Here is a 115,343-nt window from a genome sequence, read left to right as displayed (position 1 = left end):
ATGGGATACACAAGAGCTTGCTAAGCGCCTAGCGGTTCTGCGCCAAAGCAACAATATCAATATGCGCTTCACGGTGCGTGAGTTGGTCGCCTTTGGGCGCTTTCCTCACAGCAAGGGACGCCTAACCAACAAAGATAATGAGATAATCGACAAGGCGTTAGCCCAGCTAGATATCACCTATATTCAAGACAAGTTTCTTGATCAGCTCTCTGGTGGTCAGAGACAAATGGCGTTTATTGCCATGGTGGTAGCGCAGGATACTGACTATGTATTTCTCGATGAGCCGCTAAACAACCTAGATATCAAGCACTCGGTCGCCATCATGAAGTCATTACAACGACTGGCACATGAGTCTGGAAAAGCCGTGGTTATCGTCATTCACGACATTAACTTTGCTTCTGTCTACTCCGACGCCATCATCGCCATGAAGCAAGGTGAAGTGGTTGCTAATGGTCCGACCGAGCAGGTAATTGAAGCCAAGACCCTAAGTGATATCTACGAGATAGACTTTCAAATAGCCGAAGCCAACGGGCAGAAGATCTGCCTTTACTACAGCTAAAAAAAGGAAGCCATTGGGCTTCCCTTTTTAATCTTAGTATTGTTTTTCGACCACCAGCTTCACCTGCTCATCGATCTTAAGGGGCTGGTCTTTCTCCACATCGTTCATCACCGCAACCAGCTCAGCTGAGTCTTTGGATGCAGTACCTCGAATCAAGTCTTCTATGGTCTGCCCTTTTGTCGCATTCACCACCTTGATCTCATGCTTAGTAACCGAGGCTAACTCCTTATCGCTGATCGGCCTAAAACTGGTCACACTCTTTTGTGCCACCGCTTTCTTGTCCTCACTGGCGATAGAGATCATCTGATAGGTGTCGATGCCCAGGTTCGCCCACCCGCGAGTCAGGTAGCTCATAGCTCCGTCTCTTTTAGCTTCTAGAGTTACGCTGTAATAGGTATTACCACCGGCAAGCTTCTCTTCGGCTATCGGTAGCTCTTCACCATATTGACGCTTGATCTCTGCTTGGAATCTCAATGCGTGTTCTTTAGCGGTAAATTCGTTCGAAGCTATACCTAAGATCACCGCTGCATCTTGCTCTTTATCTACCGCACCTACCGCAGTCGGCTGATTGGCGGTTTCCCATTTGTCGGGAAAGTCGATGGCAAACTTCATATCCGGCTGCAGGAAGGTCTGTCCTTTAAAGACACCTTTTGCTGGGTTCTGCCCCATCAACATCCCATCGAGATAAGGGATAAACTCAGGATGAATCGGTGCCAGTTCAGCAATGGTTAGAGACTTGGCTTCCTTAGTCACCGCAGTCACGCGGTCTGGAGTAAATGGGTGGCTATCAAAATAACTGCGCTCAAAGGTTTGCTGAGTCTGGATCTCAACCGAACGGTTCAATCGGGTGAGGATAGAGTTCATCGCCAGAGGGTCGTAGCCGGCTTTAGCGGCAAGAGCAATACCCAGCCTGTCTGCCTCACTCTCATGACTACGACTATAGCCAGCCATCAGTAACTGATTACCTGCAGAGATAGGTGCGTTAATAAAGTTACCTAGGTCCTCATTGATCACACCACCAACGATATTACCCGGCAGTTCAGCGATACCCGGCAGTACCCCCGAACGCATCTGCTTAACCGCGTGACGCTGGGTAACGTGGATGATTTCATGACCAATCACACACGCCAGTTCGTCTTCGCTATTTACAAGGCTGAGAAGACCGCGAGAAACAAAGATATAACCACCTGGCAGGGCAAAAGCATTCGGCACAGGGTCGTCGACTACCTTAAAGTGAAACTCGAATTCTGGATTTTCCAATTCACTGACTAAACGCGCGCCGATTTGCTGCACATATTCATCAATCTCCCCTTGGTCATAAACCCCCATCTGAAGCTCAACCAACTCGGCGTTTTGCGCCCCCACCTTGCGGTCGTAATCTGTACTGACAGCACAAGCCACCAGCGAGAAAGAGAAAATACCCACGGTAGTGATTTTGGTTAAGGAAGAGACTTTCGACATATCCACTGCATCCCTGAAAAGAATTGGTCTAATAAATTTATCTTACGCCCGATAAACTGATTACGCACACTATTTCACATATTCCGCACTAAGCGCTCTCTTTTTGCGCGAATACACAGAAAAAACCATACAAATCATAGGCTCAGGTTGACTAGCTAGGCGGAAATTTCTAGCCTTACTACAGTAATTTTCTACAGGAAATCCGTATGGCAACTATCTTCAACCCAGACCTTTGGACAGCCGTTCCTGGCTTCGATTTCGAAGACATCACCTATCACAGACATATAGAGCAAGGTACGGTTCGTATTGCCTTCGACAGGCCCGACTGCCTCAACGCGTTTCGTCCAAAAACCGTGGATGAACTGTTCACGGCTCTAGACCATGCGCGCCAATGGTCCGATGTAGGCTGCGTGCTACTAACTGGCAATGGTCCGTCCAAGAAAGGACAGTGGTCTTTCTCGTCAGGTGGCGACCAACGTATTCGTGGTAAAGATGGCTACAAGTATGAAGGCGAAGGTGAGAACGTGGCTGACGTTGCCCGTATGGGTCGTTTGCACATCCTAGAGGTGCAGCGCCTGATCCGCTTTATGCCTAAGGTCGTTATCGCCCTAGTGCCTGGCTGGGCAGTAGGTGGTGGTCATAGCCTGCACGTAGTCTGTGACCTCACTTTGGCCTCAAAAGAGCATGCCGTGTTTAAACAAACCGACCCAGATGTGGCATCGTTCGACTCTGGATATGGCTCTGCATATCTTGCCAAGATGATAGGTCAAAAACGTGCTCGCGAGATCTTCTTCTGCGGATTCGATTATAGCGCGCAAGAAGCCTATGAGATGGGTATGGTAAACAAGGTCGTTGATCACTTTGAGCTCGAAAATGAAGCCCTTCGTTGGGGTAAAGAGATCAACAGCAAATCACCAACCGCCATGCGTATGCTGAAGTATGGCTTTAACCTTCCAGACGACGGCCTTGTCGGTCAGCAACTGTTCGCTGGTGAAGCAACGCGCCTTGCTTATGGTACAGATGAAGCGCAAGAGGGTCGCGATGCCTTCCTAGAGAAGCGTCCAAAAGAGTTTGGCAAGTTTCCTTGGCATTATTAATTTTATTTAATCTTCTCTCCATCTTGAGGTTAGGTTAGTTCGGTAAAGTGTCCTCATCGAAACAACGGAAAGCCTGAACAAAGAGTCGGGCTATTGAGAGGACGACAATGAAGAGTAGAACCAAACGTGGATTAAGTATCTGTATTACCAGCTATCTTGCCCTGTTCTCCCTTTGGAACATTGTCGCTATCGTTTATTGCTAAGAGGTACACCATGAAATTTATCAAAACCGGACTAATCGCTTCACTTCTAACTATGGCTGGCGTGGCTCACGCTGATAACGACGCAGCCCTATCTCTAATGGCTCTGCAATCGGGCAACACCTCACTGGTTGAACTGGCTCCTGAGGTACGTAAGGTGTCAAAGGGTGTTGTAACCGAGATTGAATTGGATGACTACCGCGATCAAACCTTCGCTTTCCAATTCAAGGTAGTAGATATAGCAGAGGGCTATGAGCACGAGATGAAATACTCGGTTCAAGACGGCTCACTTCTCAAGCATGAAACCGAAAGCCTAACCACTCTGGGCTTCAGCGACCTAGACCAAGAAGATAAGGTAGCTATTGAACAAGTTCAAAAAGCAAACTTCGATATCATCGACAAGATCGTTGAACTTGAGACTAAATACAATGCCAACATGATCGAGGCTGAGCTAGAGAATAAGAAAGGCATCGTATTCTACGAGGTCGAGCTAGCAAGCGCTGAGACTGGTCACCAGAAGCTGCTTATCAACGTAGCGACCGGCGAAGAGATCCCAAAACTTAAACGTAAATAACAAGAGACATCTGTGAAGATACTAGTTATTGAAGACGACAGAGAGACGCGGGAATACCTGTGTCTCTCACTTAAACAACAAGGCTATGAGGTAGATAGTGCTGAGAACGGTCAAGATGGACTGTTTTTGGCGATCGAAGGGCAATACTCAGTGATTGTTCTCGACCGTATGCTTCCTAAACTGGATGGCCTTGGCGTTCTGGCGGCGCTGCGTGCAGCCAACATACACTCAAAGGTACTTATCTTAAGTGCGCTAGATAGTGTGGATGAGCGAGTAAAGGGACTAAAACAAGGCGGTGACGACTACCTCACCAAGCCATTTGCCCTTGCGGAGTTATTGGCCCGAGTTGAGATCCTCGCCCTTCGCGCACAGCCAACTCAAACTGCTCAAACCAGTCAGCTATCCAATGGACACCTTGAGATCGACCTACTCTCTCAGCAGGTGCTGGTAGATGGGCAGTCGGTTAATCTTCAAGCCAAAGAGTTTAAGCTGCTTCGTTATCTAGTAGAGCACGCCGGTCAGGTGGTGACCCGTTCGCTGCTGTTTGAAGCGGTATGGGATTATAACTTCGACCCTCAGACCAATGTGATTGACGTGCATATTGCACGGCTCAGAAAAAAGCTTGAGGTAGAAGGCAAGCCTAACCTTATCGAGACCGTACGCGGCGCGGGCTATCGCATGATCAAGCTCAAGGCCTAAAACATGAATCAGATAGGAAATAAGCTTATTCGCCTGTGGCGTCGACACTCTTTATGGCGCCTGTCGCTGTCAGTCACCTTGATGTTGTGGTTGGCGGTGGCTCTGGCCCTATTTTCTATCTACTACCTCAGTATTCAGCCTATGGTGAATTCCAAGCAGCAGCTGCTTATCCAGCATGTTCAGCAACTGCAGCAAGCCTTGGAAACGACACCCGAAGACGAAATCGACCTTGAGTTTCTTACCGAGGACGATGCCTTTGCCCAGCAAGGTGTATTCACGGTGATAAGACGCCTGTCGGATAACGAGTATTTTGGCGCTCTAAATTCAATCCCAAGCTCCATTGGCCACTGCCCTGAGCTCTCTCCTTTTCCTGTAGCAGGCAGAGGTGGCATACGCCTATTGGAAGGGTGCCAGCATCATGGCGACAACTACCAGGTGTTGGTGGCGACCGACAACGAATACCTATGGGAGATCCAAGAGAACTTTGCTCAAGCAGCGATTGCGGTGCTGATCTGCTCTTTCTTCATCGCCTTGATCCCAAGTTTTCTCATCAGACAGCGTATGAAGCGCCATCTATCCAGTATTCATCTGGTGGTTTCTCAGATAGAGAAGGGGCGCTTCGATGGGCGTATTCCATTGGGTGGTAATGATGATGAGTGGGATCGCATCTCAGGTTTCATTAACTCTATGTTGGATGAAATTGAGTCATCGGTTAATCAGATACAAGGGGTAACAGACGCCATTGCCCATGATTTGCGTACCCCACTGACCCGAATTCGCAATAGATTGAGCCTGTTGGACACCCCATCCACTGAGGACAGTGAGCAAATCCAAAGGGAATTCGAAGATCTCATCAATACCTTCAATGCCATGTTGGAACTGAGCAAACTCGAAACACAAAGTAGTGCTCAATTTACTCAAGTAGACCTAGCGACGATTGCTGAGGATGCAGCTGAACTTGCTGAGGCGCAGTTTGAAGAAAAAGGGCAAACCCTTGAAGTCGATATCGAGCCTAGCGAAGTTACAGGTGAGCGCTCGTTACTGTTTCGGGTTATCTACAACCTTCTGGATAATGCCCATAAATATTGCCCTGAAAACAGCACTATCAAGCTTCATGTAGCAAACAACAAACTAGTGATTGAGGACGACGGTCCAGGCATCGACCCTAGCTTGCATACCAAGGTGTTCCAGCGTCTTTATCGCGCCGATACCAGCCGCAATAGCAAGGGGCATGGGCTGGGGTTGTCCCTAGTGGCTGTGGTGACCAAACTGCATGATGCAGACATCAAACTTAGCTACAGCGATCCTGCTGAGAAGAAAGGCTTAAAAATTGAAATAACGTTTTAGTTAGCATCGCTAAGTGCCCGTTTTTCATGCATAATATGCGTCCCCCGCATTATGCAAAAGAACGCCACTTGAACGCAGAGACCTTTCGTAAACGACCAATATTTTTGGCCTGTTTGATCATCAGTATTGGACAGCTCAGCATGGGACTGGTTTTTCCATCCCTACCTTGGATAGCCAAGGATTTTTCCATCACCCTAGACCAAGCTCAGCTCTTAGTGGGTATCTACCTACTCGGTTTTGGTCCTTCGCAGTTTATCTATGGTCCTATCTCCGACTCCTTGGGTCGAAAGCGCGTATTGCTTGCTGGCCTTCTAGTGGCTATGGCTGGGCTCATTGCTATCCTAGCCTTCAGTGATTCCTTTGAAGCTATGGTTCTGGGACGATTTTTGCAGGGCTTAGGCACCGGCTGCTGCGCCGTGTTAGCTCGCGCTTCCACCAGAGACAGCTATTCTGGAGCCCAGTTACCTACCGCACTTTCTTATATTGCAATGGCCGCTTCCATCACACCACTGTTTGCTCCGGTTTTAGGTGGCTTTATCAACCACTATTTCGGCTGGAGCATGGTGTTTATCTCATTGCTCTGTTACGTCTCGCTTATTTGGATAGTGCTTGCACTTAAGTTTGACGAAACCATGCGAAACAGAAAACCTCTACCCTCTCCTTTGGGCATGGTGAAACAATATAAAGAGCTAGTAACCACTCGCTATTTTGTTAGCTTCTCTGGTATCTCTTGGCTTAACTTCAGCTTGGTTATCACCACTATCTCGCTGATGCCGTTTGTAATGCAAAACCAAATCGGCATGTCTTCTGATGAATACGCACTGTGGGCGCTAATACCTGCTCTAGGTATGTTTACCGGTACCTCTCTTAGCAACAAGCTGCGACCACGGATTGGCATTGAGCGCACCCTAAAGATCACCCCAGTTCTTCAGCTGTGCGCGGCGGCTTGGCTGATCTTGTGCCCCCTAGAGCCACTTTGGCTGATGCTGGGTCAGCTGATTATGGTGACAGGTAATGGCCTTGCGCTACCATGCGCTCAGTCCCTGGTAATGCAGCCATATCGCAACCGAGCGGGCACAGCTGCGGCGCTTCAAGGTGGCGGTCAGATGATAGTCTCGTCGATCGTGAGTATGAGCCTGATGCAGATAGGTCTTACCCATGTGTGGCAATTGGGTATCGTTATAGGACTGTTTGCGGTTATCACCCACTTTAATATCATCCGCGGGTTTAATTCTGAGGTACCTGAGGGTTAACTGGCTCTCAATTCAAGCAAAGACAGAAGCACGGTGGGCGAGAATTTTCTAATCTTATATAAGATTCTCGCAGTAAAGGAATTACCGTGTCTCTTGCTCCTCCCTATTCATCGTTAAAGATTCAGCTAAGCGGTTTTCTTAAACCGGAACAGATAGTCGATAACCCTTACCTTTGTCTTGCCTACGGTACTGACGCTAGCTTCTATCGCCTGATACCAAAATTAGTATTAAAGCTCGACAATATTGAACAGGTTCAAAAAACCATTCAGGCTTGTAGCGAATACGGTCTTGCTTATACCTTTCGCGCTGCGGGCACTAGCCTTTCTGGGCAAGCCATCTCAGACTCAGTTCTAATTACCTTGACCAATGAGTGGCGCGGACATGAGATAATAGACAACGGTGCCAAAATACGCCTCGAACCTGGCGTAGTAGGGGCAGATGCCAACCGCTATCTACTTCCCTATAGCAAGAAAATAGGTCCCGACCCTGCCTCCATTGATACCTGCAAAATAGGCGGTATCGCAGCCAATAACTCCAGCGGAATGTGTTGTGGCACCGCAGATAATTCCTACCAGACCGTCACCTGTTTAAAGGTGATATTAAGTGACGGTACCCTGCTTGATACCGGAGATTCAGACTCTATTGAGCGGTTCCGACACTCCCATAAAAAGCTGTTAGATAGGCTCGCATCTCTGAGAGTGGCTTGCCTTGAAAACGGGAGCCTACTGGAAAAGATCAGACACAAATATCTTTTAAAAAATACCACCGGCTATAGCCTAAATGCGCTTATCGACTTTGAAGACCCTATTCATATCCTAGAGCACCTCATCATAGGCTCAGAGGGCACCTTGGGTTTCTTGGTGGATATCACCTATCGCACTATCGATATCAAGTCCCATAAAGCAGCTAGCCTGGTGGTATTTAGCAATATCGAAGATGCCAGCCTGGCCGTTGAGGCTTTGTCCAAACACTCCGTAGATGCGGTGGAACTGATGGATGGACGCGCCCTTGCCTCGATTGCCGAGCAAGAGGGCGTGCCCGAATTCCTAAAGCAGGTCGACTGCGAGGCCTGTGCGCTGCTCATTGAGTGCAGCGCTAATTCAGAGCAAACCCTGCTAGAGACTTGCATCACGCTAGACGAGGTTACCGCGAAGTTTTCTCTGATAGGTAAGCAAGAATTTACTCAAGACTCAGAATTGATAGCCTCTTTGTGGAAGACGCGCAAAGGGCTTCTACCCAGCGTTGGCGCAATCCGAAAGCTCAGCAGTAGCGTCATCATTGAGGACGTTGCCTTTCCTATCGAAAAGCTTGCTAATGGCGTCCGTGAACTGCAATCCTTGTTTGAGCAATACCATTACAATGAAGCCATCATCTTCGGGCATGCACTAGATGGCAACCTACACTTCGTTTTTACCCAGAACTTCGACACCTCAGCAGCTATCGAGCAATATCGCACCTTTATGGAGGAGGTGACTGAACTGGTGGCAGTGAAATATCAGGGCTCTCTTAAAGCTGAGCACGGTACGGGGCGTAATATGGCGCCCTTTGTAGAGCTAGAATGGGGTAAAGACGCATACCGTTTAATGCTCGAGATAAAATCGCTGTTTGACCCGCTTAATCTGATGAACCCTGGGGTTATCATCAATACGGACAGCAATGCGCATCTCAAAGATCTTAAGCCGATGCCGGCAACCCATTCAAACGTGGATCCCTGTATGGAGTGTGGCTTTTGTGAGCCAGTATGCCCGAGTAAAACCCTGTCACTCTCCCCTCGTCAGCGCATAGTCTTGTACCGAGAATTACAAGGCCAACAGGCTAAAGGGGCTGTCGACCCAGAACTTGAAAAACTGTTCGATTATCAGGGGATTGAAACCTGCGCCGTTACTGGTCTGTGTGAGTCGCGCTGTCCCATTAGCATCAATACTGGCACCTTAATCGACTCTCTTAGAAGCAAGTCTAAGTCCAACCCTATCGCTAAGTGGAGCGCAAACAACTTCGATAAAGCCACTCAGATAGCTCGCTGGGGACTCACTGCCAATCAATGGGCTGGTAAAGCTGTTGGGGCCAAGAATATTGAGCGCCTAACACGTAAGCTGAATAAACCGCTGGGTACACCTGTGTTGATCTCAACCCTGCCACCCGCGGCCAAGCAGATCGAGAGCAAAACAAGCCAGCATCAAAACAAGGTTATCTATTTCCCAACCTGTGTTTCTCGCACCTTGGGCTCAAACAACTTAAGTCTTTCAGAGGTGTTCCACTCTATCTGCCAGAAAGCAGGTATCGAGGTCATATTGCCACAAGATTTAGACGCGCTTTGCTGTGGTAAACCCTATGCCAGCATGGGTGACAAGGATCTTGCTAAGCAAAAGTCTCTAGAGCTAGAACTGGCACTAAAACAGCTCTCAGAAGACGGGCAGATCCCGATAGTGTTTGATGCCAGCCCATGTGCTCTCGAGTCTAGTTCACAGTTCTCTGGGCAGTTTAAGCTCTTTGATAGCTGTGAATTTGTGGCAAAAGAGGTCATGGAGAAACTTGAGCTTAACGCCATCGATGAACCCGTGATGCTGCACCTCACCTGTAGCAATCAAAAGCTTGGGCATCAGAATGAAGTGTTGGCATTAGCCAAGCGCTGCTCTAGTGAAGTGATAGTACCAGAGCATGTGCATTGCTGCGGCTTTGCGGGTACAAAAGGTGTTATAACACCTGAGCTGAATGAGAGCGCATTAAGCCCGCTCAAGGCTCAGGTGCCAGAGGGCTGCAGTCGCGGCTTTAGTACCAGCGCTACCTGCGAGATAGGCTTATCGCGACACAGCGGAATCGCCTATCAAAACCTGCTTTATTTGGTAGACGAGGTTAGTTCTCGATAGCTCTGATCACGCGACAAGGATTTCCTGCGGCCACTACGTTCGCGGGAATATCCTTGGTCACGACACTACCTGCGCCGATAACGGTGTTTTCACCGATATTCACACCAGGACAAACAATCACGCCGCCGCCAAGCCACACGTTATCGCCGATAGTGATCGGGTAACCAAACTCGATGGCATCTTCCACGCGCCCTTTCACATCCAACGGATGACCAGCGGTGTAGATCTGAACGTTAGGTGCGAACAGAACGTTGTCGCCAATGGTTACTGTGTTTACGTCTAGAATCACGCAGTTAAAGTTGGTGTAGAAGTTTTTACCTACCTTAATGTTTGAGCCGTAATCACAACGAAACGGAGGCTCTAGATAGGCATTGTCGTTACCAGGAATCAGGGCATCAATAGCCTCACGCCACTCCTCGGTATCGGGAATGCTGTTATTCAGTTTTTGCTGAACTTTGCGACTCTGAACGCGCTCATCCAAAAGGTCCTTATCCCATGCGTCGTATGGCTCTCCGGCCAGCATTTTTTCTCTTTCAGTTTTCATAGTCTTTGCTCTCAAGGTTGAACTTGGCGAACTATGCCATGAATTAAAATGCATACACGGGCGAAATAACCAATACGAGAAAAGCGTCACAAATCGTGATGGTTTAAGGGAACAATAAATCGTAAATCAGAACGTAAATTTAACGTTTGTGGTGCTGTTTTACTCGCTGCACAAAGTCTGCAATATGGGACTGGTCTTTGTCGGCAATTCGAACCGCTGCATAGGAGTGACGCTGGATCCCAGACTCACCAACCTTGCAGGTAGCAATCAAGGATTGATCTTCAAAGGTGCGAACCGCCCAGTCTGGAAGCGCCGCGACTCCAAACCCACCGGAAACCATCTGCAGCAGAGTCGCCGTATTGTCCACCCGCTTCCATTTTTTTGGTTCAAGATTGGCAGGTTTTAGAAATAGGTTATAGATATCCATGCGCTGCTTCTCGACCGGATAGGTAAGAAGCGTTTGATTGGTTAGATCAGATGGCTCAATAAAGTCTTTAGTCTCGAATTCATGCTCCTTGGCAAACACCATCTGCAACTCATAGCCAAACAGGGGCACAAAATGCAGGTCACTGCGAGACTCCACATCCGAGGTGATCATAAGGTCAATCTCACCTGCAAGAAGTCTTTCCAAAGGTTGCTGATGAAATCCCGACTCTAGATCCACACTTAGATTTGGATAGTCCGTTTGAAATTTTTTGATGGTCGGCAGTAGCCATTGAAAGCAAGAGTGGCAATCGATCGCTAGGGTAAAAGAGTCAATATCCAAAGGCTCTTTTAGCGAGAGTTCCACCTCATGGATCTTTGGTAGCACTTCATGGGCAAGCGCCACCAAACGCTCACCTTGAGAGGTAAACTTCAGCGGCTTGGTTTTACGATAAAACAGCGGTGCGCCAATACGCACCTCAAGCTCTTTTACCTGATGAGAAACAGCCGATTGGGTAATATGCAAACTCTCAGCACAGGCGCTTAAAGAACCGTGCTGTTGTAGAGCGCGCATGGTGCGTAAGTGCTTGAGCTCAATCATAACTTTCCTTGCTGTTTAATCCTGACTTCATTAAGCCACACGAACGTCTAGACGTCTATAAGTAATTTTCTAAACCTAACATTTCACTATGAAATCTGCTCAAGCCAACCTTGAATAAGTTGCAATTGTTTCAATCGCTTAGATGGCCTCATGATGAATACACACAAACATCGTGAGGATAATGAGATGACAAAAGCACATATTCTAGGCTACCCAAGAATTGGTGAAAAACGCGAACTTAAGTTTGCTCTTGAGGCTTATTGGAGGGGTGACAGCGACCTGGATACCCTGCTATCCGTAGGTAAAGAACTTCGCGCTAAGAACTGGCAAGCACAAGCCGATGCTGGACTGGACTTTGTCACCGTAGGCGATTTCGCTTGGTACGATCATGTCCTTAATACCAGTTTGCTACTGGGACATGTTCCACAGCGTCACCGCAAGCACGGCATCAATATTGATACCCTATTTACCATTGCTCGAGCCGACACCGAGTGCGATTGTGGTCATGCTGCAGACATGACTAAATGGTTTAACACTAACTACCATTATCTGGTTCCAGAGTTCTCTAAATCCGATACTTTTGAGCTAAGTTGGTTGCAGCTATTTGACGAGGTCAAAGAAGCACAAGCTCTTGGACATCAAGTGAAGGTCAGCCTTCTTGGACCATTGAGCTATCTATATCTAGGCAAGACAGTAGAAGAAAGCTTCGACCAACTCTGTCTACTTCCCCAATTACTCGATACCTATCAAGAGATCCTACAAAGACTAAGTGACCTGGATGTAGAGTGGGTTCAGATTGACGAGCCTATCCTTGCTCTGCAGCTTGAGCCAAACTGGCTTGAGGCATTTGGCTTTGCATACAAGGCTCTCCACGGGCGAGTTAAACTGCTTCTCACCACCTATTTTGATCACATCGAAGAGTCATTCGATACCATAAGCAAACTGCCAATCGATGGTCTGCATCTGGACCTAGTCGCAGGGTCTAAGCAGCTAAACTCGATAGCGCCAAAGATACCTACTGATTGGGTGCTGTCACTTGGCGTAGTCAATGGACGCAATGTTTGGCGCTCCGATCTAGGGGCTTGGATTGAAGACCTGGCTTCCATCGCTCGCGACCGAAAAGAAAATCTTTGGATTGCTTCTTCCTGCTCTCTACTGCATTCCCCAGTTGATCTTGGTTCTGAATCACAGCTTTCAAATCCAGAGTGGTTTGCCTTTGCCAAACAAAAACTGAGTGAGATAGCCAAGCTAACATCTGCCCTGACGGGTGATGAAGATGCGCAAGCTTGGTGCATAGAATATAGCGTTCCAATTCGTCAACGAGCCCACGATACTCAAGTCACCAAGCCTGAGGTTCAAGCACGCATCGCTTGTCTCACCGAGAAAAGTGGTGAGCGTAGAGAGCCTTTTACTACGCGCATCAAAGCACAGCAAGCAAAGCTAAATCTGCCCAAGCTACCGACCACAACCATAGGTTCATTCCCACAAACCGGGGATATTCGAACTGCACGAGGTCAATTCAAGCGCGGTGAGATTACGCTTGAGCAATATGAGACCCACCTAAAGGCGCAAATAAAAGCCTGCGTCGAAAAGCAAGAAGCACTGGGCCTTGATGTCTTAGTACATGGTGAGGCTGAGCGAAATGACATGGTGGAATACTTTACTGAACACCTTGAGGGCTTCCAAACCACCGACTTTGGTTGGGTTCAAAGCTATGGCTCACGTTGTGTCAAACCAGCCATCATTACATCTGACATTAAGCGTTCAGCTCCTATCACGGTAAAATGGTCTAGCTATGCGCAATCTCTTACCAATAAACACATGAAAGGCATGCTCACCGGCCCTGTGACCATACTCTGCTGGACCTTCCCTCGAGAAGATATAGCGCGCGAAATATCAGCAAAACAAATTGCACTGGCACTGAAAGATGAGGTCGCAGATCTACAAGATGCGGACATCAATATTATCCAAATTGATGAACCTGCGATTCGTGAAGGCTTGCCACTGAAGAAGAGTGATCACAAGACTTACCTTAATTGGGCTGTGGATGCCTTTAAGATATCTGCATCATCTGCTAAATCTGAAACCCAGATTCACACCCATATGTGCTACAGCGAGTTCAACGAGATCATAGATGCGGTCGCGAGATTGGATGCTGATGTGATCACAATAGAGACCGCTCGCTCCCAGATGGCGCTACTCGAAGCATTTGAGTCATTTAACTACCCGAATGATATTGGCCCTGGTGTGTATGATATCCATTCTCCAGCCGTTCCTAGTAAAGAACAGATAACCAATTTGCTCAAAAAAGCGAACCAGTATATTCCACTGCAACGTCTTTGGGTTAACCCGGACTGCGGACTAAAAACGCGGGGTTGGAAGGAAACCGAAGCGGCTTTGGCCAACATGGTAGAAGCAACCAAGGCACTCAGAGAAACGCTCAATTAGTTGCAATCGGTCCATCAACTAGGAGGCTGACAAAGCCTCCTTAATTTATTGACACCGTGAATGTTTTGAACTTATACACGAGGCAAAACACTAGGGTAAATTTTTTGCAAATCACTGTTCATTTATTAACCAATTAAAAAATAAAGTAAAATCTCCTACCCCTTTTGGTGTAGCTGTTTTCGTCCTTTGACAACCTAAAAACGCAAACTTATACCTAATATCATGTCTTGCATCTTGGGAAGATGGCAGGGCTCGGTTCTTATTGGTAAAAGGCTGGGACGCAATGGACGCGAAACGTACCTCTGTCAAGAGTGTGAACACTCGAAAAAAACCGATCAGGCGGCTTTCCTTTAAGTCGCTTCGTGGTGCCTCACTGATCGAATTCTCGATCGTCGCCACCCTCTTATTCGCCCTTATATTCACGATCGTCGATTTTGCACTGTTTGGCTACGTCAAACTCACCATGCAACATGCAGTGCGCGAAGGCGCTCGATACGCTATCACTGGACGCTCAGACTTAGACCCCAATGAAATAGAAGACGACCGTCTTCGTTCCTTGGCCATATTAGAAAAAATCTCGCAAGAATCCGATGGGTTGTTAACTAGAGTGGTCAAGATCAATGGCATTCGAGCAGAGGATGTCGATGGCAACGACGTCACCTCTACATTCGGTTCGGCTGGTGAAACAATAGCTATCCATATCGACTGCGAATGGCCGACCTTTAGCCCGATTATCTACCCCCTTTTGAGCGACGGTAAGTATGAGTTTACCGTCAGTACTGCTATGAAGAATGAAACCTTTTAGAGTGGAGAGAGCCTATGAAAAGTTTGTTCTTTCGCAAATGCCAAGCCGGATTAGCATCAGTGGAAATGGCAATCATCACCCCGGTCCTGCTCATCATCATGATGGGCATCTTTGAAGTGACTCAGGTGATTCAAGCCAACAATATAATTATCAGTTTGAGTCGTGAAGGTGCCAACATCATTGCTAGAAATAGCTCACAAACCCCCGAAGAGGTAATGGATATTGTCGCTTCCACCTCAAACCCTCTCGATATGGGTACTGACGGTGCCATGTTCATCAGCCAAGTCGTGGGCAGAGGTGACGATTCCAGTGGCAATCCACAAGCACCCTACTTGAACGAGCAGTACCGTTGGCAAGACGGGGGCTATACGACATTAGATTCGACATGGGGGGCGTGCGCCAGTTGGACAGATGGCGAATGTAACATTTCTACGACGCCTGATTTGAACAACTTTCCGCTTACACTGGACGATGGAGAGACAGTGTATGTGGTTGAGGTGATCTATCGATACTCGCCTGTATCAACATTCATATTTGATACAGACTTTTCGATAAGAGAGCTCACTTACCTATGAGGATATCACTATGGACGTGAAACGAAACAGACCTCGAATGTCCAAAGGGTTAGCAACCCTACTCACGGTAATCTCACTACCCTTCCTTCTTATTTTAACCGGGCTTGCTGTGGACTCAGGCAGAGCTTACACCACACAGGCCAAGTTATTTGCTGCTGTGGATGCGGCGGGAATAGCTGCGGCAAGGGCCATTTCGACCGGCGCCAGTAAAACCATTCGAGAAGCTAATGCAACTGCAGCCGCACAAAAATACTTCAATGTGAACCTCTCTGACGCCCTGTCGCAAAGTAGTCCAGTATTATCTAATCCAACCTACACCTATGATGCCGATGACAATATCACCATCGATTTGACTGCCACCGCCGATATGCCTACCTCATTTATCCAACTGCTGGGCTTTGATACTTGGCCGGTTGGGGTAGAGGCTCAAACTATTCGTAGGCCAGTTGACATTTCCCTAGTGATAGATAACTCAGGTTCACTCGAAGATGTTTTTGACACTGTACTTGAGCGTTCAAAAAACTTCCTGAGCAACTTCAATCCTGACTTCGATCGTGTCTCTGTAACCCAGTACGGTTATGGTGCAAATACAGTAATTCCTTTTAATACTTTGCAACGAAGTCATAACAACGACTCGATAAATACAGCAATCGATGCGATGACTTATGAGACAGGTGGCAATCAGCACTACACAAACACTGCCGGTGGCTTTTTAAGTGGATACAATCAATTCGACAGCGCAGACCCAATAGCTGCTAACTTGCGAGTTTTAGTGATTTTTACTGATGGTGCACCAAACACCTTCACTTCTAATTTCTCCATAGATGGAACTGATTACGAGGCTGCAATCTCGACAACGGGAAGCTCAGGTCGTGGACTATGGAATCCTACGGCTATGAGACAACGCCTTGACTACACTGTTGATGGCTCAACTGTAAGTAGCTCATACGATATCTACAAACACGTGGATATATTGGCTAACGATACGTATCAAGGGTTTAGGTTACTCGGTGGACCTCGTGCTGGTGAGACTACCTATTCTGCTGATACTGGCGAGAGTGAGTTTCAATCCATAATGCGCAAGATATCCCGAGACCTTCCTGAGAAGATGGCCTACCAAGCTCGTGAAGATGGCGTATTTGTCTTTACGTTGGGTTTAGGTGACGCACTTCTCGATGATATGGGGAACGGCACCGGTGAGGACATGCTGTATCGAATGGCAAATGATCCAAGAATGCAAAGCCGTGACGCTACTGCTGACGAATTTGAACCCAATCAAAAACAGGGAGTGTATTGCTTCGCTGAGGACGAGAGCGACCTCGGTCCCTGTTTCGACAAGATGCTGGACGTCATCATTCGTCTAACCCTGTAACCACAAACGACCTCATCAGAGGTCGTTTTTCTTTTCACTGAGTTATCGACAAAATGACCGATGCACTCATACCTGCAAATATCGCTAGGAAGAGAAAGAACTTACACAGGCTTCCTTTGCCTTCCAAGCTCTCATGGTTACTACTCATTTTTCTGCTCATCACCCTTACCTCCTTGAGATGAACTACAACACTTACAGTATAGGGCTCTCTAAGTTAGAAACTTGAGGGTGAGCGACATAAATTTGAAATATGTTGTGAGCTATTTAACGATTTTAAAACAAGAGCTTAATACGAATATTCAAACATTTATTTCGCTTATGAAACGCATTACATACCAATAGATACCATCATTAAAAAAGCCACTCTACTGAGTGGCTTACTAAAACTATTTCATTCTTTGTAGAGTTGAAGTATCCGTATGGGCAAACTCTTTGCCGTAGATGTTTAGTGCCGTACTCTGTGAATATGTCAGGGTATCGCCCTCTATCTTCAGCGTCATAGAGAAATCTGTGGTGGTTGCGTTATCTTTCATAAAGTTAGACTCTGCTACGCCTCTATCAGAAACCTTAAGCGTCATATCGGTTCCTGCAACGCCCTCAGCAGTGATACAGGTTGTGCGTGGCACACAGAAGGAATTATATACAATCTGATTGTCCTTATCGTATATCAGATAACCACGTTGGTCGTGGAACTTAGAATCATCGGCTTTGCGAAATACTTCTTGCTTGTAATACAGAGCAACCAGCGTTTGTTCGCTGGCATTTATTGCATCTGCAGCAACCTCAAATGTCATCGTCTCATAAAAAGGAGTAATGGCAGGAGCGCCCTCTCCTTGAGGGGTCCCTGCTTGAGCAGGAGAAATATCAACACCACCTGCGGCAGTCGATTGCCAGGTACCAACGAGTTGAGCCAGAGGGCCAAAATCCAAACCGTCGATAACCGTGTTGTCGTGATCAGCCATAGCTGATAAAGGCACTGCTGCGGATAGAGCTAAAAGTAGAGCTTTTTTCATATCTTGCGTTCCATCTTATGATTGTTTTAACACCAGATTGATGGAAAGTTACTCGGAAAATCTTATCTCAAGTCAATTTTAAAAGTAGTTGCATACGGTAAATTGCTACAAAATATTATTGATAATGATTTTCATTTAGATTTATTGAAGGAGATCACATTTTAGGGGTTGCCAGATCTAAATGAGAAGTATTATTATTAACTCGAACAGACGGAAATCTTGCACAATCCAACCTCTGACTGTTTGCTTCCAGTTAAGTAGGCGCTCCACGGCGCACCGCTTTTTTACGGCACCCAACTTTGGGTGCCATTTTTTTGCCTCTAATACATGGTATTGCCATTCTTTGTCCCTTCCAGGATCTGTTGCAGAGAATCCCAATGCTCTACTATCTTGCCGTTATCGTCGAAACGGAAAAAATCCATAGTCACGTATTCATCACCATCTGGCCAAACTTGATGGGTATGCAAAGCGACTAGGTTATCCTCTGCAACTGCGCGAACAAACTCTATGCTTTTGTTGGGATAATCTCGCGCCATTTCCAAGAAATAATCGATAAAAGGTTGCTTACCATTGCCAACCAAAGGGTTATGCTGGATGTAATCATCACCGACGAACAGCTCTACGGCTCGTACAGGATCTCCTAGGTAAGCCGTTCGATAGAATTCGATAGCATTTTGTTTATTTTCAGCAAGGTTCTGTCCCATTTGTGTAGTCCTTTTTAACTCGACCTAAACAGTGTGGGACAGAAAATAGTGCGGATCTAGTCGTAAAAGTTAGACTGGCTTTGAACTGGAATACTGAGAGAGATTTTTCTCCAGTAGAATTTTAAGCTCACCTAGTTCATCACAATTAAGCACATTACTGTTGATGGGATAGCGCATCATATTGAAATTAATCCATTCAATAAGCTTCTCTCTACTTTGTGCCAGTTTGTACTCTTTACTCTGGTCGGATACACGTCCGAGAGTAGGACAAAAGTCACCGATATTGAAAGCACGACTACCAAAAGTGCTAGCGCCGTTACAATGGCCATCGGACTTCCTGAATCGACCTATATTCTCTACATCGAAAAACAGTGGCGTAATCTTAGTCACTGAATAAGGCAAGAAATAATCCCCTAATTTTAATCCTCGCTTATTTATATGTCCTGACCAAACCGGTGTCGCAACGTACACAACGTCCCCCACCTTGATATGATCATATTTAAACTTCTTTAATACCGCCATATGCAGAACCTCAAATATTAAATCTAAAACTACTTTATATATTTACTACCAACTACATTTTTTACTGAATTCACAACCAATAAAAACAATATATTCATATACTTAGAGGCCTCCGCAAATGACTACCCAAGATATACCAATAGTTTATTGGCCGTTAATAAATCAGATTCAATCAAACAAATTTAATTGAATCTGATTTCATATAAATACAGTTCTTATATTTTCGCAGAGGGTAACTTATTATTTGAAACAATACATATTAGGAATGTAATATTGATGTTTTGCAAATAGCACAAAGACCTAACCCTAGGTTTAGGGGTAGGTCAGTTGTAAAGAATAGAGTATTTGAACAGGCGATCAGCCTTTAAACTCGACTTGGCAGCGAACCCCGGCGGACAGGGCTCCAGAATCATTATTTAGAGAGACAGTGACTGCAAAGGTGTTACTCGCAGCATCTATAATGGGGTCAATGATCTTCACCTTGCCTTCATATGGTGTTTGTGAGTTAAGCGGATAAAGAGTCACAGCCTCATCCTTCTTCACCGTGCCGTAGAGCTCTGCAGGCAACACTACCTCAGCATGCATAGGATTTAGGGTTGCGATCCTTAAGAAGGGTAATTCATCGACAAATTCACCAGGGTCCTTAATGCGCTCTATCACCACACCGGAGATAGGGCTCTTAGTTTCACGCTGACTCAGTTTTACCCTAGCTTCCTTAAGCTGAAACTCAGCAAGACGCTGCTCTGTGAGCATCTCATCTTGCTCATTGTCTGAGATAAGGTTCTTTCGATACAGATCCGCATTACGCTCAACCTTGCGTTTAGCGAACTCCAATCTCGCTTTAACCGTGTTTACCGCCGCCACCTCTAAGGTTGAATTAAGGCGCATCACCACCTGCCCCTTCTTTACGCTATCGCCTCTGTTTACTCTTATCTCTCTGATAACACCCTGAACCTCACTAGAGAGTTCAATGTCACGGCTAGGTTCAAGCAAACAACTCAATGGAGCAAGCTCATTGCTCAAACCATCAAAATTTGCCATAGAGTTATAAGAGACTGTCATAGGCGCGACCAAGAGAGCGCCTAACATCCATGTTTTTCTTAGTTTCATACGACTAAACCTGCTGCTGCGAAAACGACAACACTTCCTGTTGCTGTTCATCATGCTTCAATAGTTGGGCGCGACGCTGTTCATCTTGATGCTCTATTCTCTTCTGACAACGGCGTATTCCCTTAAACAATAGTTTATTTTTCAATACCTTGGGAATTGGCAGTGAAATAATTGACCTTAAGACTTTGGCCCACCCTTTAGTGATCAGTTCCTCTTCCAGAGAGAGCACAAACTCCACACTCCCCCTATCCCCTTGACGGGCGCAACGCCCTTCTAATTGCCTATCCACTCGCGAAGAATCATGCAGCCCTGTCACTATGACGTGCAAGCCGCCTTGCGCCTCTACCCTAGGTTCTAGCTTAATGTCAGTACCACGACCAGCCATACTGGTTGCGATGGTTACCTTTGATGCGAGTCCAGCCAAGGCGACAATCTCTGCTTCAGCTTCATCCTGTCTCGCATTTAGCACCTGATGACTTATACCTTGCTGATGGAGTAGGCCTGACAACCATTCTGAATCCTTTAATGACTGAGTCCCCACCAAGATAGGTCTTTCGCTCTCACTCTGAAGCGCCTTGATACGAATAACTATCTCACGCCACTTCTGCTCCTGAGTAAAACACATAGATTCACCGAGTTGACGCCTTTTGCTGCGTTTATGGGTAGGCACATCCACCACAGGTAATTCATATACACGCCAAAACTCGCTCTTCACCTCATCCGCGGTTCCTGTCATACCAGAAAGGTGATGATAAAAACGAAAGAAGTTTTGAAAGCTGATGCTGGCTAAGGTGACTCTGGGGTCACTCAACTCACATCCTTCTTTTATCTCGATAAGTTGATGTAACCCTTGCTCCCAGGTCCTGTCTGGCATGCGCCTGCCCGTATGCTCGTCGATAATGATGACCTGCCCGTCATCCACAAGGTAATGCCTGTCACGAATGAAAAGGTGCGTTGCGGTGAGTGCTTGTTTCACCAACTCAATACGCCTAACTCGGCCATGCCATAGGGGACCAAAGCTCTCTGTCAGTTCCTGAATGAACTCTTCACCAACGGCAGTAAACTCTATCTGTCTCGCATGCTTATGAATGCGAAAATGTTGCTCATTAACCAGCTTGCTTCCCACCTCATAGGCTTGCATATACATCTCGGTCTGCTCTTGTTGAGGTGTAGAATCACCAGAAATCACCAAAGGTGTGGTGGCCTCATCCATAAATACACCGTCGGCTTCATCCACCACAGCGAAATGGAGTCCTCGTAGCATGAGATTATCCAGCATAGAGCTATGCTTTGAAGGCATTGAACGCAGCGCATGCAGCTGCAAAGATTGGTCAAACTGGCCTAACTGAATGCAATCCTTAAGGTAATCAAAGGCAAGCTCATTATTGGTACAGTACACTATGTCTTTAGCATACTGCTGCTTGCGCTCGGCAAGGCTCAACCCTTGGATTACCACACCTAGACTCAACCCCAAGCGCTGATAAACAGGCAACATCAGCTCGGCATCTCTCTCCGTAAGGTAATCATTTACGGTTACCACATGTGTTGGCACGCCGGCTAATGCCGCGGCCGCAACAGGCAGGGTCGCAGTTAGCGTTTTACCCTCACCGGTTTGCATCTGGCCTATATTGCCATGCAGTATGGATAGCCCGCCTAATATCTGGCTATCGAAATGCCACATCCCAAGCTCGCGCCCTGCGACCTCACGAATCAAAGCAAAAGCTTCTATGGTCAGCTTGTGAGTCAATCCAAGGCGTTTCAGCTCATGCCCCACATGCTCTATCTGCTGATTAAGCGCCTGCTCAGATAGGCTGCGATAAAAACCATCTCGCTTCTTTATAGCCCACAGCAAGGGCTTGTATAACCAGATAGAAGAGCGGATAGGACGGCTAATATAGGCGGTCAAAGTCCGCCACCAGCGCTCCATTCGCTCCTGTTTATCAATGACTCTTTGCGGACGCTCGAGGATTGAATTGGGCCTTCGTTGTGGGCGTCTATACATCGAACTGCCTCAATAGCAAACGTCTGACTGCGCGATACCAACGAAACGCAATGGGCTCTGGATCATGCTCAAACAAAACATGAACCCTTTCATCGAATCTATCCAGAGGTGCGGCCTTGCTGTCGAGCTCAACTCGAAAGTAGCTGTTATAACTTTCCAAGTCTGTAGTTCGATTCGGGTCTAAGGCAATCAGGCCGCCCCCTTCTGTGCTGAGCACATAACTGGGCAAGGTGCGGGTGGATGAAGGCACCTGACGCAATATCTTACTCGGATACTCTTTATTGGGCTGGGAGGCGAGTTTAAGGGTAACGGCATGGGTTTCACTTCTTACCCTATCGATGTCATCTTCAGAGATCATCGCGGCCAGTGGCAACGTCTCAAAATCTACCAAGAAACCGATGATTTCCCCTCGATTGTAAAAGCGCCCCTCTTCTGAATTACGATACGCAAACACAAAGTTGCCAGATGCTGGGCTCTTAATGGTGAGGTTTGATAGACGATTAGTCACGTCCCAATACTCTTGCTCCAGATAGCGATACTCTTGCAGCAATATCTCTGACTCAGTGCGATTATTAACACTGGCTTCGTAGCGAAACCTTGCTTCGTCCAGTTGTGCCCTTAGCACTTCCGCTCTGGATTCAAGCCCCGGTGAATCGAGCTCAAGAATGGTGTCACCAACACCAATCTCACTGTCATTTTCAATATAAACCTTATCCACAAAACCTTCGGTCTGGGCACGAATATAGGCCTCTTGGGGAACATAGATAACCCCTTGAGCGTAGGTTTTATAAGGAAGCGGCAGATAAAAGAGTATAAAAGCGATGCCAGCAATGAGAAGTGATGAACCTAGATAGATAGCTACTGATTTCTTGCGCATAAGAGGGTCTTGCCTTGGCTTTGCCACCACTTTAACAACAGGCACCACTAGGCTCGTCATCACAGACCAGATAGCGAGAATGATACCGATAATGAAATATTTACTGGCGACGAACAGGGATATCGCGACCATCACAAACAAACGGTAGACATAGGATGCTACCGCATATAGAACCAACCAAAACGACTCTGATGCGCTGTGGGCGTTGGTTCTGACCTGAGAGATTCGAAATAGGTAACGCTTAACAAGATAGCCAACCTGAGCATTTCCTCGCGCTGCAAGGTTTGGTATTTCAAGAAAATCTGCCAGCACATAGTAAGCATCAAACCTTAGTAACGGGTTACCGTTAAACAGGAGAGTCGAAATACCACCAATGAGCATTACGTTATACGCTAAGGCCCGAACGATACCCGGTTCCACCAGCACCCACACTATCATGGCAAGAGCCGCCATAAACAGCTCGGCCAATACCCCGATGGCCCCCACTATCATGCGCTGATATTTATTGCTAAAGGAGGTGGCTGCCGAGGCATCTACATAAGGCACTGGAATAAAGATGAGTAGCATAATCCCCATCTCATGCACCTCGCCTCCCCAGCGTTTAACCGCCCAGCCGTGTCCCAGTTCATGGGCCAGTTTTATAACAGGGTAAACCAATGCCATTAAAAATAGGTTCTCTACCCCAAGGACCTGATCGCTGAGATTATTGGTGAGCGCCGTCCAGTGCAAAGTGGCAAACAGTATGCCCAGCGCTACCACTAGCAGCCAACACAGGGCGCCAAACTTAGAGAAGATAACTCTGGCAACCCCGCAGGTTGCAGAAAGGAAGCGCTCCGGATCCACAAGGGGAATTCGAACACTTAAAGGCGATTTTAGCTGTTGCAGTATCTTCTTACGTTGCTCGGTTTCACTGCGCCTATGAAGGTGCTTAATGCTGGGCAAGACATTAGTTTGAACCACATTGGCTTTATTGAGTTGACCGACAAGGTTAATCACCTCGTCTTGGCTTGGCAGATCCTCTTTCAGCTCTTTACAGGCGATATCCCAGATCTGTTGTAGGGTTCGTTCACCGTTCATCAGCCCAATAAGCTGATAGGCCTGCGGGGTAAAGCGCTGGAACTGTCCAGTGACATGGTCCTGCAATACATACCACACCTTGTCTCGATAGACGTGTCTGTGTATGTCTGCATGCTTGCGAATGCGAACCTTTAGGTCGGATACCTTGTACCAAGAGGGACTAAATAGGGTCTGCGACATCTAACTACCCCCACCAAGACCACGCTTGCAGTCGGAGCCATTCCGTTAGGTCTCGCGTCCAGATATGGAAGATCAGGCGCTCGTCGATATAAACCTTACCTACCCCTTCCATACCCGGCTGCAGTTGTTCAAACTGCTGACTGTCCGAGTTTGAGGTATTAAATTCAGCCTCTACGATAAAGTAGCTTGAGCCGTCTCGCGCTTCGGTCACTGGGGTGATCTTAGTGACCTCGAACTCGAAACCTGTTTCTGGCAATGCTGAAAGATAAAGGGTGCCGGTTTGACCAAGAGAAAGATCAGAAATACGGCTCTCTTGCACCTGCAATTTAATACGATAGCTGTTCAAAGGAGCGACCTCTAGCAACACATCCCCTTTGGTCACTGCGCTGCCCAATCTTTGACTGAGATCGCCACTGACAATTAAACCATCATAAGGGGATATCAATTTGCCCCGCTCGATCTGGCTTTCCACCAAGGAGAGTTGCGCGGCTACCTGCTTCTCTTGAGCATTGAGAATATTAAGTTTTGCTCTGTCCCTTACCGCCAAAGCCTCCAGACGCTGGCGTACCAATTTACTCTCTTCACTGAGCCACTTTAGCCTTTCAAGGCGCAGGTCCCTGTCATCCATCAACACTAGGTCTTCACCTTGCGTTACCTTGTCACCAGCACGAACCAATGCTTGATTGATATAGCCATCAAAGGGGGCGACTATCGCCCTCTGTACGCCACTCTCAATGGTGGCATTGGCCGAGAGTTTGTACTCGCCCATGGTCGTGGTGAGCAAATAACCTAATACAAGCAAACCAATAAGGGTGAGTTTTCGTCCTAGGTATCTTGGTCCAAATAGCCGACCTAGCTGGGTTGTCAGGCCGTCCCACCCTTTTTTATACCAGCTTCTATCATTGATTCGCTTGTCGTCTAGTGTTGGTAGAATAAGACTAGCGATACTCTGGCAAAGCTCGGCATCTTCAATACTCCACTCCTGATCAGGCTTACCTTCAACCACTAGAGCGCCATAAATCTCGCCACGCAGATAAAGAGGAATAGAAATGAGTCCAATATCTCCTTGGCTACTGGACAGGTTGCCATGGGCTTGAATAATCGCTTCGCTCTCTACGTCACTATCTGGGAAACGGATTATCTTACCCTGATCGATACACTCATCCATGACCCGCTCTATCAAACGAACATGGTTCATCTTCTTACCGAACTGAGCACTATGGGAGAGATGTTTTAGTCGCGAGCGTTTCTTCTGATACTCACCTAGACTGACTCGGTCACAATTTAGTAGCACTGCCAGTTCCGTCACCATGCGCACTGCCGATGCTCCATAGCTAGATTCAGACAGCACCCGAGCCAGTATCTCCACCCGCTGAGCATAGGATTCCTGCTCACGGGCGAGCTTATCTGCTCTCAATTGTTGCTCTGTAACCTCTATGCCAGCTGCGCTCCACTGCAGAAGCGTTAGAGCCTGTGTAAGCTGCTCTTGGGAACTTACCTGAATAGCGAAAGCTGCAAAGGCTATCAGTTGGTTTTGGGTATCTAAGACTGGGTATAACAGGCCAAAGGCTTCGCCATCAGGAGAGATAGCCGCCAAGCGCGTCACCATAGGGGCTGTCGCTTGTCTATTGTCTGTAATCAGTTGATTGAGCTCAGGAAAGTTAGTGTGTTCAGGCTTAAAGCGAGCTACAGGAACCAACTCAGCCTTAATAGGCAGATACAGAATCGCCGCCTGCAATCCGGGTATCAAGGTTTTATGTTTCGATAGCCAAGCCTGATAGTAATCATCTTGGGATTGAGCGTGCTCGGCCTGCGTCTCTACGGGCGCAATTGAGCTTTGTTGGGTCATAACTACATCCTTGTTGGCACAAATACCTGACCATCTTCCCTATGGTCTATGCTCTTCGCTCAATAGCGGTGAAGCGAGTGCGCTATAGCGCAACCTATTGATAAACTTAGTCTTGGATTTCTGATGTGTCTAGCTTAGCTCTAGAGGAGCTGAGGTTTACCTGCAGCTCCTCTTAGGGTTAGACAAACAAGCTAGTTCTTTCTTGCTCCTCTGCCTTTAGTATCGGCGCGCATTACCATCCAACTTGCCGCACCTGCCACGCTGGCTATCGCAGCGTCTAGGTTGATACCGGATTCAGCCTCGGCTACAAGCTCCTGAGTCTGCTGTTCAACTTGCTCAGACTCAGCCTGCGCTTCTGCTTCAGGTGTAGCTTCTACAGGAGCGACATCCTCCGCTGCTGGCTCTGTAGCTTCTTGCGGTACAACCTCAGGCTCTTGCTCTGGAGCTGGCGCTTGAGGCGCGGTATTGGCAGTTGGAGCCGATGGTGCTGAGGCACCACCTGCGCCGGTTGAGGTCATGATGCCACCAAGCTCAATAAAGGCGAGCTCGGCTTCTTCAGTAAACTCAACCTCTGCCTCAGCTTCATCCTCTGCGCGCTCACGACCCACTTCACGGTACGCAGACTCTTGATAAACTTGGTCTGCATAGCCACTGAACAAGCCAGTTTGCAGTACTCGGATAAGGTCAAGCTCACCGTTTGCCAGAGAGATGATCGATTCAGGCACAATCTCATCGTCAATCTCAACAAAGGTAAAGCGACCGTACTCACCCACTAATACGTCTTCACTGAAGTTGGCGAAGAAGAAGTCATTACCATAATGGCCCTGCATTCTGTCTTCACCCGCACCACCATCAAGGGTGTCACTGCCACCTGTGAACAGATCGATAGCCTCAAACACTATGGTACCGTCCGCATCACGCGTAACGAGTGAGCCATCACCACCCAGTATATCGTGGCCCGCACCACCATAGATTTCATCGCTACCATAACCGCCGAAGATGATGTCTCTGTCGCTACCACCGATTAGTAGGTCATCACCACCGATTTCGGTATTACCTGTAGAGACCTCTATGTAACGGCCTTCCGCATCGTTACTGATAAAGCCATCATCACCAATAATGATGCTCTCACCCGATGCGTTACGAACCTCATCATTGCCCACACCGGCTATAGCATGGTCTTGACCAGCGCCTAGGCTGATAACATCGTCACCGCCAGTGCCGTTTTCGGTGTCAGTGCTTGTGATCAAGCGGCGTACACCGTCAACGTAATCGACCTCGCCGTTATCACCAATAACGATATCTTTATCATCACCTGTGGTGATTTGGTCACCGGAATTACCACCTAGCACTAGGTTTTCACCATTGGCTGCATTGATGGTATCCGACCCGCCTTGATCAAAGGCAGTAGTCTTCGCCTGAACCAGAATACCATCGCTGTCATACTGGATCTGACCGTTGTCACCTATGATGTGGTCCATACCGTTGGCGGTAGTAATGACATCATTGCCGTTACCACCGATAACCGTGTTATCACCCTCTCCTAGGATTACTTCATCGTCACCACCAAGGGCCTCTTGAGTGGTTGTTGCCAGAATCAGATGACCATCGGCGTTGTAAGATAGGAAGCCATTATCGGCCAGTACATGGGTATCACCAGAATCAGACATCACGCTGTCATCACCAAGACCCGCAATTACTCGGTCAGAACCTGTACCTACCTTAATGGTATCGTCACCTGTGGTACTCTCATCTGCATCGCTGCTCTGGATAAGACGCACAACGCCATTACTAACTACAACCTCACCATTATCACCCACTACAACATCATCGCCGGTGAAGGTAGTAATGGTGTCGTTACCCATACCACCTAGCACTAGGTTATCGCCACTACCTAGAGTAACCTCATCATCGCCACCTAGATTTTGCTCCGTAGTGCGAGCACGGACCAACACGCCTTGAGCGTTGTAGTTAAGCAGACCGTTATCCGCAATCACATGGCTGTCGCCTGAGTCAGACATTACAACATCGCTATCTAAACCTGCGATGATACGGTCAAAGCCAGTGCCCGATTTGATGTTATCGTTGCCCGCGGTAGCATCCACGCTATCAGTGCTTTGCATTGAACGAATCACGCCACTCACAAGGTCAATCTGACCGTTGTCACCGATGATGACATCATTATCAGAGCCCGTAGTTACCTCATCGCTACCAAAGCCCGCGACTACGATATTGTCGCCATTACCCGCATTGATAACGTCATCACCACCAAGCTCTAGTGAGGTCGACTTAACCTGCATCAGTACGCCATTGGCATCGAAGCTGATCTCACCATTGTCACTAAGGATAATGTCTTCACCATTCGCCGTGTTAACGGTATCAGAAGCCATACCTGCGATAACCAGGTTATCACCCTCACCTAGGGTCACTTCATCGTTGCCACCAAGGTCAGTTTCAGTAGACTTCGCATTAGTCAGAATGCCGTTTGCGTTGTATGTCAGCACGCCGTTATCAGCGATAACATGGCTGTTGCCAGAATCCGACGTCACGATGTCGCTATCTAGGCCAGCAATCACTCGGTCGAAGCCACTTCCTACCTTGATGGTATCGCTACCCGCGGTTGCATTCTCGGTATCCGTGCTCAGGATTACGCGAACTACGCCATCGATTAGGTCAACCTGACCGTTGTCACCAATAACCACATCGCTACCAGAGCCTGTAGTCACCTCGTCAGAGCCAAAGCCTGCGATAATGCGATTATCGCCGTTCCCCGCATTGATGGTGTCATTGCCACCTTGGTCAATAGCGGTCGACTCAGCCTTAACGAATACGCCTTGGTCATCGAAGTTAAGCTCACCGTTATCACCCATGATGATATCGCCACCACCCGCTGTGATTATGGTATCTGCACCTTGACCCGCGATAACGACATTGTCACCCTCACCCAGGGTAACCTCGTCATCACCGCCTCGGTCGGTTTCAGTCGCCATAGCGTTAACCAAGATGCCATCGGCGTTGTAAGTCAATACACCATTGTCTGAGATGACATGGGTATTACCTGAATCTGAGGTAATCTCATCATTCTCAATGGTGGTAACAAGCTCGATGCCGTTGACGGTTTCGGTAAGCTCTTCGGTAAAGGTATCTAGACCTGCAATCACACGGTCTGCACCCGCACCCAGATGGATAGTATCGGCCGCTGCAGTAGAGCGATCTGCATCCGTGCTTTGCATAGTGCGGATAACACCATCTACGAGGTTAATCTGACCGTTATCACCGATAACGCTATCATTGCCGTTATTGGTGCTTACCTCATCAGAGCCAAAGCCAGCAATGACAATGTTGTCACCAAGTCCAAGGGTGACATCATCATCACCACCAAGGTTGATATCATTGCTTAACGCGCTTGCAAGGACAGAGCTGTCGTTCCACGCACCTAGGTAATTCAACTCACCATTGTCCGCAATAACATGGGTGTTGCCTGAATCAGAGGTAATGGTGTCGCTACCAAGACCACCAAGCACACTATCGTTGCCAGAACCAAGGTGAATCTCGTCATTGCCAGAGGCATTGCTATTGCCTTGTTCAGTTTTCAGTGCAATCGCATTGTTTCTTAGGTCTACTTCACCAAAGTCTCCCAACACCCAATCATTGCCCGAACCCGACTCGACGTAATCGCTACCAGCCCCCGCTAGGATAATGTCGTCACCTTCATCACCATGGATTACGTCGTTGCTACCAGTGTTAGTATCCGAGGTAGCAATCAGGGTAACCACGCCTGTATCAATCAGGATATTACCCATATCACCAAGGATGATATCGCTATCATTACCTGCAATATCAGCTCCCTCAGGACCATTACCACCATAGATTGAATCCGATGCTTGGCCACCAAGCAGGATATCGTTACCGGCGCTGCCTGTGATGGTGTCACCACCGCCATTGGTAAAGCCGACGTTGCTCACCTCTGTTACATCACTTAGTGAGGTAGAAAGGATACGGTTAACGCCATCTAGTTGGTTAATCACACCCTTGTCGGCAATCACGACATCATCGCCACTGCCAGCATTGATGGTATCACTACCAACGGTTAGAGGGGCTGAGGTTTCTAGGTTGTCGTTTACAGCATCTGCAATGTTCACCACGGTTAGGATCTGAGTGCTCAAATCCAGACGCGTGCTTACGTCTACATTAAAGCCTGCGTCACCATAGATATGGTCATCACCGCCAAGGCCTGCAATAAAGTCATTACCAGAACCACCTGCGATATGGTCGCCATATTCACTGCCAGTAATCACATCATTGCCTTGGCCACCGAAGATGGTTACCGAGCCGCCCGCACCCGCAGCATTGATAATATCTGCTCCAGGGTTATTAAACTCGCGAGCCTTATCGGTTTTCTCATCAGAGGTCGCGTTATAGGCAAAACCATTTTGGCCGGTGTCACCGAATAGGATAAGCACACCATCGGCATCACTGCCGGTCACGCTTAGGCTATCGCTACCACCACCGCCGTGCACCACGGTAATCACATCCGCAGCGGTATCGGTTACCACGACATTGTCATCACCCTGGCCTAGAAATAGCTCAACCACCTCTAGGTCTTTGTATTCGATGCCCTCGCCCATACCAAGACCTGTTAGGCTGGTATCGCTAAGCACACCGCTGTCGTTCTCCTGACTGCCATCGTTAAACACGTTTAGCACGTCAGTCTGAAGAACCTCACTCACTTCAATGTTCTTAACCGGAAGCTCAGTATCGGTTTCGCTTGGTAGCATCACCGCAACGCTCAATGCGCGCGCCTTACCTTGAGGTACACCGCCCTCAATGATCAGCTTGCCTTGAATACCAGTTAGGGTATGTGGCTGAAGTGGTGGATTTTGAACCGGTTGAGCCTCTTGCTCTTGATAATCCTCGTTCACAGATAGAGTGATGGTGATAGGTTGATCCCAGTTGGTAGAATCAAAGGTCACCGTATTGTCATCGGCATTGAAGCGTGGGTCTTCACTGCTAAACAGCGTCTGACCATCGTTCAATAGATTCACTGTTACCGGAGCCGTAGGCGCTTTGCTTAGCACTAGGCTGTAGTCGTCATCCTGAGCTTGACTAACTAGGGTCGAGCCATCAGTTTGAGTCACGATAACCGCGCCGCTATCATTGTCGGTTACAAACAGGATCTGCTCTGCATCATCCACTTGGTTGTAATCAGAATCATCGACATCACTGCTTGCAGTTAGCTTGACGCTGCCTTGATATAGGTTCTCTACATCTAGGTCATCCAGAGCATTCACACTAAAGGTCTTAACCTGATCCCAGTTGGTGTGGTCAAAGGTCAGCTCATCTGTGCTGAACTCCAGTTGCGCAGAACCGCCAGCACCTAGCATCTCAGCAATGGAGACAGTTACGGTTTCACCGACCTCTGGCTGAGTTGCAAGTCGTACATCAAATGTAGCGCTAACGCCGCCTTCAGTAAGCTGATCACCACCCTGAGGAAGCACGATAATATCCGCTTGGTCATTGTCGAATACGTTCACCTCTACGTTCGCGATATCCAGACCGTCAAAGTCAGGGTTATCACTGCTTACGCTATGGCTGATCACATAGTCACGCACCCCTTCCATGGCGCTATCATCGATAGCCTTCACATAGATCTGGGTTGTGTCTTGCCAGTTGGAGCCGGACTCATAGGTCACGACCAGTGACTCATAGAAGTTGATGTTATCGGTGGAAACCAGAATGCTGGCTGCCTGACCATTAGTGTTGTCTTTGTCGCTGCTTGAAGCGCGCGCCGCCGAAACCGTCACATAAGCCACAGTCGCCACATTTGGTTCATCAACGCTTAGAGACAGTTCATAGCTATCTGTCATGCCATCTTCGTCAACCGTTAGCGATTGAGTATCGATAGCTACCGCGCCGTTCTCTTGGCTAGCCACATTCAGAGAGACACCGTCAACAAAGATGCCGTTATAGGCCTCATCGTCACTGAACACGCTATGGTTGATGAAGCTACTGCGACCTTCAACAGAGTAAGAAACAATAGGCTTAGTCACATCGCTAGCGACGTTAAATACGTCAGCGCCCAGACCGCCGATAATGGTAGTTTCTACATCGGCATTAGTGCTTAGTACATAGAAGGTATCGTCACCCTCAAGGCCGTCAACTTCCGCAAACTCAATGCCTTGATAACCGATGTTTAGACCTGCACCAAAGATGCCGTCTTCGGTGATCATAAAGTTATCATCACCCTCGGTACCAAGAACCACTACCTTGTCGCTACCAGCACCGCCATCGATCTTAAGTGCGGCATTGATACTGTATTCGATGGTATCGGCACCTTCACCACCAAACAGCTCTACATCTACGCTGTTGTTGGTTAGACCGCTGTCAGCCAGCAAGAAGGCACGAACCACAAAGCTATCATCGCCCGCTTCACCATAAAGCTTGGTCACTGCTTTGTTCGAGTAAACCTTGATGCTATCTTCACCGTCACCACCGTAGATCACCATCGGCAAGCTGTTACCATTACTCAAGAAACCCAATGTGGTTTCTGTAGTCTCAATTTCATCACCGTCAGCCACAAATGGACCTACTCGGTCACTACCGAATAGTTGACCTACTTGGAAGGTATCATTGTCTGCACCGCCATCTAGGGTAAAGATGGTGCCGGTATCATCACTGTAGAAGCTATCTTCGCCCTCTAGACCATTGATGATAAAGCGTGCATTAATGTTGCCATCGTAGTTAATACGCTCAACGGTATTGCCATAGCCACCATTACCGTCATCATGCAGTGCTGCTACAAAGTTAGCGCGGATCAGGAAGGTATCATCGCTTACTAGACCATTTAGGCTAACCACATCGGCGCCGTCATTGCCTGCACCTGAGTCTTCAATATCGATAATGTAATCGGCATCGCTACCAGTGCGATTGATGATGTAGCTATCTGTGCCACCTTCACCATCAAGTACTAGCTTGTCTGCTCTTGTGTGAAGCTGATTCACTGTGATCTCATCATCTCCAGCGCCCATGCTCACATAGGTATCACCGATTAGGCTCTGTGCATCGAGAAGTAGCTGATCGTTACCCTCACCTGCATCGATATTGATGTTGGTTGCATCTAGCGAGCCTTGCAGTACAAAACTATCGTCGTCAGTATTACCGTTTAGATTGATATCATCGCCAGCTAGGATACTGCCTTGTATATCTAGGGTTGCGCCGACTGCGTCTTGGTCGCCAGTTTTACCCGAATCTATCTGGATATTGACGTCCTTATCTGCATCCAGCGTTGCGCCGGACTCTAGAGTAAAGCCATCACCAGAATTGATATTGATACTAGCTTTGCTCTCAAGGGTAACTCCCGACGCTATAGTAATGTCATCGCTAGCCGAATCATCCTTCGACTTAAGATTGATGTTGCCATTGGCAATCATGTTTTGGTCGACAGTCATCGGGCTCTGTGTAACCAAATTGATTTCACCACCAGCCTCAAAGCCGCTAGAAATACCGTCGACTACACCACCCACGTTCAGAGCACCTGTATTCTCAATATAGGTACTACCCGTAGTGGATTGCCCTTGGATATTACCTACCTGAGTCGCCAGTGCCTTATCGCTGCTACCAATATCTAAAGAAGCAAACAGATAGGTTTTACCTGAGATAATATTGTCGCCACTGGCGCTATCATTCAGGATTCGACCTGCAGGAGCTGCAATAAAGGCAATTGCCGCCGCGCCGGTTTGAATAGTGTTTAGATACAGGTCACCGACAGTTTCGGTAAGGTGTGTATTGTTAAAGCTAGATACGGTTAGATTCTCACCCTCGGTCGAGCCCGAATCCACCTCGATATCATTACCTACCTGACCTACGGTATCCAAGCGTGAGGTTAGCGAGATGCTTGCACCCACAATATCCGCAAGCTCACTTGGGTCGTCAGCAACGCCATCTAGAATAGCCAGATGCGCGGCTAGCTCAACATCGCCCTGCGCTGATTCCACATGGTCAACATCTAGGTTGCCCTCAGTCTCGTTCACGCGGATATCATTTTGAGCATTAACGGTTAGCAGACCACCGGTTAGATTGATATCTAGAAGGTTACCAATAGTACCGATGCCGCCTGAGTTTGCGGTTAGCACTACATCAACGGCGCGGATGTTCTCATAGTCATGATCAAAGCTATCGACAATAGAGCCGTTCACAGCTAGCAGGTCAACGGTTCCGCCACTTGAGAAGATGGTCGCAACATTGATGTCAGAGTTAATCTCGGTAATAAAGATGTCGCCCTCTGCACGAGCAGTTAGGGTTGCATCCGTTGCTAGGTCAATGTTGAAGCGATTACTTGCGCTGCCGATAGCGCCAGAGCCTGCCTCAAGGATCAAGGTAGAGCCAGCGGTTACTGACGCACTGTTTCCAGTGCCATCGGTTAGATCCTGCTTCGACTTGATGCGCACGTTATCGCCAGATACTGAATCAATCTGCATCGATTGTTCAGAGCCAAGATAAACGTTACCCGTAGCCGTTGCGCTAATTGAACCGGTAACCAGCACATCGATATCTTCGCGCTGGTCGATAACCACTTTAGTCACACTCGCTGTGCGGTAGTCGTTAGAATCCAAAGCAGTTACATCGCTTGCAATGCTAGGGTCGACCTCTTCAAGGTCCATGACCAGACCAGCAACGCGACTGATTTGATACACCTCGCTACCCAAGGACACAAAGCCATCTTGCACCAGACCAAGGCTTGCCCAAGTATCACCGTCGGTATTCACCAAGGTAGTCAGATAAGGCGTGCTGCTGATAGCCGCCACATCCATGCTTACTGCAAATTCAACAGACAGAGCCGTCGAGGTTAGGGTTAGGGTGTCCGAGGTAACCGAAGCAATCTCATAGAAACTGCCTTCGTCATTTGCGTTCGCACTGTCGCCGGCAATTCGAATTTGCATACCAGCCACAAAGCCATCGCTTACCCAGTTGCCTGATGAACGAACTAATTGGTCGCCACTGTCTGACTCAACCACATCCACAACCACGTTTTGAGTGCGCTCAGTAAACAAGAAGTAAACATCGTTACGTTCAGCAGCAGCAAGCTGCACACGCTCATCATCTGAGTAATCACCATCAAGGTCTATTTCAACTGAGCCCACTGCGCTACCGATATCATCTTGCGTAACGATAGTGATATCACCGCCAGCTGAGATGTTGGCATCCTCGATGGTTGCTTGGGTGTTGGTGATAGGTTTTAGCAGGCTACCGCTAATAAGGTTGGTAAGCTCATCTTCGGTCCAAACATGCACACTCGCCGTTAGGCTATCTGTCTCATCCTGACTCAATACATATTCGTATTCGTCATCATAAGCCTCGCCACCATAGGTGGCATGTAGCGCGTGATACTCTGCGGTGCGCTTATTCACTAGGGTCTGGATAGCATCATCAACAAAGGTATCTAGATCACTACCAGTCAGGCCATCTTCAGTGCCGATAGTCTCGTATACCTCACGGTAGTACGCCTCTTCATCTACCGATAGACCCACTTCTTCATCAGCAATATAGGTGCCATCAAATTGGCCATTGCGAATGTTCCAGTAAGTGCTGTACTCCATCTCACGAGCACTCACATAGGCATCGATAACATTCTGAATCTTAGCGTTAGCGGCATCACTGCCACCGATAAGGCCAAGGTTCTCCCAAAGGCCTGTGCTTAGGTCCTCATAGGTACGTTCATCTCGAGCCGTTGAGTTATTAGCATCAATGAGCGAGCCCTTCGATGCAGTAACTGTTACATCACCAGAGGTTGAGGTGATCTCTTTAACTAGGAAGTCACCATCGGTTTCGCTTAGGTAGATATCGTTAACCGCCAATACGGTCACTGAGTCGGTATTCTTCACGCCACTGTCGATAGCCAGTGCTTGTGAATTACTGCCCACATGCGCTTCAGAGTTAATGTAGATCTGGCCGCCACGTACAACGCCTGCGGTTCCAGACTCAGCTTCAACACCACCCACCGCAGATAAGTAAACCTTGCCACCAGTGTCATTGCTAAGCTGACGACTGGTTGCAGAGGTAATATTTTTCACCACTAGTGGACCATCTGTCTCAACGATGTTGATACGGCCGCCGTTGGTGCTAGCGGTAATGCCACCACCGCCATTGTTGGTTAGATTCACACGTAGTGCGTTGCTAGCAGCCTCAATACTGCCATCTACATTGGTTTGAACCTCACCACCGATGCGCTTAGCGTCTAGTACGATGTCCATACCGCCGACACTACCTGTCGACTTAGTAATGATATCCGCGTCTGTAGTGATGGTAGTGGTACCCTCGGTATTGCTGATGGCACCTTGAACAATCACGCTACCACCGTTTTCCGAGGTGATATCGATAGAACCTGCTTCAAGACCAGTGAAGGTGATAGCTACACCATAATCGGCGCGGATAGAGTGGGTCGACTCGTAGCGAACCTTGCTCTCTTCTACAAACTTAGCGTAGTAAGTTTTCTTACCCCACCAAGTACTCTCAGTCCACTTGCGAACCAATGAAGTTTCATTTTCGAGTTCAATTGGCTCATCTAGCTCACTAAAGATATAGGTTTCACCACCTTCATCGAATTCAAAATAAGCCCCCTCACCACGCAGTGTTGGAGTACCTACTACCTCTGGCTCGCCATCAAAGGAGACATCTTTCGGATCTTTAGCAAAGGCATCAATACCCAGCCAAGACGATGTACCCTCTGTGGTATAGCGACGCTCAAAGGTCTCTTGACCCATGGTCCAGGAATAACGCCAGCCCTCTCTAGGGTCATAGGTCATATCATCAGAACCCGTTGTCGCCACACCATTAGTAGTGACAGTCACGCCACTCGCATCCTTGGTGTAGATAGTCTCTACAGGGTTATCTGAGGTTCCTTTCGCCTTGTCGCGAATAATCAGAGTACCTTTACCGCGCTGCGAGGCATCCAGACCCATGATCTTCACATCAAGGTCGGTGTTGTTAATCACATCAATCTCGGCGTAGCCACCAAGAAGTTCAATTTCTGAATTGGTGTTGGTGTTAAGAATATGACCCTCAAGCTCGATATAGCCGCCGCTCACGCGCATATCGCCAACCACGATCTGGTCATTGGTCGCATCGTAGAATACTGAGAAGTCCTCACTGCCCACATCCAGACGTACAAGACCGGTCGCACCGTCAGCACGAAGCTCGTCTATGGTGTCTTCCATATCTTGGGTGATGTTTAGGGTGAAGCTCTCTTTACCACTTTGGATCTTACCGTTGATGTTGATGTATTCAGCAGTGATCGAGATATTGTCCGCGTAAATGCTAGGACCGGTAATCTGACGATTAACCAGATTGAAGATCTCAAGTGCATTCGCCTGCTCTAGACCATTGTTACCAATCTCGGCATTCCATTTCGCGTACTCAGAGCCATCAACAGAATAAGTCGAGCCCGGCGGCAAACTAATCACGGTCGAACCGCCTGTCATCACCACCTGATCTTTCACATCGATGTCACCATAGATGTTGATATCACCCTTACCTAGGGCGCTTGAACCCTCGCCACTCAAGCTCTTGAGCTCAAGCTTACCGCTTCGGTTTGCGATGTCCCCTCTTAGGGTAATAGACGGCCAAGTAAGAACAGAGTTGTTATCTGCAGTATCTACCCTGTCGTTTAGCTCAATCAGAGCAAGGTCTAGGTCAACGTCGTTAATGATAGAGATAACTGGGTCATTCTCACTGCCCACATCTTGACGCTCACCATTTAGGAATACGCCACCATTCTCTTGCGGAATGGTTATGTCATTCACCACTAATGATGCCAAGGTGTGGTTCAAGATAGTTACTGACGCATCACCAGGAGAAAGTACCGTACCGGTATCTTCATAATCGCCAGAGCGGATATCGATACGACCCGCCTCTGCGTGAATGTCGTTAACGGTAATTACCGGGATGTTTAAGGTAATCGCGTAGTACTCGCCGTCACCATCCACATCCATCAGGCCTTTCTCAACCATAAGTTCGCGCAAACGATTAATTTCTGACTTATAAAAAGCCTCAATCTCAGAATCGGAAGATTTACCGTCATTAAAGATAGAGAGCTGCTCTTCGGCGTATTCTAGGTCGTCGAACAGGCTTGAGCTTAGCGCCTCGATAGAGGTAGAGAAGCTAATACCATCGGTCTTGTTCACCTCATCCACGCTACCGTCGTCATTTAAGCTAACAAACTCGATAGATTGATTACGGCGAATACCCGTTTCTAGGGTACCAGCATTACTTACCGTACCTGTGGTGCCGATAGTCACGTCACCGCCAAGTTCAGCCGTGCCGCCCAGTGCCGATGCCCAGTTCACTGTCTTGGTTTGAGCATCCATATCGGCAAAGCCAAATCGCTCGGCATGCAGGTTCATCTGACGTGCTGTCTTAACGTGCGAGCCAGAGGCAATAGTAATATTGTTGGTCTGTGACAGGGTGGCGGACGCACCCGCATCATCAATAGGAATCACACTATCCGAGAAGCTATCAATCAGAGAGTGGATCTTATAGTCATCTCGGTTAAAGTCGGTGTCGGTACCGGCCGAGATATTCATATCGCCATAGGTGGTTAGATCTGCACCCTGGTCGATAAGTACGGTATTTACCGGCGTGATATTAACGTTGGCATTGGTCACAGACACAGAGATTGCACCGCTAGAGTCAGCCTCAACGGTACCTACAACCTCACCCTGACCACGAGAAGCAATCTGGATGTCACCTTCAGAGACCAAGACCGCGTTCTTACCCACTCGCACCTTAGCCAGCAGCTCGTCATCTTTTATCTTCATGGTCGCGCCAGTACCTGCCAGTGCACCAGAAGCGTTTAGAATCACCTTCTCGGTTATATCAAGATCGTTCAGGGAATTAAGGGCAATACCGTCTGTATCACCTAGACCCCATGAGATGAGTTCAGCATCATCACCCACATCGATGGTGGTCGCCATATCTAGGGTGGTGATACTGTCAGCACCTGCGGCACTGGCAAGACCCACAGCCACAACATCAATTCGGCCGTCTTGGTCTTTCTGCGCTCGGTTAATAGCATCCACATTGATATCAGATGCGCTGATTTCTAGATAGTCACTATTGCTTGACCCATCACCTAGGATAACGTCTACATCGGCTGTGATATCATGATTGATCTCTGCACCCGAACCAGATAGCAAACCACCTGACGCAGCAACAACACGCGCATCAAAGCGAGTGATGTGTTCTGCTTTCACATCCAGTACGCCATCGCCCGAGTTCTCACCCAAGGTAATGCTGGATTCGTCGTCTATGGAAACCTTAGTGGTACTGGTAGAGTTGGTCTCAGCCGCCACACCTGCGCCAGCCAATACGCCGCCACTACCTGCAACCGCTAGCACGTAGTTGTCTTCGGTCGCTTTCGCCACCATGGTTAGGTCGCCACCCACATAATCGGTAGCAGACATGGTCACGAATGTATCGACGTCAGTATCGCTATCGGCAAATACTACACCTGCCGAGATAAAGCCTCCCGAGATACCGTAGGCTTCAGATTTTTGCTTCGCACTCGCAAGGGCCTTAACCGAACCATCACCTGCGGCCTCGATATCCGAGTCCACCATGCTAACGCCAATATCGCCAATCACCTCACTCTCAACGAACACACCTGCGCCGGAGAAGCCGAGGCCCAGAGAAACTGAGGTCGCAACACCCATGGTGTAAACATCATCGGTAGAGCTCGCGGTTAGAGTAAAGTCACCTGAAGTATCCAGCGTCGAGTTGCGAACATCACTGTTAAGGTCAATGTCCACGGTATTGATAACGCGTGTCGCGCCAATAGAGACAGATACACCACCGGCAAACGAGGCTGCCATGGTTGCTGTTGCTGCAGTCGCGTCGATATCCGACTCGCTTGAAGAGGTGACTGAAATATCAGAGGCGGTAACTTGAGAGCTGTCTTCGATATAACTATCTACATCTGCATAGGCATAGTTTTCTACCCTTACCGCAGCGCCGGATACAGCGATACCCGCAGCCCCGGCCACAACGGCAGCACTGCCTGCTCCGACGCCCGCATCTATGGTCATATCAAGGGTTGAATCTACTTCCAGAGCACCCGAAGTATGTACTTGGCTGTTGTCGATATAGCTCTTAACCACAACGCGATCGCTATCTTCACCGATCTCATTAACCGCTACCGAGCCACCCAGAGACACACCGATACCACCGCCGGCACCGCCCGCGCCTGCAGCCGATACTGCAGCCACGGTCGCTTCAATCTTCGAAGTATTGTCAGCTTTAACATCAACCGCGCCCACTTTGTCATTTGAAGCACCTAGGGTACTGTTAGCGATATAGGCTTGGGTTTCGCCATAGATATAATTTGAGGTCTCTGCACCTGCACCACTGATAGACACACCACCACCGACACCGCCAGAGGCTGCAATAGAAGCCGCCACAGAGGTTGCCTTAATAGTGTTGTCTGTGGTTGCGGTAACACTGATGTCTCCGCTATTTAGCTCACCCACATCGGTAATATACGCAAAGGTATTGGCATCCACCGTATTGCGGGCCAATGCGACGCCGATACTTAGTGACGCACCGCCACCAGCACCAAATGCGGCGGCAAGTGATGCCGCGCCCGCTTCCGCAGTGATTGACGTAGTATTGTCCGCATCAACCGTTACGCTACCAGTATCGATAACCTTGTTCGAAGCCGAGCTGTTGTCGATATAAGCTTCAACGTCTGCATAAATCTTATTGATAGTACTAACGCCAGCACCCGCACCAGATAGACCGCCACCAGCGCCGCCCGATACCGCCATGCTACCAGCGCCTACGCCAGAGAAGACGGTCATATTGCCATCGGCATCTAGGTTAAGCGCGCCAGTTGAGGTAATACCGCTGTTCTTAACATAGGCACGAACCGCCTGACGATTACTGCTAGTACCAATATTGTTGGTCGCAAGTGCAGCACCGATAGCCACACCGATACCACCGCCAGCACCGCCTGCGCCAGACACTGCAACCGCTACCACAGTCGCATCGATATCTGAGGTATCCGATGCCGTAACATCTACCTTACTCGCACTGTCAATCTGAGAGCTTTCAATATAAGACTGAGTAACACCTGAGATGCTGTTAACTGCTTCAGCACCCGCGCCACTGATTGCAACACCGCCACCGGCACCCGCTGCAAACGAAGCGGTTGCCGCTACTGAGGTTGCATCAATGTCATTGGTTGCTGTCGCCGATACGCTAATAGCGCCAGCACTATCAACCTGATTCGCACCCTTGATGTAGGCCGAGGTATCAACCTCAACGGTATTTTCTGCAATAGACAGACCGATAGTTAGCGTACCACCGCCACCTGCGCCGCCTGCGATACCAAGAGAAGCAGAGCCAAGCTCAGCTTCAATGGTTGATTGACTGGTCGCGGTAATCGAGATGCTCGCCGCATCTATAATAGCCGCGCTGTCGTTTGAGTTGTCGATATAGCTTTCAATTAGTGCGTATACGTCGTTGGTGGTTACCACGCCAGAGCCTGCACCCGCTAGACCGCCACCGGCACCGCCCGCAACTGCCATACCGCCAGCACCCACGCCAGCGAAGATGGTCATCTGACCGTTAGCATTTAAAGTAAGGTCGCCCGTCGCTTCAACGGTTGAGTCTTGGATATAAGAAGCAACGCGAAGGCTATCGCCCGAGGTACCGATTTCGTTCTCAGACACTGACGCACCGATAGAAACACCAACACCGCCACCTGAACCGCCGCCACCAGATACAGATACTGATGCAACCCTAGCAGTGATGTCCGAGATATTCTCTGCATCAACACTTACGTTACCTGCACTCTCAACATCTGCGCCATCAAGATACGCTAGGGTATCACCACCGATACTGTTCATTGAGTTAGCGCCAGCACCGCTTACCGCGATACCACCACCACTACCAAAGGCAACCCCAAGGGAGGCCGCAACAGATAGAGAATTAATTGTATTGTCGGTAGAGGCATCGATTTCTAGCGCACCACTACCAAGCTCAACAGCTGCACCCGCCACATACGCACGAGTATTGTTATCAACATCGTTTCGCGCCAGAGCCACACCAACTGTAATAGCCGCTGCGCCGCCACTCCCAAAGCCTGCTGCTATAGTAGCCGCGCCCACATCCGCATCGATATCCGAGATATTGCTTGCACTTAGGGTTAGGGAAGAGCCTTTAATGGTTTGATTTGAGCTGTTGTCGATATAGGCATCAACGTTTGAATAGATTTCGTTGTAGCCACCAGCACCGCTACCTGAAGCGGCAATACCTACACCACTGCCCGCGGCTGCGATAGCTGCAGAGCCTGCGCCAACGCCCGCATCGATATCCAGATCAGCGGTTGAGGTAACTGAGATATCGCCCGTAGTATCGATACCTGAATCAATCACGCTCGCAGTAACGCCTAAACGGTTACCCGAGGTACCGATATTGTTTTCAGTCTCAGCGCCACCAATTGAAACACCAAGACCGCCATCTGTACCACCTGCACCGGCAATAGAAACTGCCGCCACCTCAGCATTTACCTTAGAGGTGTTGGTCGCCGTAACTGTAACGTTACCTGAACTATAAGCCTGACTGTTTGCAATGGAGGCTTTGGTCTCGCCTGTGATTGAGTTAACCGCATTTGCGCCCGCGCCACTTACCGTGATGCTACCTGCTCCCCAACCTAGAGCGAACGAGGTCGCCACCGAGGTTGCGGTAATTGTCGCGTTGGTCGTTGCAATAACGCTGACATCGCCCGCTCTGTCATCGGAAGCGCCAATGTCCACGTTATCAATCAGAGCTACCGTATCGTTATCGATATCATTCTCTGCCAGAGCCACACCGATACTTAGAGCTACTGAGCCGCTTGATGCTGAGAAGGTACCCGCAATAGACGCACCCACCACCGCACTGGTGATAGAGCTTGTATCCTTAGCCTCAACCGAGATGTTGTCGGCCTTAACCACATGATTAGCTTCCACTGCTGTAATGCCAGAGGTGGTGTCTATCATGATGGAGTTTTTCGCATCAGAGCCAACACCGCTTAGACCCACAGCAACACCATCGGTTGAGGTGCCGATAGCCACAGAGGCTGCAATCACATTGGCAGTGATCTCTTGCTTGCTCTCTGCATAGGTGTCCACATCACCACTGATGTCGATGCTTGAATCGGTAATAATCGCGCTGATTGCATTCGCAGTACCGTTGTCATCACCGATGTAGTTCTCCGCTAGAGAAACACCTATACCACCAGATACCCCAGTACCTGACGTTGCACCTGCCCAAGCTATGCTTGCTGATACCACAGTCGCGGAAATATCGCCGTCCGCATCCGCTTTAACGAATACGCCATTGTCGGCATCCGACTTAGCATTTACCGTGGTTGCTTGGTCGATAGTGCTACCATCAATCTGAGCGATAGTATCGCCATAAACCTCATTGCTAACCGATGCACCACTACCAGATAGGGTGATTGTGGTGTTACTGCCGCTTTGCAGGCCGATAGATGGCGCCACAACTACAGCGATAATATCGCTCTCGTTATGGGCCTTAACATCCATGCGAGCCGTGTCTAGGTCATGGCTCGGCAATGTGATTGTGCTGTCGATTACCTTAGATCGAGTATTCATGCGCACATTGTTGTAGCTCACTGCCGCTGCAACAGACAGACCTACAGAGGTATCAAAGTTTGGTGAGGTGGTTTTACTGACACCTGCACCTATAGCAACTGAAAGGATGTTGGCATCACTGTTCGCTTGATGACGAACCTTGCCTGTTGCGATATCGATATCTGCATTACTGATAACCGCATCAATATCGCTCTCAATATTGTTCTCTGCATAGGTAACGCCAACGGTGCCGCTACCAGCATACGCAACGCCAAGGGCAATGGCGTAGATCTTAGAGGTGTCTTTGGCTTCAATATCTACAGCAAAGTTCTCTGAATCCATACCGGTAATAGAGCCAGTGCCGATATCCGATAGGAAGGCATCCACATCGTTGTCGACGTTATTTACTGATACGTTGCCGGTCAGCGCAATACTCGTGCTGCCAGAGCCCGATGGAGTGTCACCCACCCCAGAAAGGGCAGCCGAAACCGACGCTGTCACTACTGTAGTATTATTAAGTGCTGTAATAGATAGGCTATTCAGGTCTAGGCTATTCACGCCTGAGATACCCGCATCGATATCCACATCTACATCGTTACGTAGACCGATGCCTGCAGCTGCCAAAGCGAACTTCTGCGCTTCCGAACTAGAGTAAGCAATCGGGAAGGCATACACACCTGAGCGGTCTTCTGCATCTAGGGTTAGTGCATCTGCATTTAGGCTATTTAGGTTGTAGATAGAGGCCGAGGTGGTGTGGTCGGCAATATTAAAGATAAATGCGCCCGATACAGAAATGCCGTACGCGCTGTTATTTGTTTTAGGTGTATCACCGCCCGATGGCGCGACCTTACCGGTCGCCCAAGCTGCGCTGATCGCTGAGCCGATAACAAAGCCATCACTGTTCGCTTTAACCTTAACATCACCATTTACATCGATATCACCCGAGCGAGTATTGGCATCTTTAGTACCAATCTCTGCCTTGGTTACCTTGTCGATGATGTTCACAATAGAAGACGCACCCACACCGATAGCACCACCGGATGCGCCGCCACCTGCGATGGTTATGATGTCCACACGGTTATCTGCAGTTACCGTTAGGCGCTCAGTACCTGGAGTATTGGTAATACGTGTGCCTACATCTAAATCAACACCCGACTCAATACGAGCATTGGCATTACTATCAACGATGTTGTTAATAAATAGGCCAGATAGGCCTAGGGTGCCTTTACCGTAACCCGCTGAATAACCTAGATTAATCGCAAATACATTCGAATCTGCATCCACAGTCAGGTCATCGGCATATACCAGTGCACCATTTTCGATAATGGCATTACTGTTAAGGGTGACCGTGTTGATATACACGCTGACACCAGCGCCATTTAACGCCTCAGACTGACCCGCTTTCTCGTAGATGGTTTTAAGAATTGGGATATTTGAGTTAGTCGCAGTAAGTAGACCAACATAGTCCACCTGTTGGTTAACCGTATTTGAGGTAACCGACACATCACGACCATCTGATACCAAACTCCCCAAGAAGGTATCGACTATGTCGTGATATTCATTGTCAGCCACCTCATCAAAGGTGTTTTCAAGCGCGGTTCTCTGATTAACCTGTACCGTGCCAAGTACTTTGGAATTGGCATTTTGGGTAACGTTTAGATAGCTAAAGTTAAGGCCGATTGAAACCTTGGCACCGGCCGCCTCAGATTTAACCGTATTATCGATAAGATACAGGTCGCTATCGCCGCCCAATAACTGACTCGGAAGACTGGTAACCTTGTCACCCAATAGCTCCCATTTGAATGGGTCGCTGAAATCTGTTTCTGAAAGACGCAGGGTTTCTGTTTCATCACCCACATATTTATATACAGCACCCAAGATGCCGATATCAGGCTGCTGAGCTTCAGTTTGCTTCCAGTCGTAGTCTTTGTAATGGAAGCCAACTAGGTCGCCTGGATTTACCGTGTAATCAGTATCAATTTCACCCGGCTGAACAAAATCAGGTTTTACATATTTAAAGGTGGTGTCTGGGCTGATAAGGCCGGTTAGATTTTCGGTTTCAGAATCTATGGATAGCTTATCTAATACATCTAGCTTGGTATTGCCTTGCACCAGAGCATTGGCATTGTTATCCATATCCGCAACCATCACGGATACCGCGCCACCAAACGGGACTTGGTTAAATTCAGTCTTAGTACCTGTAGAGCCAGCCAGTTGCGAAGTCTGCGAAACCGTACTCGAAACTGAGGTCACGCTAGTCAGTTGTCGGCTTTGAACCGAAGCATTCTGATCCAAAGAGCCACCAACTTGGATATCACTGCTCTTATCCGCAAGACCAATATAGGCGTTAGCATTGTTGGTATCGTCGGCATAACCAAATGCGATACCTAGGGTGAATTTGGTTGGTTTTAGACGATCTGATGGCGCAACACGCTTGGTGATAAACGAAGGCAGACCTTTCGAAGCAAGTTTGTCTGCCGCTTTTTGTTTGTACTTATCTTTGAAGTTATCCAGCACACTCGGCACGCGGTCAACAATAGCTGAAACCTCAGTGCCCCACACGCCATCAACGCGACCCTGTTTCTGTTCAGCGTTCACATCGACATCACCCGCAACAATAATATCGCCCGCTAGGGTTGCCGTGGTATCGCCATGTTCAATATGTACCGCCACACTCGCGGCAAGCTTTCCCTTGTCACCTGCATCACTTAGCGCACCCACATAGGTGAAGTCTGAGGTATACGCGGATACTTCAAGATCACCCTCACCAATAATGGTCGCGGAATCTGAGACTAGCGTGGTTGAGTCACTCTCAAGGATGCCTACTGCGACACTGAAGGCAAAGCCCTTAAAGCCGTACCAAGGTTCAGCCGCCACCTTCATATAGTTCTCAACTTTCGAGGAGATAAGCACATCACCTTCGGCGATCACGGTGCCGTGCATCTCAACATTGGCATCAGAGCGAATTGAACCAATCGCTACCGAGAATAGGATCGCCAGCGGTTCAGATTTCACACGCGCGATAGAGCGAGACTCGATGACCACATCATCACCCTTGATCACCGCACTCTCATCGATAGTAACAGTGGTATCGACTTTAGAACGTGAATAACCAAAGAAAAGCGCAAAGTTTTCAAGCTCAGCCTTAAAGTCCTTAATGCTCAGCTCATCAGACTCTAACGAGTCGCCACCATAGTTGACTGGGCTATCAGGATTGGTCTCAGCAAAGGCAATGATATTGATATCACGACCTTCAATAGTCGCTGCCCCGATAGTGATACTTGCGCTCACATTATCATAGTTGTAGAAGCCTAAGCCCTTGATCTTGTTGCGTGAATCAGTCGCAATCAGGTCGATATCACCGCTCTGTTGTAGAGTCTGACCTTTGGCAGAGATGCTTACGCCATCTTCAACCACAATATGGCGAGCATAAAAGCCGATACTGCCTGCGGTATCCGCATCATCGGTATTCACATCTGCCTTAACAGTTATAGTGCCGCCAGCTTCAAACTTAATAGATTGCCCAACAATAGAGATATTGCTGTCTATGGTCAGGTCACCACCAGTCTCGGTCACAAACGAGTAGTTAGTACCTGTGATACTGGCGTAATCGAAGTTATCTATGTTGAAGGTTTCGCCGCCACCATAGAACACGACATCGTTACTGGTTGCCGAATCAGACACAGTCACATTTACAATATCAGTATCTGAGCGGCCTACCACATTAATGCGGTACTCATTAATGCCACTGCTGCCCTTCAGCTCAGCATTAGTGTCGGCAGCATCCAGAATCACATCGACGGTCGCGCTTGAGGCATCAATAAGTGTTGCATCCGTAGTTGCGGTGATCTGTGCTTGCTCAATGTCGGTTAGGGAAACGCTCTTGTCGGTCTGCATGTCTCCTTTCCAAGTGAGACTACTATCTGCGACATCAACCTGGGTGTGGGTAGCCGTAGTGCTAGCAACTACGGCGTCATAGCCACCTTTACCATCTACAGAGAAATCATCATCGTCAATCTCAAACAGATCGATCCCTTGAGAGCCAAGATAGGTGTCACTACCGCCATTACCACGCTGAGTAGAAAGCTGTACTGACGCCACCAGCCCCATGCTCACGCCAGTAACCAAAGAGTTCGACACGCTTTGACCGTCCAGGCCAAGTACGCTCAAGATAGAGGTATCGCTGCCTAGAGTGCTGAAAGCAGAGATACCTGAGATAGACAGTTGTGCCGAGCTTTGATCAAACGAAGCAAACATAGCTCCGGTTTCACGATCATCGGCAATATTAATCAGCGCAATCAGCTCTTCTAGAGTTTGCGCTCCTTGTGTGTCTATTTCTAGAACGGCGCTGTCATCATCTAGCGTGAACAGTAACGAGAATTCACTTAGATCAGCCCAGCCGTTTACAAGTTGGATATCGGTAGTTTCAGAAAGGCCGATAAAGTCCGTGGCATTGAAGCTATCATCGTCATCGGAACCGATAAGCTCTGCACTCTCAATACCGAGCAGGTTGATAGTGGCAAGGTCGGTCACTAGCTCGTCGTTATCAAGGTCGAAGCTGTGTGCCACGCCAGTATTATCGCTCATATCAGCAATCAGGGTATCTTCACCCTCACCGCCCACTATGATGTCGTTGGTTTCACCGGATACATAAATAAAATCATCGCCCGCACCCGCATCAATAATATTGATGCCCTGTGCACCCTTGATGCTATCACTGCCTTGCAGGGTAGAGATCTTACTGTTGCCGGCAAAGGCTGATAGGTCGACATCGTCAGCGCCGACGCCGCCTTCTAGATCAAGGTAATCACTGTCATCAAAGCCCACCAAGCTATCCAGCACTTCTGTGCCCGCTTGAGAAAGAAGCGCACTCGCACCATTGCTAGCGGAGATGAGGTCAATCACAGGCTGACCGGAGTAAAGACCGGCGAACTCTACATCCCAACCATCATCGGTTGCGGTTACGATAAGCTGGCCGTAATTTAGATCTAGGGTTTGTTCAAACGCTCGAGAGATATCGCGCGCACTCGCATCCCAAGCCAACTCTTCGGTAACGAAATCTTCGCTATTGATATTAAAGGTGATGGTATAGCCAGAGCCGCTGGTGACATCAGGAAGGGAGATATTAACGACTTCGTTTAGCCCTTGAGACAGGTTCAGGTCGTAGTTAATGCCATTAACTGCGATGCGCGCTCGACCTTCGAAGCTCTCTTGTAGGGTATCAACACCATCACCTGCGGTAATGGTATCAGCGCCGCCTAGACCGATTAAGGTGTCACCATAATCAGACGCGGTAATAACATCATCCAGCTCACTACCCTCAAGGGTGATATCGTAATCACCAGCAAGACTTGCATCTAGGGTATAGCCATCCACATCATCTTCATTGGCCTGCGCCTTGAGATACACGACCTCCATATTGGTTAGTGTGTCGGTTTCATCATCGTTAACCTTGATGGCATTGCCGTCCATGACGAAGTCTGCGGCTCTTACCGCGATCACTTCATCACTACCGTCACCGCCGTCGATAGAATCACTGCCTGCACCACCAATGAATACGTCATCGCCAATACCACCGATTAACTCATCCGCGCCGTCACCACCAATCAGGTGCACATCTAACTCGGAGGCAGAAAAGTCAAAGTAGTTATCGCCACTGCCGCCCTCGGCAGCTAAAAGAGCAACATCCACTATGGTTACGGTCTGATCTTGAGTCTCGGTGAAAGTGGAGCCGTCCCAACTACCACCCTGATACACATAGTCGATGTCGTCATTGTCTGAATCCACCGCTAGCTTTATGTCTACGCCACCTGCTCCGGATTCTTTAAATAGCACGGTATCAAAGCCGCCAAAGCCATCGACACTGTCACCAAAACCCACTACAAACAGGTTGTGGTTAGTATCACCGATAAAGGTATCGGCATAATCAGAGCCAATCACGGTTGCCATGCCTGTAACGCTGTCAAAGCCCGTCACTGCTTCGTTTTCTAGGTCAACGCTTATCCCTTCGCTGTATTGGCTGTAATCGAGATAGTCACTGCCACTACCGCCAAGCTCATCAAAACCCTTGAAGGTAATACTGGTAGCACTCACCGAATCCAACAGACCACCATCATTGAGGTTTTCTAAGGTCGAAAGATTACCCTCGCCCTCACCAGTGATTTCCCAGTTATAGCTGCTGTTGATAGCCGCCAGCACATGAATAGAGTCGTCGCTTTGTGTTGCCTCAATAGCTTCAGTATTCAGGAATTCAACCGTGCCGTTATCACCTAGGTTACCCTCGTTATCGCCATTGATTTGCCAGTTACTGGTGGTTACATCCGAGCCAACGGCTACGGTATCTGAGCCTTCTCCACCATCAAATTGAACGATGAAGTTTTGCTCGCCAAGGTCTAGGAAGGATTGGTCTACGGTAAAGGTGTCATCGCCGTCTGTGCCGGTAACGGTGATAACCGAGGCTGCGCCGATACTCTCAATCTCGCGCTCGCCCAAAACACTACTGTCGTTGTTATCTATTAGCTGGATATACTGCTCGTTAGGAGCCTTCTCAACCACCTGCAGGGTTACATCATTGCTGTCCGCCACCAGAGCCGCAAGCGGGTCGGCAGATAAGAGCAATCTTGGCTCTAACTGCTCGATGGCGAAGGTGTTGTTTTGCGCCGGGCTGAGTGCCCAACGCGAAGATTTGATGGCTTGATTGATGCCCGTCATCAGATTTGATAGACGAGGCTTCTCAGCCATATTTTTCGATGCTTTCGCAGCGCCCTGTTGTATATCCATAACTCTAACCTTCCTAGGGCTCTGCGGCACCAGATAACCCTACACTCCCTGTGGTTTTTTAGGCCACTAAAAAGCAAAACGCACAGCCAACTCGGCTGTGCTATCCATTTTGTGCGCTAAGGGGCGAGCATCTGCCCCCTAGAGGTTTGCAACTAGTGAACGCTTCCATGTTCATCAGTTGCGGTTGCTTGCGGACCCGCATTTTGTAGCATCTTGTTTAGATTGCGCAGCGAGTGCAGGTGCAAGTAAACAAGCTCAAGGCCATCAGAGGCAAACAGCTGGTTAAGGTCTTCTTGTTCCAGTCCTTTTAGCTTCTCTTTGTTGATTACCTTGAAGCCCGTTAAAGTGCGTTCTTCACCCGTTGGTAGGGTGAACTTAGCGCCCATATCTTCGAAGAGATCCAGCTCTACAAGCTTGTTACAGAAGGCTTGCGTGCGCTGATAGTGGTTTTGGTAGTCTTGTAGGAAACCCAGTACCTTTTCTAGGTATTGAGTCTGCTCACCTTCTGAATCGAATAAGCGCTCGCCCTTGTCTTCTTGGTTACAACCAGAGTAAGACTCATCGATACATAGGGTTAGGGTTTTACCCTCATCTGTGCTCGCAAACACGAACGGATAGCGACGCACAAAGGCTGGCACGTATTTCGCCACCCATTGGCCTTGGTCATTTACATATAGGTTCTCGTCTTGCTTGATACCCATAACCACAACCGGTAGCACTTGGTCACCTTCTCCAGCAAACACGATAGAGTAATCCTGCGCTGCGTGAGGGAACTCGGCGGCCATTAGAGGCACTGAATTCACTTTCTTGGCAAAGTCGTAGTTATTCTCTGCCTTAACTGACCAATCTTGATGACGCTTCTTATTAACTGCTTCTACCTGTCCGTAGATCAATAGTTGTGTAGCCACATCGAACTCCTTTTCATCCTTAAAAATTACTTCTTAGTTAAGTAACATCGAAATTGTGTGAACCTAAGGTTCTTATTCCTAGTAAGCGCTAACGCTGGACAATTCCAGTTCCAAATCTTGATCCAGAACCTGCAAGTCAGTTGATACTTCTTTCCCCTGTAAAGTGTTGTTGATCTGCTCGAGATCGAACTCCGTCAGCGTACCCACAGCGCGCTTCAGGCGTAAATTGTTGTAAAGATAATCATAGCGTGCGGCCGAGTACTCCGTGCGAGCGATGAACAGATCTCGCACCGCATCCAATACTGTTACACTGGTGGTCACGCCAGACTCAAATTGCTGCTCTTTAAATTCCACTGCAGATTCATAGGCTTCCACTGATTTGTTCAAAGCCTCTACCTTGCTGATAGAGCTGGTCACACCAGTAAAGGCGTCGCGGGTTTCACGCGAGGTTTGACGCCAGATTTGCTCCAATTCATTGCGGGACTTATTGAATAGACTCTCGGTTTCACGAACGCGCGATGACACTGAGCCACCCGCATACAGAGGAACCTTAAGACGAATCATGACATCGGCAGTTTCTAGCTCACTACCACCACCGAATAGAGAACCGTCCGTATCTGAGATATTATAAGAGGCCACCAGATCAAGCTCTGGGTAGTGTCCACCTTTTTGGCTGCGGATATCCTCACGCGCGGCTTCCATAGCACTCTGCTTGGCAATGATGTTTGGGTTGTTCTTCTGTGCGTTATCGATCCAAGTCTGAACTTCAAACGGTTCAGGACGAACCAACTCTAACTCTTCACCCAAAGTGGCAAGGCTTGGCGGAACATTACCCGTCAGCTCATACAGCCCCTGCAAAGCATCACGTAGCGAATTGCCAATCTCTATCTTGCGAGCCTGCGCTTGAAGAAGGCGAGCTTCTGCATCTAGAACATCGGTACGGCGCGCTAGACCACTACTTCCTTGCGTTTTCACAAACTCGTTTAATTGCTCAAGGGACTTCACCTCAGCATCGATACCTAAGTAGGTGTCGCGTCTTTTCAACACGGTGAAGTAGGCACGAGCAACACGAAGTATTAGCTCTTGGCGAACGTCTTCTAGCTCAGCGGCCACCTGCTTTACATCTTGCTCAGCCTGAGAGAAAGCAGCCCAATTACTGTAGCTATAAATGGATTGGGTCAAAGAGAGAGTCAGGTCGTTGGTCGGATAAGTATCTGACCCCACGTTGGTGTAAACCGGGTTATCCGAATCTCGAATATTTTGATAGGTCTGGGTATGACTTAGCTCTAAATCCAAAGTCGGAAGCAAGAAAGAACGCGCTTGTTCATACACTTCTTTGTCTGCATCGTACTGGGCAATACCCGCACGATAAACAGGGTCATATTCAAGAGCTTGTTGGTAGATATCGAGAAGGTTTTCTGCGCTCGCTGAGGATGTGAGCACACCCAGCGTCAGCGCGCTGAAGAGTTTCTTAATCATCGCTTGTCCCTGCGTTAATAATTAAGTGTCTAATCGTTTCGTTTTTATTGTTTTATTTCCCATGCCTTTTCCTGTGGCACGGGTACAACGTTTTTATAAAGTATATGCAGGATTTTCAGATTTGCAGGGAATAAGAAACATTTTCAGTCTCTTTTTTATTATGCCTTTTGATTATCTTCAATAACCAAATCCTTTTGTGTTAGTTGGCAAGAGCTAAAACAAACTTGATACCTAAACGACTTAGAGAACAGGCGCGATTAAAACTTTAAGTAATAACTAGATTAGTTTATAAAAATCAGCACTTTATATATTCCCATATAATATTTATGGATAAAGAAAGTTAAAATGAAATAACATGAAATTTACCGAACTGCATGTTAAATAATAAGCAAACTCTCCCAACAAGCACATGAAGAAAATATTACAGGTAAGGTTGAAGAAGTGGCATATAATTCCACAAAAAAAATAAGGGCATGTAAGCTTATACGTTTGCTCGCATGCCCTTACAATTGCATTGGGTTACGCGTCAAGCTTGAGCTCGATACACCCCACCAGACACTGACAGCTCGCTGCGAGCTTCTAGCTCTTCGAGCACAGCCTCAATGCGCAGCTTCATCGCCTTGCTGGTTGACGAGAAGCCCAGTACCTCAGCGATGGATTTCACTAACTCATCCTTGGCAATAGAATAGGTCTCTTCCACGGTTTCAATAGCCGCCTTGCCAATCTCGCCATCAAAGATAAAGTCGAACTTGCGCTCGTTAGCCGACAGCTCCTGACGTCCTCGAACGCTGATCTCTTTACTCGGCGAAAGCAGAAATTCACCGTCCAATTTCACCCAGCGGTTTTGCTCGGCGATCGCGGTAGCCTGCAGAATTGCACGGCTGATACGCGCCCCAGAGCGGGTTGCGCCCACTGCCGACAGCAAGCGAATACCCAGATGCTTAACATGGATAGGCCCTTCAGCCTCAACGATTTTATGAATATCTGAGGCCAACTGATGGGTAGGAACATCAGGGATAGTCTTGCCGGAGCGAAGGCTCAATTCACTAATATCAATCGCCTGATACGAAGCAGCCCCTTGGTCGTACTCCACCTCTACTCGCTCAATCTGCGCTTGTGGCTTGGCTTTACTCTCTTTTGCAACAAAGGCTTCTTCATCGAAGTTTTTGTAGAATGCCTTGGCTTCTAGCAGCGCTTCTTTTAATCGCTCGCTCTCTTTATGACGAGAGCGGAACCAATCAGTACTCCAGATGCGATGGAATCGCCAGCCCAGTCCTTCCAATACCCCTTGGCGAATACGGTCACGGTCTCGCGCACTCTTAGAACTGTGATAGGTTGCACCATCACACTCTACCGCGAGCATATAACGACCCGGTTTGCTTGGGTCACGCACAGCGATATCAATATAGAAGCCTGCACACCCCACCTGTGGCTGAACCTCATAACCTAAACCGCGAATGGTCGAGATCGCTTCTTCTTCAAATGGAGAATCCGGCTCCTTACCTGTCTCAGTTGGACGAATCAGCTCTTTAGAGTCGGCGTAGTGGAGGAAGTGCTTCAACGCACGCACACCAAATGGCGTTTCACCCGTGGTTGGCATCTCTTCAGCTTTGAAGTTACTAAACACCTGCATACTAAGGCGTGAACGAGTGATCAATACGTTTAGGCGGCGCTCGCCTCCTTCTGAGTTGAGCGGTCCAAAACTCATCGACAGACGCCCTTCTGGAGTCTTGCCATAGCCGATACTGATATAGATAGTATCTCGCTCATCACCCTGCACGTTCTCAAGGTTCTTGACGAAGAAGTCCTCACCCTCAGGATGCTCAGCAAAGAAATGCTCTAAATCTGGGTTTTCCTTACGCAGACGCTCCACCTCAAGCAAGATGGCATCGCGCTGCGCGGTACTAAAAGCCACCACGCCTAAGGTTTGGTTTGGTGAATGCTTGGCATGCTCCATCACCGCCTCAGCAACTGCGGTTGCCTCTCCGGCATTGGTTCTTGAGCCACCCCTGTCATAGGTGGTATCCGGAAGATGATTAAAGCTAAGTCCTTTAGCATTTGGATTGATGCCCGATGATGGGAATATCATCAGCTTGTTGTCGTAGAACTCTTGGTTCGACACAGCAATCAGAGACTCATGACGGCTACGATAGTGCCACTTCAACATTCGCTCTGGGGTGCCAGAAGCTAAGAACATGCCCAGAATACTCTCTATATCCGCAGTTAGACTCAGCTCGGCCTCTTCACCGTCAAGGGTAAACTGTCGACCGAAGAAGTTGGTCGGTGGCATCTGCTTGGTATCGCCCACCACGATAACCTGCTTACCGCGAAGGATAGCGCCCAAACCATCAGCCACCTTAACCTGCGAGGCCTCATCGAAGATGACCAAGTCGAACTCGATACTGCCTGGCTCCAGATAGGTAGCGATAGACATAGGGCTCATCATAAACACTGGCTTGATCTGCTGAATGGCGCGACCTGAGCTATTGAGAAGCCTGCGGATCGGTAGATGCCTACGCTTTTTATTGAATTCTCGCCTCAAAGTTTCGACCTCACCGCGAGCGCTCGGATTTGGCAGTCTTTTATAGAGATCTTCCACCAGCTCCTCTTGCGCAAAGCTAAACAGCTGCTTGTCGATACTTCTAAAGCGCTCGATGCTCTTTTCATGCTCAACGCGGTCAAACTCTTTGATCGCTAGCTCTTTCTCATACACCTCACTCACCAGTTGTGAGTGATAGCGATAGATGAAAGCGGTAGCCAAAAGCTCTGGCTTGTCATCCCAGGCGCGCGCCATCACAGCCCATGCGTCCAAGCCTTGAATGCTGAGCTTTTCGCTGATGCGGTTAAAGCGCACCAACTCGTAAAGGTTATCGAGATCAGACTCCAGTGCATCTAGAGTTTCAAGGGATGAGATAGATTCAGAGAAAGCGATAGCCTCCAATGCAAGCTCACTTGCAAGTTGCGCTAGTGCTTCATCCCTTCGCTCAATCTGATTATTTAAAGAGGTTAACTGCTCTTGACTAACCGTAAACTCTTGGCGCTCTAGATAGCACACCAAGTTGGCATCTAGGCTTTTAGATGCAATGCCTTGGTAGGTGGCATGAATCCATTCAAGAGGGGCAAGCAGCCCCTGCCAATCAGTATTATGATTTCTAAAGTTTTCACCAATTACCCTGACTGCCTGCTGCGCCGAGTCAATAAAGTTATTCTGCTCTGATTTGAGTGTTTGAATAGCATCGATTGAAGAGAGCCATTCATCTACATCGCCAGATAAGCCATTTTTTCTAAGACCGGCAAAGGTTGCCTTACAGCGTCTAAAGTCACCTGAGAGAAAGCGCCACCATTTCTTGCCCGTAGTGGCGAACACGCCACGTGCTAGGGTCCAATCGTGCTCAAATGCCTGAGGTGCAAACTCTTGTTCTAGCTCACTCTTACTTCCTTGAAGCTTAGCGCCCACCCTTGCTTGCTCAAGGATCTGCTCACCTCGCTCAAGCCAAAGCTCTTTAGACACATCTATGCCCATCAGCTCAGGCTTGTTAGCGATATGCTCTAATGAATCGAGCACCGTCAGCGCTGATTGATAACATTTCACCTCATTGGCAAGCTCAGCTTGTTGGTTGAGCTCAGCCACGCTTTCAACCAAACCCTGCTGACTATTAATTAGTTCCTTAGCAAGGTTGGTCGCCTGGGAATGTTTAGCAGGAGAAAACTCGGTCAGCTTGGTGCTGTGATACAGGTTATGGATAGGTGCGCCATGCTCGCTCAGGTAATCCACCAGCTCTTGCACATGTCCCAAGCTCTTGGTGTATTGGCTATGAGTCCAATTCGCCACCGGCTCGGTCACCTTGGGCAGGATGCTCTTATCCAGACCATCTAGCTTTTCTTCGCTCTGCATCGCATGCCCTAGAGCCACCTGATAGGTCACGCCTGTCTCAGCCACTGGGGTATTCACCGCCTTGGTATAGGCATCGAGACGCGCCCGAAGCGCCACCAACTGCTCGATATCTTCTGAGCGCTGCGGAGTCACTGGCGAGGCTTGTAGTAAAGTGGCTTCTAATGAAGAAAGTACCGATTTCTTGTTTGCCTTATGGGAGTGAAGCTCAAGCACCGCATCACCGATATTGCAGTTATCTAAGCGGCGCTTAACCACATCCAACGCCGCCATTTTCTCAGCCACAAACAGGATCTTCTTATCATCCGCCAGAGCCTGAGAAATGATATTGGTGATGGTCTGGGACTTACCCGTACCTGGAGGGCCTTGGATAACTAGATTAGCGCCAGATTTAGCCGCCAATACCGCTTCGGTTTGGCTCGAGTCTGAGTCCAGAACCAGTTGTATGGCTTCGGCTTTGTTCACATCCATCGGCGTTTCAGACAAGAGCTTAGAGTCGGACTCAAAGCCGCCACCAAATAGTTTCTCTACTATGGCATTTTGTGACGGTTTCTTGCCCTCAGGCCAAGCCTCCTCAGATAGGTCTTGGTACATCTGAAACTTACCAAAAGAGAAGAAGCTCAGTGCTATCTTATCTCGCGCAACCTCCCAACGAGACTCGCGAGAAATAGCTTTTTCCACCTCAGCAAAGTAATGCTCAAGTTCGAACTCTTCTTGATCCTCATCGAAGATAGGAAGCTCGATACCAAAATCCATCTTCAGCTTTGAAGCCAAGGTCAGATTAGTGCCCAGCTCCGCCTCTGTGTAATTCAGCTTAAACGCCTCTCCCGCTTCACCTCGGAAGAGCTCAACTGGAATCAACACTAGCGGCGCATAGCGTGCCTTATATGAGTTTTGGTCTTCGTACCATTTCAAGAAGCCGGTAGCGATATATAGGATATCCATCCCCTGCTCTTGCACAAAGGTCAGCGCCTCAGAGTGTATCTTCAGAAGGCGAGTATCGAGCGCCCTTGTAAACAACTGAGTCTGCAAGGCGTTATCTTGATGACGCTTGCCACCAGAATTGTTCTCTAGATGCGAAGTAAGGTCACTAAGGGTAAGGGCTGTATCATCGTCCTCAAGCTCATTCGGCGCAGGCAAAAACTTCATTGGTTTGTGCTTGTGCACCAAGGTCTCATAGACCTGAGACGAGCGCTCATCCACAATCTCGAGCACCTTAGCGCCCTTACCTAGACTAAGCAAGGTATTCCCTCTTAGTCCCATATCGAGCAGCTCTTGGCGACTCTTATCAAAAACATCTTTTATCTGAGAAATATTCATAGCGGTGAAGAAAACTATTTAAATTCAATAAGTAAAATACAAAACGGCCCCGATGCCAGCGTATATTGTATGGAATACTTTAACTGTGAGTCGGGAGCAGTTTTAGTTTGCAAATATCGGTGACAGTCTAGAATAATAATCGGATAAGAGACAAATAGTGTCTCTTTGCTGTTTTTATCAAAAACTGTCCAAAATCGGTTCTATACTAAATCCGTTGTTTAACTATTAAGTTGTTGAAAGTTCATGGATTTAGAACATATCTACAAGGTGGTGGGCATCCTCGCCATCATCGTCTTCTTCTATACCCTAGTAGCAAAAAGAATCGAAAACTCGTCCATTTCTGGGCCCATCGTGTATGTGATTCTTGGATTGGCCCTAGGTTCCCACGGATTTGGATTAGTTGGCGCAGATGCCGAGGCCAATGATCTGCGTCTTCTTGCTGATATCACCCTAGCCCTGATCCTTTTCTCCGATGCCGCTCACTCAAATCTAAGCGTTCTCAAGGCCAAGGCAAGCTACCCAACCCGAATGCTAAGCCTTGGTCTTCCGGGCGCTATCTTGCTCGGCTTTGCCGGTGCTGCCCTGCTCTTCCCCCAGCTAAGTCTTATCGAGGCCGGTATTCTCGGCACCATGCTAGCAGCCACCGACGCAGCACTTGGAAAAGCGGTCATTACCAATGAAAAGGTGCCAGCGGAGGTGCGTGAGGGGCTGAATGTTGAGAGTGGCCTTAACGACGGTCTATGCGTACCTATCTTACTCGTGCTTATCGCTATGGGCTCTAGCGCTCATGCAGAAGTCTCAGGCTCCCATGCCCTGATGCTGGTAGCCGAAGAACTCGGCATTGGTTTAGTGGTTGGCCTTGGGTTTGCGTTTATCGGTGCAAAACTTCTAACTCTGAGTGCTCAAAAAGAGTGGCTCAGCGAGGTGTGGGTTCAACTGACAGTAGCTACCTTAGCTCTAGCAAGTTTCGGCGTCGCTCAGACCCTACACGGCAGTGGCTATATCGCAGCATTTAGTGGCGGCTTACTCTTTGGGCATCTGCATGAAAAACACACCCACAAGCTAGTGCTCACCACAGAAAGTATCGCTGAGCTGTTCGCCATGCTGACCTGGATCCTGTTTGGCGCAGCAGTGGTAAGCCAAGTGTTCGACCTATTTGACGGCACCATCATCTTGTACGCCGCCATCAGCTTGACCCTAGTGCGTATGCTCCCTATCTACCTGTCATTCTTGGGCACCGATGTACCAAACGCACAGCGTCTATTCATGGGCTGGTTTGGCCCAAGGGGACTGGCAAGCATAGTGTTTGCGGTAATCGTAATAGAGGCGGGACTTCCCGGAGGCAAATTCATCGCCCTAGTGGTCACCTGCACCGTATTTATGAGCCTAGTTCTGCACGGGATCACCGCCAAGCCACTGGCCAATCGAATCGGCAAATAGAAAAACGCCACCTCAACCGAGGTGGCGTTTTAGTTTCTAGCCTACGTTGTTGTTATTGTTTTAGTCACCGTGGTCGAAGTGATCCATGGTGTGGTCTAGGCGCGCCTCTTGAGCTAGCATCTTGCACTGCTCAGCATCGACGTTACTTATCGCCGACGCCAATTCGATAGCGCGCTCGTGGTCATTCACGGCCTGCGCCTTACCTAATTCAATGCATGCCTCGGTACTTGCAAACGCCGATGCGGAGAATAGTGACAAAATCAGTAACTTTTTCATAATCGCCTCACAATCCACTTGTCCAAACTTGCCTACGTGAAAGAAAGCAATTTAGGTCACTTTTTGACCACATCATTTATCACTATCTTTTCACCCTTACAAATGAATAAGACCAATGAGTCAACACATAAATTTCACACTTAATTTTCAACTGGCGTAAAAAGGTAAGTAACTGAAACGGACCTCACCTAGAATACACACATCGCGTTATTCCACTCAGTAACCTATTGATAGCACTGAGTTAAATAACGATGACTCAATCTATTAATTGTTCGTAGTGCAAATTCTATAAAGGGTTTATTGATGAAAAAGTTATGCTTGAAAGCTATTGGTTTTATCGCAGTTGCAGCTTCTCTGTCTGGTTGTATCGGTAGCAACGCCGTTACTGGTCACGTAATGAAGTTCAACCTTGAGGTAGTGGACAACCGCTATGCTCGTGGTGGCGTAAACATGCTTCTTGCTCCTGTATACGGTCTATCTGTTGCGGTGGACAGCCTAGTATTCAACTCAATCGAATTCTGGACGGGTAAAAACCCACTAAACGGTAAGCCACACATCTTTGATACCAAAGTGAACACCATGTACAACATGAACGATTCACTAGACCCATCTCTAACTGATGCGCCAATCGAGCCGATCTCTCAGCGTCAGGTAGAGAGCAGCACCTTTGAATCTATCGATGAAAACACAATGGAAATGAAGGTAACCTACACGAACGGTGACACTGCAGTAGTAACCGGCGTTCGTGACGGTGAGAACGTATCTTACTACTACAACGGTGAGCTGGTTTCTGAAACGACTATCTCTCAGCTAGAAGAGCTATCAGAGTCTAAGGCTTAATTGCTAGCATAGTTTGATTAGAGGAAGGCATTTTGCCTTCCTCTTTTTTTATGCTCAATAGCGTGAATTAAGCGCCAACAATGCCGCCATCTTCACGGGTTACTATCATTACCGTGGAGCGCGGTTTAGTGCTTCCACCTTGAGGGAAGTGTGATGGTGCACCGCCCTCTCCCGGATGCTGAACCCCCACAAACATAGCGGTTTGATCTGCTGAGAATGCAAGCCCGGTTATCTCACAGGCTACAGGACCTGTGGCAAAACGCTTCACCTCACCTGTCATAGGGTCGCCACACAGCATCTGATTGTTACCCTGACCAGCAAAGTCTCCCTTGTTGGAATAATTGCCATCGGTCTGGATCCACAAGCGCCCTGCCTTATCAAAACCAATTCCATCTGGGCTATTAAACATATTCTCAGCGGTGATGTTATCGCTTCCGCCATACAGGCTATCTTTGTGTACGCTCGGATTGCCTGCAATCAAGTAAAGGTCCCATTCAAAGCTGTTACTTGCATGGTTACCATCGGTTGGTATCCAGCGAACAATCTGTCCGTAATGATTTTCCGCACGAGGGTTAGGGCCGCCTACCGGTTGGTTCTCTTTAACACCGCGATTCTTATTGTTGGTCAAGGTGCAGAAAACGTGTTGTCCTTGCGGATGAACCGCTACCCACTCCGGTCTATCCATAGTGGTTGCACCCACTTGTGTGGCTGCGCGGCGAGCAAAGATCATCACCTCTGCTTGGTCATTAAAGCCGTTTTCTTTGGTTAAGCCGTTCTTACCAAAGGTCAGTTCAATCCATTCCCCGCTGCCTTTCAACTCATTTTCTTTCATGCTGAACTTGGCCACATACAAGGTACCCTCTTCGAGCAGGTTACGGTTAGCGCTGTCATTGCCTGGCTGGTAGCGATTCTTCGAGATGAATTTATATAGGTGCTCGCCACGCTCATCATCACCTAGATAAACCACTACCTGGCCATCTTTGTTGATGTGTAGCGCGGCATTTTCATGCTTGAAACGACCAAGTGCGGTGCGTTTAAGTGGTGTTGAACTCGGATCATTAGGGTCAATCTCAACCACCCAACCATGGCGGTTTGGCTCTTGTGGGTTCTTCGCTAGATCAAAGCGCTCATCAAATCTGTGCCACTGGTAACGGGTCTCTTTAGCCTTCAAGCCGTATCGAGCCGAGTCAGCATCCAGCTCTACCTTGCCTTCGGTGCCAAAATAGCCATGAAAGTTCTCTTCACAGGTTAGGTAAGTCCCCCAAGGGGTTTCACCGTTAGCGCAGTTATTAAAGGTGCCTAAAACCTTAGTGCCACTGGCATCGGCTTGGGTCTTCAACAGAGCATGTCCTGCTGCAGGGCCGGTCAGCATCATTTCAGTGTTAGCCGTGATACGACGGTTTCGCTCACCCGACTTATCTACTACCCACTGACCGTTCTTTTTCACTATCTCAACAACCGTCACACCATGCGCGGCTTGCGCCTTCTTCACATCATCGGCAGTCATGGACTTGCCTTGATGAGCAAAGAGGTATTCGTAGTTGGTGTATTCGTTGTTGATAGCTAGAACGGCTCTGTCTTTGCTAATAGGGAACAGGCTCATGCCATCAGTATTATCACCGAACTGCATCGCCTGAGCGGCTGAGTTCTGTTTGCCATCTTGGGCAAACTCAGGTGCGTCAACAAAGATAGGGTCGCCCCAAGAGATCAAAGGTTCAGCCTTGTAGCCTTTTGGCACCAGAAACTCATCTGAGGTAGAGGCTGAAATCGGCTCAAAGTTTAAAAGCGGACCTGACGTTGCTGCAATGGCCTTGGTAATTGGATTTACCGCTAAAAATGCGCCAACACCCGCAGCAGTGGCGCCTACCAAAAACTGACGACGAGACAAACGTGCATTAACCATCTGCGTGAATTGCGAATCTTGGTCGTCACTCATCACTGACTTTTGATCTTCTTGCTTTAACCACATAACTTCCTGTTCCTGAATTGATTAAAAAACGTCGCCTACGGTAGATACTCTAGATGACATTCTAGTGATCAACTTGTTACTAGGTCGTTACAAAGCAAAGGTTCGAGCTTAGGATCAAAAAAGGGCTCCTAAGAGCCCTTCATTATGCGCAAAGCGTTTCTAAGCGCTTGATGAACTGCCGTTTTGGTGCCTTAAAAGCATCCTCATCAAACACCTCTACCAGTTCTTCACCCTTATATACATTGGTGAAAGAGCCGAGGTTATATACCTTGATATCGTCTTTTGGACGCGTCCAAAGGTTGTCTTTTGGGCCAACAAAGCCCAAGTGGGGTAGCGTATGTTGCAACGCTGACTTAACCGTGTTCATTAGTCTATTTTCCTAGCCAACTTCCCCGGTTTTTATCGGGGTATGTTTATATTTGTTTTAATTATTTGAGTGAGAGACTTCTCGCGATCTTTTGCCGTCTTTGAGCCTCTCTACTGACAGGGCGCATTTTGCATCCAAATTATGACAATTCCGCATTATCAATGTGGATATGTGAACACACTCGCATATCCCTATTCGATATTTTGAACACCAGCACACGAAGACTGTTTTTTAGACAGTGTTGGTCTAGAACCCGCTACCCACATTGAAGTAAACCGCAGTCTCATCACGGCTGAGCGCATAGTCCATTCCAAGGTGTAAACCATAACGACGGGCTATTTGGTAACGAAAACCCACACCACCAGCGCCAATGTCTTTGTGGATATCATCGGTCTCTATTGCGCGGCCCGCACCGTAGAATCCTGACACCTTCCATCTATGATCTATGTCGTAGGTTATTTGAGCCTGCAAACTGCCTATCTCATCACCCTGATAGCGAAACGCCGAAACACCGCGAATATCCACATACGGTTTTGCGGTTGGAGAAACAAAGCCATCACCCTGCTCAAAGTTCTGGTAGTTACCTGCAAGCCCTAATGTCCATTTGTTGGCCAAAGGTATAAACGCCTGACCATCTAGATTCAGGTTGCGATAGTTATAGTCACTGCCGATGGCCTCGTCATACACCATGTAGTCCGCCTCGATGCGATAGCCTCTAGTCGGATAAAAGATATTGTCTCGGGTATCGTAATCCACCACTAGACCTAAGCCCGATGTCACCGCTTGCTCTCCTAGCAAGGCATCCATAAACCAGTCCACCACCTTATTGTCCGATTCGATAGTCGAGATGGCCGCAACCTGTTTAACCCCTAACATCAAGGGAGTATCCGCTACTCGAAACTGTACCTTCTGCAAAATAGCCCCAGCCTTAGTGGTAGTGCCAAAACCAAACTCAAACGGCTCCAAAGGACCGAGCGATATCTGCTTAAACAAGTCCAGATTAACCACACCAAAGCCCGCACCACCCTCGTAGCGAATCGCATCGTTTTTCCATGAATGACGGTGACCACCAAACACGAACCAGGTGCCATTTTCTGTGCCAAGAGCGCCCAACACCGACATAGCAGACGGCACCAATTGAGCACCGCCATCAAATGAGGTAAGGGCTGCGGCCTTGCGCGCTTTTCGCTCGTCTTCAGTTTCATGCATAAACAGGCCAGCTACCCCGCCACCGTATCCCACAGCCGGTTCGGTAATGATGATTGGGATAGGCAAAAAGCCGTAAGCATTTTCGGCAAGATGCTCTCCAATATCGAAGCGACCATCGACTGGGTCTTCAAAAGAGGCAAAAGTAGGAAAGCTCGAAACACAAGCTAAAGCGAGTAAGGCGTGGCGGTTCATATTTGGCACTCAAACAAAAAACGGCTCCAATGAGCCGAAAAAGAATGCATCCCTGCAAGTGGACAATGGGTAAGAGCGCATTGCGCTGTCCCATGAAAACAGCGCTAGATTAAGGCAATACCAATATCTCACACACTCGCGTTGGTAGGATGTCGCCCTACAAGGCTAGAAGCAGTGTTTGATTTCCATATAGCGGTTACGAATATGCTCGATAAGCAGTTTGACCTTTTGCGGGGGTTGTCTCGAATAGGGATAAACAGCATAGATTCCAAGCACCTTAGCCACTTGGTCGGGAAAAATATCTAGCAAGGTGCCCTCTTTTAAGTCCTCATAAACTAGGCATCGTGGAACATAGGCAATACCCCTTCCTCCAAGGGCCGCCTTACGCAGAGCGGTAGCGGTGTCGGTAGAAAATGAACCCGCAACCTTAACGATATAGTTGCCCTGCTCGCCCTTAAACTCCCAATCGCTAGCCCCGGTGGTTTGATAAGCATATTGCAGGCAGTTGTGCTCGGTGAGATCACTAGGAAACCTTGGACGTGGATTCTTTGTAAGGTAGCCAGGAGAGGCGCAAACCACCCATTGGGAATCGACAATATGCCGAGCAATCAGGCTGGAATCATCTAGATAGCCGGTGCGTATTACAAGATCGAATCCATCTTCGAGCAAGTCAACAAAACGATTATCCATCGACATATCTATGGTAAGGCCGGGATGCAGATTACAGAATTCAGCCGCTGCATCCGCAAGAAGCAGGTCGCCCGATATGGTCGGCACCGACATCTTGATGTGCCCCTCAATCTTTTCACCGAAACCTGAGATAGCATCCATCGCCTCTTGCGTGGCTTGCTTCACATTTCTTGCTCCTAGGGAGAGCGCCCTTCCCGCCTCTGTCAGGGTCAACTTTCTAGTCGTTCGATACAAAAGTTGTACCCCTAACTCCTCTTCTAATCGGGCAATACGCTTGCTAACCACTGAATTTGTAAGGCTATTTTGCTCTGCCGCTTTACTAAAGCTCCCAAGCTCTACCACCTGAGAAAAGAGCACTAGGTCATCTGCTTTCATCTGATTATGTCATTTATGGAAATTATCATTTTCATTATTTCTATATATCCACAAAATGCAAGGGTTTAGATTCACAAACCGTTAACACAAGCAGTAAATACCAATAACAACTCTTCGGAGTAAAAAAGTACGAGGAACGTACCCATGAGTGAAACACTACTTGCCCTCATAGCTTTCTCCCCAATTGTGGTGGCAGCTATCCTACTTGTTGGGCTCAACTGGCCGGCCAAACGTGCCATGCCTGTGGCCTTTGGCCTAACCGTCTTGATAGCCATTGCGTTCTGGGACATGAGCACAAACCGAGTTATCGCCTCTATCTTTCAAGGACTTGGCATCACGGTTGCGGTGCTGTGGATTATCTTTGGCGCCATATTCCTACTCAATACCTTGAAGCATACGGGTGCTATCTCGACCATTCGAAATGGCTTTACCAATATCTCCCCTGACAGACGCGTGCAGGCGATCATAATTGCTTGGTGTTTTGGCTCCTTTATCGAGGGTGCATCTGGGTTCGGTACTCCGGCCGCCATCGCTGCGCCTCTTTTGGTCGCCATTGGCTTTCCTGCTCTCGCCGCTGTACTGATGGGTATGATGATCCAGTCCACGCCAGTATCTTTTGGCGCTGTGGGCACGCCTATCATAGTTGGCGTAAACAGGGGATTGGATACCAACAAGATAAGCGAAGCCCTGTTGGCGAATGGCTCAAACTGGGATGCCTATTTGCAACAGATCACTTCGAGCGTTGCCTTGATCCACGCTTGTGTTGGCACGCTAATGCCAGTGCTAATGGCTATGATGCTAACCCGCTTCTTCGGTAAAAATCGCAGCTGGAAAGAGGGCCTGGATATCCTACCTTTTGCCATCTTCGCCGGTCTTGCCTTCACAGTACCGTACGCCCTAACCGGTATCTTCCTAGGTGCTGAGTTCCCGTCACTGGTGGGCGGTCTTCTGGGTCTGGCTATTGTGGTATTCGCCGCTAAACGTGGATTCTTGGTACCTGAGAGTCAGTGGGACTTTGAAGATGAGAAAAACTGGCCAGCTGAATGGCTAGGCTCACTGAAGATTGATATTAAGCAAGAGAGCAACAAGTCAATGAGCATGGCCATGGCTTGGGCACCCTATGTGTTATTGGCCGTAGTGCTAGTGGCGAGTCGCGTCAGTACTGAGTTCAAATCTTTCCTTACCGACATCAACCTTGGATTTAGCAACATTCTAGGAGAGGCTGGGATAAGCACCTCTTTCCAACCCCTTTATCTTCCTGGCGGTATCCTAGTCTTTGTTTCTATCATTGCGGTTCTGGCTCAGGCTAAAAGCCTCAAGCCACTTGGCGCAGCCTTTACTGAATCAAGCAAAACACTGATCGGCGCTGGATTTGTACTTATCTTTACCATCCCTATGGTGCGCATCTTTATCAACTCAGGGATCAATGGTGCCGAACTAGCGAGTATGCCAGTGACCACAGCCAACTTTGCTGCAGGCCTAGTGGGTGATGCCTTCCCAGCGCTGAGTGCTACCGTTGGAGCCTTGGGCGCCTTTATTGCAGGCTCAAACACTGTATCTAACATGATGTTCAGTCAGTTCCAGTTCGAAGTGGCGCAGACCTTAACCATCTCCAGCGTTATCGTTATCGCACTGCAAGCGGTAGGAGCTGCTGCCGGTAATATGATCGCAATCCACAACGTAGTGGCGGCATCGGCTACTGTGGGTTTGCTGGGCCGAGAGGGTGCTACCCTTCGCAAGACCATTATCCCAACCTTCTACTACCTGACGGTAGCAGGTCTTATCGGGCTCATCATCATCTACGGCTTCCAGTTTACTGACCACTTGATGAAACCTTAAGCCTACTGCGAAGGGAGGGCTTTCCCCCAGTCCCCCTTCGCTCTCTTCTCGCTGAACTTTCCAGGAAACAACATGATCATCTCATCACCTAACGACTTCAGAGCCGCCGCCAAATCCAAACTTCCACCCTTCTTATTTCACTATATAGATGGTGGCGCCAACTCTGAGACCACGCTACGCCGTAACGTCAGTGACCTAGAGGCCATCGCCCTCAAGCAGCGCGTGCTCAAAAACATGCAAGACCTTTCATTAGAAAGTCATCTGTTCGGTGAGCATTTCGACCTACCTATCGCCCTCTCCCCGGTTGGGTTAACCGGTATGTATGCGCGCCGCGGTGAGGTTCAAGCGGCCAAGGCTGCAGAGTACAAGGGCATCCCCTTTACCATGTCCACGGTTTCGGTCTGCCCAATCGAAGAGGTCTCGTCTGAGATTCACAGGCCTATGTGGTTTCAGTTGTATGTGCTGAAAGACCGAGGCTTTATGAAAAACGTCCTTGAGCGAGCGAAAGCGGCTGGAGTGACTACGCTGGTCTTTACCGTAGATATGCCAGTGCCAGGCTCAAGGTATCGCGATATGCACTCGGGTATGAGTGGAGATTACGCCTCCTTTCGTCGTATCTGGCAGGCAATGCGCCACCCAGATTGGGCATTCAATGTCGGCCTGTTTGGTAAACCTCACGATCTGGGCAATATCTCAGCCTATCGCGGAGAGCCAACCAAGCTTGAGGACTATATCGGCTGGCTCGGCAACAACTTCGACCCTTCTATCTCTTGGCAAGACCTTGAATGGATTCGCGATTTTTGGGACGGACCTATGATCATCAAAGGCATTCTCGATGAAGAAGACGCCAAAGATGCAGTGCGCTTTGGCGCCGATGGCATAGTGGTATCCAACCACGGGGGGCGTCAACTCGATGGCGTCATCTCTTCAGCCACAGCCCTGCCTAGAATTGCCGATGCCGTGAAGGGAGACCTTAAGATACTGGTGGACTCGGGTATTCGCTCTGGCCTGGACGTGGTGCGCATGCTCGCCCTTGGCGCGGACTGTACCATGATAGGCCGCTCTTATATCTATGCGCTAGCGGCCAAAGGACAAGCAGGGGTCGAGCAGCTCCTAGAGCTGTATGAAAAAGAGATGCGTGTCGCCATGACCCTGACCGGCGCTAAAACGCTTAGCGATCTCAGCCATGACTCACTAGTACAAAACAGCAAGCAACTTGGGGAGGTGTTAAACCTTCCTGAGCGCAACTTTATCCCTGAACTGGAATCGGCCTAACAGACAGTAAGGAGCAGTAATGTCTAACCCTCGCCTCACAAATACGGATATCGCACTAATTGACGAACTGGCAAAGCTCATCGACCCAGAGCGGATCATTACCCAACAAGACAAATGCCTTGCCTATGGCACAGATGCCAGTTTCTATCGGCTCGTGCCTAAGGTGGTGCTTCGCCTCAAAGACTTAGAAGAAGTCATTTTTGTCATCAAATCTTGCGGCGAGTATGAGGTTCCTTTCACTTTCCGCGCTGCAGGCACTAGCCTTTCTGGACAAGCGGTATCAGACTCAGTTCTGATCACCCTTACCGATGATTGGCGCAACTACACCATCATCGACAATGGCAACAAGATCGCGCTACAACCTGGGGTGATCGGCGCAGATGCCAACCGATACCTTGCGCCTTATCAGCGCAAGATAGGCCCAGACCCAGCCTCTATCAACACCTGTAAGATAGGTGGAATCGCGGCCAACAATGCCAGCGGTATGTGTTGCGGCACGGCGCACAACTCTTATCGTACCCTAGACAGCATGAAGCTGGTACTGAACGACGGCACCTTCTTAGATACCTCAGATGTACAAAGTATTGAGAGCTTTATCCAAACCCATAGCGACCTTTTGGATGAACTGCATCGACTGGCTCATCAAACCCAAGATAACCCAGAGCTTAGTGAGCTGATTCGCCATAAATATCGTCTCAAAAATACCACTGGCTATTCTCTGAATGCCCTAGTGGATTACCACGACCCTATCGATGTCTTGCAGCACCTGATGATTGGCTCAGAAGGCACGCTCGGCTTTATCGCAGAGATCACCTACAACACGGTTGTGGAACACGCACACAAGGCCTCTGCACTCTTGGTATTCGAAGATATTGAGCAGGCAAGCCTAGCGGTAAGTGCTCTCGCTAAATTGCCAGTCGCGGCGGTAGAGCTCATGGATGGACGCGCTCTGAACTCTGTGGCCGATAATCCAAAACTGCCTTCGTTTATTGAAGAGCTAAGCCTAGATGCTGCAGCCCTTTTGATTGAATCTCATGCCGAAAGCCAAAGCGAGCTTGAGCAGCAATGCCAGCAGATCCTAGGCGGACTAACGGACTTTGAGATCTCTCATTCGGTGGATTTCACCTCAGACAGCAATACAGTGGCAACCTTATGGTCAATCCGCAAAGGGATGTTCCCCGCTGTAGGCGCGGTGCGTGAGGTTGGAACCACGGTTATCATCGAGGATGTGGCGTTTCCTGTTGAAAATCTGGCTAACGGGGTGAGAGATCTGCAAGGCCTGTTTGATAAATTTGGCTACACAGAGGCAATCATCTTCGGCCACGCCCTTGAGGGCAATCTGCACTTCGTATTTACCCAAGGCTTTGAATCGGACAAAGAAGTTGCCCGCTATGGCGCCTTTATGGATGCAGTGGCAGAACTGGTTGCAGTCAAATATCAAGGATCCCTTAAGGCCGAGCACGGCACGGGCCGTAATATGGCCCCTTATGTCGAGTTGGAATGGGGGCAAGAGGGCTATAGCTTGATGCAGGAGATCAAACGCCTATTCGACCCTAAAGGCTTGATTAACCCTGGGGTCATCATCAACGACAATCCTGATTCACATATCGAAAATCTCAAGCCCATGCCTGCGGCCAGTGACATAGTCGACCGCTGCATCGAATGTGGGTTCTGTGAGCCAGTGTGTCCATCACGCAACCTTACCCTATCCCCCCGCCAACGTATCGTGCTCTATCGAGAAATAAGCCGACGCCAAGCCGAGGGCGATATGGAGCCCGATGAGCTAAACGAACTGTTCGAATACCAAGGGATCGACACCTGCGCTGCCACTGGGTTGTGCGCTGAACGCTGCCCTGTAGGCATTAATACTGGCGATCTAATGAAGTCCTTAAGAGTGGAAAAGTACAAGAAATTTACCCCTATCGCTCGCTGGACAGCCGATCACTTTACCGCCACTATCAAACTGACTAAAGCAACGCTAAAAAGTAATGAGGTTGCCGTTAAGTTGCTGGGAGAAAAGGCAATATCAGGAATGACCAAAGGGGTGCGTTCCCTGTCAAATAACAAGGTTCCTGTTTGGCTACCTGAGCTTCCAAAGGCAAACACACATAAACTGCAATCTGGCGAGAATACCGAGAGGAAACTGGTCTACCTACCCTCTTGTGCCTCACGCACCATGGGAGCACAAGCCAAAGTCGGTGATCAGCGCAGCCTAACTCAGGTCACGTTAGACATCGCTAAGAAGGCAGGCTTTGAGCTGATTATCCCTCAAGATATCGAATCCCAATGTTGCGGTATGCCCTACGACAGCAAAGGCATGACAGACCTAGCTCAGCAGAAATCTCAGGCTTTGGAAGAAGCCCTATGGATAGCAAGCGAGCAAGGCAAATACCCAGTATTTATGGATACCAGCCCTTGCGCTAAGAGAAGCATCGACAACTTCACTAAGCCACTTACGATTGTCGAGCCAACTAAGCTGGTTCTGGAGTACCTTCTGCCCTATTTGCAGATAGAACAGAAACAGGAAACCGTCATGCTACACGTCACCTGCAGTTCCAAGCGCATGAGCTTAGATAATGAGATGCTAAAACTAGCCCAAGCCTGTGTCTCAAACGTTGTGGTGCCAGAGCATATCACTTGCTGCGGCTGGGCTGGCGACAAAGGCTTTACCACCCCAGAGCTAAACGCCGCCGCAGTCCACCCATTAAAGGCTCAAGTACCCGAGGAATGCTCGAGAGGGTTCAGCAATAGTCGCACCTGTGAAATTGGCTTGTCACACCACAGTGGTATTCCCTATCAATCCATCCTGTATTTGGTAGACGAGGTAAGCCGTTCGGTCACAACTAGCTAGATAATATCCAACCAAAAAGCGGCACCCGAAGGTGCCGCCTCTCAATATCAGTGCAGGTATGCGTTTAGCATCCAAAGCAGCTTTTCTTGCTCTCGGATGTAATCACCCATCAGAGCTGCCGTGCCCTCATCATTCGACTCACCCGCCATCTCTAGAATTGAGCGCTGATGCTTCACTAGAATAGAGAACCCCTCAACCAAGCCAGAAACACACTCTTTACCACGATAAGCTTGGATGTGTTCCTTGATTTCACTCTGCTCAAGGTAGCGACTAAAGCTGTGATCCGGCGTGTGACCCACAGTCAAAATACGCTCTGCTAGTTCATCTACCTTGGTTTGCAGGTCGGTATAGATCTCTTCAAATTTCACATGCAATTCAAAAAACTGCTCGCCCTTGATATTCCAGTGGTAACCGCGAGTGTTCATATACAGCACTTGGTAGTTTGCCAACAGTTTATTCAGCTCTACTGAAATCGCCTCTGATGCTACTTTGTCTAAGCCGATAAGATTCTTTGTTGTCATAATTCTGTCCTCGATAGTGAGTCAATCTTGTCTTGTTGAGGTCAGTATATGAGGACACAGTTCATAGTTGAAATCGATTGGATATATAGAATCAATAGTCAAAAACTATTTAAGCACGGTATTCAATCGGATGCATTTTAGGGGTGCACGACAAAGCAAGAATTACATTAAGTTACGGTTTTTGGTCACAACTTTGCTCAAAAGCTGTCAGTTCAGCCGCACTTTTTGACTTGGGTCTAAACCTAGAATCGGTTTTCCTGCAAAATCTGATTAAGCAGTATCAGAGGAAACAATCATGAAATTCAGTCGCAGAAAATTTTGGCGTTCAATGGCTCTAGTCGGCCTGTTCTTCTGTATTGTGATGCTGATGAAAAACAACCATGCGTCGGCGATAAGCGAAGCAGTCAACATCTCCTCTTTATAGGGTTGGACTAACTTCAGCACACGCTAAATCAAGGTTACGTCCTGATTGCATAGGCGTTTATAAAACCTAAAAATCACGTTTTACCTTAATTTAGCTCTCACTCAAAAGCGGCTAAACAGAACGCTACTCTACTGTCAGTGTTCCCACCTTTTCGCCTTATCTGTATTGCAGTTCACATGATTGCTTAGAGAGGTCATCTTCCCATTCAGGTTCAATAAAACTAAATCACTAATTTTATAGAGTGCTTTGTAGCAATATTCGCGACTCGTTACGCGCAACCCAGTTGCCGCGCTAAGCATTGAATATTGTGAGAGTTTTGCACCACATGAAGCACTTAGATTTATCCAAGCAGAGCCTATTCGTTTTGAGGCTAGCCATAATTATCGAGGTTGGCGTTGTTCTTATTGGCCTAGGCATTTCGTTGGCAGTAGTTTTCTCTGCTCTTGATTCTGGCAGCACCATGACCACGGTATTCGTTGCCGCTGCTCCATTTGTCATTGTGGCCCTATGCGAGTTTTCTAAGATCCCACTTGCTCTAGCTACCTGGCATGCCAGAAAAAGTAAACTGCTGTACATGATTCTGATCTTCATCGTTTCATTTATTACCTTTGAAACCCTGTTTAACGGCTTCGAGCGAAACTTTGCTGCTTTAACCTTCTCGGCGGAAAAGCTAGAGATAAAACGCGATGGCTATGAAGCCAACATCACGGACAACCAGTCCAAGATTGATGAGATGGAAAAAGAGTATCGCCAAGAAAAACGCGATATCAGAGACCTGATGCAAGAAAACGCTGACAACAGAGAGAGTTCGAGGGCATCAGCAAGAGTGGCAGTGGAAAGAAACAACCGCTCATTAACCAGCAACCGCCAAACTCTGAGAACCTTGCAAGGTGAACTTCAGGGGCTAAACCAAGAGAAAGCCGACCTACTGCAAAAGCTAGCGGTTGAAAAACAGAGCGCCCTTGAAGAGCGTTCAAACAGCATCTCAAACAGAGATAGTGTCAGACAAGAGCAGATCCAGAGCCTTGAAAGCAAACTAGAGCGTCTGCGCTCTCAGATGATGACAGAAATCGACGATGCATTCTGGAGCATCGATAAACAGCGCATTCGAAAAGAGTACGAAGCTCAGATTACTAGCCTTCAAGCTCAGTTAAACAAACTGGTCGATGGCGGGCTTGAGGTAAACCAAGACGCAAGCTTCACCTTTAGCGCTATTGATGAGCAATACAAACTGATGCTCGAAATGGTGGATGACAAGATTGCGCTAAAAGAGAGTGAGATAAGCAAACTCGAAACCATCGTTAGCGCTCAGCAAAGAGCGGCTTCAAACTCACTGGTGGCTCGAAACCGTCAAATCGACTCGGCATTTATCAGTGAAAAAACTCGTCTAGAGTCCGTGGGTGAAAAGGTAGAAAACGAGTTTGATAGCACCCGCGAGGAGATCGATGCCATCAAGGATGAAAACTTCGAGCTAAAGCAGAAGATACGTCATCTGGATACCGACATAGAGCAGATGTATCTGTCTAACCAGATCTACCGCATGGCATCGCACATCGATGGCACCAAAGAGCTCGATGAGATCAAGCCAACTACAGTGACATTGGTAGCCGTTGTCTGGTTTGGTTCTCTCGCTTTTATCTGCGCCATCATAGGTCCGATTCTGGTCCTAGCGAGTCTACACCTTAAGAGTCGCGCAGAGAAAATGGAACAAGAACAGGGCGAGCCAAGTTTTCAAGCGAGCTAAACCTAAAAAAAAACAACAATAACTACCAAGCGCAGATTCAAATAACGTTGTGACTAACATCTACAGCAATTCTGAATGCAATAGCGATTTCCAACGAGCAAAAGGAAGCGATTCGCTTCCTAACTCAATTATTTCTGGAGACATAAAATGAGTATACTTTTCGCAATTTTTGCTTACTTTCGAATCATCAGAAAAATCGAAACTTTGAGAAAGCAGGTTACTAAATCCCTATTGTTAGTGGTTCCTCTATGTATCGTGATTGGTGAGTCGCTCTCTTTGTTTGTAACTCAAACGTCAAATCCAAATATTAACGTCGTCGAGGGACTAATCTCGAGGTCTGGTGAAGTAGTAGTTTTGCTAATTGTGAAATATGGCGTAATCAGCTCGATAATGACTGTGCTTATTTTGATTGGTTTCATGGTCGCCGCCATCAAAAAGCGCAAAGCAGAAAAGGATCTTGCGTTGTGGGTCGCTAGTCAAAAGGAGGCTAAATAATGGCATGGTTAGCAGGTGGTACAGTCATGACACCACTTTTGGCATGGATAGTATTTATTATTTACACTGCCCTTGTTACTGGATGCAGCATTCATAGTGTTCTAGAACAACGAAAGGCGAAGAAGGAAGGACGAGAACTTTCCAAGCGAAAGAAGATTCGTCACAAAGTTGAACGCTATTAAGTGTTGCTAGCCAACTAGCTCTGAACTAAAACCGGCAAAGCCAGCATATTCATGCTGGCTTTGTTATTTGGCGCGCTTGAGCTTATTGCACTTAGTGCTCTGATCATCAGGATTACTGGCGCAATAAACAATGATCTCATGCTTATCAGAGTTGTTGTTCACCTTGGCAAACGCCATAGGAAGCAATTGCAGTGCGAGTAGCAGTGAGATAAGAGCGATATAGATAAACTTCATACGGTTCGCAGTAGAAAAATTCGAGGTCACCAGTCTACTGCTTTAGTGTCTGCAAAACTTATCATTTCATGACAGACGCAAAAAACGCACATCGATAAAACCGATGTGCGTTCAAGTTGTTTAACCTGTTAAAGCTTCTAGTCTTTTACAGCGAAACTAACTGAATGTTTCGCTTCACTACTTGAGCCCACAAACACCTCGATATCTCCTTCATCATTTTTAAAGCACTTCTCCGCACCATAATATGATAATTGCTTGGGAGTCAGTTCAAACTCGACAACACGACTTTCGCCTGGTGCTAGGTGCACTTTTTCGAATGCTTTCAGCTCACGAAGAGGACGAGTGGTGGTTGCAGCTTTTCTTCGAATGTAACACTGCACAGTTTCAAGAGCTGCAACACCGCCAGTATTCTCGACTGTGACAGAAACAGTTTGAGTCTGTTCTGTTCCTAAAGTAGAGCGCTCAACCGATAAGTTTCGATAGCTAAACTGGGTGTAACTCAAACCAAAGCCAAACGGATATAGCGGTGACTCTGGGCTGTCTTTATATGGCATGTAATCCAAGAAATCTCGCTTTTTACCGATTTGCTTACGACCATAATACATAGGTATCTGGCCGGTGCTTCTTGGCACCGTCATAGACAACTTGCCACTAGGCACTGCCTGACCAAACAGCAGACGAGCAACAGCGAGACCCGTTTCTGTACCGGATTGCCATGCCTGCAAGAGAGCATCAGCATATCGTTCAGTCATAGGCGATGGCACAGGGCGACCAGTACACTGAACCACGATTAGAGGCTTACCCGTTTGGCCTATCGCCTCAATCAGCTGTTCTTGACCCGGAGGTAGAGTCAATTCGGCAATATTGCGGGCTTCACCGGTGCGTCTGTGGCTTTCACCCACGCACAAAACAACAACATCGGCTCTATGCGCACACTCAACCATTTCATCACTGAAGCTTGATTCCTCAGTGAGTAGATCGATGTTTGGAGCTATCTTAGCTGTACCCTCAGCAATCGAGGTCACATCTTCAGCCTTGCCATCCAGACACCAAGAGCCCAAATGCTGACGTTTTGAATGAGCATGAGGTCCGATAACCGCAACCTTTAAATCTTTATCAGAAAGAGGCAGAAGGTTATCTCTATTTTTTAGAAGCACCATACTCTGCTCGGCCAATTCCAACGCATCCATAATATGCTCAGGATGACGAAGAATATGCTTATGAACATTCGGGTCTACGTAAGGCTTTTCAAACAAACCAGCTTTGAATTTAGCCAGTAGAACTCTGCTTGTTGCCTCATTTATTGCATCTTCCAACGCAGGTTCCAAAGAAACCAAGCCCTCAAGATGCCCCTCATAGGCTTCATTGGTCATCGCCATATCAACGCCTGAGAGCAGCGCTTTCTTAGCGGCGGCTTTCTTATCTGCAGATACACCGAAATACTCAAGGTCTGCAATTGATCCCCAGTCACTCACCACCATTCCATCGAAGCCCTTGTCGGACTTAAGCCATCCGTTGATAAGGTCTTTCGTCGATGTCGTAGGAGTACCGCCCAGATCATTAAAACCTGTCATCAAAGTTGCTACACCCGCCTCGACAGCTGCTTCAAACGCAGGCAGATACACGTTATGTAAGGTGTTATCCGTAATTTCCGTAGTATCGTAGTCGCGACCACCTTCAGCAGCGCCATAGCCAATGAAGTGCTTTGCACAGGCAAGAATAGAATCAGGATCACTCGGGTTCTCGCCTTGAAAGCCATTTACAACAGCTATAGCAAACTGCGCCCCGAGATACGGGTCCTCACCACTACTCTCAATAACACGTCCCCATCTTGGGTCGCGCACTATGTCTAGCATAGGGGCGAAGGTCCAGTTAATGCCTAAAGAAGCCGCTTCTTTGGCAACACCTCTGTAGGCTTTTTCAACCAGCTGAGGATTCCACGATGAAGCCTGAGCTAGTGGAATTGGTAGTACTGTTGCTTGCCCGTAAATAACGTCTCTGGCAAAAATAATTGGGATTCCAAGACGACTCTCTTCCACCGCGACTCTTTGGATCTCATTGATCTGCTCTGGCTCAACGCTCTCACCCGGGGCATTACCTGCCCACGCCGTATCGGCTAAGATCCTTGAACCCCACTCACCATTTCGTATCTTTTCAAGGTACTGTTTGCGGTTATCTTGATAATCAAGCATTGGGGATTGGCATAGCTGCCCTACTTTTTCCGCGAGAGTCATTCGCTCCAATAGATCCTGAACACGCACCTCTAGAGCCAAGTTTGGATTCTTATACGCTTCCATTACTCTTCTCCTTCATTCGGAGTTACTAGCGCTAGCTCGACAGTTTGAACATTCTCACGATAAAATCTTGGAAAGGCTTCTTGCAGAAACTCATCCATTTCAGTGGCTACCTCAATATCGCCATTCAAGGTTGCTCGGCTCAGCAAGATGGCAGCAGCCTCTGGTACGTAACGCATATCCAGTTCCACATATATCTCAATGAAACTCATCAGCTCTTCTTCATTAAGCTTGCCAAGCATTACGCCAACACGGTTCCTAGCTTCATAGTAGAAGTCGGGTTTAAAGCCGATTACAGCTTCTTCCCAAGTTTCAATCACTTGCTGATAACCACCCAGATACACGTCATCTCTACGAAGCTCCAGCTTATTCATCCCTTTAAGCGCAGTAGTGTAGTTTTCTGTTTTAGCTTGAGCTTCAGCAAACTCAAAATAATCTGACGACATGTTGTAGGTCTTGAGCCATGCGTAGAAGAATGCAAAACCAACTAAGCTAAAAAGGACAGAGAGTTTGATAACCGATTTCATTATTTCACCCCTACGCCAGTGAAGGCCTTAATGAAGTTTTTCTGAAGACAGAAGAAGACAATCACCACAGGGAAAGCAATCATGGTTGTCATAGCCCAAAGCTGTTCTAGATTGGTTGAAGGTACTTCTGTTTTGAAGTTGTATAGTGCTAATTGAAGCGTCATCAGAGACTCATCACGCACATATAGCAATGGTCCCATAAAGTCGTTCCATGCCCCCATAAAAGTAAGAATACCCACCGTTGCGAGCGCAGGGCGAAGCATAGGAAGTACTACTTTGAAGAAGATACGGAACTCACTAGCTCCATCGATGCGCGCAGCTTCAAGGTAAGCGTTATCAATCTGCTTCATGAATTGAACCAACAAGAAGATGTTGTACGCACTTACTGCACCCGGAATGATAAGAACGCGATATGTATTAATCCAGTTCCACTCATACATCATGATATAAGTAGGAATAGTAAACAGTACCGCAGGGATCATCATCGAGCCCAAAATCAGCTTCAACCAAAATTCACGGCCAGGAAGATTAGTTTTAACTATGGCAAAAGCAACCATAGAAGAAAATAGAGTATTCAACACAGTTACAGATACTGAAATAAATATTGTATTAAAAAATACGCGACCTAGATTAACCGTTTCAAATACCTCTAAATAACCTCTAAATGAGATAGACGTCGGTAGAGAATTCGGTGAGTGCAGTATTTCAGGCCCTGCTTTAAATGAGTTCATTATCATATAAAAGAAGGGATAGATTACGATTAGGCTCGCTATTATTAACGCACCGTAAATCAGGGTATTCTTTCTTACCTGGCTGTTCATTCGTGCGCTCCTTTACTGGTGATTTTCAATTGCATCATTGTCAGTAGATAGATAACTAGGGCTAGCATTAGGCCGATGGTTGAAGCCTCGCCCATCTTCATTTGTTCGAAACCGGTTTGATACAGATAAAGCACAGGGGTCAAGGCTGATTGATAAGGGCCACCGCTCAAATCAAAGTTCATGAATACTTCCACAAACATCTGCAAGCCATTGATAATATTGATGGTCATTACAAAGATGATCTGAGGTTGAAGCATAGGCAGAGTAATACGGCGAACCTTTCTCCACCATGACGCACCATCGATATCTGCTGCTTCAAACAATGACTTGTCGATACTCGCAATACCACCTAGGAAGATAATCATCTGCACACCGAACCACTTCCACGCACTGAAGACGGCAATGACAGGCATTGGTAACCATTGCTCGAACTTCCAGAAAACTGGCTCTTCAATAACATTGGCATTCAGCATCACATTTTGAACTGGGCCTGTAGGGCTAGATACAAATTCAAAGATAATCATTGCAACTGTAATTGAGGTAATTACTGGAATGAACATGACTGTACGGAATAGACTCGCGCACCAACTGATCTCATGAAGTAATAACGCTAAGCCTAATCCCATTACAAAGCTAAGCAGAACAAAGATGACCTGATTAAATACAACGTTGAAAAGTGATTTCCAAAATAGATTATCGCTAACGATAGAGATCCAGTTTTTAAACCCAACAAAGCGGGTATTTTCTGGCGTTAGAATGTTTACATTTAGAAAACTACTTTCAAATGATAAAAAGAATGGATAAAGCAGAAATACTGCGAAATAGACTATCCAAGGTGCAAGGAATACATACCCAACACTGAAGTTCTTGAGTTTCATAATTAAGCCTTAGAGTTTATTTAAAGAGGTCGAGTGTTATCGTCTTAGAATTTTTCTAGACTTATCCCCTGCATCAATAACCGCCTGTTCGCCGGAAACTGATTGCTTGAGCACTACCTTGGAGTATTCATCCAGAACAACATTTGCTACATCGGAAACCTGAGCAAAAGGTTCACTCATTAGCGAGTTTTGCAATTGGTCCACAAATGGCTTCACATCATCGCGTTGATAATATTCATGCTCTTTTAGGCTATGTAGAACAGGCAACTGAGCTAAGGCTATATTGGCTTTGTGGTTCATTTCATCTTCCATCAGAAGCTGAACGAACTCCCAACCTAACTGCTCAATCTCGTCATCACTCTTGAAGATCATTAGTGCTCGACCATCTAAGGTTGAGTATGAAACATCACCAAGATTACGTGTGGGTAGAGGCGCAACGCCGATATCTTTACCTATAGACATAGGTCTTTCAGCCGCCTCTGTGAAATTGGCTTTCCAACCAAAGCCAAACTGAGGCCACATGCCAATGGTGCGTGAGAAGAAGCTTTTCTCCATCGTCATCGGAGCGAATTGCTGAGCTTTAGCTATGGTCTCAAGGAATTGGTCCATATTCGCATCAGGGCGGTCAAACACTGGCGTAGTACCAAAGCGATTCAAAAGCTGATATTGGCCATCGTTGAAGTTGTAATACATCTGAGCAAGCATGCCCCAGTACCAACTTCCCGTTGACAGCACTTCATTCCAGAATACGGTTCCATACACTGGGCTGCCGTCCGCGCGCGGTGGAAGCTGACTGATCTTCTCTGCAGCGTATAAGAATTCATCCCAAGTTCTTGGTGGTTGGTCTGGATTCAACCCAGCCTCACGAAACAGCTCTTTGTTATAGATCATCAGCTGTGTGGTGGCATTCCAAGGGATATAGTAGGTACGGCCAAAGTTTTGTCGCATAAATTGAGGATCGATACGCTCAACAAGCTCATCGTATCCCTCAAATTCATCGAAGTATGCGAGGCGACCCATCTTGGCATATCGTGCCGGTTGATAACCAAACACACCTGCATATACGTCTGGTAAGTCGCCTGCGGCGATGCGAGTGTCTAGGTTTTCATCATTTGTTAGACTCACTCGCACATTTGGGTGACGCTTCTTAAATTCTGGCAACACTTCTTGGCGCATAAAGTCCATGTAGTTGCCCACTGGCGTCATTATTTCAAGTTGTAGGGCGCTAGCTGTATGGCTAGTTAGAAGCAATAAAATTCCACTCAACCATTTTTTCATTCGAACAACCTTTACAAGGTTTCCCTTGTGATCAGCTTGGTCGGTAGCATAGTGAGTTCTTCAGGTTGTTTGCCTTCTAATGCATCAAATAACCTTTGTGCGGCTAATTGACCCATTTCCGACTTCTGGTGAGACACGGTTGTCAGCCTTGGCATGATAAGCTCAGCCATTCTGATGTCATCAAATCCAACAATCTTAAGCTGCTCTGGAACCTTGATTCCAAGCTCATTGGCAGCTCGCAAAATACCTATCGCCATCTCATCGTTTGCCGAGAAGATTGCACTAGGTGCTTCACCTGTTTGTAGAATTTCTTTCATCTGCTGATAGGCAGTGTTCTCTGTAAAGTCTGAAGAAATCAGTAATTTACTATCGAAACCAATGTTGTAATATCCTAAAGCTGCGATGTAGCCATCAAGGCGTTTTTGGTTATCGTAGGAATCCTGTGGACCACCAAAAAAATGCACTTTCTTGCTTCCCGAAGCGATTAGGGCTTTGGTTGCTGCGAACGCCCCGCCAAAGTTATCTATCAGAATGGTATAAATGTTTGGAGCTGCAATCTCACGGTCTAGCACCACCAGCGGTAGCTGGTCACTAGCAATAGACTTTAGAAATTCGTCATCGAACGTACTGGTAAGGATGATAGCTCCATCCACCATTTGATCACGCAGGTACTTGTATGCCGTGGAGTTGGTGTCACCGTATAGGCTACACGCGACTAAGTCGTACCCCTGTTGATGAACAATGTGTTCAATACCCTTAACTAGCTCACTGTAAATTGGACCAAACCAAGAGTTGAAAAACAGCCCTATACATTTGGTTTTCTTCTGTTTCAGTAACTTAGCGTTGCTGTTCGCAACATAATTCAATTCTTTCGCTACTGTTAGTACACGCTGTCTTGTTTCTTCACTGATGCGATCACTGCCGTTGATTGCATAAGAGACGGTTGATATCGAAACGTTGGCCTTTTTTGCCACGTCTTTGATGGTCACCTTCACTTGCATCTCCTTAAATTACCGCCAGTTTTTCTGGCCTTATTGGTGGTTTTCACTATAGAAAACCGCATATTGAAACGATTCTATCAATTTCACCAATAAAGCCAATAGAAACCAAGAGATAGCTCATCGTTGAATTGTGTCAATGAGCTACCATTTGCATTTACTACAGTTTAATCAATAGCTTATTGTCGCCATCTGTTAGCTGGTTTTTCAGCCATTCAGCCGAAATACGAGCACCACCTGTTCGATAACGGTTAGCTTCTAGGCTAAATGGCGCCTCTGTACCGTTAACTGAGATAGCCTTAGGTGTATGTTCACCCTGAGTTGCTGTGATCGTAATCTCCACTGGCTTCCCAAACAGATTGAAGTTCAGACATACATCACCCACATCGCGATCGATTACAGGGTCCAGAATTAGATCTTGCTTCAAGAATCGAAGACCAAGAACGCTATGGATGATCTGGTTGATGTAGATGCCAGGGCCGCTGGAGTAGATACGCCATCCCCCCTTCACTTCCACTTCACCATTCATCACCCTATCCATTGAGGTATAAGCCTGATATCTATCATTGAAGCGGGCATCTGAGCTTGAGAAGTAAGCGTTAGATTGACGAACTGCCGCGTTTGCAACCGTACTTTGGATCCCCATAGGGACTATCTTGAATAGGTTCTCAAACACAGACTTCGCATCACCTAGCTTACATAGCGCTTCAATAAAGCGGATGTGTGCGTGACAATACTGAAGACCCACTTCACGACCTAGGTTTGCCGCAAGCTCAGCTCGCTTAAAGTAGGTTTGCTCACCGGCTTTGTATTCCGCCATTTTATCCATCAGACGCACACCATCTGGGTATACAAGTTTGTCTTGGATAACGGCCATATGGCTCTGAGCCATCTCTGGGCTGAATGTCTCAGCAATAATAGAGCGGCTAGCAGGCAGCAAGCGGTGTTTGATGCCCGTTTTACTATCCGATGGGTGCAGAAGATATTCGATCTCTTCTACTTCACCTGCAGCATCACGAGCAAAGTGAATAAAGCCAGCAATGGTCTCGTCTTTGATCAAGTACTTCTGATAATCAGCGTGCATATTGCCAAATAGCTCGGTCAGTTTGCTACAGAAAGCAGCGTATTCACCGTGGCCTTCAAGGGCTGTGATCATGGTTTGCAATGCTTGTAGGGTCAGAGGAATCGTCCAGCCACTTACCATGTTTTCACGTAGCGATTGGTTAGCAGGTTGTAGGGTGTCATCCCAATCACCATCGCCGTAGCAAGATAAGAAAGTTCCCGGGACTAGGTTGTCTTCGATATGCTTGATTTGACGCTCAACGTGAGCAAACAAGGTCGTTGTCTCTTCGGTAAAACCAAACTCTTTTTCAATACTTGTGAACGGAATTTGAGTCTCTAAGATATCGACGTTAGAAGTAGTATTGATATAGTCAGCTAGCGCTTTTAGTGGCCATACAACGATATCACCATGGGCCTCTTCTTGTTGAATAGAGGCATAGTTGTCAAACATAAACCACTGAGGCCAAGTACCTGTTTCAATATACTGATGGCTATAAATGGTCTCTAGTAGTTGCTCAACCTTGTTGTACTCTTGCATTGCCATGAAGAACTCGAACGGACCTTGCGATACGTCACGTGTACCCCAAGCCGCACCTGAGTATTGCTCCAGACCATGAGGGGTGCTGTAGTGAACCAATGCGTTATGGGTGAACCACTGCATCATATCGTTCAGTTTTTGGCTGCTATCTTCATCATTAGAAAGCTTAATGCTGAACTGCTTGATTAGCGCATCTTGGTTAACCTGATACAGACCTTTTTCGATAGCAAAATCTAGGCTGATCCCACGCGTATCGGCATCTTTAAACGTGCCACCGAATGTAACGCTCGCTTTGTCAGTAAGCTTACCTTTCAGCATCAAGAATTGATCTGAGCCGGTTTCTGAGTCTTGAATCAACTCAGCTTCCGCTAGATTTGAGCTTGGAGTGATAATAAAGCTTAAGTCTTGGCTCTTTTTCGCGATCAGTTCGTCGCTACCAGACACTACGAAGGTATCATTGTCGCGTGAAACCTTTACCTCAGACTCGTTCTCATTGTTGCCAAATACAAGCTGATGAGATACTTGAATATCTAGCGCCTCTTCCAAACCTTGTGTTTCGATATCAAGCTGAACCACTGGCTCTTCAGCAGAAGAGAAGCTAGTTACCAGAATGAAGCCGTTTTGATACTTGTAAACCCAACGAGAGAAGTTAAGGCCCACTTCGTACGCAGAAGGCATACCTAAAGCCACATAACCAGATTCTTGCTTAACCCAGATGCGCTGACCTGTGTGTTTAAACTGATTTAGGCTATTTCGGTTAACACCAAGAAGCTTGTTAAAAGAGGTATTACCTAGGGTAAGCTGCGAGTTAAAGATACCAAAGATGTGGTGAGTAGAGCTCATGATCGCTTGTTGGCAATCTTGGTTGTTACCCGAGGCAATAACATGGCCAGTTGCGCGCTCAAGGTGTTTCTCTTTTTCTTGAAGCGTTACATAGTGGTTCTCACCATAGAAGAACGAAAGCAATTCTTGCTCACGGTTTTCTTCAAAACGACGTTCACTTGGCTCACAGAAAAACTCAGTGATTTCAGCTTTAGTCAGTGGCTCACCAACGATGATGTTGTCATTAAATAGCTGATGGTCAAACAGCTCTACTTGGCGAACAACTTCCCATTCCCCTTTTGGAAGAGCGTTGGTGATGGCATCAACAGAGTTTGCGTGCTTTACATTAGACCCAGGGCAATCCATTTCTAGCTTGCCATAAAACACTGTTTCTTCACCCTGACCAGCAGTTAGCGATACCGCTTCAGTTTGTAGCGCAATATAGCCCATCTCATATTGGTACTTTTCGCTACATAGAGTTGGCTGTTGTAAAGCAGGGATTACTTGATCAACCTTATATTGGTTTCCAAAGAATTGGTAACCATCAGTGCTATAAGCAATGACTTTAGATAGAGACCCCAACTGAATCATAGGGTTACCACTACTTTGTGGCAGGTTTTGACGGCTACAAACTGCAAAACCATTGTTATCAGTATCGAACACTTGGTGATCAAGATACTGACAGCAGTATGCTTCGTTTGTCTTAACAGCGCCGGCATCGGCAAGGGCCATGTCTTGTCCATAGACAAGGTCATAGGTCATGTCTGTTCGGCTAGTTACTTCCACTTGATAAAAGTATGCATCGGTCAGCTCAGCCACAGATGCGATAACCGTAGCTACCCAGTTGTCTGTGGTTGTCTTCCAGCCAATACGATTGCCCGAAAGCTCAAATGTTTCAATGTTAGCATTCGAAAAAAGAAGCGGAGTCACTTCAAAGCTAGTGCCCTTGTGCTCACGTAAAAAGATATTCGAAATTGCGTTTTGTGTAGTTGGGGTCTCAAACTGAGAAACCATCAGGTTGCCCGCTTTGATAGCGCGCAGGGTATTATTGGTATTAAATTCAAGAGCTAAAGAGCCATTGCCAATCTTAGTAGTATGAGTAGGTGCGTTGAACAACATTGCGATTACATCTCCAAAAAGGCGCAACTTCAAGATTACTTGTTGTAGAAAATATTAAATTCGGTGCTTTCGTCGAACAGATGACACTTGGTCATGTTCAAGCGAAGGTGACAAATCTCACCGACAGAAAGTGGGGTTTCATGATTAATCAGTTTGCACACTAGTGTGTGGCCGTCGGCTTGAGTGTGCAGGAACTTTTCGGAGCCAAGCTCTTCCACAGCCATTATGGTCACTGCGATAGCCTCTTTATCCGACGAGTCAGATAGCTCGAGGTGCTCAGGACGAATACCTAAATAAACCGACTTGTCTTCCCAAAGAAACGCTTGGGTTTGTTTGCTTTGCGGTAGAGAAAGAGAGAGCTCTTCAATAGAAACAGACATGCTGTCACCAGCTTTTACTAGCGTGCCAGGGAGCATGTTCATTGCAGGTGAGCCAATAAACTCAGCAACAAACTTGTTTTTCGGATTGTGATACACCTCCATCGGCGTATCCACTTGCATCAAGCGCCCCTTGTTCATGATGCAAACACGGTCACCCATGGTCATGGCTTCCACCTGATCATGAGTTACATAGATCATGGTCGCTGGGTTACCGGCTTGCTTAAGCTGTTGATGAAGCTTGCTGATACGCATACGCATTGAAACGCGCAATTTCGCATCTAGGTTAGACAAAGGCTCATCGAATAAGAACACCTCTGGCTTACGAACCATTGCACGACCAAGGGCAACACGCTGGCGCTGACCACCCGACATCTGCTTTGGTTTTCTTGATAACAGGTCTGTGATTTCCAGAAGCTCAGCCGCTTCCGCAACACGTTGCTCAATCTCAGCCTTTGGCTTCTTAGCTGTCTCAAGACCAAATGCCATATTTTCGTAGGCGGTCATGTGTGGATATAGCGCATAGTTTTGAAAAACCATCGCTATACCACGGTCTTTAGGCGCAACGTCGTTACAAAGTTGCTCACCAATAGACAGATCGCCGTCCGATACACTCTCTAATCCTGCGACCATGCGCAGCATTGTGGATTTAGCACAGCCAGAAGGCCCCACCAAAACCATAAACTCTCCGTCTTGGATATCTAGATTGATATCGTGAAGAGCATGAAATCCATTTTCATATACCTTATTAATTTCCTGCAGTTTGACACTCGCCATGTCTGCTTCCTCTATGAGTAGAAACGTTTCAACAAAGATAACCTGAAAATTGTTTTGGTCAACCGCACCAAGCCCTGTTCAGCACAAAAGCGTGATGTAGATCGCTACTCAACTCCATTCATACTGGTTATGTATAAATGTATTGTTGAGCCCTTATTGTACAAGGGGTGACAAAGGTTCTACTAGGAAAGTTCCATTTGGAATAGAAAGGTAAATAGACCTATAAATCATAGGGTTAGAAGCGTGTGAAACAAATTGTTTCGATTTCAATTCTGTGACAACAGTCAATATCTTGGTTCAATCACTTCACAGCAACGTATCTGAAATCAAACTTATTTCTATATATATCAATAACTTGCACCAAGACCAGCAACTTTGTTCAATTTTTGTTTCTGAAGTGAGTCACATTTTTGCCACAACCATTTGAATTACGAATGTATAAATCAGAGTATCTCAATCGAAACGTTTCAAATAAAGCTATCCAAATTACAACATACGTGGTTAAAATGACTAAAAAACACTCACCTTTTCTACTCTCCGGCCTTCTTGTTTCAGCTGGGGCGTTTGCTGACGTTGAACAAAATCAAGCGACCGATGGAATGCTACTTGCCAATCTAAATACTATCGACAGTATGCAAGAGCAGTATGATTACGAGACTCAGATTGAGCGCGTTGAAAATCGAGACATTCCGACTCGTACTCGCGCATTGACCGGTATCGAATATGAAAACATTAACCCTGATGGACAAGGTAATACCGAATATCTTCATTACATCTATGCTGATGGCTTCACACGAGTAACTGATTACTTCAGCATGGGTTACGTACTAAAAGAAATTCACTTCAAGTACGATGGCAACTCTGTAGGCCAAGCAAACTACTCCGAACTTATCCCAGCCTTCTTCTTCCCTATCAGTGAGAATATTCGCGGTAACCTCTTTATGGCTTATGAGAAAGTAATCGGTAATGGTTCCGGTTGGAACTACGACAAATACAAGTTCAAACCAGGCCTAGATTTCGATCTTGGGGATCACTTCCTACACGTTAACGTGGAACTGGGTTATGAAGATAACCATGGCGACAACGGCTCATTTATCGAAACTGAACCTTTATACCTTTACAACCTAACCGATAACATCAACCTTGGTGCTAAAGTGCTGTATGTGGATGTGGACAACGACTGGAACTACCGAGAGTTTGCATTCAAACCATTAGTTCAGTTCAGCTTTGACAACGGTAATTATCTGGAACTTCGCTATGAGAATGGTTGGCTAGAAGGCGCAGGCGGTCAGATGAAGCACGACTACAATATCTACGCTTTATATACAGAACTGCCTATTAATGACACCTTCTCTGTATTGGCTGATATTCAATACAAGATGCTAGAGACAAGCAAAGGCAACGCGCCAGATCAAGACATCTTCTTCTCGAAAGTTGGTATTGTTTGGAAGTTCTAATTTAGACAAACACTTACAATGAATATAGAGCTCTTGATTAAGAGCTCTTTTCTAGTTTTCATTGTTCGAATCTAAGCACCGCGTTTTATAGAGTCTCACTGACATCGGTCAAAACTACCTATCTTTTCTATCTCCCCGACTTCAAAGGCGATACCTATGAAGGCGGTATCCGAGTGCCGCTCATCATCAACCGGCCAGACGTAGTTCCAGCCAGTCAAAAGTATGAATAACCAGTGATCGCGCTAGACATCCTGCCAACCATCACCCCAGATATTGAGTTAGTAGAAAATACACCAGAACTAGACGGTGGAGTTTAATGACGATTTGTAGACTCTATTACTTAAAAGATTAACACAATATTCATTAAGTCATTGAAATTTTTAATAAATCCTTAATCAACACAATCTAGCATTCCCCTTTTTGATGTATATACAACAAAAGTGAGAAGTGAACTTGAAAAATAGAATATTGGCCCTCTCGTTAGTAGCTATAACTGCTTGTAATAGTAGTAATAATGAAAACGAAGCAGAGGAAATTCCGACTATAGGCTACGCGATAGATGATTTTGTGCTAAACGGGCAGGTTGTTGCGAAAAGCCTAGATAGCTCAGACTATAAAACAACAAAGACTGGAGAGTTGGGCCAACTAGTCTTCAGTGGTGAGAACTCTCTTATTGAAGGAGAAACATACCTTATTACCGTCAGTGGCGGTGTACTGGATAAAGATGGTATCTATGAGACGCGAGATCATCAGGTGAGCTTCGTTGGGAAAGAACTGAGTATCCTTATAAAAGGAGGACAAGCTGAAGAGTTTATTATCAACCCCTTTACAACTGGGATAACGAATTATGTGATTGAGAATAGACTAGACTATGGTTCCTATCAAAATCTGATGAACATGCTGCCTGCGGATGTACAAGTTTTGAATAGAGTTTCATCACCAAAGTTAAAAAACGTTAGCCAAGTTGGGTATGCCATTGGACATTTCACTCAAAGTGCTGCTTGGGGTGACCTTCATCTTAAAGGCTTAGACAATATAGTTGACTCACTTTCCGATACCGGAACATTTGATAGAAATAATGTCGTTACTTATTCTGATGCTATCAACCTAGCGAGTGCAGCTGTTCGCTATGGCGCTTCGAGTGCAGATTTTGTGACTAGCACAGGTCAGTATGCGTATGATTTAAATAACGATCATGAGGAAATAGTTGTCGGTCTGATGCCAGACACCCAAGCACGCGGTCAAGCTTGGTTACTGCAAGATGGACTTATGCATCGATATGCAAATGAGGGCGTTGAATTAGTTCTGGCAGTAGGTGACTTAACTAATACGAATACTCAAGAAGAGTATGACCATTGGTTACGAGTGATGAACAATTATACGAACACAAATAACATGAAAGTGTTACCTGTTCGTGGTAACCACGAAAATGAATGGTGGTTACCTGATGGAGGATCCAACATTTACATCCAAAATGTTGGTCACCTGATAGAGGATGCTGAACATTTACCTGGGTATGAAAACCTGACCTATGCATATAAGTATAAGAATATATTGGTTATTTCAGTAGATGTTTACATTCATAACAATCAATATGAATTTGACTCAGGTAAGTCTGCATTTGTAACTGCATTCCCTTGGATGAAGGAAATGGTAGCCAAGTATCATGATGAAGTCGACCATATTATTTTAATGACTCATGAACCTTTATTTGGACGTTACTATCCAGGCCAGCGAGAAAATATTGATAAAGCAACCAATGGAGCTTGGGATGGAGACCCTAATGAGATTGGAATTAAACAGCGTGAGCGAATTCAAAAGTTTTTAGCTGACAATAATATCTTGTATGTCTCTGGTCATGACCATCAATATTCTCGTTCGGCTATCCTTATTGACGAAACCCGAAAATTGACTGAAGACAGAATCAAGAATCAAGAATCAACCAATAGAGTATTTTGACCAGATTGTATCTGGAAATGCCTCATACAAAGAGTACTTTAGTCGTTATTATGCTGGTGCTTATGCTGGTGATGAGGCAGTCAATGAAAGACTAGTATCAAGACACACTCAAGAGGGACTTCCTACAACAAGTCTAAATAGTTCAATACTGAAGTTTTCCGGTAATAAAATTGACTACATTGCAAAGCAAACTTCACATACCTATACAGTTGAAGATCAGGATGAGTTTGAAAAACAAGAAGCCTGGGATGCTTTTGATCATGAAGGTCATGAATGGAAAACTATTGATAAGTTTACGAAAGTGAAAGGAGCATATACAAGAATTATAGATAGTGAAAATCATAATAATTCAAATGTGGGCTCACTAATATTACGTTCGACTGAAACTGATGGCTATAAAGGGACAGAAGTAAGCATACTTCGCTATAATAACTTTACTTTCGATACGTTTGAAAATACAGGTCGTGGATCTTCAACGGGTAATCCACATGCATGGGCGTTACCAAAAAAACAAAATTTGGACAAAATGCTACAGCTGTCTTTCATATCTGACTTGGAGTCGGAAGACACTGTCACAGATATATTTCTTGTAAGTGGTACTCAGCAGCAAAGTGGTACGGAAACAAATGCCTATGGTGAAATTATGCCTAATGGATATGAAAGATTTAGTCCTTCGCGAATAGATTACGGAAAAGAGCTAGATACATATATTGATGATGTCATAGGAGATCTATTCTCTTTAAGCTTTATCGTACCTGAAGGGGTTGACATCAATAGTGTCGAGCCAGCTCGATACGATGACATCAATAAAGTCTGGGTATCAGAAGCCTATACTGATGGCTACACAAATTCTCCATATAGCAATAATTTCCTAGAGGCGGGTAAACCACTACCAAGCGATATAGACCACCTTAATGATGTAGAACGGTACCGTATTCACGGACAAGATACCGCTAGTCGCATGATTTGGTTCCTAGCGAATAAAGATGGTAAATATGCTCTAGTAAAAAAGAATTAGCCATAAAATAATTAAACGCATCTTCTTCCAGAGGGTAAGGATCTTACCCTCTTTAATAATTAGTATTGACATGAAACTTCACAAATCTTTAGCACTCACGACATTCCTAATAGTTTTCTTACTTTTGATAATAAAGAGCATCTCATTTAATCGAGAAATAATTATCGTTGATGATAACTTGATATTTGAGTATTTTCACATAAACCATAATGTACAAAAAAAAGAGACGGTAAACGAAATAACCAAATCATTTAACCAAAAAGAAAGTGACAGTATTTATGACAAAATCATACACGACGAAATATTGTTTCAGTATGGTTTGAACAAGGAAATTTATAGGACAGATCCAAGTATCAAAAGCATAATAATAGATAGAGCAAGAAATAGTTTAGAGCTTTCTCTTATCGCTGATATTAAAATCAACAATGAGACACTTAGAAACTTCTACCTAAGTAAACCTCAGAAATATCGAGTTGATGATTTAATTTCCTTGACGGTTATTAATTTAGAAAGTCCAGCCAGTAAGGAATCAATTGATAACTTTTCTATAGAGAAAGCATCGGAGTTATCAACTGTATTTAACATGCCAAATACAATAACAAAAGCGAATAGAGAACGACTTATTAACATCTTCGGTATGAACAGCGCAAAAATTATATTTGATAGCATTAATGAAGATAATGAATGGTTGGGCCCATTTGAGACAAGGCATGGGTGGCACTATATGAATATAACCAACTATAGTCCTGGTCGACTTCAAAGTTATGAAGAGGTCTCTGAGGAGGTATTTAATGACTTTCTAATATTGAAACTTAAGGAAGAATATCACGAAAAGATAGAGAAAATGAAAAAACACTATCGTGTGATGATTGAATCGGAGTTATAATTTTGAGTATAATATTAAGACTTCTATCATTATTACTTCTTTTAATTAGTAGTTATTCTTCTGCTCACTCAGTAGAGTCAATATATATTGCAGTACATGAAAGCCAACCTACAAAATATGATATTGTTGTTACACCAGGTGCATCACTCCGCATTGAGAATATACCAAAGTTAGTATTCCCATCAAGTTGTGACAATACATCTACTATCAAACAATTATATAACCTAGATTGTGAAAGTGATATAAATGGAGTTAGGATTGACCTAGACTATCCGCATGACAGGCTAGATTTGAATATTGTTGTTCACTATCGAAATTATTTGGGTGAACAGAACACATTTAGACTAGAACACCAAAACTACTTTAGTTTTGATGGAAAAATAAAAGCAACTGATTTACTATCAAGATTTAATCCACATAGCAAACTTTCAATATTTACAGAAGTAGAATTTGTGATGACTGCTTTTGCTTTGGTTTTTTTTAGTCTAGGTATGAAGGCACTTGTTTTTAGTAGTTCGTTATTTATCGCACTATTTTATTTAGGGTCAGTTTATGTAGGAGGGAAAATATATTACATTGACCCTAAATTAGCTTCTGAATATACTTATCTCTGTTTAGCGTTCGTTTCCTACCTTAGCTTATTTTCAAAAACTGACAACTATACTAAGTCCTTTTTGATTGCAAGCATTGGATTTTTTAAAGGAATAGCATTGAGCTCTAACGTAAATATTGACAGCATCCATATCATTGTAATTAGTTACATCTTGGGTTTGATCTTTTTAGGGGTTACTATAACGTTTGTAATTAGAACTTTATCGTTATACATTAATGATGTAAAACTTAGTAATTTTGTGGCTATTACTTTAGGTGTGTTTAGTTGCTATTTATACTCCCCATATAAGTTTTTCCTATTTTGATGATTTTTAAGTTTCAACATGAGATTTTTATAGACTTAAATAGCTATTTTAGGTATTTGCATTGAGGTAATAAAGGTATATTACTATATAATGTGATAACTTTACTAAATATACATTACAGTCAGAAATTTATCAGTATAGTCAGATGCAACTCCCGGCTTTGGTTATTCTCGATTTCTTATAAATGACTGTTAAATAATTGCGCAGAGGCATATTTAAAATTAAGTAATGACCTCTGCTTCAATTTGTAATTAAATAAATAATTCTCATATCGAAAACTTGGAAATAAATATAAAATTTCACAAACCAGGGATGGCTAGAGTATGTATTTCAAGTTGAGGCTATTTCGTCTTTGATCAGTCGTAACAAAGTTTGGGGCATTTATGAGTTAGAAGCTAGGCAGAGGTTCCGCTGTTCAATGTGATATCTTAGGCTCCAAATTATGTCCTACTGCGATAGAACTTTGATGGACCGATTGAAGTAAATAACAAAGCCCAAACGCCACCATATACAAAACTAACCCACCACCAATCACATAACCCCACCCACCATTTTGCCAGCAGTAGATCAGGAAGAACCCACCCAAACTTCCGCCCACATAGTAGTGAACAAGATAAAGCGCAGTAGCAGTCGCTTTGGCACTGGTCGCTTTCTGACTTACCCATGCGTAAGCCAAGGTATGTGTGAAGAAGGCGCCGCAACTTATTAGAGCCAGTCCTAAGACCATGAAAGGTATGAGGTCGATATAAGCCACCAGCATACCCAGCAAGCTAACAACAGTTCCGCAGACCATTCCTGATATTGGTTGATTGTTTCTATTCCAAACTGAGGTGAGTTTGGAGCTTAGAGTGCCAGGTAGATAACAAAGGAAGATTAGTGAGGCTAAGCCGATTGGTAGTGAGTGTGGCTCTTGAACCAAGCGAAAGCCCATTACTGAGTAGAGGTTTACGAACAAAGCAAAGTTAACGCCACCGATGAGCATTGCTAGCCAGATGGTTTTGTTTTGGAGGTGCTTCACTAGTGCACGGTTGTGGTAGCGGAGCATGCCTTTTTGCGGGGTGAAGTGCTTTTGTTTTGGAAGCATCAAGCAAACAAGGATGCCTGCAATTAGGGTAAATACCGCCATGACGATAATGGCTTGTTGCCAGCCTAGGGCGTCGGTTAAGGTGCCTCCTACGATACGCCCGGTGATGCCACCAAGTGAGTTTGCGGCTATATAGCCCCCTATCGCCTGTCCAAAAGCTCTTGGTGATAGTTCTTCCACCATGTAAGCCACGGCAACTGAGGCAAAAGCAGCCAGTGCAACTCCCATCATGGCGCGCATGATGACTAGGCTGATGAGGGATGGCGAGACAAGCATGCCTAAGCCAATGACCGGCATGGCGAGAAGGCCTGCGAACATGACACGCTTTCGACCTACCGCTTCGGACGCTACCGCCCAAGGAACTAGGCTTACGGACAATGCCAAGGTAGTTGCTGCAAACAGCCAGTTTATCTGGGTTTCCGATACCGAGAAGTGCTCAGCCATATAGGGAAGCATTGGTTGGAATAGGTACAGATTGCAGAACACAATGAATGAGCCTAGTGCGAGGCTTAGGGTGACGCGGCGGTAGTCTTGGATGCCCAATTCAATCATTGCAGGCGTGGCCTTGGTAATTCAGTCGATTAATGTGACAAAAATATCAGCGACCATTTAATTAATGAAATATATTAAAAATATCGAAACTATATATTCTATATATGGGTAGCGAATGGACTCCCGACACCTAAAGCACTTTGTTACCGTTGCAGAGCTTGGTCATTTTACTAAGGCGGCCAAGGAGCTGCATATTGCTCAGCCGGCGCTGAGTATCTCCATCAAGAAATTCGAGCAGCAGCTTGGGGTGGAGCTGTTTCGCCGTGAAGAGCGAAGCGTTACCCTTACCGATGAGGGTAAGGTGTTGTTTGAACACGCCAAGCGAGTGCTTCAACAAATCGATGATGCCAAACTTGCTATCGATGAGCTAAGAGGTCTTGAAAAAGGCGAGGTAAGACTAGGCGCTCCTAGCATGATGGGTTCGTATTTCTTTCCTCAGGTGTTGATGGCGTTTAAATCCCACTACCCTAACCTAAAGCTCACCTTGATTGATGCGGGTACTCGCTCTATTCGAAAGATGCTATTAGATGGCGAGTTGGATATTGGGGTTATCAACAATGAAAACGTACCGGACGATCTGGAGACCGACCACCTGCTGAACGTTGAGATGGTGGCCGTGTTGGGGCCAGAGCACGCTCTAGCCAAGCGAAAAAGTATCAGCTTTGATGAGTTCTTTGAACATGAACTGGCGATGTTCAAGCCTGGTTATTTCCATCGTGATTTTGTGGAGAAGAAAGCCCTTGAGCACGACAAAGAGATGAAGTTCTCTTTTGAAACCAATCTCTTGCCCATGATACTCAGCATAGTGAAGCATGAGTTTGCCATAACGGCGCTACTTAAATTAGTAACCGAGCATGAGAAGGATGTCGTAGGCGTACCCTTTGATGAACCAGTCAATCTTGGACTTTCTCTCGCTTGGCGTAAGAACGGCTATTTATCTATTGCCGACCGCACCTTCATCGAGTTCGTGAAGCAATATGTTTAGCTCGCCCTTTCAGCGAATCAGGTATACTCAACCCAACCGTCACTATTAGTTCAGCCCATGCAACTTAACTCCCTTATCGCCAAACAGATCGTCGACCGCGCCAAGAAGATCATCAAATACTCTATTAACGTAATGGATGAAAACGGGGTGATTATTGGCTCAAGCGACCCATCTCGTCTTCATCAGACCCATGAAGGGGCATTGCTGGCGATTCGTGATAACCGCACCTTAGAGATCAACGATTCTGTGGCTTCTACCCTATCTGGAGTAAAGAAAGGCATTAACCTGCCCATTATTTATGATGGGAAGGTTATCGGTGTAGTGGGCGTTTCCGGCACACCTGATGATGTGCGTAGTTATGGTGAGCTAGTAAAAATGACCGCTGAGCTTATCGTTGAACAAGCAGCACTCATGTCTCAGGTTCAGTGGAATAAGCGTCACCGTGAAGAACTGCTTCTGCAACTCATCGAGGGCTCTAGCCTAAATGAAGGCCAGCTACTTTCCATCGCGCAAAGGCTAGATCTCGACCTTGCACAGCCTCGCGTGGCAACCGTTATCAAGGTAATACCAGAGCCCGGCGAGCCAGTAACTTTGGAGCATCTGCAAAAGCTGGTTCATCTTCTCGAATATCCAGAGCGCGACAATATAGTTGGCATTGCCTCGGTGTCGATGAATGAGATCGTGGTGCTTAAGCCTGTGACTATTGTCAATCACAACTGGAGCCGTAAAGAGGAGCAGAAGCGAGTTGCTAAGCTTTTGAAACGTATCGACAACGAGTGTGATTTCTCTATTCAGATGGCGATCGGTGATTACTACCCTGGGCTGGTTGGTCTGGCTAAGTCCTATGAGACTGCCAAGGCGACTATAGAGAGTAGCCACCCAAGCGATGGTCCTATTCTGTTTTATCAAGATAGAAAGCTCTCTGTGCTGGTCAGTAGCATCAAACATGACCCATGGCGCGCCACACAACTCAAAGAACCTATCGATAAATTGATTGTGGCTGACAGTAAAAACGTGCTTTTAAAGACGCTACGCACCTTTTTCGAGCAAAATTGCGATCTGGCTCAAACTTGTGAATCACTCCATATTCATCGTAACACTTTGCGATATCGCCTAGATAAGATAGAGCAGGTAACGGCATTGAATATCAATAACTTAGATGAAAAAGTACAGCTTTATCTTGCGTTAAAATGTTTGTAACGAGAGCGTTAATTTGTGCAATCGCACAAATTAACCATATTCAACATCAATAAATTCGTCAGTTCGCATAAAGAAAACTGACCCTTGAATGGCTAATCTTCCGCTCATTGGGGCTAACCCCAGCCAAATTTTTAAATCTCGCGGAAAACTTAACCATGATTGAAGTTTCAACCTTAGGAGCACTGGCGGCACTGGTCGTTGCAATCGCTCTTATCCTCAAAAAAGTTCCACCAGCTTACGGCATGATCATCGGCGCTCTCGTCGGTGGTGTAGTAGGTGGTGTTTCACTTACCGATACCGTTGACCTGATGATTGGCGGCGCACAAGGCATCGTTACTGCTGTGCTTCGTATCCTAGCAGCAGGTGTGCTGGCTGGCGTACTTATCGAATCTGGTGCAGCCACCTCTATTGCTGAAACCATAGTGAAGAAGGTCGGTGAAACCCGTGCCCTATTGGCACTGGCTATTGCGACTATGATCCTAACCGCTGTAGGCGTGTTCGTAGACGTGGCGGTAATTACCGTTTCGCCCATCGCACTGGCTATCGCTCGCCGCGCAGATATCTCTAAAACCGCTATCTTGCTTGCCATGGTTGGTGGCGGTAAAGCGGGTAACGTAATGTCTCCAAACCCTAACGCTATCGCTGCGGCTGACGCATTCAATGTTCCACTAACCTCTGTTATGGCTGCCGGCGTTATCCCGGGTCTGTGCGGAATGATCTTTGCTTACTTCCTAGCGAAGAAGCTTATCAACAAAGGCTCTAAGGTTTCAGAGAACGAAGTAGTATCGGTTGATCACTCTACTCTGCCTAAGTTTGGTGCCGCTATCGTTGCTCCTCTAGTGGCTATCGCGCTTCTTGCGCTTCGCCCTATCGCTGGCATCAACGTTGACCCTCTAATTGCACTGCCATTGGGTGGCCTAATGGGTGCTCTAGTCATGGGGCGCTTCACCGACACCAACCGCTTTGCAGTATCAGGCCTATCTCGCATGGCGCCAGTTGCAGTAATGCTTCTTGGTACAGGTACTCTAGCGGGCATCATCGCAAACTCTGGTCTTAAAGACGGCCTGATTGATGTTCTAGCCGCTTCTGGCCTGCCATCTTTCGTACTTGCGCCAGTTTCTGGTGCCATGATGGCGCTGGCGACCGCTTCAACCACAGCAGGTACTGCGGTTGCTTCTAACGTATTTGCTTCAACCATCCTAGAGCTTGGTGTTCCGGCTCTGGCGGGTGCAGCCATGATTCACTCAGGTGCGACAGTGCTTGACCACATGCCTCACGGCAGCTTCTTCCACGCAACCGGCGGTGCGGTTCACATGAACATTCGTGAGCGCCTAAAACTCATCCCTTATGAGTCAGCGGTTGGTCTCGTTATCGCCTTCATTTCTATGATGATGTTCGGTGTGTTCGGTCTGTTTGTTTAAGGTATCAAGATGAAAATTATTATTGCTCCAGATTCATATAAAGAAAGCCTAACGGCGATGGAAGTGGCCGAAGCTATCGAAGCAGGTTTTAAGAAAATCTTTACCGATGCCGAGTACATCAAACTGCCAATGGCAGACGGCGGTGAAGGCACGGTTCAATCTCTAGTAGATGCAACTGAGGGCTCTATAGTTACCCATCAAGTTACTGGCCCGCTAGGTCAGAGCGTTGAAGGCTTCTTTGGCCTAATGGGTGATGGCTCTACCGCTATCATCGAGATGGCTGCGGCATCAGGTCTTCACCTAGTTGAGCCTGAAAAGCGTAACCCACTCATCACCACTACCTTTGGTACCGGTGAGCTAGTGAAAGCGGCGCTTGATCGCGGCGTAAAACACATCATCGTAGGTATCGGTGGCAGTGCCACAAACGATGGCGGCATCGGTATGGCTCAGGCTCTAGGCGCTAAGCTTCTAGACAAAGATGGCAATGAACTGGGCTTTGGTGGCGGTGAGCTAAGCAAGTTAGCTAGCATCGACCTGTCTAACCTTGACCCTCGCCTAGCTGATATCAAGCTAGAAGTGGCTTGTGATGTGGACAACCCACTGTGCGGTGAGAAAGGCGCATCGCATGTATTTGGCCCACAAAAAGGCGCAACCCCTGAGATGGTTCAAACCCTAGATGCGAACCTTGCGCATTATGCTGAGGTCATCAAAGCTACCAATGGTCGCGATGTGGTGAACACGGCTGGCGCAGGTGCTGCCGGCGGTCTCGGCGCGGCTCTACTTGGCCTGTTTGATGCCTCGCTTCGCCCTGGTATCCAAATCGTGATGGACGCAGTAAACCTAAGCGATGTAGTCAAAGACGCTGACCTAGTCATTACCGGTGAAGGCCGAATCGACAGCCAAACCATCCACGGCAAAACGCCGATTGGCGTGGCTCGCACCGCAAAGCAATACGACATCCCTGTTATTGCCATTGCCGGTAGCACAGCTAAAGACTGCGCTGTGGTTCATGAGCACGGCATCGACGCCGCTTACAGCGTGGTACTTGGCGCAACTGACCTTCCAACCGCACTTAAAGAAGCCGCATTTAACGTTGAGATGACCTCACGTAATATCGCAGCTGCTATGGCGATGAACTTTAATAAGTAATTACTTTTAAATAAGAAAAACCGCCTTTGAAGGCGGTTTTTTTGTTTTCTACGCTGAAATTCAATCTAGATACCTCAGTGCTCTTCGAGTTAAATCAGGCATAATTTGTGGTTTTTGAGCGAGCTCCTCTCCTTGAGTAAAAACAGAAATAATAAAGTCTCCCTCATCCAATGAAATAAAAGCCGTTTCATGTTTTACCGATGAGGTCCACCCCGCCTTGCTCCAGCACTTGGTACCAAGGGGCAAACTGCCACAGATAAAGTCATTCACCTGATCGAGCCCATCTGCCGCTTGTCTGTTTTCGTTAGTGTGCTTCGAGAGTAACTGTTTCATCTGCTCACGCATCTCGGCTTGATAACAGTTTTGGTCAAAAATCTTGGCCATCATCTGTGAGCAAGCGTAGGCAGAAACTAGGTTACCCCCTAATACTTTCCTTGCCTGTTTATCTCGGCCATAAGGGCTTTCATCAACAGTAGAGTGGTAAAGAGCGTACTGCTTACTCGGGATACTCTGATGGGTTTGCTCGAGCCAACGCTGAGTAGATTTTCTCTTTTCTACCCAAGAGCTGAGCATCGCTTCAGAAAGATTCGCGCCCGAAGAGGTATCACAAAGTCGATTAACCATATACCCAGTCGCATCATTGGAGGAGAACGCCACCATGTTCTTTACAGCTCTCCAGTCTTCCTCGTCTGCAATTAACTCCTGACGCTGAACCTTGTCATAAAAGCAAGCCATATAGAACAGCTTACACACGCTGGCGGGATAAAAGAGGGCTTCGGCATTGATGGATAGGATTGGCTTATCGGGCGTCTTAGCACTCGCAAGATAGATAGCAATGTTCCCTTCCGCTATTTCACGCTCATAAGGCTCAAATCCTTTTATGTTCATCCCACTCACCCTGCTTTGGTTTCCGTTTTTACAACAAAACCCCAGCTCTTTGGAACTGGGGTTCATCAAGTATTATCCTCAGCCACAACTACTTTTGCAGAAGCTCAATCATCGGAGTTAGATAGGCCTCAATTGCGGCATCATTGGAAATAGGTGGCAGTTCCACCGTCACACATGGGATGTTTTTCTCCTTACACCAAGTGCCGAAAGAACCCTGAGTGACATAACCTACATCCTTTACCATAGGCAACTCAAACTTCTCAGCCAACCAATGCCCCAACTCACTAGTGTCAGGATCATCGATGCAGGCTAGAGGCTCATGAAAGCTAACGATAAATTTTGGCGCTCGCTCTTCTATCAGCTTGATAAGGTGAGTGATTTCAGGCTCTCGGCTTTCGCTAGAGCCTGTACTCACTTTCACATCCCTGACATCACAGTTGGTGCTCCATCGATAGACATCGCCACCTGCGCGCCAACTCTGGGTTGGAAAGGCGCGATTCAGATCCACCTGATTAGCATTAGCTCGTGTCCCCAGTTGATTGCCATCCGGGTTTACCGAGATCACCACATCGTGGTTTAGATCTTGAGCATGAATGGAGCGTAAAGCACAAGAAAGAGCCACCATGGAGGCGTTCTCATCACCATGTGTACCAGCAATAATCAGTCCCCTACTCTCCTCTCCAGATTGAGACGGAAAGTAGAGCAAGGGCGCTCCTAAAACCGATTGCCCATATTTGACACTCTTAATCATGAAAGAGGCGCGCTCTGAGCGTTGTCTGAGTTTTTGCATATCCATTATTGGGCTATTTGTTTATATCCAGTCTAGGCAAGTCTATTCCGCGATTCGGTACAAATCTTTGGAGTAGATACGCCCCTCAACGTTATTAGTTGGGAAGCCACCCACGTTCGAACGAACCAGACGTGCCTGCATATAGTAATAGATAGGCGCGATTGGCATATCCTGACTCAGAATAGATTCCGACTCATCGTAGAACTTGAAGCGCTCTTCTTCTGAGGTAGCACTCAAGGCGTTATTGATAGCCTTGTCGTACGCATCGCTCTTATAGAAGGCGTAGTTGCCATCGCTATCGGAAGTCAGCAGCGTTAGGAAGGTTGAGGCTTCATTATAGTCACCACACCAAGAGGTACGGATTACATCAAAGTTGCCCGCTCTTCTTGAACTCAGGTATGACTTCCACTCTTGGTTTTCTAGCTCTACCTTAGCGCCTAGGTTCTTGCTGAACATAGAGGCAATACCCACCGCAATAGCCTTGTTGTTTTCACTAGTGTTGTACAGAAGCTTAATATCCAGCGGATTATCTGGGCCGTATCCTGCATCAGCCAATAGCTCACGCGCCTTTTCGTCACGCTGCTGCTGTGTCCAACTCGCATACTCGGGCTGAGTCGCCTTAAAGCCAGCAATATATTTATGAGTAAAGGTATAAGCTGGAATATTCCCGACTTGAGTGATGCCATTAGTGATGATGTCACGCATCATGGTGTAAGAGGCGGCCTTACGCACTCGCTCATCATTGAACGGCGCTTTAGTGGTATTGAAAGCGTAGTAGTAGGTACATAGCAGAGGCACTACCTTGAACGCATCTGGATTATCTTTCTTAAGCTTTGGCGCCATCTGGCTTGGAACGTCGGACGTAATGTCTACCTCACCAGATGCATAACGGTTCATAGCCGCGGTTTGGTTTTCAAACGGGATGTAAGTCACCGAGTCCAGAACCGTATCCTTTGCATCCCAATATTGAGGGTTCTTTTTAAGCTCGATACGCTCGTTGATAACCCATCTATCCAGAGTAAATGCGCCATTGGAAACTAGGTTCTCTGGCAATACCCATTTCTTACCGTGCTTTTCGATAGTCGCTTGAGGCACAGGCATCATAGAAGTGTGGCCTGTCATAGCCACAAAATAAGGCACTTTGGATTCCAACTGATATTCAAGGGTGTAATCATCCAGAGCTTTAACACCCAATGAATCAACCGGCTTTTCGCCCTTAATAATGGCATCGATATTTTGAATTTTAGTGAGCTTTAGATACCAACCATTGGCCGAAGCAAAGTTAGGATCAACTGCACGTTTCAGGCTGTAGACAAAATCATGCGCCGTAACTGACTCACCATTGGACCACTTTGCATCTTTACGCAGATGGAATACAAACTTCTGGTTATCCTCTGTTTCCCATGAAGTAGCGACGCCAGGGATCACGTTGCCATCTTTATCTTGAATCACCAAACCTTCAAAAAGGTCTCGAATCACATGCATCTCCGGTAGACCTTCCGCATTTGCAGGGTCTAGAGTTGCTACCTCAGCATCGTTACCACGAACAATATGCTGCTCGTCCGCAAGCTTTACATCTGCTGGTAGTACAGCACTATGCGCAGGAAGCCCTGCAAAGATCAGAGTAGAAAGAAGGGTTCTTTTGAAGTATTTGCTTTTTAACATCCTTGTTAACCTTATTGTCTAGCCAATTGAACAAACGAATTTAATTCATTCATCTCATTTATAAAATATGAGTATTTTCAAGGCTACATGAGATCACTTGGGTAACAAAGATTGAAAATCCTATGAACATCTCAAAACTTGGATAAAACCCAGTTTGAGTGAATAAAAACAAGGGCCAATAAAATTTTCTTTGAAAACCCTTCCCACCTCCTATACTGCCCGACAGTCAATTGGATATGGAAGTTCAATGTGAGTAGTCTGTTTTCTTGGAATAACCTATCGGTGAAGTACAAGCTATTTAGCTTGGTGTTCTGCCCTATTGTCTTGCTTATATTTCTAGAGGGTGAGCAGCTATATCGCCTCTCTATGCAAGCGAAGGATCTCGAACGTGCTCAGAGATTCTCTCATTATATAAACCAGATATCCTATCTCTATACCTTGCCGGAGCGTGCGGATGAGACAGATAAACTTAAGTCTATAGAAGCACTCACCGAAGAATTGGTGAACGAGACCCCACAGATCTTTGAGGGGGACAGCGTAGCCGTCACCGACCTATTGATGAGCTTTGAAGAAGCGAACGTTTCTCTGGTTACCAATACCGACCTTTATGAGCGTATCGATATATTGGAGTGGCGCGCCGATACCTATAAGCAACTCTTGCTTGCTATCGAAAATGAGTCGTTTGAGCGCGCCCCGGCAGACATTCAAAATCACATGTCGGCACTGACGCAGGTTGAATGGCTAATGTTCTGGTCTCGCGAGGAAAACAAGCTAAGCCAGTATCTGGTATTCCTTACCGAGGATAGCCAAATATACGACACTGAAATCGCCACCGAGATAGAAACACTCGTCCAAAACCAACAGCTCTTTATGGAGCGCTTTGTAAACCTGAACGCCAATCAAGATCAGGTCTCGTTCTTAATCAGCACCTTCACCAACGATATCTTTATCGATAGCCAAATATTCAGGACGACTTTGCTCGACCAAACAGGATTTAGTGCCTTGTCCCCTGAGGAGATCACAGCTGGCTTATCCGCACTGGTTGGCCGTCTCTCCTTGTTGCAACAAGTCAGTGACAAAGTCACAGAGCAACTGCGAGCAGACCTTGAGCGAGAAACCGCAGCAGCGACTCAGAAGCAGCTCATATTTATCACTATTATGCTGTTGATGACGATTTTGGTGGTTACCCTGGCTGTGCGCTTATCCAGAAAGGTAACTGGGGATCTAAATCTGGTACTCGCCTACTTAGGCCGTGAATCCTATAGTGAAGACTCACCTCTTACTGAACAGATTCAGAGTAAAGATGAGCTTGGACAGTTTGCTCATAAAGTCGAGGAGCTCACTTGTGAGCGCGAAGAGGCTCGCCAGAAACTCACCCAAGCAAAGGAAGATGCTGAGCAAGCCAAAGACGATGCAATACGCGCTAGCAAGGCCAAGAGTAGCTTCCTAGCGAACATGTCTCACGAAATTCGCACACCGCTGAATGGTGTCATTGGTATCTCAGAAATCTTATCTGGCACTTCACTCGATGCCACCCAGAGAGACTATGTAGATACCATCGAAACCTCTTCTCAGCTGTTACTTAGTCTTATCAACGATGTGCTCGACTTCTCTAAGATTGAATCAGGCATGTTACTTATCAGTCCCCACTCTACCTGTATTCGCGATTCGCTTTACGACATTGCGTCCGTAGTTTCGCCAAAAGCTAAAGAGAAAGGTATTGGGCTGGATGTTTCCATCAGTTCCAATACCCCTCACCAATTGATGGCTGATGACCATAGACTACGCCAAGTCATCATGAACTTTGCTTCCAATGCAGTGAAGTTTACAGATTCCGGTAGCGTTCGACTTTGTATAGAAACTCGCGAGCTATCAGACAGTAAAGCTGTGGTCGAATTTGCAGTTGAAGACTCTGGCATCGGTATCGATGAGCAGCAGCAGAAGAATATCTTTGAACCCTTTACTCAAGAAGATGACTCCACCACTCGTCAGTTTGGAGGAACTGGTCTTGGTTTAGCTATCAGCACGCAACTGGTTGAGTTAATGGACGGCACAATTGGCCTGCACTCTGAAAAAGGCAAAGGCAGTCGATTCTACTTTAGTCTTGAACTGCCTTTAGTAGAGCAAGAGTATCAAAGCCCGAATCAGATCCATCACAGTGACATCTGGCTACTTTGTGACGACAAGGCTAAGCAGGGCTCCATGCTAGATGAGCTTAGTTTTTATAAAGTGCCGGTAGCAAATACGCTTACCAAGATAGACGAACTGCCTCCGTCTTTTGAGAAGCCTGTTACCTTGATCTTTGTTGAAACTGAGCCAAATCTCGGCGTTGACCTTGAACAGCATGCAAAGATCACTGAAAACAACAAATTGCACCTCTGTTTAGTAAAACACCTTCAAAGTGAACGGTTTGATTTCACCGACAAGGTAAAGGCCATCTTAACTCAACCTCTTCTTGGTAAACGCTTGATACGTGGTCTGGAAAGCTGTGACAGTAGTTTCAAAACAGAGTTGAATAATACGGCTCGCGATGAAGCCGAGAACCTAGAGCACAAAATTCTTATTGTGGATGACAACAAGGTTAATCAGAAAATAGCAGGACTCCACGCTAAGAAACTCGGGTTTCCTTCTGACAGCGCATCCAGTGGTGTTGAGGCTATCGAGCTATTTAAGAAAAACCGATATGCCCTGATTTTAATGGATTGCATGATGCCGGATATGGATGGTTTCAAGGCTACTAAATCCATCCGAGAACTAGAAAAAGAGCGCGGTCTAAACACGCGCACTCCTATCATTGCGCTTACCGCGAGTGTTGTGGATGACGACATTCAGACCTGCTTCGATGTAGGAATGGATGACTATATGGCTAAACCATTCAAGATAGAGCAGCTCAAAACCAAAATAGAGAAAGCCATCAACCTTCCCGTTAAAACGGCAACTAAAGAATCCACACCGCCAGAACCTAAAGCGAAGAAAGCCATAACTCAAACCAAAGAAACACCGAGTCGTTCAGAGCGCGTTCTGCTTGTCGAAGACAACATCGTCAATCAGAAGGTGGCCTCGGTATTACTGCAAAAAGCGGGGTTTGAATACGAAATTGCTGAGAACGGGCAAATAGCCGTAGAAATGTTCCAGCGAGATAACAGCTTCGACATTATTTTGATGGACTGCATGATGCCTGTAATGGATGGGTTTCAAGCAACCAAAGAAATCAGGGCCTACGAGCAAGATGAAGGGCTACCTAAGACGCCTATCATTGCACTGACGGCCAGTGTTATTGATGACGATATCCAACACTGTTATGACTCTGGCATGGACGCTTATGTACCTAAGCCTGTGCGTAAAGAGAAATTGCTCGATCAGATAGAGAGCGTGATGTGATGGTTTTCTCGGATATATAAAAGCAGGACAAACGGATGCAAAAATGTCTCGGTTTACTCGCACTGCTCGCTTCTTTCTCTGTATTTAGCTTGCAAGCTACAGCAGAGCAAGACTATGCGATTTTCTCCCTCGACACGGGTTTTGATGAGTTGAGTGTTGCTAAGGCTCGTCAACTGTATCGGGGCAAAACCAAGCGTCTTCAAGGAAAACGCTTTGAGCTCTCAGACTGGCCAGATAGCTCTAGCCAACGCTCAGATTTTTATCGCTACCTACTCAACAAAAACCTAGCTCAAATGAATGCTCACTGGGCCAGTCTCTCTTTCTCTGGCAAGGCCCGACCTCCAAAAGTCATCAACAGCCCGGACATAGACGCTCTCTTAAAATGGATGGATGAAAAGCCAAATCGTATTGGATATGCGCCTCTCAACAGCCTTCCCGCCAACGCAAACATCCTCTTCATTTTGAATTCGGAGAAATAGCATGAAGAAGTCACTCGTTTCCATAGCACTACTTTGCGTTGCTCCGACCAGCATCGCTGCCATTGATATAACGGATAATCTTACCCTGAGCGGATTCGGCTCAACCTCTTGGGCAAAATCTGACAACGAAACTCCCCTATTGGTCAATCACAATATCAGCGATGAGAACTGCTTTGATTGCGACACCATCTTTGGCTTGCAGCTAGATTTTTTCTATAAAGATTTCAAAGCGTCAGCCCAGGTAGTGAAACGCCCGCAAAATGAATGGAGCGAACCCAAACTTGAGTGGGCATATCTTGCCTATAACTACGAGCCGTTTGAGTTTCGTGCTGGCCGATTACGTATGCCGGTGTTCTTGGCGTCAGAGTACTATTATGTAGGCCACGCCTTTACTCCCGCTCGTCCACCGAATGAAGTCTACGACAGTATATTGGGGATCACCGCATACAATGGTATCTCGATACTGTGGAATTATGATCTCAATGACAGCATGACATTGACCACGACACCCTTTGTTGGCTTCCATGATGAGAGCAAGGTTGAGATAAATAGCAACACTGAGCTCAAGTTCACCACCAACAATATGTATGGTGTCAATTTTGTCCTGAGCGGAGACAACTACCGTTGGAATCTGACCTATTTGGATTCTAACTATGACCAAGAGACTCGACTGCGCAACTTGAGTGTAGATATACCTAATGTGGGTCTGGTACCTGTGCCAGACCAAACTATAGTGACTAAAGATCAGGATATTCAACTTATCTCGCTGGGTGCTGAATATGAATTTGGCCATTTTGGCCTTACCGTGGAGGGGCAAACGAACGATATTGCCTCATCGTGGTATGCTCAGAGCAGCTATCACATTGATAGATTTACCCCTTACTTCATCTATGGACAAACCTTTAACGCCGATGACGACAAAGTAGGTGACAGTTACCTGCTGGGTTTGAGATATGACGTCCACTTCAATGTTTCGGTCAATGCTGAGTGGCAATATTTCAACGCTTATCGAGGAACATCCGGTGCGTTCGTATCAACACCTGAAGAAGACAGCGCCAACCTTTACACCGTAATGCTTAACTTTGTATTCTAGACACATAATTAGTCACTCGAAGTGGCAAGTATAGTGTCCAGAGTTAGCATATTGTAAATATCTTTTGACGGATTAACCGTAACTAGCACTTTCGAAAAAGGTACGCTGGACTGTATCTTTTATTTACACCTTGTTACAATTCACCTAGCAAATGTATTGCGCTAGGTGAAAGTGAGTAACAAAGGCACTCTGTTTGAGTTTGTCCCCTACTTCACATCTACAATTGTTAAAAAATCGTTAACATTGACACGTCTCCTTATGTATCAAATTGTAACGGTTGTCGCTAAATGTGGATTCTTTCGCCTCTAAATAAGGTAAAGTCAGCAATGAACTGATTACATCCGATTTAGGGAAAATCAAGGATATGATTAATAAAATCAATAATATAATTTTACCGAATACATCAAATTCAGCCCAAGATTATGCACTAGATCTAGTCAGCAGTGTCATTCAAAGTGAGCTTGCTATTGGCTACTGTCTAGAAGTATCTGCAATCAGCAATACCCATGTCGACATCACCGTAATAAGCCCAGAAATTTGTTGTCCGGCTACTGTAAAAGTGCCGCTAAATCAGGTAACAAAAAACGAACAGCTTCACATATGGAAACAAATTAAAGAGGAGATTAGCGAGAACCTGAAGCGATAAGTCAAAGCAATAGATATCTGCTCTCTTCCCAGTTTCACATTTCGGGGAAACAGATAAATATTCAACAAACCAATTTTAGAACATTAAAGGCTCGGAACTGCTCCGAGCCTTTAATCTTTGCGTCAAATCTATCTTAGTCACACATTTTTTCTTCATAAGTCTCATCTTGCGCGCTACAGCCGTTACTACACCTGATTATGAATCATACTCATTTAAGTTCTGCATAGAGCTCATAAGTAATTCACCATATTCCTTCTCTGCGTTACGCCTTGTGGATATCCTATTTCTTCAGCGAATAAAAATTCACAAAAATCATTCCCAGTACAGATAACGCAGTAACAAGCAATGAATAAAAACGAAAAGTACGCAGCTTATGAGTATGCGTTGGAGTTGGTTGGCGACATCATTCAGAACGAGTTAGCCATTGGGTATTGCCTAAAGGTGATAAGCAGCGATAACAAAAGTATCGAGGTTACCGTTATGAGTCCTGAAATATGCTGCCCAGCTACAGTTAAAGTTTACCTAACGCCTTTAGATAATGATTTAGCGCGCAATAAGGATTCAATAAGAGATAAATTAAAAAATCACCTCTCGAAGAAAAAGGCCTAGCACTGGGCTAGACCTTTCATTCTTAGGCTCGAATCTGGATACCTATTCTAGATGTTGTTATCAAAGTCATTGAATTGGTTATCGTTTCCAGTATCACCACTGTCATGACTTGAACTGTCGTCAGTAAAGTCAATTTCAGAAACGCTACCGTCCACAGACGTCCAATCCGTATTACCGCCATCACTTTGAGGATCAACTGGATCTGCTCCGCTCTTATCGCTCGCCTGCATTGCATATTGGTCATCTACTTCAACACTCAACGAGGCCGAAGCATCTGGCAAAGCATTGTCGAGGTCATCGTAGCCCTGGAAGTCCATAGTGAACTCACCAGAGAATGACTCATCTAGAGACACCTCTACAGCTTGCTCTAGGTTACCGCTTACTGTGTAAGAGCCGTCACCATTATCGATAGCACCCTGAACCGAAGCACCATCTGGCAGGCCAGAAAGCTCAACATGTTCAACACCTTCCGCTTGAGATACCTCATTTGGAATAGAAACATTGATGCTGTCACCCGGTGCCGCTGTGATGTCTGCTTCTTCGGCTTCACTTTCAACCTCCACCTCAGTCTGCTCTTGAGCACTAGCAACTTGCTCTTCATTTGAGGTTTCCATCTCTTGCTCTGGTTCAGTCGCATCGACGCCAGTTTCAACCGCAAGACTCAAGTCATGCTGGGTATATTCATCACCCGACTGCGTTGTAACCTGAAGTTCCAGACTGCCATCAAACTCAGGTGCTGCCCAGAAGGTCCACTCACCCTCACCAGACTCCATGATAACGCCACTCTCATCACTCGCATCGACATCCGTCACCTCGCCTTCAGAAAGACCCAGTTCAGACAGCAGCGTCTCTTCAGTCAGTACAAGGTCGCCGTCATCCGATAGAACAAACTGCTCAGAACTGGCTGGCGTCGCATCACCAGACTCAACCAAGTTGACATGGAATGAGCTCTCAATGCGACTCTCACCGTCGGTGGCAATAAAGCCAACCTGAACATCACCTGTATAACCTTCTGCCGGGGTAAACTGATGTTCACCGTTTGGCAAGGTTTCAAGTAGACCATCACCCTCCATCAAGCTGATTGATTCGATTGCCAGAGCGTCACCCTCTGCATCCGAGATATTTGACAACATATCTTGGTCAGTGAAGTGCAGGCTATTGCCGGTTTCGACTTCGGTAGTGACTACCGACTCTACCTCAGGAGCCTGATTTGCGACCGGTGCTTGGTCATGAACCACGAATGCACTTTGCTCATCGTGCAAGATGCCATCACGCTCAATCACGTAGGCAAAATCTACCTCTCCGGTAAAGCCATCGGCCGGAGTGAAGGTCCAAGTACCATCGCCATTATCGACTATCTCACCTTGATTGCGGTCCACCAGATGAACCATCTGCACCTCATCCCCCTCTTCAGGCGAGATGTTCTGTGCGATACCCATCAGGTCTTCGGCTGTCAGGATAATTGAGTCGCCTTGAACTAGGTCGAAGTCACCTGCAATGATGCCATCATCTAGCTCTTCAGCTTCGTCGCCATAATCAACGGTTGTCGCTGATACGGTAACAAAGAAGGTGCCGGCGAAGTCTTGCGGTGGTGTCATTTGCAGATCTGAAATATCCCATTCGGTGATATCTACATACTGCCCTTCTCTGGTGATCTCTATGGTGTGTTCACCATCTGTCACAACGAACCCAACTGGGAAGCCTGTCATAACCAGGTTACTCAAGGATTCAGACTCATCCACAAGCCCCACGTTCAAGCCTAGGTGACCTGTTGAATCTTCAGAGAAGACAAGTGGCCCTTCGTGGTCGGTGGTAATCACCGCACCATCGGCGACAGGACGCACAAACACAGGCACATCAAGCAGAGTTTCAAACTCACCGTCGCTGACAATCACTTGCAGGTCTGAAATACCGGCAAAGTCATCATTCGGTGTGAAGGTCCAAGTACCGTCACCGTTATCTTGGATTTCACCTCCATCTTCGCCATCTGCTGTGATAATGCGTGATACAACCAACTGTTCCGTATCTATATCACCAAACAGATCCAGCATATCGCTCGCATCGAAAGTAAAGGCACCATCCTCACTGGTTGTCAGCAGTGCATTACCTTGATTAAACGGTGCATCGTTAACAGGAATCACATCAACATTGATAGAACCCTCTACTTCCGCCTCACCGTCAGACACAAGGTAATCTAGCTCTACAACCCCATTGAAGTCTTGAGCTGTTACCAGATGATACATTCCATCTGGCTGCAAGGTTAGCGTTGCATTTGGAGGGTTCTTAACCGAGATATTCTCTAGGCTAATCTCATCACCATCAACATCGGTAACCTGATCCAAGATGTACTGTGGATCTATGGTTAGGACTTGGTCTTCTTCCCCTTGCAGTTGCACGGTTGGCGCATCTGGTAGGTCGTTGATGGCGGCGACGTCTATGTTGCCATCTACCGAAGTGGTTGCCTCACCATCGGTTACATCGAACGTCATTGGCACATTGCCGTTGAAGTTCTCTGTTGGTGAGAAGGTCCAAGTGCCGTCCTCGTTGTCCGTCAAAGAACCGAACTGAGGGTCAATACTTAGGTTGTTCGCGGTTAGCTCATCTAGGTCATGGTCAACATCTGTCGCATTCGCCAGAAGCATCTCTTGAGTGATCAAGATATCGGTATCTTCATCACCACTCAGAGTAACAGCATCGGACTCAGGTGCATCGTTCACTGGAGCAAGGTCTAGAAGTGCCGTGGTATCAACAGCATCTGTACCATCAAACACTTGATAAGCCAGCTCTACTTCACCGTTAAAGTTCTCATTCGGGTGGAACTCATAGAAGTTAGATGCACTTACATCGCCAGTTACATTAGGTGCTGTGTCACTGACTAGATCGACAATTTCACCATCTACCACTTGGATGTCAAAGGCGAGATCATCAGAAACCTCAGCCACCGATTTACCTGCCTCAATGTCCGCATCATCGACGCGCTCATAAGACATGGTGAATCCACCCAGTTCGATGTTAGACGCAGCAGAGCCATCATCGAACGGTTCCTGAGCTTGACCAATAATCGCCTGAGTACCATCAGGGATCATAGTGCTGGTTAACACTGTGTCAGTCCCTACAACCTCACCGTTGTCAAAGACCTTAAGCACACCATCTTCGCTGTCCCAACTGATCACGATATTGTGCTGTTCACCATCGTTCAGGTCTAGAGACTCAAAGATGGAGTTATCGCCTGAGTTAAGGTCGATACCTAAACCACCATCGTCATTTCTGACATAGATGTTAAGGCCATTGCTGGACTCTGAGTTGATTGGCCCACCAAAGATGCTCTCAATAGAGCCGCTGTGTTCACCAGTTGAGGTATAACTAAACTCGATGGTAAAGGCATCGAATGACTCAAGATCATCATTCAGTTCAATCTGAGAGGTTTGCTCAGCGCCAAAGCTAATAGCTCCAGCTTGGTTCAAGGTGCCGTCTTCACCGTCGTATCTTACGTTTTGGACAGAAAGCTCATCACCATCAATATCCTGGGCATTGGCTAGCAATTGCTCTTCAGTAATTCTCATTACTGTGTCTTCAAAGCCACCAATAACCACCTCATCTGGAACAGGCAGGTCGTTCACAGGATTAACGGTTAAATCAGCCGTCGCCTGAATGGTGTCTGTACCATCAGTGATATCAAAGTGCATATCGATATCGCCGTTGAAGTCCGCATCCGGCGTGATGGTGAAGCTACCGTCTTCGTTCTGAGTGACGTTGGCATTGCCATCTACCGTTAGGTTGCTCGCAGTAAGCGCGTCACCTTCAACATCAGCAGAGCCAGCAAGTAGCTGCTCTTGGCTGATAGTGATGGAGCCATCTTCGTTTACTGTGTAAGCGTTCTGACCGGCTACTGGTGCGTCGTTCACCGCAATGACTTCAATGCCAGCAGTCGTACTCGTGGTAGCGCCATCGTCATCAATAACAACAACGTCTAGCGTCACATCGCCATTGAAGTTCTCGTTCGGCGCGAAGGTTACCGAGCCGTCTTCATTCTGAGTCAGGATACCGTCGGTGCCGGTGTAGGTAACGCTATCTAATGATACGGTACCATCCACATCTGAACTATTCGCTAGAAGCTGCTCAGGACTGATATCAATAGTGCCGTCTTCGTTCATCTGATACGAGGTGCTGCCCGCCACCGGTGGATCGTTTACATCCAGAACAGTCACATTGATGTTGGCATCGACGCTTCCGCCTTGGCCGTCACTGACAGTGAAATCAAGGGGCACTTCGCCATTGAAGTTGGCGTTTGGTGCGAACTCATAGGTGCCATCACCGTTGTCGGTGAACACGCCGTCCGCGCCTGTGTAGCTGACATCGGAGATAGATAGCGCATCGCCATCAATATCATCCGCACCGGCTAAAAGCTGCTCATCGGTGAAGGTCAACGTGCCATCTTCATTGATGGTGTAGCTGACATCTTCCGCCGTTGGCAGATCGTTCACAGGATTCACAGTTAAATCAGCCGTCGCTTGAATGGTGTCGGTACCATCGGTGATATCAAAGTGCATATCGATATCGCCGTTGAAGTCTGCATCCGGGGTGATGGTGAAGCTGCCGTCCTCGTTTTGAGTAACGTTGGCGTTACCATCGACCGTTAGGTTCGAAGCGGTTAGCGCATCTCCTTCCACATCACTTGAGCCAGTCAGTAGCTGCTCTTGGCTGATGGTGATAGAGCCGTCTTCATTCACCGTGTAAGCGTTAGAACCGGCCACTGGCGCGTCATTTACTGCAATGACATCGATACCCGCAGTGGTAGTTGCCGTGGCACCGTCCTCATCGATAACCACCACATCCAGCGTCACATCGCCGTTGAAGTTCTCGTTCGGCGCAAAGGTCACCGAGCCGTCTTCGTTCTGGGTCAGAATACCGTCGGTACCTGCATAGGTAACGCTATCTAGCGAGACTGTGCCATCCACATCAGAGCTGTTGGCCAAAAGCTGCTCAGGGCTGATATCGATGGTGCCGTCTTCGTTCATCTGATATGACGTTGAGCCGGCTACCGGTGGATCGTTCACATCCTGCACTGTGACATCAATGTTGGCATCGACCGTGCCGCCTTGGCCGTCACTCACCGTAAAGTCGAGCGACACGTCGCCATTGAAGTTCGCGTTTGGCGCAAACTCATAAGTGCCATCACCGTTATCGGTGAAGACGCCATCAGCACCGGTGTAAGACACGTCGCTCACTGATAGCGTGTCGCCATCAATGTCATCGGCACCAGCTAGAAGCTGCTCATCGGTGAAGGTCAGCGTGCCATCTTCATTGATGGTGTAGCTGACATCTTCTGCGGTTGGCAAGTCGTTCACAGGGTTAACGGTAAGGTCAGCGGTCGCCTGAATGGTGTCGGTGCCATCGGTGATATCAAAGTGCATGTCGATATCGCCGCTGAAGTCCGCGTCCGGCGTGATGGTGAAGCTGCCGTCTTCGTTCTGCGTGACGTTGGCATTACCATCGACCGTTAGGTTGCTCGCAGTAAGGGCATGACCTTCCACATCAGTTGAGCCAGCAAGTAGCTGCTCTTGGCTGATGGTGATGGAGCCATCTTCGTTAACCGTGTAAGCGTTTTGACCTGCTACTGGTGCATCGTTCACTGCAATGACTTCAATACCTGCAGTCGTGCTCGCGGTAGCGCCATCATCATCGATAACCACTACATCCAGCGTTACATCACCATTGAAGTTCTCGTTCGGCGCAAAGGTGACCGAGCCGTCTTCGTTCTGGGTCAAGATACCATCGGTACCGGTGTAGCTCACGCTATCAAGGGATACGGTGCCGTCTACGTCAGAGCTGTTTGCCAGCAATTGCTCAGGGCTGATATCGATGGTGCCGTCTTCGTTCATTTGATACGAAGTGCTACCTGCCACTGGTGGATCGTTCACCTCCAGCACGGTCACATCGATGTTGGCATCTACTGTGCCACCTTGGCCGTCATTGACAGTGAAGTCGAGCGAGACTTCGCCATTGAAGTTGGCGTTTGGCGAAAACTCATAGGTGCCATCACCATTATCGGTGAAGACGCCATCGGCTCCGGTATAGCTGACATCAGACACTGACAATGCATCGCCATCAATGTCATCCGCACCTGCTAGCAGCTGCTCATCGGTGAAGGTCAGCGTACCATCTTCATTGATGGTGTAGCTCACATCCTCCGCTGTTGGCAGGTCGTTTACAGGGTTAACGGTGAGGTCAGCGGTCGCCTGAATGGTGTCGGTGCCATCGGTGATATCAAAGTGCATGTCGATATCGCCGTTGAAGTCCGCATCTGGCGTGATGGTGAAGCTGCCGTCCTCGTTTTGAGTAACGTCGGCATTGCCATCGACGGTCAGATTCGAAGCGGTTAGCGCATCACCTTCCACATCAGAAGAACCGGCTAGAAGCTGCTCTTGGCTGATGGTGATAGAGCCATCTTCGTTGACCGTGTAAGCGTTTTGGCCGGCTACTGGTGCATCATTCACCGCAATAACATCGATGCCAGCAGTAGTCGTTGCGGTAGCGCCATCATCATCGATAACGACTACGTCTAGCGTCACATCGCCGTTG

Annotated in this window: 67 protein-coding genes and 1 pseudogene (2 of these 68 cut by a window edge); 33 read left to right on the top strand and 35 right to left on the bottom strand. The window is 47.1% G+C overall.

The genetic code is table 11. The features are described from left to right. Positions 1 to 559 carry the 3' portion of an iron ABC transporter ATP-binding protein gene (locus Pcarn_RS04905; protein ID WP_261835269.1) on the top strand. The gene continues 200 nt to the left of window position 1, outside the view, so the window shows 559 of its 759 coding nt (coding positions 201–759); its start codon lies off the left edge, out of view; the stop codon is at positions 557 to 559. 33 nt (positions 560 to 592) lie between these two features. Here the strand turns inward: Pcarn_RS04905 and Pcarn_RS04900 are convergent, their stop codons facing one another. Next, positions 593 to 2,020, bottom strand: coding sequence for a M48 family metalloprotease (locus Pcarn_RS04900; RefSeq protein ID WP_261835268.1), 1,428 nt, complete (start codon positions 2,018 to 2,020; stop codon positions 593 to 595). A gap of 206 nt (positions 2,021 to 2,226) precedes the next feature. On the opposite strand from Pcarn_RS04900, the gene Pcarn_RS04895 reads away from it, so the two are divergent. The 6 genes from Pcarn_RS04895 (at position 2,227) to Pcarn_RS04870 (ending at position 10,057) form a co-directional block, all read left to right on the top strand. Continuing rightward, positions 2,227 to 3,117, top strand: coding sequence for a 1,4-dihydroxy-2-naphthoyl-CoA synthase (locus Pcarn_RS04895; protein ID WP_261835267.1), 891 nt, complete (start codon positions 2,227 to 2,229; stop codon positions 3,115 to 3,117). 213 nt (positions 3,118 to 3,330) lie between these two features. Then, positions 3,331 to 3,891: a hypothetical protein gene (locus tag Pcarn_RS04890; RefSeq protein ID WP_261835266.1), complete on the top strand. Its 561-nt coding sequence runs from the start codon at positions 3,331 to 3,333 to the stop codon at positions 3,889 to 3,891. A gap of 12 nt (positions 3,892 to 3,903) precedes the next feature. Further along, a complete protein-coding gene (locus tag Pcarn_RS04885) occupies positions 3,904 to 4,590 on the top strand; it encodes a response regulator transcription factor (protein ID WP_261835265.1) in 687 nt (228 codons plus the stop codon). 3 nt (positions 4,591 to 4,593) lie between these two features. Continuing rightward, complete coding sequence (locus Pcarn_RS04880; RefSeq protein WP_261835264.1) at positions 4,594 to 5,937, top strand: sensor histidine kinase; 1,344 nt, start codon at positions 4,594 to 4,596, stop codon at positions 5,935 to 5,937. Positions 5,938 to 5,972: 35 nt separating this feature from the next. Next, positions 5,973 to 7,190, top strand: a complete 1,218-nt coding sequence (locus Pcarn_RS04875; RefSeq protein WP_261835639.1) for a multidrug effflux MFS transporter — start codon at positions 5,973 to 5,975, stop codon at positions 7,188 to 7,190. Positions 7,191 to 7,276: 86 nt separating this feature from the next. Further along, positions 7,277 to 10,057: an FAD-binding and (Fe-S)-binding domain-containing protein gene (locus Pcarn_RS04870; RefSeq protein ID WP_261835263.1), complete on the top strand. Its 2,781-nt coding sequence runs from the start codon at positions 7,277 to 7,279 to the stop codon at positions 10,055 to 10,057. Here Pcarn_RS04870 and Pcarn_RS04865 read toward each other — a convergent pair. Next, positions 10,044 to 10,601 (bottom strand): sugar O-acetyltransferase, encoded by a 558-nt coding sequence (locus tag Pcarn_RS04865; RefSeq protein WP_261835262.1) that lies wholly within the window; start codon positions 10,599 to 10,601, stop codon positions 10,044 to 10,046. The genes Pcarn_RS04870 and Pcarn_RS04865 overlap by 14 nt on opposite strands. A gap of 139 nt (positions 10,602 to 10,740) precedes the next feature. Then, complete coding sequence (locus Pcarn_RS04860; protein ID WP_261835261.1) at positions 10,741 to 11,625, bottom strand: LysR substrate-binding domain-containing protein; 885 nt, start codon at positions 11,623 to 11,625, stop codon at positions 10,741 to 10,743. 186 nt (positions 11,626 to 11,811) lie between these two features. Here Pcarn_RS04860 and metE point away from each other — a divergent pair, with 186 nt between their 5' ends. The 4 genes from metE to Pcarn_RS04840 all read left to right on the top strand — a co-directional run bounded on the left by metE (position 11,812) and on the right by Pcarn_RS04840 (position 16,825). Then, entirely contained in the window at positions 11,812 to 14,073 is a 2,262-nt protein-coding gene (gene metE, locus Pcarn_RS04855) for a 5-methyltetrahydropteroyltriglutamate--homocysteine S-methyltransferase (protein ID WP_261835260.1), read from the top strand. A 283-nt stretch (positions 14,074 to 14,356) separates the two neighbouring features. Beyond that, entirely contained in the window at positions 14,357 to 14,878 is a 522-nt protein-coding gene (locus Pcarn_RS04850; protein WP_261835259.1) for a TadE/TadG family type IV pilus assembly protein, read from the top strand. A gap of 14 nt (positions 14,879 to 14,892) precedes the next feature. Then, positions 14,893 to 15,453, top strand: coding sequence for a TadE/TadG family type IV pilus assembly protein (locus tag Pcarn_RS04845; protein WP_261835258.1), 561 nt, complete (start codon positions 14,893 to 14,895; stop codon positions 15,451 to 15,453). Positions 15,454 to 15,490: 37 nt separating this feature from the next. After that, positions 15,491 to 16,825, top strand: coding sequence for a vWA domain-containing protein (locus Pcarn_RS04840; RefSeq protein WP_261835257.1), 1,335 nt, complete (start codon positions 15,491 to 15,493; stop codon positions 16,823 to 16,825). Positions 16,826 to 16,859: 34 nt separating this feature from the next. Here the strand turns inward: Pcarn_RS04840 and Pcarn_RS04835 are convergent, their stop codons facing one another. From Pcarn_RS04835 to Pcarn_RS04780, 12 genes are all read right to left on the bottom strand, one after another. Continuing rightward, positions 16,860 to 16,985, bottom strand: coding sequence for a hypothetical protein (locus Pcarn_RS04835; protein ID WP_261835256.1), 126 nt, complete (start codon positions 16,983 to 16,985; stop codon positions 16,860 to 16,862). A gap of 226 nt (positions 16,986 to 17,211) precedes the next feature. Then, a complete protein-coding gene (locus tag Pcarn_RS04830; protein ID WP_261835255.1) occupies positions 17,212 to 17,838 on the bottom strand; it encodes a heme-binding beta-barrel domain-containing protein in 627 nt (208 codons plus the stop codon). A 320-nt stretch (positions 17,839 to 18,158) separates the two neighbouring features. Continuing rightward, positions 18,159 to 18,542, bottom strand: coding sequence for a nuclear transport factor 2 family protein (locus Pcarn_RS04825; RefSeq protein ID WP_261835254.1), 384 nt, complete (start codon positions 18,540 to 18,542; stop codon positions 18,159 to 18,161). Between the two features lie 69 nt (positions 18,543 to 18,611). Then, entirely contained in the window at positions 18,612 to 19,064 is a 453-nt protein-coding gene (locus Pcarn_RS04820; protein ID WP_261835253.1) for a hypothetical protein, read from the bottom strand. 357 nt (positions 19,065 to 19,421) lie between these two features. After that, positions 19,422 to 20,174, bottom strand: a complete 753-nt coding sequence (locus tag Pcarn_RS04815; RefSeq protein ID WP_261835252.1) for an efflux RND transporter periplasmic adaptor subunit — start codon at positions 20,172 to 20,174, stop codon at positions 19,422 to 19,424. 4 nt (positions 20,175 to 20,178) lie between these two features. Continuing rightward, positions 20,179 to 22,080, bottom strand: coding sequence for a preprotein translocase subunit SecA (locus Pcarn_RS04810; protein WP_261835251.1), 1,902 nt, complete (start codon positions 22,078 to 22,080; stop codon positions 20,179 to 20,181). Between the two features lie 88 nt (positions 22,081 to 22,168). Next, positions 22,169 to 24,310 (bottom strand): site-2 protease family protein, encoded by a 2,142-nt coding sequence (locus Pcarn_RS04805; RefSeq protein ID WP_261835250.1) that lies wholly within the window; start codon positions 24,308 to 24,310, stop codon positions 22,169 to 22,171. 4 nt (positions 24,311 to 24,314) lie between these two features. Continuing rightward, positions 24,315 to 26,159, bottom strand: a complete 1,845-nt coding sequence (locus Pcarn_RS04800; RefSeq protein WP_261835249.1) for an HlyD family efflux transporter periplasmic adaptor subunit — start codon at positions 26,157 to 26,159, stop codon at positions 24,315 to 24,317. A gap of 191 nt (positions 26,160 to 26,350) precedes the next feature. Next, on the bottom strand, positions 26,351 to 50,569 hold the full coding sequence (locus Pcarn_RS04795; RefSeq protein ID WP_261835248.1) for an LEPR-XLL domain-containing protein: 24,219 nt from the start codon (positions 50,567 to 50,569) through the stop codon (positions 26,351 to 26,353). Positions 50,570 to 50,721: 152 nt separating this feature from the next. After that, positions 50,722 to 51,477: a SapC family protein gene (locus tag Pcarn_RS04790; RefSeq protein WP_261835247.1), complete on the bottom strand. Its 756-nt coding sequence runs from the start codon at positions 51,475 to 51,477 to the stop codon at positions 50,722 to 50,724. A 78-nt stretch (positions 51,478 to 51,555) separates the two neighbouring features. Beyond that, positions 51,556 to 52,956 (bottom strand): TolC family outer membrane protein, encoded by a 1,401-nt coding sequence (locus Pcarn_RS04785; RefSeq protein ID WP_261835246.1) that lies wholly within the window; start codon positions 52,954 to 52,956, stop codon positions 51,556 to 51,558. 526 nt (positions 52,957 to 53,482) lie between these two features. After that, positions 53,483 to 58,168 carry a DUF3320 domain-containing protein gene (locus Pcarn_RS04780; RefSeq protein WP_261835245.1) on the bottom strand — a complete coding sequence of 1,562 codons (4,686 nt, stop codon included), beginning with the start codon at positions 58,166 to 58,168 and terminating at the stop codon, positions 53,483 to 53,485. A 243-nt stretch (positions 58,169 to 58,411) separates the two neighbouring features. Between Pcarn_RS04780 and Pcarn_RS04775 the strand changes: the two genes are divergently transcribed. Beyond that, positions 58,412 to 59,608, top strand: a complete 1,197-nt coding sequence (locus Pcarn_RS04775) for a cation:proton antiporter (protein WP_261835244.1) — start codon at positions 58,412 to 58,414, stop codon at positions 59,606 to 59,608. Positions 59,609 to 59,668: 60 nt separating this feature from the next. On the opposite strand, the gene Pcarn_RS04770 is transcribed toward Pcarn_RS04775, so the two are convergent. Further along, complete coding sequence (locus tag Pcarn_RS04770; RefSeq protein ID WP_261835243.1) at positions 59,669 to 59,884, bottom strand: hypothetical protein; 216 nt, start codon at positions 59,882 to 59,884, stop codon at positions 59,669 to 59,671. A gap of 303 nt (positions 59,885 to 60,187) precedes the next feature. Between Pcarn_RS04770 and Pcarn_RS04765 the strand changes: the two genes are divergently transcribed. Further along, positions 60,188 to 60,724: a DUF3332 domain-containing protein gene (locus Pcarn_RS04765; protein ID WP_261835242.1), complete on the top strand. Its 537-nt coding sequence runs from the start codon at positions 60,188 to 60,190 to the stop codon at positions 60,722 to 60,724. Positions 60,725 to 60,791: 67 nt separating this feature from the next. Here Pcarn_RS04765 and Pcarn_RS04760 read toward each other — a convergent pair whose 3' ends face one another. The 4 genes from Pcarn_RS04760 to Pcarn_RS04745 form a co-directional block, all read right to left on the bottom strand. Next, complete coding sequence (locus tag Pcarn_RS04760; protein WP_261835638.1) at positions 60,792 to 62,660, bottom strand: PhoX family protein; 1,869 nt, start codon at positions 62,658 to 62,660, stop codon at positions 60,792 to 60,794. A 175-nt stretch (positions 62,661 to 62,835) separates the two neighbouring features. Next, complete coding sequence (locus Pcarn_RS04755; RefSeq protein WP_261835241.1) at positions 62,836 to 63,060, bottom strand: hypothetical protein; 225 nt, start codon at positions 63,058 to 63,060, stop codon at positions 62,836 to 62,838. Positions 63,061 to 63,306: 246 nt separating this feature from the next. Further along, positions 63,307 to 64,461, bottom strand: coding sequence for a BamA/TamA family outer membrane protein (locus tag Pcarn_RS04750; RefSeq protein WP_261835240.1), 1,155 nt, complete (start codon positions 64,459 to 64,461; stop codon positions 63,307 to 63,309). 165 nt (positions 64,462 to 64,626) lie between these two features. Further along, on the bottom strand, positions 64,627 to 65,526 hold the full coding sequence (locus Pcarn_RS04745) for a LysR family transcriptional regulator (protein ID WP_261835239.1): 900 nt from the start codon (positions 65,524 to 65,526) through the stop codon (positions 64,627 to 64,629). A 144-nt stretch (positions 65,527 to 65,670) separates the two neighbouring features. On the opposite strand from Pcarn_RS04745, the gene Pcarn_RS04740 reads away from it, so the two are divergent. The 3 genes and pseudogenes from Pcarn_RS04740 (at position 65,671) to Pcarn_RS04730 (ending at position 71,491) form a co-directional block, all read left to right on the top strand. Beyond that, a complete protein-coding gene (locus Pcarn_RS04740) occupies positions 65,671 to 67,365 on the top strand; it encodes an L-lactate permease (RefSeq protein WP_261835238.1) in 1,695 nt (564 codons plus the stop codon). A 72-nt stretch (positions 67,366 to 67,437) separates the two neighbouring features. Further along, a pseudogene (gene lldD / locus Pcarn_RS04735) lies at positions 67,438 to 68,565 on the top strand (FMN-dependent L-lactate dehydrogenase LldD); the annotation flags it as partial. A gap of 94 nt (positions 68,566 to 68,659) precedes the next feature. Then, the gene (locus Pcarn_RS04730; protein WP_261835236.1) at positions 68,660 to 71,491 is read left to right on the top strand and encodes an FAD-binding and (Fe-S)-binding domain-containing protein; all 2,832 of its coding nucleotides are present in this window, start codon (positions 68,660 to 68,662) and stop codon (positions 71,489 to 71,491) included. Positions 71,492 to 71,538: 47 nt separating this feature from the next. Here Pcarn_RS04730 and Pcarn_RS04725 read toward each other — a convergent pair whose 3' ends face one another. Then, entirely contained in the window at positions 71,539 to 72,012 is a 474-nt protein-coding gene (locus tag Pcarn_RS04725) for a Dps family protein (protein WP_261835235.1), read from the bottom strand. Positions 72,013 to 72,307: 295 nt separating this feature from the next. On the opposite strand from Pcarn_RS04725, the gene Pcarn_RS04720 reads away from it, so the two are divergent. The 3 genes from Pcarn_RS04720 (at position 72,308) to Pcarn_RS04710 (ending at position 74,857) form a co-directional block, all read left to right on the top strand. Further along, positions 72,308 to 72,436 carry a hypothetical protein gene (locus Pcarn_RS04720; protein WP_261835234.1) on the top strand — a complete coding sequence of 43 codons (129 nt, stop codon included), beginning with the start codon at positions 72,308 to 72,310 and terminating at the stop codon, positions 72,434 to 72,436. A gap of 325 nt (positions 72,437 to 72,761) precedes the next feature. Beyond that, complete coding sequence (locus Pcarn_RS04715; protein ID WP_261835233.1) at positions 72,762 to 74,180, top strand: hypothetical protein; 1,419 nt, start codon at positions 72,762 to 72,764, stop codon at positions 74,178 to 74,180. Between the two features lie 494 nt (positions 74,181 to 74,674). Then, positions 74,675 to 74,857, top strand: coding sequence for a hypothetical protein (locus Pcarn_RS04710; RefSeq protein WP_261835232.1), 183 nt, complete (start codon positions 74,675 to 74,677; stop codon positions 74,855 to 74,857). A 63-nt stretch (positions 74,858 to 74,920) separates the two neighbouring features. On the opposite strand, the gene Pcarn_RS04705 is transcribed toward Pcarn_RS04710, so the two are convergent. The 9 genes from Pcarn_RS04705 to Pcarn_RS04665 all read right to left on the bottom strand — a co-directional run bounded on the left by Pcarn_RS04705 (position 74,921) and on the right by Pcarn_RS04665 (position 86,582). Next, positions 74,921 to 75,121: a hypothetical protein gene (locus tag Pcarn_RS04705; RefSeq protein ID WP_261835231.1), complete on the bottom strand. Its 201-nt coding sequence runs from the start codon at positions 75,119 to 75,121 to the stop codon at positions 74,921 to 74,923. 107 nt (positions 75,122 to 75,228) lie between these two features. Beyond that, positions 75,229 to 77,388, bottom strand: a complete 2,160-nt coding sequence (locus Pcarn_RS04700) for a glycoside hydrolase family 3 N-terminal domain-containing protein (RefSeq protein WP_261835230.1) — start codon at positions 77,386 to 77,388, stop codon at positions 75,229 to 75,231. After that, complete coding sequence (locus Pcarn_RS04695; protein WP_261835229.1) at positions 77,388 to 77,912, bottom strand: hypothetical protein; 525 nt, start codon at positions 77,910 to 77,912, stop codon at positions 77,388 to 77,390. Before Pcarn_RS04695 ends, Pcarn_RS04700 begins: the two co-directional genes overlap by 1 nt. Next, positions 77,912 to 78,733 (bottom strand): carbohydrate ABC transporter permease, encoded by an 822-nt coding sequence (locus Pcarn_RS04690; RefSeq protein ID WP_261835228.1) that lies wholly within the window; start codon positions 78,731 to 78,733, stop codon positions 77,912 to 77,914. Before Pcarn_RS04690 ends, Pcarn_RS04695 begins: the two co-directional genes overlap by 1 nt. Continuing rightward, positions 78,730 to 79,611 (bottom strand): carbohydrate ABC transporter permease, encoded by an 882-nt coding sequence (locus tag Pcarn_RS04685; RefSeq protein ID WP_261835227.1) that lies wholly within the window; start codon positions 79,609 to 79,611, stop codon positions 78,730 to 78,732. Before Pcarn_RS04685 ends, Pcarn_RS04690 begins: the two co-directional genes overlap by 4 nt. A gap of 36 nt (positions 79,612 to 79,647) precedes the next feature. Further along, a complete protein-coding gene (locus Pcarn_RS04680; protein WP_261835226.1) occupies positions 79,648 to 80,889 on the bottom strand; it encodes an extracellular solute-binding protein in 1,242 nt (413 codons plus the stop codon). A gap of 11 nt (positions 80,890 to 80,900) precedes the next feature. Next, positions 80,901 to 81,890 carry a LacI family DNA-binding transcriptional regulator gene (locus Pcarn_RS04675; protein WP_261835225.1) on the bottom strand — a complete coding sequence of 330 codons (990 nt, stop codon included), beginning with the start codon at positions 81,888 to 81,890 and terminating at the stop codon, positions 80,901 to 80,903. A 157-nt stretch (positions 81,891 to 82,047) separates the two neighbouring features. Beyond that, a complete protein-coding gene (locus tag Pcarn_RS04670) occupies positions 82,048 to 85,428 on the bottom strand; it encodes a GH36-type glycosyl hydrolase domain-containing protein (RefSeq protein WP_261835224.1) in 3,381 nt (1,126 codons plus the stop codon). 35 nt (positions 85,429 to 85,463) lie between these two features. After that, a complete protein-coding gene (locus Pcarn_RS04665; protein ID WP_261835223.1) occupies positions 85,464 to 86,582 on the bottom strand; it encodes an ABC transporter ATP-binding protein in 1,119 nt (372 codons plus the stop codon). Positions 86,583 to 87,088: 506 nt separating this feature from the next. Between Pcarn_RS04665 and Pcarn_RS04660 the strand changes: the two genes are divergently transcribed. The 5 genes from Pcarn_RS04660 to Pcarn_RS04640 all read left to right on the top strand — a co-directional run bounded on the left by Pcarn_RS04660 (position 87,089) and on the right by Pcarn_RS04640 (position 92,819). After that, complete coding sequence (locus Pcarn_RS04660; protein WP_261835222.1) at positions 87,089 to 88,039, top strand: hypothetical protein; 951 nt, start codon at positions 87,089 to 87,091, stop codon at positions 88,037 to 88,039. A gap of 453 nt (positions 88,040 to 88,492) precedes the next feature. Then, a complete protein-coding gene (locus Pcarn_RS04655; RefSeq protein ID WP_261835221.1) occupies positions 88,493 to 89,998 on the top strand; it encodes a metallophosphoesterase family protein in 1,506 nt (501 codons plus the stop codon). A 301-nt stretch (positions 89,999 to 90,299) separates the two neighbouring features. Next, the gene (locus Pcarn_RS04650) at positions 90,300 to 91,016 is read left to right on the top strand and encodes a hypothetical protein (RefSeq protein WP_261835220.1); all 717 of its coding nucleotides are present in this window, start codon (positions 90,300 to 90,302) and stop codon (positions 91,014 to 91,016) included. A 70-nt stretch (positions 91,017 to 91,086) separates the two neighbouring features. Beyond that, positions 91,087 to 91,902 carry a peptidylprolyl isomerase gene (locus tag Pcarn_RS04645; protein WP_261835219.1) on the top strand — a complete coding sequence of 272 codons (816 nt, stop codon included), beginning with the start codon at positions 91,087 to 91,089 and terminating at the stop codon, positions 91,900 to 91,902. Between the two features lie 2 nt (positions 91,903 to 91,904). Then, a complete protein-coding gene (locus Pcarn_RS04640; RefSeq protein WP_261835218.1) occupies positions 91,905 to 92,819 on the top strand; it encodes a hypothetical protein in 915 nt (304 codons plus the stop codon). A 415-nt stretch (positions 92,820 to 93,234) separates the two neighbouring features. Here Pcarn_RS04640 and Pcarn_RS04635 read toward each other — a convergent pair whose 3' ends face one another. Next, positions 93,235 to 94,455, bottom strand: a complete 1,221-nt coding sequence (locus Pcarn_RS04635) for an MFS transporter (protein WP_261835217.1) — start codon at positions 94,453 to 94,455, stop codon at positions 93,235 to 93,237. A 115-nt stretch (positions 94,456 to 94,570) separates the two neighbouring features. Between Pcarn_RS04635 and Pcarn_RS04630 the strand changes: the two genes are divergently transcribed. From Pcarn_RS04630 to Pcarn_RS04615, 4 genes are all read left to right on the top strand, one after another. Next, a complete protein-coding gene (locus tag Pcarn_RS04630; RefSeq protein ID WP_261835216.1) occupies positions 94,571 to 95,440 on the top strand; it encodes a LysR family transcriptional regulator in 870 nt (289 codons plus the stop codon). A 57-nt stretch (positions 95,441 to 95,497) separates the two neighbouring features. Continuing rightward, the gene (locus Pcarn_RS04625) at positions 95,498 to 96,640 is read left to right on the top strand and encodes a sugar diacid recognition domain-containing protein (protein WP_261835215.1); all 1,143 of its coding nucleotides are present in this window, start codon (positions 95,498 to 95,500) and stop codon (positions 96,638 to 96,640) included. A gap of 155 nt (positions 96,641 to 96,795) precedes the next feature. Then, the gene (locus Pcarn_RS04620) at positions 96,796 to 98,061 is read left to right on the top strand and encodes a GntP family permease (RefSeq protein WP_261835214.1); all 1,266 of its coding nucleotides are present in this window, start codon (positions 96,796 to 96,798) and stop codon (positions 98,059 to 98,061) included. Positions 98,062 to 98,070: 9 nt separating this feature from the next. Next, on the top strand, positions 98,071 to 99,210 hold the full coding sequence (locus Pcarn_RS04615) for a glycerate kinase (RefSeq protein WP_261835213.1): 1,140 nt from the start codon (positions 98,071 to 98,073) through the stop codon (positions 99,208 to 99,210). Positions 99,211 to 99,270: 60 nt separating this feature from the next. On the opposite strand, the gene Pcarn_RS04610 is transcribed toward Pcarn_RS04615, so the two are convergent. The 3 genes from Pcarn_RS04610 to Pcarn_RS04600 form a co-directional block, all read right to left on the bottom strand. Further along, positions 99,271 to 100,098 (bottom strand): serine hydrolase, encoded by an 828-nt coding sequence (locus tag Pcarn_RS04610; RefSeq protein ID WP_261835212.1) that lies wholly within the window; start codon positions 100,096 to 100,098, stop codon positions 99,271 to 99,273. An 88-nt stretch (positions 100,099 to 100,186) separates the two neighbouring features. After that, a complete protein-coding gene (gene mpaA / locus Pcarn_RS04605) occupies positions 100,187 to 100,888 on the bottom strand; it encodes a murein tripeptide amidase MpaA (RefSeq protein ID WP_390904480.1) in 702 nt (233 codons plus the stop codon). Between the two features lie 42 nt (positions 100,889 to 100,930). Continuing rightward, positions 100,931 to 102,553, bottom strand: coding sequence for an ABC transporter substrate-binding protein (locus Pcarn_RS04600; RefSeq protein ID WP_261835210.1), 1,623 nt, complete (start codon positions 102,551 to 102,553; stop codon positions 100,931 to 100,933). Positions 102,554 to 102,802: 249 nt separating this feature from the next. Here Pcarn_RS04600 and Pcarn_RS04595 point away from each other — a divergent pair, with 249 nt between their 5' ends. The 5 genes from Pcarn_RS04595 to Pcarn_RS04575 all read left to right on the top strand — a co-directional run bounded on the left by Pcarn_RS04595 (position 102,803) and on the right by Pcarn_RS04575 (position 108,761). After that, a complete protein-coding gene (locus Pcarn_RS04595; protein WP_261835209.1) occupies positions 102,803 to 105,934 on the top strand; it encodes a response regulator in 3,132 nt (1,043 codons plus the stop codon). Between the two features lie 35 nt (positions 105,935 to 105,969). Then, complete coding sequence (locus tag Pcarn_RS04590; protein WP_261835208.1) at positions 105,970 to 106,413, top strand: hypothetical protein; 444 nt, start codon at positions 105,970 to 105,972, stop codon at positions 106,411 to 106,413. A gap of 1 nt (position 106,414) precedes the next feature. Beyond that, positions 106,415 to 107,506 carry an outer membrane protein gene (locus Pcarn_RS04585; RefSeq protein ID WP_261835207.1) on the top strand — a complete coding sequence of 364 codons (1,092 nt, stop codon included), beginning with the start codon at positions 106,415 to 106,417 and terminating at the stop codon, positions 107,504 to 107,506. Positions 107,507 to 107,870: 364 nt separating this feature from the next. Continuing rightward, a complete protein-coding gene (locus Pcarn_RS04580) occupies positions 107,871 to 108,152 on the top strand; it encodes a hypothetical protein (protein ID WP_261835206.1) in 282 nt (93 codons plus the stop codon). Between the two features lie 345 nt (positions 108,153 to 108,497). Beyond that, a complete protein-coding gene (locus tag Pcarn_RS04575) occupies positions 108,498 to 108,761 on the top strand; it encodes a hypothetical protein (protein WP_261835205.1) in 264 nt (87 codons plus the stop codon). A 47-nt stretch (positions 108,762 to 108,808) separates the two neighbouring features. Here the strand turns inward: Pcarn_RS04575 and Pcarn_RS04570 are convergent, their stop codons facing one another. Further along, positions 108,809 to 115,343: the end of a tandem-95 repeat protein gene (locus Pcarn_RS04570; protein ID WP_390904470.1), read on the bottom strand. It continues 16,214 nt past the right edge of the window; only the last 6,535 of its 22,749 coding nucleotides appear in the window; the start codon falls outside the window, past its right edge; the stop codon is at positions 108,809 to 108,811.

The sequence above is a fragment of the Vibrio ishigakensis genome (genome assembly GCF_024347675.1).
Lineage (GTDB): Bacteria > Pseudomonadota > Gammaproteobacteria > Enterobacterales > Vibrionaceae > Vibrio > Vibrio ishigakensis.
The sequence above is the reverse complement of the archived record's forward strand: the minus strand, read 5'-3'. Positions and strand labels throughout refer to the sequence as shown.

What these genes read in the sequence shown, in the direction of transcription:
- Pcarn_RS04685 (WP_261835227.1), bottom strand. Translation starts at nt 79,611, where the DNA reads ATGAAACTCAAGAACTTCAGTGTTGGGTATGTATTCCTTGCACCTTGG.
- Pcarn_RS04720 (WP_261835234.1), top strand. Translation starts at nt 72,308, where the DNA reads ATGAAATTCAGTCGCAGAAAATTTTGGCGTTCAATGGCTCTAGTCGGC.
- Pcarn_RS04785 (WP_261835246.1), bottom strand. Translation starts at nt 52,956, where the DNA reads ATGATTAAGAAACTCTTCAGCGCGCTGACGCTGGGTGTGCTCACATCC.
- Pcarn_RS04830 (WP_261835255.1), bottom strand. Translation starts at nt 17,838, where the DNA reads ATGAAAAAAGCTCTACTTTTAGCTCTATCCGCAGCAGTGCCTTTATCA.
- Pcarn_RS04590 (WP_261835208.1), top strand. Translation starts at nt 105,970, where the DNA reads ATGCAAAAATGTCTCGGTTTACTCGCACTGCTCGCTTCTTTCTCTGTA.
- Pcarn_RS04760 (WP_261835638.1), bottom strand. Translation starts at nt 62,660, where the DNA reads ATGAGTGACGACCAAGATTCGCAATTCACGCAGATGGTTAATGCACGT.
- Pcarn_RS04660 (WP_261835222.1), top strand. Translation starts at nt 87,089, where the DNA reads ATGACTAAAAAACACTCACCTTTTCTACTCTCCGGCCTTCTTGTTTCA.
- Pcarn_RS04725 (WP_261835235.1), bottom strand. Translation starts at nt 72,012, where the DNA reads ATGACAACAAAGAATCTTATCGGCTTAGACAAAGTAGCATCAGAGGCG.
- Pcarn_RS04670 (WP_261835224.1), bottom strand. Translation starts at nt 85,428, where the DNA reads ATGTTGTTCAACGCACCTACTCATACTACTAAGATTGGCAATGGCTCT.
- Pcarn_RS04805 (WP_261835250.1), bottom strand. Translation starts at nt 24,310, where the DNA reads ATGTCGCAGACCCTATTTAGTCCCTCTTGGTACAAGGTATCCGACCTA.
- Pcarn_RS04575 (WP_261835205.1), top strand. Translation starts at nt 108,498, where the DNA reads ATGAATAAAAACGAAAAGTACGCAGCTTATGAGTATGCGTTGGAGTTG.
- Pcarn_RS04800 (WP_261835249.1), bottom strand. Translation starts at nt 26,159, where the DNA reads ATGACCCAACAAAGCTCAATTGCGCCCGTAGAGACGCAGGCCGAGCAC.
- Pcarn_RS04750 (WP_261835240.1), bottom strand. Translation starts at nt 64,461, where the DNA reads ATGAACCGCCACGCCTTACTCGCTTTAGCTTGTGTTTCGAGCTTTCCT.
- Pcarn_RS04635 (WP_261835217.1), bottom strand. Translation starts at nt 94,455, where the DNA reads ATGATTGAATTGGGCATCCAAGACTACCGCCGCGTCACCCTAAGCCTC.
- Pcarn_RS04675 (WP_261835225.1), bottom strand. Translation starts at nt 81,890, where the DNA reads ATGCAAGTGAAGGTGACCATCAAAGACGTGGCAAAAAAGGCCAACGTT.
- Pcarn_RS04730 (WP_261835236.1), top strand. Translation starts at nt 68,660, where the DNA reads ATGTCTAACCCTCGCCTCACAAATACGGATATCGCACTAATTGACGAA.
- Pcarn_RS04860 (WP_261835261.1), bottom strand. Translation starts at nt 11,625, where the DNA reads ATGATTGAGCTCAAGCACTTACGCACCATGCGCGCTCTACAACAGCAC.
- Pcarn_RS04740 (WP_261835238.1), top strand. Translation starts at nt 65,671, where the DNA reads ATGAGTGAAACACTACTTGCCCTCATAGCTTTCTCCCCAATTGTGGTG.
- Pcarn_RS04755 (WP_261835241.1), bottom strand. Translation starts at nt 63,060, where the DNA reads ATGAACACGGTTAAGTCAGCGTTGCAACATACGCTACCCCACTTGGGC.
- Pcarn_RS04745 (WP_261835239.1), bottom strand. Translation starts at nt 65,526, where the DNA reads ATGAAAGCAGATGACCTAGTGCTCTTTTCTCAGGTGGTAGAGCTTGGG.
- Pcarn_RS04580 (WP_261835206.1), top strand. Translation starts at nt 107,871, where the DNA reads ATGATTAATAAAATCAATAATATAATTTTACCGAATACATCAAATTCA.
- Pcarn_RS04835 (WP_261835256.1), bottom strand. Translation starts at nt 16,985, where the DNA reads ATGAGCAGAAAAATGAGTAGTAACCATGAGAGCTTGGAAGGCAAAGGA.
- Pcarn_RS04845 (WP_261835258.1), top strand. Translation starts at nt 14,893, where the DNA reads ATGAAAAGTTTGTTCTTTCGCAAATGCCAAGCCGGATTAGCATCAGTG.
- Pcarn_RS04900 (WP_261835268.1), bottom strand. Translation starts at nt 2,020, where the DNA reads ATGTCGAAAGTCTCTTCCTTAACCAAAATCACTACCGTGGGTATTTTC.
- Pcarn_RS04770 (WP_261835243.1), bottom strand. Translation starts at nt 59,884, where the DNA reads ATGAAAAAGTTACTGATTTTGTCACTATTCTCCGCATCGGCGTTTGCA.
- Pcarn_RS04765 (WP_261835242.1), top strand. Translation starts at nt 60,188, where the DNA reads ATGAAAAAGTTATGCTTGAAAGCTATTGGTTTTATCGCAGTTGCAGCT.
- Pcarn_RS04865 (WP_261835262.1), bottom strand. Translation starts at nt 10,601, where the DNA reads ATGAAAACTGAAAGAGAAAAAATGCTGGCCGGAGAGCCATACGACGCA.
- Pcarn_RS04895 (WP_261835267.1), top strand. Translation starts at nt 2,227, where the DNA reads ATGGCAACTATCTTCAACCCAGACCTTTGGACAGCCGTTCCTGGCTTC.
- Pcarn_RS04875 (WP_261835639.1), top strand. Translation starts at nt 5,973, where the DNA reads ATGCGTCCCCCGCATTATGCAAAAGAACGCCACTTGAACGCAGAGACC.
- Pcarn_RS04585 (WP_261835207.1), top strand. Translation starts at nt 106,415, where the DNA reads ATGAAGAAGTCACTCGTTTCCATAGCACTACTTTGCGTTGCTCCGACC.
- Pcarn_RS04825 (WP_261835254.1), bottom strand. Translation starts at nt 18,542, where the DNA reads ATGGGACAGAACCTTGCTGAAAATAAACAAAATGCTATCGAATTCTAT.
- Pcarn_RS04690 (WP_261835228.1), bottom strand. Translation starts at nt 78,733, where the DNA reads ATGAACAGCCAGGTAAGAAAGAATACCCTGATTTACGGTGCGTTAATA.
- mpaA (WP_390904480.1), bottom strand. Translation starts at nt 100,888, where the DNA reads ATGCAAAAACTCAGACAACGCTCAGAGCGCGCCTCTTTCATGATTAAG.
- Pcarn_RS04880 (WP_261835264.1), top strand. Translation starts at nt 4,594, where the DNA reads ATGAATCAGATAGGAAATAAGCTTATTCGCCTGTGGCGTCGACACTCT.
- Pcarn_RS04775 (WP_261835244.1), top strand. Translation starts at nt 58,412, where the DNA reads ATGGATTTAGAACATATCTACAAGGTGGTGGGCATCCTCGCCATCATC.
- Pcarn_RS04610 (WP_261835212.1), bottom strand. Translation starts at nt 100,098, where the DNA reads ATGAACATAAAAGGATTTGAGCCTTATGAGCGTGAAATAGCGGAAGGG.
- Pcarn_RS04710 (WP_261835232.1), top strand. Translation starts at nt 74,675, where the DNA reads ATGGCATGGTTAGCAGGTGGTACAGTCATGACACCACTTTTGGCATGG.
- Pcarn_RS04620 (WP_261835214.1), top strand. Translation starts at nt 96,796, where the DNA reads ATGATTGAAGTTTCAACCTTAGGAGCACTGGCGGCACTGGTCGTTGCA.
- Pcarn_RS04645 (WP_261835219.1), top strand. Translation starts at nt 91,087, where the DNA reads ATGAAACTTCACAAATCTTTAGCACTCACGACATTCCTAATAGTTTTC.
- Pcarn_RS04795 (WP_261835248.1), bottom strand. Translation starts at nt 50,569, where the DNA reads ATGGATATACAACAGGGCGCTGCGAAAGCATCGAAAAATATGGCTGAG.
- Pcarn_RS04700 (WP_261835230.1), bottom strand. Translation starts at nt 77,388, where the DNA reads ATGGAAGCGTATAAGAATCCAAACTTGGCTCTAGAGGTGCGTGTTCAG.
- Pcarn_RS04665 (WP_261835223.1), bottom strand. Translation starts at nt 86,582, where the DNA reads ATGGCGAGTGTCAAACTGCAGGAAATTAATAAGGTATATGAAAATGGA.
- Pcarn_RS04630 (WP_261835216.1), top strand. Translation starts at nt 94,571, where the DNA reads ATGGACTCCCGACACCTAAAGCACTTTGTTACCGTTGCAGAGCTTGGT.
- Pcarn_RS04890 (WP_261835266.1), top strand. Translation starts at nt 3,331, where the DNA reads ATGAAATTTATCAAAACCGGACTAATCGCTTCACTTCTAACTATGGCT.
- Pcarn_RS04840 (WP_261835257.1), top strand. Translation starts at nt 15,491, where the DNA reads ATGTCCAAAGGGTTAGCAACCCTACTCACGGTAATCTCACTACCCTTC.
- Pcarn_RS04820 (WP_261835253.1), bottom strand. Translation starts at nt 19,064, where the DNA reads ATGGCGGTATTAAAGAAGTTTAAATATGATCATATCAAGGTGGGGGAC.
- Pcarn_RS04600 (WP_261835210.1), bottom strand. Translation starts at nt 102,553, where the DNA reads ATGTTAAAAAGCAAATACTTCAAAAGAACCCTTCTTTCTACTCTGATC.
- Pcarn_RS04680 (WP_261835226.1), bottom strand. Translation starts at nt 80,889, where the DNA reads ATGAAAAAATGGTTGAGTGGAATTTTATTGCTTCTAACTAGCCATACA.
- Pcarn_RS04615 (WP_261835213.1), top strand. Translation starts at nt 98,071, where the DNA reads ATGAAAATTATTATTGCTCCAGATTCATATAAAGAAAGCCTAACGGCG.
- metE (WP_261835260.1), top strand. Translation starts at nt 11,812, where the DNA reads ATGACAAAAGCACATATTCTAGGCTACCCAAGAATTGGTGAAAAACGC.
- Pcarn_RS04625 (WP_261835215.1), top strand. Translation starts at nt 95,498, where the DNA reads ATGCAACTTAACTCCCTTATCGCCAAACAGATCGTCGACCGCGCCAAG.
- Pcarn_RS04850 (WP_261835259.1), top strand. Translation starts at nt 14,357, where the DNA reads ATGGACGCGAAACGTACCTCTGTCAAGAGTGTGAACACTCGAAAAAAA.
- Pcarn_RS04695 (WP_261835229.1), bottom strand. Translation starts at nt 77,912, where the DNA reads ATGAAATCGGTTATCAAACTCTCTGTCCTTTTTAGCTTAGTTGGTTTT.
- Pcarn_RS04780 (WP_261835245.1), bottom strand. Translation starts at nt 58,168, where the DNA reads ATGAATATTTCTCAGATAAAAGATGTTTTTGATAAGAGTCGCCAAGAG.
- Pcarn_RS04715 (WP_261835233.1), top strand. Translation starts at nt 72,762, where the DNA reads ATGAAGCACTTAGATTTATCCAAGCAGAGCCTATTCGTTTTGAGGCTA.
- Pcarn_RS04815 (WP_261835252.1), bottom strand. Translation starts at nt 20,174, where the DNA reads ATGAAACTAAGAAAAACATGGATGTTAGGCGCTCTCTTGGTCGCGCCT.